The organism is Gluconobacter albidus, assembly GCF_002005485.1.
In the GTDB taxonomy this organism is placed as follows: domain Bacteria; phylum Pseudomonadota; class Alphaproteobacteria; order Acetobacterales; family Acetobacteraceae; genus Gluconobacter; species Gluconobacter albidus.
The window spans coordinates 630,372-744,566 of record NZ_CP014689.1; the positions used below are offsets into that span (position 1 = coordinate 630,372).

The 114,195-nt window shown below is 61.3% G+C and carries 108 protein-coding genes (2 of these 108 running past the window's edge); 70 read left to right on the plus strand and 38 right to left on the minus strand.

Annotation, left to right across the window (positions count from 1 at the left end):
* Nucleotides 1–819, minus strand: the 5' portion of a protein-coding gene (gene purD / locus A0U94_RS02745) for a phosphoribosylamine--glycine ligase (protein ID WP_077802370.1). 411 nt of this gene lie to the left of the window's left edge; the window shows 819 of its 1,230 coding nt (coding positions 1–819); it begins with the start codon at nt 817–819; its stop codon lies off the left edge, out of view.
* A 66-nt stretch (nt 820–885) separates the two neighbouring features.
* Here purD and xseA point away from each other — a divergent pair, with 66 nt between their 5' ends.
* Nucleotides 886–2,439 carry an exodeoxyribonuclease VII large subunit gene (gene xseA, locus A0U94_RS02750; RefSeq protein WP_077802371.1) on the plus strand — a complete coding sequence of 518 codons (1,554 nt, stop codon included), beginning with the start codon at nt 886–888 and terminating at the stop codon, nt 2,437–2,439.
* Nucleotides 2,440–2,474: 35 nt separating this feature from the next.
* Nucleotides 2,475–2,834 carry a hypothetical protein gene (locus tag A0U94_RS02755; RefSeq protein WP_077802372.1) on the plus strand — a complete coding sequence of 120 codons (360 nt, stop codon included), beginning with the start codon at nt 2,475–2,477 and terminating at the stop codon, nt 2,832–2,834.
* Nucleotides 2,835–2,924: 90 nt separating this feature from the next.
* Here A0U94_RS02755 and A0U94_RS02760 read toward each other — a convergent pair whose 3' ends face one another.
* Nucleotides 2,925–5,765, minus strand: coding sequence for an Rne/Rng family ribonuclease (locus A0U94_RS02760; protein WP_077802373.1), 2,841 nt, complete (start codon nt 5,763–5,765; stop codon nt 2,925–2,927).
* Between the two features lie 577 nt (nt 5,766–6,342).
* Between A0U94_RS02760 and A0U94_RS02765 the strand changes: the two genes are divergently transcribed.
* From A0U94_RS02765 to A0U94_RS02775, 3 genes are all read left to right on the plus strand, one after another.
* On the plus strand, nt 6,343–7,191 hold the full coding sequence (locus A0U94_RS02765) for an N-acetylmuramoyl-L-alanine amidase family protein (RefSeq protein ID WP_244178053.1): 849 nt from the start codon (nt 6,343–6,345) through the stop codon (nt 7,189–7,191).
* Nucleotides 7,192–7,400: 209 nt separating this feature from the next.
* On the plus strand, nt 7,401–8,972 hold the full coding sequence (locus A0U94_RS02770; protein ID WP_062110709.1) for a 2-isopropylmalate synthase: 1,572 nt from the start codon (nt 7,401–7,403) through the stop codon (nt 8,970–8,972).
* A 166-nt stretch (nt 8,973–9,138) separates the two neighbouring features.
* On the plus strand, nt 9,139–9,906 hold the full coding sequence (locus tag A0U94_RS02775) for a sulfite exporter TauE/SafE family protein (protein WP_077802375.1): 768 nt from the start codon (nt 9,139–9,141) through the stop codon (nt 9,904–9,906).
* A 28-nt stretch (nt 9,907–9,934) separates the two neighbouring features.
* Here the strand turns inward: A0U94_RS02775 and A0U94_RS02780 are convergent, their stop codons facing one another.
* Nucleotides 9,935–10,435 (minus strand): hypothetical protein, encoded by a 501-nt coding sequence (locus tag A0U94_RS02780; RefSeq protein WP_062110707.1) that lies wholly within the window; start codon nt 10,433–10,435, stop codon nt 9,935–9,937.
* 47 nt (nt 10,436–10,482) lie between these two features.
* A complete protein-coding gene (locus A0U94_RS02785; RefSeq protein WP_062110705.1) occupies nt 10,483–10,737 on the minus strand; it encodes a YMGG-like glycine zipper-containing protein in 255 nt (84 codons plus the stop codon).
* Nucleotides 10,738–11,046: 309 nt separating this feature from the next.
* Between A0U94_RS02785 and A0U94_RS02790 the strand changes: the two genes are divergently transcribed.
* The 6 genes from A0U94_RS02790 to A0U94_RS02815 all read left to right on the plus strand — a co-directional run bounded on the left by A0U94_RS02790 (nt 11,047) and on the right by A0U94_RS02815 (nt 18,166).
* On the plus strand, nt 11,047–12,096 hold the full coding sequence (locus A0U94_RS02790) for a rod shape-determining protein (RefSeq protein WP_062033912.1): 1,050 nt from the start codon (nt 11,047–11,049) through the stop codon (nt 12,094–12,096).
* Nucleotides 12,097–12,113: 17 nt separating this feature from the next.
* On the plus strand, nt 12,114–13,043 hold the full coding sequence (gene mreC, locus A0U94_RS02795; RefSeq protein WP_062110702.1) for a rod shape-determining protein MreC: 930 nt from the start codon (nt 12,114–12,116) through the stop codon (nt 13,041–13,043).
* 5 nt (nt 13,044–13,048) lie between these two features.
* Nucleotides 13,049–13,615, plus strand: a complete 567-nt coding sequence (locus A0U94_RS02800) for a hypothetical protein (RefSeq protein WP_077802376.1) — start codon at nt 13,049–13,051, stop codon at nt 13,613–13,615.
* Between the two features lie 63 nt (nt 13,616–13,678).
* Entirely contained in the window at nt 13,679–15,715 is a 2,037-nt protein-coding gene (gene mrdA, locus A0U94_RS02805; RefSeq protein ID WP_244178054.1) for a penicillin-binding protein 2, read from the plus strand.
* Nucleotides 15,712–16,899, plus strand: coding sequence for a rod shape-determining protein RodA (gene rodA, locus A0U94_RS02810; protein ID WP_077802377.1), 1,188 nt, complete (start codon nt 15,712–15,714; stop codon nt 16,897–16,899). Before mrdA ends, rodA begins: the two co-directional genes overlap by 4 nt.
* Before the next feature lie 34 nt (nt 16,900–16,933).
* On the plus strand, nt 16,934–18,166 hold the full coding sequence (locus A0U94_RS02815; protein ID WP_149026645.1) for a hypothetical protein: 1,233 nt from the start codon (nt 16,934–16,936) through the stop codon (nt 18,164–18,166).
* Between the two features lie 70 nt (nt 18,167–18,236).
* On the opposite strand, the gene A0U94_RS02820 is transcribed toward A0U94_RS02815, so the two are convergent.
* Genes A0U94_RS02820 through A0U94_RS02830 form a run of 3 tightly spaced genes read right to left on the minus strand, consistent with a single transcriptional unit; the run spans nt 18,237 to nt 23,203 of the window.
* The gene (locus A0U94_RS02820; RefSeq protein ID WP_077802379.1) at nt 18,237–20,273 is read right to left on the minus strand and encodes a DNA/RNA helicase domain-containing protein; all 2,037 of its coding nucleotides are present in this window, start codon (nt 20,271–20,273) and stop codon (nt 18,237–18,239) included.
* Nucleotides 20,274–20,277: 4 nt separating this feature from the next.
* The gene (glyS, locus tag A0U94_RS02825) at nt 20,278–22,332 is read right to left on the minus strand and encodes a glycine--tRNA ligase subunit beta (protein WP_077802380.1); all 2,055 of its coding nucleotides are present in this window, start codon (nt 22,330–22,332) and stop codon (nt 20,278–20,280) included.
* Complete coding sequence (locus A0U94_RS02830) at nt 22,325–23,203, minus strand: glycine--tRNA ligase subunit alpha (protein WP_062033727.1); 879 nt, start codon at nt 23,201–23,203, stop codon at nt 22,325–22,327. The genes glyS and A0U94_RS02830 overlap by 8 nt, the downstream gene beginning before the upstream one ends.
* A 154-nt stretch (nt 23,204–23,357) precedes the next feature.
* On the opposite strand from A0U94_RS02830, the gene A0U94_RS02835 reads away from it, so the two are divergent.
* The 4 genes from A0U94_RS02835 to A0U94_RS02850 all read left to right on the plus strand — a co-directional run bounded on the left by A0U94_RS02835 (nt 23,358) and on the right by A0U94_RS02850 (nt 28,431).
* Entirely contained in the window at nt 23,358–24,125 is a 768-nt protein-coding gene (locus tag A0U94_RS02835) for a DUF2076 domain-containing protein (protein WP_062033911.1), read from the plus strand.
* Nucleotides 24,126–24,268: 143 nt separating this feature from the next.
* Nucleotides 24,269–25,840 (plus strand): FAD-dependent oxidoreductase, encoded by a 1,572-nt coding sequence (locus tag A0U94_RS02840; protein WP_077802381.1) that lies wholly within the window; start codon nt 24,269–24,271, stop codon nt 25,838–25,840.
* A gap of 93 nt (nt 25,841–25,933) precedes the next feature.
* Entirely contained in the window at nt 25,934–27,730 is a 1,797-nt protein-coding gene (gene aspS, locus A0U94_RS02845) for an aspartate--tRNA ligase (RefSeq protein ID WP_077802382.1), read from the plus strand.
* A gap of 137 nt (nt 27,731–27,867) precedes the next feature.
* Nucleotides 27,868–28,431, plus strand: a complete 564-nt coding sequence (locus A0U94_RS02850) for a ferritin-like domain-containing protein (RefSeq protein WP_077802383.1) — start codon at nt 27,868–27,870, stop codon at nt 28,429–28,431.
* A gap of 18 nt (nt 28,432–28,449) precedes the next feature.
* Here A0U94_RS02850 and A0U94_RS02855 read toward each other — a convergent pair whose 3' ends face one another.
* Nucleotides 28,450–29,433 (minus strand): hypothetical protein, encoded by a 984-nt coding sequence (locus A0U94_RS02855; RefSeq protein WP_077802384.1) that lies wholly within the window; start codon nt 29,431–29,433, stop codon nt 28,450–28,452.
* 275 nt (nt 29,434–29,708) lie between these two features.
* Here A0U94_RS02855 and A0U94_RS02860 point away from each other — a divergent pair, with 275 nt between their 5' ends.
* Nucleotides 29,709–29,981 carry a YXWGXW repeat-containing protein gene (locus A0U94_RS02860; protein WP_062033715.1) on the plus strand — a complete coding sequence of 91 codons (273 nt, stop codon included), beginning with the start codon at nt 29,709–29,711 and terminating at the stop codon, nt 29,979–29,981.
* Nucleotides 29,982–30,023: 42 nt separating this feature from the next.
* Here A0U94_RS02860 and xth read toward each other — a convergent pair whose 3' ends face one another.
* Entirely contained in the window at nt 30,024–30,800 is a 777-nt protein-coding gene (gene xth, locus A0U94_RS02865; RefSeq protein ID WP_077802385.1) for an exodeoxyribonuclease III, read from the minus strand.
* 4 nt (nt 30,801–30,804) lie between these two features.
* The gene (locus A0U94_RS02870) at nt 30,805–31,149 is read right to left on the minus strand and encodes a HesB/IscA family protein (RefSeq protein WP_077802386.1); all 345 of its coding nucleotides are present in this window, start codon (nt 31,147–31,149) and stop codon (nt 30,805–30,807) included.
* Nucleotides 31,150–31,349: 200 nt separating this feature from the next.
* Between A0U94_RS02870 and A0U94_RS02875 the strand changes: the two genes are divergently transcribed.
* From A0U94_RS02875 to A0U94_RS02920, 10 genes are all read left to right on the plus strand, one after another.
* Nucleotides 31,350–32,525, plus strand: coding sequence for a deoxyguanosinetriphosphate triphosphohydrolase (locus tag A0U94_RS02875; RefSeq protein ID WP_077802387.1), 1,176 nt, complete (start codon nt 31,350–31,352; stop codon nt 32,523–32,525).
* A gap of 43 nt (nt 32,526–32,568) precedes the next feature.
* A complete protein-coding gene (gene argS / locus A0U94_RS02880; protein WP_077802388.1) occupies nt 32,569–34,377 on the plus strand; it encodes an arginine--tRNA ligase in 1,809 nt (602 codons plus the stop codon).
* Nucleotides 34,374–35,510: an SPOR domain-containing protein gene (locus tag A0U94_RS02885; protein ID WP_077802389.1), complete on the plus strand. Its 1,137-nt coding sequence runs from the start codon at nt 34,374–34,376 to the stop codon at nt 35,508–35,510. Before argS ends, A0U94_RS02885 begins: the two co-directional genes overlap by 4 nt.
* A gap of 10 nt (nt 35,511–35,520) precedes the next feature.
* Nucleotides 35,521–36,279, plus strand: a complete 759-nt coding sequence (locus tag A0U94_RS02890) for a segregation and condensation protein A (RefSeq protein WP_077802390.1) — start codon at nt 35,521–35,523, stop codon at nt 36,277–36,279.
* Nucleotides 36,276–36,875, plus strand: a complete 600-nt coding sequence (gene scpB / locus A0U94_RS02895) for an SMC-Scp complex subunit ScpB (RefSeq protein WP_149026647.1) — start codon at nt 36,276–36,278, stop codon at nt 36,873–36,875. The genes A0U94_RS02890 and scpB overlap by 4 nt, the downstream gene beginning before the upstream one ends.
* Nucleotides 36,876–36,884: 9 nt before the next feature.
* Nucleotides 36,885–37,496 (plus strand): Sec-independent protein translocase protein TatB, encoded by a 612-nt coding sequence (gene tatB / locus A0U94_RS02900; RefSeq protein ID WP_077802392.1) that lies wholly within the window; start codon nt 36,885–36,887, stop codon nt 37,494–37,496.
* A complete protein-coding gene (gene tatC / locus A0U94_RS02905) occupies nt 37,493–38,278 on the plus strand; it encodes a twin-arginine translocase subunit TatC (protein ID WP_062033683.1) in 786 nt (261 codons plus the stop codon). The genes tatB and tatC overlap by 4 nt, the downstream gene beginning before the upstream one ends.
* A 24-nt stretch (nt 38,279–38,302) precedes the next feature.
* Nucleotides 38,303–39,565: a serine--tRNA ligase gene (gene serS, locus A0U94_RS02910; RefSeq protein ID WP_062033681.1), complete on the plus strand. Its 1,263-nt coding sequence runs from the start codon at nt 38,303–38,305 to the stop codon at nt 39,563–39,565.
* Between the two features lie 12 nt (nt 39,566–39,577).
* Nucleotides 39,578–40,345: an META domain-containing protein gene (locus A0U94_RS02915; RefSeq protein WP_077802393.1), complete on the plus strand. Its 768-nt coding sequence runs from the start codon at nt 39,578–39,580 to the stop codon at nt 40,343–40,345.
* 255 nt (nt 40,346–40,600) lie between these two features.
* Nucleotides 40,601–41,212 (plus strand): helix-turn-helix domain-containing protein, encoded by a 612-nt coding sequence (locus A0U94_RS02920; RefSeq protein ID WP_197460462.1) that lies wholly within the window; start codon nt 40,601–40,603, stop codon nt 41,210–41,212.
* 38 nt (nt 41,213–41,250) lie between these two features.
* Here A0U94_RS02920 and A0U94_RS02925 read toward each other — a convergent pair whose 3' ends face one another.
* Nucleotides 41,251–43,770 (minus strand): helicase-related protein, encoded by a 2,520-nt coding sequence (locus tag A0U94_RS02925; RefSeq protein WP_149026650.1) that lies wholly within the window; start codon nt 43,768–43,770, stop codon nt 41,251–41,253.
* A 135-nt stretch (nt 43,771–43,905) separates the two neighbouring features.
* On the opposite strand from A0U94_RS02925, the gene A0U94_RS02930 reads away from it, so the two are divergent.
* The 3 genes from A0U94_RS02930 (at nt 43,906) to A0U94_RS02940 (ending at nt 48,337) form a co-directional block, all read left to right on the plus strand.
* Complete coding sequence (locus A0U94_RS02930; RefSeq protein WP_077802394.1) at nt 43,906–44,793, plus strand: ferredoxin--NADP reductase; 888 nt, start codon at nt 43,906–43,908, stop codon at nt 44,791–44,793.
* A 29-nt stretch (nt 44,794–44,822) separates the two neighbouring features.
* On the plus strand, nt 44,823–46,217 hold the full coding sequence (gene gorA, locus A0U94_RS02935) for a glutathione-disulfide reductase (protein ID WP_208611668.1): 1,395 nt from the start codon (nt 44,823–44,825) through the stop codon (nt 46,215–46,217).
* An 80-nt stretch (nt 46,218–46,297) separates the two neighbouring features.
* Nucleotides 46,298–48,337: an FUSC family protein gene (locus tag A0U94_RS02940; RefSeq protein ID WP_077802396.1), complete on the plus strand. Its 2,040-nt coding sequence runs from the start codon at nt 46,298–46,300 to the stop codon at nt 48,335–48,337.
* A gap of 6 nt (nt 48,338–48,343) precedes the next feature.
* Here the strand turns inward: A0U94_RS02940 and A0U94_RS02945 are convergent, their stop codons facing one another.
* Both A0U94_RS02945 and A0U94_RS02950 read right to left on the minus strand, forming a co-directional pair.
* The gene (locus tag A0U94_RS02945; RefSeq protein WP_062033674.1) at nt 48,344–49,168 is read right to left on the minus strand and encodes an alpha/beta fold hydrolase; all 825 of its coding nucleotides are present in this window, start codon (nt 49,166–49,168) and stop codon (nt 48,344–48,346) included.
* A gap of 66 nt (nt 49,169–49,234) precedes the next feature.
* Nucleotides 49,235–49,648 (minus strand): hypothetical protein, encoded by a 414-nt coding sequence (locus tag A0U94_RS02950; RefSeq protein WP_174694416.1) that lies wholly within the window; start codon nt 49,646–49,648, stop codon nt 49,235–49,237.
* Nucleotides 49,649–49,878: 230 nt separating this feature from the next.
* Here A0U94_RS02950 and alkB point away from each other — a divergent pair, with 230 nt between their 5' ends.
* The 5 genes from alkB (at nt 49,879) to gltX (ending at nt 55,075) form a co-directional block, all read left to right on the plus strand.
* Nucleotides 49,879–50,532, plus strand: a complete 654-nt coding sequence (gene alkB / locus A0U94_RS02955; protein WP_077802397.1) for a DNA oxidative demethylase AlkB — start codon at nt 49,879–49,881, stop codon at nt 50,530–50,532.
* A 47-nt stretch (nt 50,533–50,579) separates the two neighbouring features.
* Nucleotides 50,580–51,968, plus strand: coding sequence for a class II 3-deoxy-7-phosphoheptulonate synthase (locus A0U94_RS02960; RefSeq protein WP_062033665.1), 1,389 nt, complete (start codon nt 50,580–50,582; stop codon nt 51,966–51,968).
* A complete protein-coding gene (locus tag A0U94_RS02965; RefSeq protein ID WP_062033662.1) occupies nt 51,968–53,182 on the plus strand; it encodes a beta/alpha barrel domain-containing protein in 1,215 nt (404 codons plus the stop codon). The genes A0U94_RS02960 and A0U94_RS02965 overlap by 1 nt, the downstream gene beginning before the upstream one ends.
* Entirely contained in the window at nt 53,179–53,643 is a 465-nt protein-coding gene (locus A0U94_RS02970) for a hypothetical protein (RefSeq protein ID WP_062033659.1), read from the plus strand. Before A0U94_RS02965 ends, A0U94_RS02970 begins: the two co-directional genes overlap by 4 nt.
* 97 nt (nt 53,644–53,740) lie before the next feature.
* Nucleotides 53,741–55,075 carry a glutamate--tRNA ligase gene (gene gltX, locus A0U94_RS02975; protein ID WP_077802398.1) on the plus strand — a complete coding sequence of 445 codons (1,335 nt, stop codon included), beginning with the start codon at nt 53,741–53,743 and terminating at the stop codon, nt 55,073–55,075.
* Nucleotides 55,076–55,121: 46 nt separating this feature from the next.
* Here gltX and A0U94_RS02980 read toward each other — a convergent pair whose 3' ends face one another.
* From A0U94_RS02980 to cysS, 4 genes are read right to left on the minus strand one after another with little or no spacing between them, the layout of a single operon-like run.
* On the minus strand, nt 55,122–56,006 hold the full coding sequence (locus A0U94_RS02980; RefSeq protein ID WP_077802399.1) for an aldose 1-epimerase family protein: 885 nt from the start codon (nt 56,004–56,006) through the stop codon (nt 55,122–55,124).
* A gap of 13 nt (nt 56,007–56,019) precedes the next feature.
* Nucleotides 56,020–57,012 carry an ion channel gene (locus A0U94_RS02985; protein WP_244178055.1) on the minus strand — a complete coding sequence of 331 codons (993 nt, stop codon included), beginning with the start codon at nt 57,010–57,012 and terminating at the stop codon, nt 56,020–56,022.
* Nucleotides 57,013–57,016: 4 nt separating this feature from the next.
* Nucleotides 57,017–57,793, minus strand: a complete 777-nt coding sequence (locus A0U94_RS02990; protein WP_062033653.1) for an RNA methyltransferase — start codon at nt 57,791–57,793, stop codon at nt 57,017–57,019.
* A gap of 2 nt (nt 57,794–57,795) precedes the next feature.
* The gene (cysS, locus tag A0U94_RS02995; RefSeq protein ID WP_077802400.1) at nt 57,796–59,154 is read right to left on the minus strand and encodes a cysteine--tRNA ligase; all 1,359 of its coding nucleotides are present in this window, start codon (nt 59,152–59,154) and stop codon (nt 57,796–57,798) included.
* Between the two features lie 85 nt (nt 59,155–59,239).
* Between cysS and A0U94_RS03000 the strand changes: the two genes are divergently transcribed.
* Nucleotides 59,240–60,637 carry an MATE family efflux transporter gene (locus tag A0U94_RS03000; protein ID WP_077802401.1) on the plus strand — a complete coding sequence of 466 codons (1,398 nt, stop codon included), beginning with the start codon at nt 59,240–59,242 and terminating at the stop codon, nt 60,635–60,637.
* On the opposite strand, the gene A0U94_RS03005 is transcribed toward A0U94_RS03000, so the two are convergent.
* Together A0U94_RS03005 and A0U94_RS03010 are read right to left on the minus strand one after the other, a co-directional pair.
* The gene (locus tag A0U94_RS03005; RefSeq protein ID WP_077802402.1) at nt 60,591–61,805 is read right to left on the minus strand and encodes an MFS transporter; all 1,215 of its coding nucleotides are present in this window, start codon (nt 61,803–61,805) and stop codon (nt 60,591–60,593) included. The two genes, A0U94_RS03000 and A0U94_RS03005, sit on opposite strands and share 47 nt — an antisense overlap.
* A 99-nt stretch (nt 61,806–61,904) precedes the next feature.
* Nucleotides 61,905–62,375, minus strand: coding sequence for a BON domain-containing protein (locus A0U94_RS03010; protein WP_062033644.1), 471 nt, complete (start codon nt 62,373–62,375; stop codon nt 61,905–61,907).
* 365 nt (nt 62,376–62,740) lie between these two features.
* Between A0U94_RS03010 and rpsD the strand changes: the two genes are divergently transcribed.
* From rpsD to A0U94_RS03025, 3 genes are all read left to right on the plus strand, one after another.
* A complete protein-coding gene (gene rpsD, locus A0U94_RS03015) occupies nt 62,741–63,358 on the plus strand; it encodes a 30S ribosomal protein S4 (RefSeq protein WP_062033641.1) in 618 nt (205 codons plus the stop codon).
* A 164-nt stretch (nt 63,359–63,522) separates the two neighbouring features.
* Nucleotides 63,523–63,927, plus strand: coding sequence for a hypothetical protein (locus A0U94_RS03020; RefSeq protein WP_077803808.1), 405 nt, complete (start codon nt 63,523–63,525; stop codon nt 63,925–63,927).
* 214 nt (nt 63,928–64,141) lie between these two features.
* Nucleotides 64,142–65,689, plus strand: coding sequence for a peptide chain release factor 3 (locus tag A0U94_RS03025; protein WP_077802403.1), 1,548 nt, complete (start codon nt 64,142–64,144; stop codon nt 65,687–65,689).
* Between the two features lie 38 nt (nt 65,690–65,727).
* Here the strand turns inward: A0U94_RS03025 and mtnK are convergent, their stop codons facing one another.
* The 8 genes from mtnK to aroB form a co-directional block, all read right to left on the minus strand.
* A complete protein-coding gene (gene mtnK / locus A0U94_RS03030; RefSeq protein WP_077802404.1) occupies nt 65,728–66,915 on the minus strand; it encodes an S-methyl-5-thioribose kinase in 1,188 nt (395 codons plus the stop codon).
* Complete coding sequence (locus A0U94_RS03035) at nt 66,912–67,610, minus strand: NUDIX hydrolase (RefSeq protein WP_077802405.1); 699 nt, start codon at nt 67,608–67,610, stop codon at nt 66,912–66,914. The genes mtnK and A0U94_RS03035 overlap by 4 nt, the downstream gene beginning before the upstream one ends.
* A 69-nt stretch (nt 67,611–67,679) precedes the next feature.
* Entirely contained in the window at nt 67,680–68,522 is an 843-nt protein-coding gene (locus A0U94_RS03040; protein ID WP_062033625.1) for an exonuclease/endonuclease/phosphatase family protein, read from the minus strand.
* A gap of 17 nt (nt 68,523–68,539) precedes the next feature.
* Nucleotides 68,540–69,223, minus strand: coding sequence for a carbonic anhydrase (locus A0U94_RS03045; protein WP_062033621.1), 684 nt, complete (start codon nt 69,221–69,223; stop codon nt 68,540–68,542).
* Between the two features lie 117 nt (nt 69,224–69,340).
* Nucleotides 69,341–71,980 (minus strand): alanine--tRNA ligase, encoded by a 2,640-nt coding sequence (alaS, locus tag A0U94_RS03050; protein ID WP_077802406.1) that lies wholly within the window; start codon nt 71,978–71,980, stop codon nt 69,341–69,343.
* An 82-nt stretch (nt 71,981–72,062) separates the two neighbouring features.
* Entirely contained in the window at nt 72,063–72,626 is a 564-nt protein-coding gene (locus A0U94_RS03055) for a GtrA family protein (RefSeq protein ID WP_062033617.1), read from the minus strand.
* Between the two features lie 168 nt (nt 72,627–72,794).
* Nucleotides 72,795–73,934 carry an OmpA family protein gene (locus A0U94_RS03060; RefSeq protein WP_077802407.1) on the minus strand — a complete coding sequence of 380 codons (1,140 nt, stop codon included), beginning with the start codon at nt 73,932–73,934 and terminating at the stop codon, nt 72,795–72,797.
* 316 nt (nt 73,935–74,250) lie between these two features.
* Nucleotides 74,251–75,942, minus strand: coding sequence for a 3-dehydroquinate synthase (gene aroB, locus A0U94_RS03065; RefSeq protein WP_077802408.1), 1,692 nt, complete (start codon nt 75,940–75,942; stop codon nt 74,251–74,253).
* A gap of 59 nt (nt 75,943–76,001) precedes the next feature.
* Between aroB and A0U94_RS03070 the strand changes: the two genes are divergently transcribed.
* From A0U94_RS03070 to A0U94_RS03080, 3 genes are all read left to right on the plus strand, one after another.
* Nucleotides 76,002–76,424 (plus strand): hypothetical protein, encoded by a 423-nt coding sequence (locus A0U94_RS03070; RefSeq protein WP_077802409.1) that lies wholly within the window; start codon nt 76,002–76,004, stop codon nt 76,422–76,424.
* 10 nt (nt 76,425–76,434) lie between these two features.
* Nucleotides 76,435–77,358, plus strand: coding sequence for a tyrosine recombinase (locus A0U94_RS03075; protein WP_077802410.1), 924 nt, complete (start codon nt 76,435–76,437; stop codon nt 77,356–77,358).
* 62 nt (nt 77,359–77,420) lie between these two features.
* Entirely contained in the window at nt 77,421–78,395 is a 975-nt protein-coding gene (locus A0U94_RS03080; RefSeq protein ID WP_062033608.1) for an acetyl-CoA carboxylase carboxyltransferase subunit alpha, read from the plus strand.
* Nucleotides 78,396–78,439: 44 nt separating this feature from the next.
* Here the strand turns inward: A0U94_RS03080 and A0U94_RS03085 are convergent, their stop codons facing one another.
* A complete protein-coding gene (locus A0U94_RS03085; RefSeq protein ID WP_077802411.1) occupies nt 78,440–79,210 on the minus strand; it encodes a competence/damage-inducible protein A in 771 nt (256 codons plus the stop codon).
* Nucleotides 79,211–79,309: 99 nt separating this feature from the next.
* On the opposite strand from A0U94_RS03085, the gene A0U94_RS03090 reads away from it, so the two are divergent.
* On the plus strand, nt 79,310–80,203 hold the full coding sequence (locus tag A0U94_RS03090) for an SMP-30/gluconolactonase/LRE family protein (RefSeq protein WP_077802412.1): 894 nt from the start codon (nt 79,310–79,312) through the stop codon (nt 80,201–80,203).
* Between the two features lies 1 nt (nt 80,204).
* On the opposite strand, the gene A0U94_RS03095 is transcribed toward A0U94_RS03090, so the two are convergent.
* Together A0U94_RS03095 and A0U94_RS03100 are read right to left on the minus strand one after the other, a co-directional pair.
* A complete protein-coding gene (locus A0U94_RS03095) occupies nt 80,205–81,209 on the minus strand; it encodes a bifunctional GNAT family N-acetyltransferase/(deoxy)nucleoside triphosphate pyrophosphohydrolase (protein ID WP_077802413.1) in 1,005 nt (334 codons plus the stop codon).
* A 1-nt stretch (nt 81,210) separates the two neighbouring features.
* Nucleotides 81,211–82,380, minus strand: a complete 1,170-nt coding sequence (locus tag A0U94_RS03100) for an aromatic ring-hydroxylating oxygenase subunit alpha (protein ID WP_244178056.1) — start codon at nt 82,378–82,380, stop codon at nt 81,211–81,213.
* Between the two features lie 253 nt (nt 82,381–82,633).
* Here A0U94_RS03100 and A0U94_RS03105 point away from each other — a divergent pair, with 253 nt between their 5' ends.
* Nucleotides 82,634–85,084 carry a TonB-dependent receptor gene (locus A0U94_RS03105; protein ID WP_077802414.1) on the plus strand — a complete coding sequence of 817 codons (2,451 nt, stop codon included), beginning with the start codon at nt 82,634–82,636 and terminating at the stop codon, nt 85,082–85,084.
* Nucleotides 85,085–85,129: 45 nt separating this feature from the next.
* Here A0U94_RS03105 and A0U94_RS03110 read toward each other — a convergent pair whose 3' ends face one another.
* The 3 genes from A0U94_RS03110 to A0U94_RS03120 are packed head-to-tail and all read right to left on the minus strand — an operon-like array spanning nt 85,130 to nt 87,061.
* Nucleotides 85,130–85,594, minus strand: a complete 465-nt coding sequence (locus tag A0U94_RS03110) for a hypothetical protein (protein WP_149026652.1) — start codon at nt 85,592–85,594, stop codon at nt 85,130–85,132.
* A gap of 10 nt (nt 85,595–85,604) precedes the next feature.
* A complete protein-coding gene (locus tag A0U94_RS03115; RefSeq protein ID WP_062110621.1) occupies nt 85,605–86,177 on the minus strand; it encodes a hypothetical protein in 573 nt (190 codons plus the stop codon).
* A 14-nt stretch (nt 86,178–86,191) separates the two neighbouring features.
* Complete coding sequence (locus A0U94_RS03120; protein WP_077802415.1) at nt 86,192–87,061, minus strand: ATP-binding protein; 870 nt, start codon at nt 87,059–87,061, stop codon at nt 86,192–86,194.
* 119 nt (nt 87,062–87,180) lie between these two features.
* On the opposite strand from A0U94_RS03120, the gene yajC reads away from it, so the two are divergent.
* Nucleotides 87,181–87,525, plus strand: a complete 345-nt coding sequence (yajC, locus tag A0U94_RS03125; RefSeq protein WP_062110617.1) for a preprotein translocase subunit YajC — start codon at nt 87,181–87,183, stop codon at nt 87,523–87,525.
* A gap of 87 nt (nt 87,526–87,612) precedes the next feature.
* Here the strand turns inward: yajC and A0U94_RS03130 are convergent, their stop codons facing one another.
* Entirely contained in the window at nt 87,613–88,221 is a 609-nt protein-coding gene (locus A0U94_RS03130) for a superoxide dismutase (RefSeq protein ID WP_077802416.1), read from the minus strand.
* A gap of 68 nt (nt 88,222–88,289) precedes the next feature.
* Entirely contained in the window at nt 88,290–89,162 is an 873-nt protein-coding gene (locus A0U94_RS03135) for an NAD(P)-dependent oxidoreductase (RefSeq protein WP_062110613.1), read from the minus strand.
* An 80-nt stretch (nt 89,163–89,242) separates the two neighbouring features.
* Here A0U94_RS03135 and msrP point away from each other — a divergent pair, with 80 nt between their 5' ends.
* Nucleotides 89,243–90,181, plus strand: a complete 939-nt coding sequence (gene msrP / locus A0U94_RS03140) for a protein-methionine-sulfoxide reductase catalytic subunit MsrP (protein ID WP_077802417.1) — start codon at nt 89,243–89,245, stop codon at nt 90,179–90,181.
* Nucleotides 90,182–90,195: 14 nt separating this feature from the next.
* Entirely contained in the window at nt 90,196–90,795 is a 600-nt protein-coding gene (msrQ, locus tag A0U94_RS03145) for a protein-methionine-sulfoxide reductase heme-binding subunit MsrQ (protein ID WP_077803810.1), read from the plus strand.
* Between the two features lie 31 nt (nt 90,796–90,826).
* Here msrQ and A0U94_RS03150 read toward each other — a convergent pair whose 3' ends face one another.
* Both A0U94_RS03150 and A0U94_RS03155 read right to left on the minus strand, forming a co-directional pair.
* Nucleotides 90,827–91,390, minus strand: coding sequence for a uracil-DNA glycosylase family protein (locus A0U94_RS03150; RefSeq protein ID WP_208611669.1), 564 nt, complete (start codon nt 91,388–91,390; stop codon nt 90,827–90,829).
* A complete protein-coding gene (locus tag A0U94_RS03155; RefSeq protein ID WP_062033563.1) occupies nt 91,387–91,995 on the minus strand; it encodes a LabA-like NYN domain-containing protein in 609 nt (202 codons plus the stop codon). Before A0U94_RS03155 ends, A0U94_RS03150 begins: the two co-directional genes overlap by 4 nt.
* Before the next feature lie 194 nt (nt 91,996–92,189).
* Between A0U94_RS03155 and rpoZ the strand changes: the two genes are divergently transcribed.
* From rpoZ to gloA, 19 genes are all read left to right on the plus strand, one after another.
* A complete protein-coding gene (rpoZ, locus tag A0U94_RS03160; RefSeq protein ID WP_062033888.1) occupies nt 92,190–92,585 on the plus strand; it encodes a DNA-directed RNA polymerase subunit omega in 396 nt (131 codons plus the stop codon).
* A gap of 35 nt (nt 92,586–92,620) precedes the next feature.
* Complete coding sequence (locus tag A0U94_RS03165) at nt 92,621–94,915, plus strand: RelA/SpoT family protein (protein ID WP_077802419.1); 2,295 nt, start codon at nt 92,621–92,623, stop codon at nt 94,913–94,915.
* Nucleotides 94,916–94,919: 4 nt separating this feature from the next.
* Nucleotides 94,920–95,381: a holo-ACP synthase gene (acpS, locus tag A0U94_RS03170; protein ID WP_077802420.1), complete on the plus strand. Its 462-nt coding sequence runs from the start codon at nt 94,920–94,922 to the stop codon at nt 95,379–95,381.
* A 9-nt stretch (nt 95,382–95,390) separates the two neighbouring features.
* Complete coding sequence (gene lepB, locus A0U94_RS03175; RefSeq protein WP_408735614.1) at nt 95,391–96,206, plus strand: signal peptidase I; 816 nt, start codon at nt 95,391–95,393, stop codon at nt 96,204–96,206.
* Nucleotides 96,203–96,937 (plus strand): ribonuclease III, encoded by a 735-nt coding sequence (gene rnc, locus A0U94_RS03180; protein WP_062033551.1) that lies wholly within the window; start codon nt 96,203–96,205, stop codon nt 96,935–96,937. The genes lepB and rnc overlap by 4 nt, the downstream gene beginning before the upstream one ends.
* Before the next feature lie 25 nt (nt 96,938–96,962).
* On the plus strand, nt 96,963–97,850 hold the full coding sequence (gene era, locus A0U94_RS03185; protein ID WP_077802421.1) for a GTPase Era: 888 nt from the start codon (nt 96,963–96,965) through the stop codon (nt 97,848–97,850).
* A gap of 114 nt (nt 97,851–97,964) precedes the next feature.
* Entirely contained in the window at nt 97,965–98,705 is a 741-nt protein-coding gene (gene pyrH, locus A0U94_RS03190) for a UMP kinase (protein WP_062033882.1), read from the plus strand.
* A gap of 68 nt (nt 98,706–98,773) precedes the next feature.
* Nucleotides 98,774–99,340 (plus strand): ribosome recycling factor, encoded by a 567-nt coding sequence (gene frr / locus A0U94_RS03195; protein WP_062033538.1) that lies wholly within the window; start codon nt 98,774–98,776, stop codon nt 99,338–99,340.
* Between the two features lie 8 nt (nt 99,341–99,348).
* On the plus strand, nt 99,349–100,116 hold the full coding sequence (gene uppS, locus A0U94_RS03200; protein ID WP_062110601.1) for a polyprenyl diphosphate synthase: 768 nt from the start codon (nt 99,349–99,351) through the stop codon (nt 100,114–100,116).
* Nucleotides 100,113–100,943 (plus strand): phosphatidate cytidylyltransferase, encoded by an 831-nt coding sequence (locus tag A0U94_RS03205; protein ID WP_077802422.1) that lies wholly within the window; start codon nt 100,113–100,115, stop codon nt 100,941–100,943. Before uppS ends, A0U94_RS03205 begins: the two co-directional genes overlap by 4 nt.
* Nucleotides 100,936–102,162, plus strand: coding sequence for a 1-deoxy-D-xylulose-5-phosphate reductoisomerase (gene dxr / locus A0U94_RS03210; protein WP_077802423.1), 1,227 nt, complete (start codon nt 100,936–100,938; stop codon nt 102,160–102,162). Before A0U94_RS03205 ends, dxr begins: the two co-directional genes overlap by 8 nt.
* A complete protein-coding gene (gene rseP, locus A0U94_RS03215; protein WP_062110595.1) occupies nt 102,155–103,255 on the plus strand; it encodes an RIP metalloprotease RseP in 1,101 nt (366 codons plus the stop codon). The genes dxr and rseP overlap by 8 nt, the downstream gene beginning before the upstream one ends.
* A 132-nt stretch (nt 103,256–103,387) precedes the next feature.
* Nucleotides 103,388–105,856: an outer membrane protein assembly factor BamA gene (gene bamA / locus A0U94_RS03220; protein WP_062033524.1), complete on the plus strand. Its 2,469-nt coding sequence runs from the start codon at nt 103,388–103,390 to the stop codon at nt 105,854–105,856.
* A 52-nt stretch (nt 105,857–105,908) separates the two neighbouring features.
* The gene (locus A0U94_RS03225) at nt 105,909–106,823 is read left to right on the plus strand and encodes an OmpH family outer membrane protein (RefSeq protein ID WP_174694413.1); all 915 of its coding nucleotides are present in this window, start codon (nt 105,909–105,911) and stop codon (nt 106,821–106,823) included.
* A gap of 20 nt (nt 106,824–106,843) precedes the next feature.
* Nucleotides 106,844–107,893: a UDP-3-O-(3-hydroxymyristoyl)glucosamine N-acyltransferase gene (gene lpxD / locus A0U94_RS03230; RefSeq protein ID WP_077803812.1), complete on the plus strand. Its 1,050-nt coding sequence runs from the start codon at nt 106,844–106,846 to the stop codon at nt 107,891–107,893.
* A gap of 142 nt (nt 107,894–108,035) precedes the next feature.
* Complete coding sequence (gene fabZ / locus A0U94_RS03235) at nt 108,036–108,515, plus strand: 3-hydroxyacyl-ACP dehydratase FabZ (protein WP_086649100.1); 480 nt, start codon at nt 108,036–108,038, stop codon at nt 108,513–108,515.
* Between the two features lie 5 nt (nt 108,516–108,520).
* Nucleotides 108,521–109,378, plus strand: coding sequence for an acyl-ACP--UDP-N-acetylglucosamine O-acyltransferase (gene lpxA, locus A0U94_RS03240; RefSeq protein WP_077803813.1), 858 nt, complete (start codon nt 108,521–108,523; stop codon nt 109,376–109,378).
* Nucleotides 109,379–109,380: 2 nt separating this feature from the next.
* Nucleotides 109,381–110,223 carry an LpxI family protein gene (locus A0U94_RS03245; protein ID WP_086648878.1) on the plus strand — a complete coding sequence of 281 codons (843 nt, stop codon included), beginning with the start codon at nt 109,381–109,383 and terminating at the stop codon, nt 110,221–110,223.
* The gene (gloA, locus tag A0U94_RS03250) at nt 110,223–110,612 is read left to right on the plus strand and encodes a lactoylglutathione lyase (RefSeq protein ID WP_062033514.1); all 390 of its coding nucleotides are present in this window, start codon (nt 110,223–110,225) and stop codon (nt 110,610–110,612) included. The genes A0U94_RS03245 and gloA overlap by 1 nt, the downstream gene beginning before the upstream one ends.
* Here gloA and A0U94_RS03255 read toward each other — a convergent pair.
* Complete coding sequence (locus A0U94_RS03255; RefSeq protein ID WP_231878160.1) at nt 110,596–110,811, minus strand: hypothetical protein; 216 nt, start codon at nt 110,809–110,811, stop codon at nt 110,596–110,598. The two genes, gloA and A0U94_RS03255, sit on opposite strands and share 17 nt — an antisense overlap.
* 146 nt (nt 110,812–110,957) lie before the next feature.
* Here A0U94_RS03255 and rpmH point away from each other — a divergent pair, with 146 nt between their 5' ends.
* The 5 genes from rpmH to yihA all read left to right on the plus strand — a co-directional run.
* Complete coding sequence (rpmH, locus tag A0U94_RS03260) at nt 110,958–111,092, plus strand: 50S ribosomal protein L34 (protein WP_062033507.1); 135 nt, start codon at nt 110,958–110,960, stop codon at nt 111,090–111,092.
* A gap of 38 nt (nt 111,093–111,130) precedes the next feature.
* Nucleotides 111,131–111,505: a ribonuclease P protein component gene (gene rnpA / locus A0U94_RS03265; protein WP_077802424.1), complete on the plus strand. Its 375-nt coding sequence runs from the start codon at nt 111,131–111,133 to the stop codon at nt 111,503–111,505.
* Complete coding sequence (yidD, locus tag A0U94_RS03270; RefSeq protein WP_062033500.1) at nt 111,502–111,753, plus strand: membrane protein insertion efficiency factor YidD; 252 nt, start codon at nt 111,502–111,504, stop codon at nt 111,751–111,753. The genes rnpA and yidD overlap by 4 nt, the downstream gene beginning before the upstream one ends.
* Nucleotides 111,754–111,843: 90 nt before the next feature.
* A complete protein-coding gene (gene yidC / locus A0U94_RS03275; protein WP_077802425.1) occupies nt 111,844–113,559 on the plus strand; it encodes a membrane protein insertase YidC in 1,716 nt (571 codons plus the stop codon).
* 17 nt (nt 113,560–113,576) lie between these two features.
* Nucleotides 113,577–114,195, plus strand: the 5' portion of a protein-coding gene (yihA, locus tag A0U94_RS03280) for a ribosome biogenesis GTP-binding protein YihA/YsxC (protein ID WP_062033495.1). Its footprint extends 62 nt past the window's final position; 619 of the gene's 681 nt are visible here — the first part of the coding sequence; the start codon lies at nt 113,577–113,579; its stop codon lies beyond the right edge, outside the window.

Consider the following 114,195-nt stretch of genomic DNA (forward strand, 5'->3'; position numbering starts at 1 on the left):
GATCAGCTTGGGCCCTTCGTTCGTCAGCATCAGCCCTGCAAAGATCACACCCCGGAACGGCGTGCCACGACGGACCATCTCGGCCAGCATCGGTCTCACCATGATGTCGAGCGCTTTTTCCTGCATCTCGCGTCCGAACGCGGGGGGAGGCGAAATCGCCCCCATGCCGCCCGTGTTCGGACCGGTATCGCCATCGCCGAGACGCTTGTGATCGCGCGCGGCGCCGATGAGTACGGCCTTGTCGTCTGAGCAGAATGCGAAGAGCGAGACTTCCTCGCCCACCAGACATTCCTCGATTACGAGCGGCATGCCGAGCCTGCGAATGGCGTCTTCGGCCTCGTCCACGCTCTGTGCCACGACGACGCCCTTGCCCCCGGCCAGACCGTCCGCCTTGATGACGATAGGCGCCCCCCGACGACGCACGAATTCGATAGCCGGAGCCTCGTCTTCAAATCGTTCCCAGCGCGCGGTCGGAATGCCGGCTGCGTCTGCCACATCCTTCGTGAACGCCTTGCTGCCCTCCAGCAGGGCCGCCGCCTTCGTCGGACCGGCGCACGGAATGCCCGCTTCGGCACAGGCGTCTGCCAGCCCTGCCACCAGCGGCGCTTCCGGGCCGGGGACGATCAGGTCGATCTTCTGTTCCTGTGCGAACCGGACCAGGCCCGGAACGTCATCGGCTTTCAGTGGAACGAGCGTGGCAACGGACGCCATGCCCGGATTGCCCGGAGCCGCATAAAGAGCGGTCAGGCTCGGCGAGCGCGCAAGACATGTAGCCAGGGCATGTTCACGCCCTCCGGACCCGACCAGCAAAACGCGCATTCCGCTTATCCTTTATTATGCAATCATGGGCTTCGTTTGAGGGCGTGCGTAGCATAGACTGACGCCATGATGGAGAGTGATGGCGCGTCGATCCGCGGGAATGTGCCGCAATATTCGGTTTCCGAGATTTCCGGGGCGATCAAACGCACGCTGGAGAGTGGATTCGGGCGCGTGCGCGTGCGGGGCGAGATCACGGAACTCAAGCGCTATCCGTCCGGGCATATTTATCTTTCGCTCAAGGATGAAGGTGGCAAGATCGCGGGTGTGATCTGGCGCGGGAGTGTCTCGCGCCTCGGCATGGCTCCCGAAAACGGCAACGAGGTCATCGCAACCGGCCGCGTCTCGGCCTACGGCGAACGCTCCAGCTATCAGCTGGTCATCGACCGCATGGAGTTTGCGGGCGAGGGGGCTTTGCTCGCAAATATCGAGCGCCTGCGCCGCAAACTGCTTGAAGAAGGTCTGTTCGACCCCGAGCGCAAGAAAGCCATCCCGTTCCTGCCGTCTCTCGTCGGTGTCATCACGTCGCGGTCCGGCGCGGTGCTGCACGATATCATCACAACCGTCAGCCGCCGTTTCCCGCGGGACGTCCTCCTGTGGCCGGTTCCTGTGCAGGGCGAAGGGGCGGCAGCCCAGATTGCTGCCGCCATCGAAGGCATGTCCGTGCGTCGTCCGCGCACGCCGGATGTGCTGATCGTTGCGCGTGGGGGCGGGTCTCTCGAAGACCTCATGGCGTTCAACGACGAGCGCGTCCTGCGCTCCGTTGCGGCCTGTCCCATTCCTGTCATTTCGGCAGTCGGGCATGAGACCGACACGACGCTGATTGACCTTGTCTCGGACCGTCGGGCGCCCACCCCGACCGCCGCCGCCGAAATGGCCGTGCCGCTGCGCTCGGAAATGGTCACGGACATGGCGCATCGCAATGCGCGTCTGACGGGTGCGCTCACCCGTATCATCCAGACGGCGCGTGCACGGCTGGATCAGGCCGCTGCCCGTCTGCCGGACCTGCCGGGACTGCTGGATTCCGCCCGGATGCGTCTGGATGATCGTGGTCAGCGGCTCGATCTGGCGTTGCCGTCTTTCGTCATGCGCATCCGCAACCGGCTTGATGCGCCGGGCATGCATCTGCCATCGCCGGAGCTTCTGATCGGGCGCAGTCAGGCACGTCTGCAGGCCCTGCGTCTGCCTGCGCCAGAACTTCTCGTCAGCCGTGCACGAGCCCGCCTGAACGGGCCAGTCACACATCTGCCGAACCCCGAACTGCTGATCGAACGCCGCCGTGCCGCCCTGCGGATGGTTTCCAGCGGTCTGGACGCCTCATGGCAGCGTTCGCTCCAGACTTTCCATCTGCGCACCGAACGCCAGCGCCTGTCGCCGGATGTTCTCAGAAGCGCCATCCGCCTTCAGAAAATGAGGCTTCACGGGCTGGGCAGCCATCTTGAAGCCGTGTCGCCCCGGGCTATTCTCAGCCGCGGTTATGTGCTTGTGCAGGATGTAAATGGTCAACCCGTTACGAGTGCGGAAGCCCGGCCTGTTGCCGATCGCGTCGTTCTGTCTTTCGCGGATGGAGACCGTGGCGCAAAACTGGACAGCCTGTCGCCGCAGGGCGATCTTGGGCTTTAATCTTTCACCCATCTGATCTGCGATCCGGAGTCTGCATGCGTTCGTTCTGGTTGAGTCTCGTTACCCTGCCACTGCTTGCAGCCTGCGCTGAACAGCCCACGGCCCCCGCGCGCCCTGCTGCCCCGGCGTCGCAGGCCAAGATCCCGCCGCAGGATTTCGCGCCGGGTCTGGCGGAAGAGGCCCCCGAGGACGGCAAGAAGAAGCTGTTCAACGATCCGTCCGCGCCGCTGAACACACCGCTCTGCGGCACAGCGCTACAGGAACAGGCGCGGGCTGGTGCGGCGCTGTATCCGCAAAGTCTGGCCAGCACGAGTTCCTGTCCGCGCAATGCCTGTTTCCAGCCGCTGACTGGCACCTATATCGCGGCAACCGGGGCGCAGAGCGTCTGCCGCTAACTGGAGCGCCGCGTTTCAGCAGGACAAAGAAAAAGGCCGGTCAGGATTTCCTGACCGGCCTTTTTTATGGCTGTGGAAAGTGCTGACGGATCAGCGCTTCCACCATCCTGCACGACGCTTCGCCGGAGCGACTTCATCAATGTTTACCGGCTGAAGGATGTTTCCATCCTCGGCCGGAGCCTCGGCAGCGGCGGTCTTTGGCGCGCGACGGGTCCGGCTGCGCTTCGGCTTGGCAGTCTCTTCCGCTGCGACTTCAGCCGGAGCCGGCGCAGCTTCGGGGGCGGCTTCAGCCGGGGCTTCAGTAGCCACGGCCTCCGCCTTCGGAGTGCGCCGGGTCCGGGTCCGACGGGGCTTGGGAGCCTCTTCGGCCACAGGCTCTTCGACAGCCGGAGCAGGAGCGACTTCCACTACAGGCGCGGCTTCCGTCACCGTTTCGGCAGGAGCAGCATCTGCAGCCTTGGCACGGGCCGGGCGACGTCCGCGACCACGGCGGGGCTTGGGAGCCTCTTCCGTTGCCGGAACTTCCGCTGCTCGCTCTTCCACGGCAACAGCCGTTTCGACAGCCGGGACATGTTCGATCACGACGTCCGTGGGCAGGCTGATCCCGGTCTGAAGGGCCTGTGTCGTCCCTTCAAATTCCGCCTGCTCAATCACGTCGAAGATGTCGAAGCTGCCGCCGAACGGATCAGCAGGCGTAGGGCCCGTGTAGCGATGCTGGGCGGGACGCTCCTCGCGTTCCTCCCGGCGACGCGGATTGCGCGCTGCGGGAGCTGGTGCGGCAGGGCGTGGTGTCGGTGCGGGGCGCCGTGGCGCTACGTCACGGGTTTCGGCCATGGGTTCTGCACGCGGCGCTTCAGAGCCCTCGGCTTCCTTGACGATGCGCTTGAAGCGGGTGCGACGGCGGCCCGGAATGATGCCGTTTTCGTCGGCAGTGTCCGAGGCGGGGGTCTCACGTTCCTCGGGCGCATGGACGTTATGGTCCTGCGGTGCGTCCGCTGCGACGTCTCCGTTCTGCTCGCGACGGCCACCACGGCGGCGGCGGCGGCGGCGGCGACGACCATCGTTGCTGTCTTCCTGGCCTTCCGACGGCACAACATCTTCAATGACTTCCGCATCGACGACCGGCGTTTCCACCCGCAGGGCGACGGGGGCCTGTTCTTCGATGATCTCGATCGTGCGGACGCTTTCCGGCGCACGCTCCACGGCGCGTTCCGTCCGTTCCGGAGCGCGGGCCTGTGCCGGAGCCGCTGTCTGGGTTTTCAGGCGCTCGATCCGCATATCTGCGGCAGCGAGGTTTTCTTCCGTACGGAAGATGACCTGCATCCGATGATGGCGCTCGATGTCAGCCAGCCAGGAGCGCTTGTGGTTGAGGATATAGAGGGCAATCTCGGAGCCCACATAGACTTCGATTTCGGCTGAACGCTGGCGTGCGCCTTCCTCGTCGATTGCACGCAGGACGTGCAGGGCCGAGCTTTCCGTCCCACGGATGAAGCCGGTACCCTGACAGTGCGGGCAGGGCGTGAGGACGGATTCCGCAATGGACGGGCGCAGGCGCTGGCGGGACATTTCCAGTAGACCGAAATGGGAAATATGCCCGACCTGGATGCGCGCACGGTCGGAACGCAGGGCCTCCTTGAGGCGCTTTTCCACCTGAGCATTGTGGCGGCGGCTTTCCATGTCGATGAAGTCGATCACGACCAGACCGGCCAGATCACGCAGACGGAGCTGGCGACCCACTTCCTCGGCGGCTTCGAGGTTCGTGCGCAGGGCCGTTTCCTCAATGTTGCGCTGCGAGGTGGACTTGCCGGAATTCACGTCGATGGCGACGAGGGCTTCCGTCTGGTTGATGACCAGATAGCCACCGGACGGCAGACGGGCCGTCGGCGAGAACATGGCGTCCAGATGGCCTTCGACATTGTAGCGCGCAAACAGGCTCTGCCCGCGGTTCTGCCACAGCTTGACCTTGTTGGCGTTGCTGGGCATCAGCAGGCGCATGAACTCGCGCGCGTTCTTCCAGGCCGCTTCACCATCCACGAGGATGTCTTCGATATCCTTGGAAAACAGGTCGCGGATGACGCGCTTGATGAGGCTTGCTTCCTCATAGACCAGCGTCGGCGCGACCGAGGACAGGGCGTGGGAGCGGATATCGTCCCAGAGCTGGAGCAGGTATTCGCAGTCCCGCGTCACTTCCTGTGCCGGGCGACCGGCACCGGCGGTCCGGACGATCATTGCCATGGACTTCGGCAGGTCGAGTTCCGCGATCACATCGCGCAGGCGGCGGCGATCGGCATCGGAAGTGATCTTGCGCGAAACGCCACCGCCACGCAGGGCGTTCGGCATCAGGACACAATAGCGCCCGGCAAGGGAGATGTAGGTGGTCAGGGCTGCACCCTTGTTGCCACGCTCTTCCTTGACGACCTGCACCAGCAGCACCTGACGGCGGCGGATGACTTCCTGGATCTTGTAGTTGCGCAGGAAACGGGCCGTGCGGCGCGACGACGCGCTTTCCTCGCCCGTATCATGCTCGCCACCAACGGTTTCGGGCGCGCGACGGTCGTGGTTGTCGCCGTCTTCGTTATCGGCACCGTCTTCGGAAACCGTTTCGGTCTCGGCATCATCCGCCGCATCACCACGCTCGGCAATTTCTTCTTCCTGGAGCGCGATGAGCTTCTCGCGGTCTGCGACAGGAATCTGGAAATAGTCCGGGTGGATTTCGCTGAAGGCGAGGAAGCCGTGGCGGTTGCCGCCATATTCGACGAAAGCGGCCTGAAGGCTCGGCTCTACGCGAATGACCTTGGCAAGATAGATGTTGCCCTTGAGCTGCTTCTTGGTCGATGTCTCGACGTCGTAATCTTCGACGCGGTCACCATCCATGACCACAACACGCGTTTCTTCCGCGTGTGTGGTGTCGATGAGCATACGCTTGGTCATGGAACACTGAACTCCACGACGCTCCGCAATGGCTGCCTGGGCCGGGGGGAACGTCAGATTGTGTGGGGTGGAGGGAACGGCGCAGTCCGAACGCACAGCGACGGGACATGTTGGGTCCCGTTTCGCTGAGGTTGCTGGCTGCGAGCACGTTGAGTGACATTCGTCCCCTGAACAGACGGCCGGTCCGGAAATCCGGAGCCGGATGAAAAACCTGATCCGGACGGGCGTCTGGCCTGTACCGGAGTGACATATCACCAGTTCGATCCGGTCAGGACAGGGTACGGAAGGCTAGTCGCGCATCTGTCAAACGACGGGACGTCGTGGCGGGGACAGGAAAAGGCGGGAGCGGTACGGGAAAGGTTAAAGTCCGTAGCCGGTCGGACCGCACTTTACAGGTCCCTGTCGCACAGGATGACTGAAACTGCTGTCTGTGGCAAGTCCGGGTGCCCGGCGGGGAAAAGCGGCGTTTTTCATTTTTCCGTGGAAGAGGCCTGCGGAAGTCTTCTGCCATGTTCCTGACAGGGTTTCGTGCTGTATGGTTCTTTCGTCATTCACCGCTGCAACCGGGAAACAAGGGATGCTGACGCGACGCACACTGGCCAGTGGTCTTTTCGGTGGCCTTTCGGGAGTATCGCTGCTGGCGCCCCTGACGGCCTTCGGGCGTCACCCGGTTCATGGTCCGTTTCACGGAAAGCTGCACGCTCCTGCCGTTCATCGCGGAGCCGCACCGCCGAAACCTCTTGTGATGCTGGACCCCGGACATGGCGGCAAGGATCCCGGTGCTATCGGGATTTCAGGTACCTATGAAAAGCATATCGCCGAAGCCGCAGCCTCCGAACTGAGCCGCCAGCTTTTGGCTTCGGGACAGTACCGCGTCGCCATGACCCGCTCCGAAGACCGTTTCATTCCGCTTGAAGGGCGTGTCGAACTGGCACAGCGGCATCAGGCGCATCTCTTCATTTCCATGCACGCCGATGCCCTGCATGACAGGGATGTGCGGGGCGCGAGCGTCTATACGCTCTCGGGCGGTGCCTCGGACGCACAGACGGCGTCTCTCGCACGGACGGAGAACAGCGCCGATCGTTTCGCCGGACCGGCTTTTCATGGGATGTCGCCCGATGTGCAGCAGATCCTCGCCAGCCTCGTTTCGGAAGAAACGCGCCGGGGGTCGGCCCATATGGCGGCCAGTGTGGTGAATTCGTTCCGGAACAGGATCGGGCTCCTGACCCATCCCTCACGTCATGCGGCTTTCGTGGTTCTGAAATCTTCCGAAATTCCATCGGTCCTGGTTGAGATGGGGTTCATGTCGAACCGGCTGGATGAGGCCGCGCTGCGTCAGGGCGTCCATCGCACACAGGTCGCCAGCGCCATGAAAACCGCCATAGACCGTTATTTTGCAACGCATGCCGGCGTGATGACGGGCTGATCCGCTTTTTGCGCAGGGGAGGCTTTATGCTCATGCGGGTTGCGTATGACGCAAGAATCGGTCATTTAACGCGCCTATGATGTTTCTTTCGGTCCTCTCGCTTCGACTTATTGGCCCCTGAACGCCTTATCCTAGGCGGACAGCGCTCCGTTGCGTTCAGGGGATAACAGACAGAAAGCCACCCTGAACCAGACGAGACGATCTCCATCATGACTTTCCAGCACCCGTCCTTCGGCAATATCGCCGACGACCGCGTCATCATTTTCGACACCACGCTGCGCGACGGCGAACAGTCCCCCGGATTTTCGATGAATATCGAAGAGAAGCTCCGCATGGCCCATGCGCTGAGCGCTCTCGGCGTGGACGTGATTGAAGCCGGGTTCCCCGTGGCGTCCGAAGGCGATTTCGAGAGTGTGCGCCGGATTGCCGAGGATGTCCGTGGATCGGTAATCTGCGGTCTGGCCCGCAGTGGTGGCAAGCGGGATATCGAATCCTGTGGCGAGGCCCTGAAGAAGGCCGAGCGTTCGCGGATCCACAACTTCATTTCCACGTCCCCGCTGCACATGAAGTACAAGCTGCGGATGGAGCCGGAAACGGTGCTGGAAATCATCGCGTCCGGCAACCAGAAGGCCCGTCAGTACACGGATGACGTTGAATGGTCGGCCGAGGACGGCTCCCGGACCGATCCGGACTTCCTGTGCCGCTGCGTGGAAATGGCGATCCGCAATGGTGCAAACACGATCAACATCCCCGATACGGTCGGCTTCGCCACGCCGGAAGAAATGCGTGCGATCTTCACCATGCTGCGTGAGCGCGTTCCGGGTGCGGATCAGGTGATTTTCTCCGCACATAACCACAATGATCTGGGGCTCGGCGTCGCCAACACGCTCGCTTCCGTCGAGGGTGGGGCGCGTCAGATCGAGTGCACGATCAACGGTATCGGCGAACGTGCAGGCAATGCCGCGCTCGAAGAAATCGTCATGGCGCTGCGGACCCGTCACGATCAGTATGGCAAGACGACCGGTATTGAGACGACGAAGCTGCTGGGCATGTCCCGTATGCTGGCGACGATCACGGGCTTTGACGTGCAGCCGAACAAGGCCATCGTCGGACGTAATGCGTTCGCGCATGAAAGCGGCATCCATCAGGACGGGATCCTGAAGAACGCCGCGACCTATGAAATCATGACGCCGGAAAGCGTAGGCTGGAACAAGACCTCGCTGGTCATGGGCAAGCATTCCGGCCGTGCGGCATTCCGCGACAAGCTGGCGCAGCTCGGTTATCCGCCGCTGGAAGACGATGCCCTGAACGCCGCTTTTGCGCGCTTCAAGGATCTGGCCGACAGCAAGAAAGTCGTGTTCGACGACGATATCCGCGCACTTGTGGATGACGAGAGCCGCGATCACGAGCGGGTTCACCTGATCTCGCTGGAACTGGCTTCTGGCACGAAGCAGAAGTCCCAGGCCAAGCTCGAAATCAGCGTGGACGGCGCCATCCAGTATGCTGCGGTCAGTGGCAACGGTCCGGTCGATGCAGCCTTCCGCGCCATTGGCGAAGCGTTTCCGCATACGGCTGAACTCGCGCTGTTCTCGGTGGCCAACGTCACGGAAGGCACAGATGCACAGGCGCGTACGACCGTGCGGTTACAGGAAAACGGCAAGCTCGTGGACGGGCAGGGCGCTGATGCCGATACGGTGGTCTCTGCGGTCCGTGCGTATATTCATGCACTGAACAAGCTCCTGACCAAGCGCGAGCGTCGGGAGCCGGAAGCACTGTCCTGATCCGTCCGGGGCGACATTGTTTCAGTCAGCGGGCATGCGGAGGATTTCTGCATGCCCGTTTTTTTATGAATAGCGATTATAAACGATATAAAATAGTTTATATAAGAAGTAGACAAATATAACACGAACGGTATGGTTTTCTTATCTGGCCGGACAAGGAACCCTCATGCCGCATTCATGGCTTTACACGCTTTCAGGACTGCTGGTGGGCTTTCTGGTCGGAATGACCGGCGTAGGCGGTGGCTCCCTGATGACCCCACTGCTGATCCTGTTATTCGGCGTCAAGCCGCAGTCGGCGGTCGGCACGGACCTGCTCTATGCCGCCATTACCAAGATCTTCGGTACGGCGCTCAATCGCCATCACGGCGTTGTACGCTGGAGAATCGTTCTTCTTCAGATGGCAGGAAGTCTTCCAGCCGGTCTGCTGTGTCTCATCTTCCTGCGTCATTTCGGTCCGAGCCCGTTCGTTTCGAAACTGATTACCGAAGTGCTGGGTGTGGCACTCCTGCTGACGGTGCCTGCCATCTTGTTCAAGCCGAAGCTTCAGAAATGGTCAGCCAATGCAGGAACCCTTCGTCCACAGACGGTCGATGCGCTAACGGTTGTGCTTGGTATCGTTCTGGGAACGCTGGTCACGTTGTCTTCCGTGGGGGCCGGGGCGATCGGCATGGCCGCTCTGACAGTGCTCTATCCGCGTGTCAGTACGCGGGAGCTCGTGGCGACGGATATTGCGCATGCCGTGCCGCTGGCACTTCTGGCCGGTGGCGGACACTGGCTTCAGGGCGCGGTCGATTCCGTTGTGCTCGTGGAACTGCTGATGGGGTCCATTCCCGGAATTCTGCTTGGAACGCTTCTGGCGGGACGGCTGCCAGAGGATGCGCAGAGATGGTTTCTGGGCATCCTTCTGGCAATTATCGGCCTGAGAATGATCTGAGGCCGATGGGTCGGGGTGGTGTTACGGCTTAGTAGCCGTAACCGCCCTGATAGTTCTGGGGCTGCTGCTGGTAGCCGCTCTGCTGTGAATATCCGCTGTTGGGCGGGTAGCTGTTGTTCGGATATCCGTTGGGATACTGGGGTTGCTGGCAGTTTGTGTTCGGCGGGCACTGGTACTGCGGCTGCATGTACTGGCCCTGCTGCTGCGGGTAAGTGCCCTGCTGGTTGTTATAATAGCCCTGCTGCTGGCCATTGGAGTAGCCGCTCTGGTAGCCGGGGCGATTGGGCGTCGTCACCGCACCCGCGCCGGCACCCAGAACGCCGCCTGCCAGAGCGCCGATTGCCGCACCGCGGCCGCCACCTGCCAGCGCACCGATCGCAGCGCCCGTTCCGCCGCCCAGAAGGCCGCCGCCCAGTGCGCGTGAGCCAGGGTCGTAATTCCCTTCACATCCACCCAGAGCCATGATCGTGGCAAATGCTCCGACCAGCGCCGTGCAGCGCAGGCCAGTATGGGAAAAAGCGGTCCTCATAGTCCGAATCCTTGATCGTCTCTAACGGAGTGAGCGCTGCTTATAGCTCAATATCCGTTGCGTGGGCGGTTGGGGGTCGTTGCGGCGCCGACTGCCGCACCCGTGCCGCCGCCTGCCAGAGCGCCGATGAGCGCACCACGGCCACCCCCTGCCAGAGCGCCGATTGCTGCGCCACCGCCTGCGCCAATCAGTGCGCCGGACCCGGCGCGGGAGCCGCTGTCATACGGGCTGCCACAGCCGGTGAGGGCAACGCCACAGAGAGCCAGAGCTGCCAGAAAGCGGGGTGTTGTAAGGGTCTTCATGACAAAACATCCTGTTAGACGTTCCGGTCCGCGTTCCGGTAATCGGTTCGGAAGGAACGGTTTCGCACTTCTAGACACATACAACGTGACAGAAGGGTGGCAGGATCAGGGCGCACGATTATTTTTTTGCACGTCCCCGGACGGGATCCGGAAAATGGGATCTGGACGCCCCGATCCCGTCGCGCGCATTATATTGACTCTCCGGGCCTTGCTGAACCTGCCGCGTCTGGTTAAGTCCACCCGCGGGGAACCGCCCCGCAATCACGATACGCCATCTGTCACCCCACAGAGCCGCGCCAGGAGTTTTGGATGTTTTCTCGTCTGCTGGGTCTCATGTCTGCCGACATGGCCATCGACCTCGGCACTGCCAACACGCTCGTTTATGTCAAGGGTCGCGGCATTGTCCTTGATGAGCCCTCCGTTGTGGCGATCGCCGAAGTGCGTGGCAAGAAACAGGTTCTTGCGGTTGGCAATGAAGCCAAGCAGATGGTCGGCCGCACGCCGGGAAACATCACGGCCATCCGCCCGCTGCGCGACGGCGTGATCGCGGACTTTGAAGTCGCGGAAGAAATGATCAAGCATTTCATCCGCAAGGTTCATAACCGCCGTGCCTTCGCCAGCCCGCAGATTATCATCTGCGTGCCTTCCGGCGCTACAGCGGTGGAGCGTCGGGCCATTCAGGAAAGTGCGGAAAGCGCGGGCGCACGCAAGGTCATGCTGATCGAGGAGCCCATGGCGGCAGCCATCGGCGCTGGTCTTCCGGTGACGGAGCCATCGGGCAGCATGATCGTGGATATCGGCGGTGGCACGACGGAAGTTGCGGTCATTTCCCTTGGCGGCATTGTCTATGCCCGGTCCGCGCGCGTGGGCGGAGACAAGATGGACGAAGCCATCATCTCCTATATCCGCAAGACCTATAACCTTCTGGTCGGCGAAAGCTCGGCCGAGCGGATCAAGATCGAACTCGGCTCTGCCATGATGCCGGACGATCCCGCCAATCCCGACGGCCCCCTGACGGAGATCAAGGGCCGCGACCTTATCAACGGTGTGCCGCGTGAAGTGGTCGTCAGTCAGGCCCAGATCGCCGAGAGCCTGGCGGAACCCGTCATGCAGATCGTCGATGCCGTGACGACCGCGCTTGAAAACACGCCGCCCGAACTGGCCGCCGACATCGTGGACAAGGGCATCGTTCTCTCGGGTGGTGGTGCACTTCTGTATCGTCTGGACGAAGTGCTGCGTCTTTATACCGGTCTGCCCGTGACGGTTGCGGAGAACGCCCTGTCCTGCGTGGCACTCGGAACGGGGCGGGCGCTTGAGGAAATGCGTCGTCTGCGCAGTGTTCTAAGCAGCATGTACTGAGGACTGGCTGACGCCGGATGCTGTCCATCCATGCCCGGCAGGTGCTTGCAAAGGCCATCCTGCCTCTCCTGATCCTGTTGGCGGTCGGGCTTGTCCTTCTGGGACTGGTCCGGCGTCCGGCCGTTGATGGCGTGCGACTGATGGCGACGGACTTCATGGCCCCGGCCTATCATGGGCTGGTCTGGCCGCAGGAGCGTGTGGCCGTCTGGCTGACGGATCTGCGCGGTGCGACCGATCTGGCCAAAGAGAATTCTCGTCTGCGGGAAGAAAACCGCGCTCTGCGACACTGGTATGACGTCGCGGTCGCGCTGGCGGCGGAAAACGGGCGCCTGAAGAACAGCCTGCACTGGATTCCGCAGACCGTTCCCCAATACGTGACCGGACGCGTCACCCGTGACGATGGTGGCCCTTATTCGCGCGCGGTTCTTCTGGACGTCGGCAGCGGCCACCAGGTCCGGATCGGGGACGTTGCGCTTGATGCCGCCGGATTACTGGGCCGCGTGACGGAAGTCGGGCCGCATACGGTGCGCGTTCTGATGATCAATGATGATGCCAGCCGCATTCCCGTCACGCTGGCGTCCTCGCACGGGGATGCAATCATGGCCGGTGACGATACCGCCGCGCCGCGCCTGATCTTCTATCCGCAGGACCATCACCCCATTGAAGGCGAGCGCGTCGAGACGCGGGGCCAGAGCACGATGCCCGCCGGGCTGCCGGTCGGGACGGTACATTACAGCGCGCCGAACCGCCCGGTTGTGGTGCCGGATGCGGATCTGGACCGTCTCGATATCGTGCGCGTGTTCGATTATGGCGACGACGATTCGCAGGCGCCGGATGCGCCGGGCCGCGTGCGTGTGAAAAAACTGCCGCAAAATCCGCTCACTGGGCCGCTGCCGTTCTCATGGCTGCCCAACCTGCCGGACATGCCGGGACGGGGAGGGCAGTAAGCGTTATGGTTGCCGAAAACTCCACGCCCCATCTGCATTCCGCAGTTGAACCCAAACAGACCTTCCGTCGCGCCCTCGACATGTCCAGTCGGGCGGCCATGCCGTCGCTGTTCATCATGTTCAGCGCCCTCCTGCTGTCCGCGCCGTTTGGAATTCCCGGACAGGCGCAGCTTCAGTTTGGGATTGCGATGTGTACGGTCTGGTTCTGGGCCCATAGCCGTCCCCGCTCCATGCCGGCGCTTGCGGTCTTCCTGTGCGGGCTGGTTGTGGAAATTTTCAGTTTCGGACCACCGGGAACGGTGCTGCTGTCACTTCTGGTGATTTACGGTGTGGCGCATCACTGGCGCTATGGCCTGTCGCGTCTGGGATTTCTCATGGGGTGGCTGATTTTCAGCATTTTTGCTGTTCTGGCCTCCTTTTTCCAGTGGTCCCTCGTGTGCCTGCATGCGGTTGCACTTCTCTCTCCCGCACCTGGCCTCTTTCAGGCGGCGCTGACAATCGGTATCTATCCCAGCCTGACAGCACTGTTCGTCTGGGGACGCCGCACATTTGCCAATCCCGATCAGGCCTGACAGCGTCCTTCTGCGTGCCGCGCTGAAGGCTGTTTTCTTTTCCGGATCTGAATTCCTGCCCTGATGTTTTCCCGAAAGACCCCTTTCCGCTCGCGGATACGCCAAAAACGTCAGGCTGAGCCTGTGCGGTCAGGACGTGGCGTCTTCACGCGCCGCGCTCTGCTGGTCATGGCCGTGCAGGCCGGGGTTCTGGGTGTGCTGGGGCGGCGGCTGTATAATCTTCAGGTCGTGGATGGCGGCCATCTGCGACAGCTCGCCGAGCGCAATCGCACCAGCAAACGCCTTCTCGCCCCGGCCCGGGGCACGGTTCATGACCGTTTTGGCGTGGCTCTTGCAGACAACAAGGTCAGCTGGCGCGCGCTGCTGATGCCGGAAGAGACGACGGACATTCCGGCCGTCATCGAACGTTTCTCCCAGATCGTGCCTCTGGACGAGCATGACCGCGCGCGTATCGAGCGTGATCTGCGCCATGTCCATAAATATGTCCCCGTCACGCTGCATGAGTTCCTGTCCTGGGACGACATGGCGCGGATCGAACTGAACGCGCCCTCTTTGCCGGGTGTGCTGGTCGATGTCGGTTCGACGCGGCTGTATCCGTTCAAGGGACTGACCGCCCATATCGTGGGTTATGTTGCGCCTCCGAACGAAGAGGACGTGGCGAAGGACACGACGCTCTCCCTACCGGGAATGCGCGTCGGTCGCGCCGGGATCGAGCAGACGCAGGAAGCCTCGCTGCGTGGCGAACCGGGTTCCGTGGAGATGGAAGTCAACGCGGTCGGGCGCGTCATTGGCGAGATCGACCGCGTGGAAGGGCAGCAGGGCGAGGACGTGCGCCTGACGCTGGATTCCGTCCTGCAGCAGCAGGTGCTGGATCGTCTTGAAGACCGTGTGGCGAGTGCGGTCGTCATGGATTGTCGTAATGGCGAAGTGATGGCGATGGTCAGCACGCCGTCTTTTGATCCGTCCCTGTTCGATTCAGGCGTGAGTCATGCCCAGTGGAACGAATGGGCCAGTGATCCGCGCACGCCGCTCGTAGACAAGGCCGTATCCGGTCTTTATCCGCCCGGCTCGACCTTTAAGCCCGCCGTGGCGCTCGCAGCCCTCAAATCCGGTTCCGTTACGGCGCAGGACCGTTTCAACTGCCCCGGATATTACGATCTGGGTGGGGTGCGCTTCCATTGCTGGAACCGCTGGGGCCACGGCATGATCAACATGCGTGAGGGTCTGAAATTCTCCTGCGACGTCTATTTCTATGAAGTCGCGCGCCGTTGCGGCATGGACCCGATCAAGGCGGTTGGCAACACGATGGGGCTGGGCGTCAAACCGGAAATTGAATTGCCACATGTTCGTTCCGGTGTGATCCCGACGCCTGAATGGCGTCAGAAGCACGGCTTTCACTGGAATGGCGGCGATACGGTCAATGCGGGCATCGGGCAGGGGTTCGTCCAGGTCACCCCGCTGGAGCTTGCCACCTATACCTCCCGCATCGCTTCGGGCCGCAATGTTCAGCCGCATCTGCTGCGGGCGACCAATGACCAGATTTCCACAATGGCGTCCGCGGACGATGTGCCAAAGGTCGATCTGCCGCCGGAATTTCTGGATGTCGTGCGTGGCGGCATGTTTGCGGTCGTCAACGATCAGCACGGCACGGCCCCCAAGGCGCGGCTGGACCTGCCGGGGATCCAGATGGCCGGAAAAACAGGCTCGGCGCAGGTCCGGCGCGTCTCGCGTGCGCTGCGTGAGTCCGGGCATTTCAATTCCATGAACCTGCCGTGGGAATACCGTCCCCATGCGCTGTTCATCTGTTTTGCGCCTTACGACAACCCGAAATATGCCGTCGCGGTGGTCGTGGAACACGGCAATGCGGGCGCGGACGAAGCAGCCCCGCTCGCCAAACTCATCATGACCGATACCCTGCTGCGCGACCCGGCCAGTGACGTCCGCCCTGCTGCCCCTGGTATGGCCTCCAGCGTTGTCCCAAATGCTGCACCACCGCCCGCCGGAGCGGAAATGCCGTCCGCACCCGCGGAAACCGGCACTTCTGTTCCCACGGACCCTCCTGTTGCACAAACCCAGCGGGAACCGGGGGCAGCGCAATGAAGCGTAATGGTCTGAACACGTTCGGTTTTCTGAAATCCGACCGGCGCCTTCTGCGCGCGGAGCCTGATTTCAGGCCCATGGCGCGCCTGCTTCAGGTCAACTGGCTGTATGTCCTGTTGGTCTGTGTGCTGGCGGGCGTAGGCTATATCGCCCTCTATTCCGCAGGCGGCGGCTCGGCCAAGCCGTTTGCCGGGCCGCAGATGGTGCGGTTCGGCTTCGGCCTTGTCATGATGATTGCGGTCTCGCTCGTCAGTCCGCGCGTTCTGCGGATGGCGGCGGTTCCGGTCTATCTGCTCTCGGTCACGCTCCTCGCCCTTGTGTTGCGAATGGGCCATGTGGGGAAGGGGGCGGAGCGCTGGATCAATCTGGCGGGGATGCAGTTCCAGCCCTCCGAATTCGCCAAAATCGGCCTCGTCATAATGCTGGCGACCTGGTTTCACCGCATTGGCAACGAGCGGATGGGCAACCCGCTGCGCCTGATCCCGCCAGCGCTCCTGACATTGCTGCCGGTCCTTCTGGTGCTCAAGGAGCCCAACCTTGGAACGGCCACCATTATCGGCGTCATCGGGGCGACGATGTTCTTCGCGGCGGGAATGCGGCTGTGGCAGATCCTGCTGCTGGTGGCGCCGCTGCCTTTCATGGGAAAGCTGATCTACAGCCATCTGCATGACTACCAGAAGGCCCGGATCGACACCTTCCTGCACCCCGAACATGATCCGCTCGGCGCAGGCTACAACATCATCCAGTCCAAAATCGCCCTTGGTTCGGGCGGCATGTGGGGCGAGGGATACCTGCATGGCAGTCAGGGACAGCTGAATTTCCTGCCGGAAAAACAGACGGACTTCATCTTCACCATGATCGGAGAGGAATGGGGCTTCGTCGGCGGGGTTGCCGTCATCGCGCTGCTCGGAACGCTCGTCATGGGCGGAATGCTCATTGCGATCCGCAGCCGCAACCAGTTCGGGCGTTTGCTGGGTCTGGGCATCGCGATGGATTTCTTCCTGTATTGCGCCGTAAACCTGTCGATGGTCATGGGCGCCATTCCGGTCGGTGGTGTGCCGCTGCCGCTGATTTCCTACGGCGGCTCGGCGATGCTGACGATGATGTTCGGTTTCGGCCTGCTCATGTCCGCCTGGGTGCATCGTAACGAACGTGATCCGGGGACGGAAGACGATGAGGACTGAGCGCCTGCCTGCTTTTTTCATGCCGAAAGACGGCATGCCGACGTCCCGGCTGGTGTTCTGGGGACTGGTCTTCGCGGTGGCCCTGTTCCTGAGACATCCGGGCGCGCTGCTGATGGCGCAGTTCTGGGGCGAGGATTCATGGGTCTGGTATCCGCAGGCCTATGAGCAGGGGGCGGCAAGCCTGCTCAATCCGGAGACCGGATATCTCCAGACTTTCCCACGTCTGATCGGCCTTCTGGCGCAGGGCCTGCCGTTCCATCTGGCTCCGACCCTTTTTGCGGTCGTGGCCTTTCTGGTGCAACTCGCGCCACCTCTGTTTCTGCTGACCGGACGTCTGGATCAGGCATGGCCGGACAGGACGTCGCGCCTGCTGTTCGCGCTGTTCATGGTTGCGTTGCCCAATTCCTACGAAGTGCAGGTCAATCTCACCAACTCCCAGTGGCACCTCGCCATTCTGGCGTTTCTGGTTCTCCAGAGCACGCCGCCGCAGGGCTGGGGGCAGCGCCTGTTCGACGGAGCAGTCCTGCTGCTGTCAGGGCTGACAGGGCCGTTCTGCGTCTTCCTGTTTCCGATCGCCGTGCTCCGTTTTGCGGCGGTCCGGGACCGCTCGCATCTGATACGGCTTGCGCTCGTCAGTCTCTGTGTGGGCCTGCAGGCAATCACCTATCTGCACAAGGCACATCAGCGGGTCGGCACTGAACTCGGGGCCTCGCTTATCACCGGGATGCGCATCATCGCCCTCAATATCGAGATCGGCCTCCTGTTCGGACAGCATGCGGCTGCAGATGTGGCGGGGTCGGCATTGTGGTGGCAGCATCGCAGCCCGCCGGTCGTGCTCTGTCTTCTGGGGATCGCCGCCCTGATCTATGCCTGCATGCGTGGCCCTACGATTTTCCGTGAGGCGCTTCTTGCTTCCGGGCTGACCTTTGCGGCTGCCCTGGCGCATCCTCAGGTGTCCATTGATCAGCCCCAGTGGCATGTCATGCAGTATTCCGGCTGGAGCGATCGGTATTACATCTTCGCGATGCTGACCCTGCTCGGGTCATTCTTCGTTCTTGCCCGGGCCCCGCGCCCTGCGCGGAAGGCAGCCGGGGTCTCGGCGCTCCTGCTCGTCACAGCAGCCTGTATCCGGGACTGGCACTTTCCGTTCTTTCCGATGTCCGATTTCTATACGAAAGCCGCAGAGTTCGAACGCGCCCCTGCCGGAACGGTCATCACCTACGGAATTCAGCCCTCGCCAATGACCGCACAGATCCACAAGCGCTGAGAACCGACGAGCCTCTCGCGTCAATCATAAGCGGAATGCTCTGCGCCCCGAGTCTGGAATACGATGAAGGTTAACCGCTCAGCAGATCCGCCAGATCGTTCTGCACGGTAAAGGGCGGAGCGGTATCAGCGACAGTTCCCAGAAGGGGTACACCGCATGCCATCAGAAAATCTGCGATCCGGTCCAGTGTTTCGGGATCGCGTGTCGGATCATCTGCACTACCCTGCGGCACCCAGATCAGGGTCTCGTATCGGGCCCGTGTCAGCAGGACGCGATAGGTGTTCAGTCGCCATAGCGCCGTTTCCTCAGATTTTACATTGGCCCATTTCGTGCCCGAGAAACGACGTGGCTGCCAGCGATCGCCTGAAGGCGCGCGGATCAGGTCTCCATCCCAGCAAAGCCCCACGAAATCCAGTTCCAGCCCCTGGATTGCAAACTCCGTCGCGTAGGTTTCCAGCGCATCGGAAGCCCGGATGTCCCTGTCCGGAACCCAGCGGTTCAGAAACCACTGGGAGACAGCCTTGTCGTCCATATGCGGAACTTCACAGCCAAGCCCCTCGGCGCGAAGACGTTTCGCTTTGGAGCTTGCGACCAGCCCGCACCGGTAGGTCAGGCGGGAGCGATGACGGAGCCCGGCCCGCAGATCATCCAGACTGCGTGTGAGCCGAAACGGCAGATCCGTCTGCCCGGCCAGACTTCTCGCTGTCTCGACGTCTCCATTCAATACGGTATTGACCCAGCGGGGTGCTTTTTCTTCGCGCAGGGAGCGGATTGCCACCCCGAGATGCAAAAAGCACTGCCGGCCCGCCGCAAGTGCTGATGGCAGGTGGGTCAGGTCCCCGGTCCCGATCACGTCCGGAGCGGCCTCCACCAACCATGCCGGGCGGCTTAAAAGTGCCTCGCCCCAACAGGCCAGACCGCCTTCGCCATCATTGATTTCCTGTCCATGCCCGATCAGGCACAGAATGGCTGCAAACCCCTCATGCCGTCCCATGATGTCCAGCAGATGAGCAGGCTCGGAGTCCGTCAGCTTCACGTGACGTGATGTACTTTTGCGCACGGCCTGAGCCTGCGTCCAGCACCGTTGGGCCTCGTCAATGACCATGATCTGTTCAGGCGGACATTCTTCAGGCCGCCCGACATAATGATCGCGGAATTTCGTCAGGGACTGAATGGTGGATTCCATCCGCTGCTCCACGAGCAGGCGCTTTTGTCCACGACTGACGGTATCGCGCGTGAGGGCCTCCCGCAGAACCGAAACGAGGGTCGGGTTTCCCGTCAGGAACGTGGCGCCAGTTGCGTCGCTTCCATCTGCGAAGGCCGCTTTCAGACCACATAACGTCTTGCCCGCGCCCGGAATGCCCGACACGAACACAATCACCTTGCGCCCAGCTGTCCGGGCCGTGTCCAGAATGCTGGCGATGCAGGCCGAGGTCTGTGTCAGGTTCGTCGCATCGGCACGGGCGGTGTGGATGTCGGCAACGCTATGTGTCGCGTAAATCTGCCGGGCCGCCTCCACAATGCTTGGGACCGGATCGTAGGGAGCATGTTCCCATTGTGCGGGGACCAGCGGATGATCGGTATGAGCCGTCTGTGCCGCCAGCGTGGTCAGGAGCGTTTTCAGTCTCGCTGCATTGACGCACTGAACCTCTGTGACGCCCAAGGGAAGCAGAAGCGGCGTTGTTTGGGCTCGGGACGGCGCATCCGTGGCGACCAGAACGGGAACGAGCGGGTGTTTCCGACTTGCGGCATGAAAATCCAGCAGGTCGAGCGCATAGCCCTCCGTCTGGGAGAGAGCGGCCGCGTCGAAGCTGGACGAGCCAATTTTGAATTCCAGTACATAAATCGCGCCGGGCGAGACCAGAACCGTGTCGATCCGGCCGCCAAGCCGCGGGATCGGAAACTCGAACAGAACCTGCCAGTCCTGTGCGTTGGGAAGTGTGGAGAGAATTTCATGCAGAAGATCGATCTGCGCTTCCCAGGCACGAGCCTGCTGCGGCTCGCCCTGAAAACGGTTCTGCACCACCTTATGGGCCAAAGCGGCGCAGAGCTGGTCCGGAGGCGTGTGAAGGAACGTGGTGACGGATCCGGACCACCACGCTCCCATCGTCTCAGCCCTCGATCTGGCCGAAATCGGCGATCAGGGCGGTTGTCTCGCGGAAGCGGGACAGCAGCCTGAGGCGGTTGGCCCGTACCTCCGGCTCCGGCGCATTGACCGTCACGGCTTCGAAGAACCGGTCCAGCGTTGGGCGCAGGGCCGCAATGGCCTGCATCGCATCGGTGAAGCGCTCTTCTTTGAGAGCTGTTTCAATCGCGGGGACGGCCTGATCCAGACCGGCAGCCAGAGCGCGTTCTTCGTCCTGCGTGTAGAGAGTTGGATCGGGCGCGCCGGTATGCGGGCCGTCCTTCTTGTCCTCGATGCGCAGGATGTTGGCGGCCCGCTTGGCAGCAGCGAGCAGATTGCGGCCGTCTTCCGTCTGGATCATCTCCGACAGCGCCGAGGTCCGGGCCAGAAGCCGGACCAGATCGCCGTCCAGCCCGCGCGTCAGAATGGCCGCAAGAACGTCATGCCGCTCGCCTTCGCTGCGAAGCTGCACGCGCAGACGCTCGGCAATGAAGTCCGGCAGTTTGGCCAGTTCGCTGCCCGTCCGGCCATTTGCGGCCTGCGCGAACAGCGCCGGCAAATCCAGACGCAGCCCGTTGTCACGGATCGTGCGGATGATGCCGAGTGCCGCACGACGCAACGCATACGGATCGCCCGAACCGCTCGGCAGTTCGCCGATGGCAAAGAACCCGGCCAGCAGGTCCAGACGGTCCGCGAGTGCCACAGCGACCGAAACCGGCGCCTTTGCAGTCTCATCGGACTGACCGCGCGGCAGGTAATGCTCGGCCACGGCGCGGGAGACGGCCTCGTCTTCGCCATCATGCGCCGCATAATAGCCGCCCATGACGCCCTGAAGTTCCGGGAACTCGCCGACCATGCCGGTCGTCAGATCCGCCTTGGCCAGCAGACCCGCGCGCTCGGCCTGTGCGATCTGCGCGCCATCAAGCCCCATGGCCTGCGCCACGGTGCCTGCAAGCTTCGAGATCCGCTCGGCGCGCTCGGCCTGCGTGCCCAGCTTGGCATGGAACGTCACTGCCGCCAGCGCCGGAACGCGGTCAGCCAGTTTGGTCTTGCGGTCCAGATCCCAGAAATGTCGGGCATCGGCAAAACGGGCGCGGAGCACGCGCTCATTGCCCGCCGTGGTCAGCTTGCCACCATCCTTGAACGGCAGATTGCCGATGAAGGCGAAATAGGGTGCAGCCGAGCCGTCCGGATTGCGGAGCGCGAAATAACGCTGGTTGATCCGCATGGAGACCTGCATCACTTCCGCAGGCAGATCCATGAACGCAGCGTCGATCTGGCCCAGAAGCGGCACCGGATACTCGACCAGCCCGCAGACCTCATCGACCAGCCCGTCATCCTGCACGACCGTAATGCCGTGCTGGTCCGCCAGACGCGCCACACCGGTCCGCACCATGTCGCGGCGGCTGTCCATGTCCACGATGACCGAGCGGGTTTCAAGTTCGTCCTGCCACTGCTGGCCGGACAGGATCTCGAATGCGCCCGGAGCGAGGAAGCGATGGCCTTCGGAGAGGTTGGACGCCTTCAGACCATGCGCGTCATCTCCGTCACGGGCGAGGGCAAACGGGACGACATGCCCGTCCAGCAGGCAGGCGATCCGGCGCAGCGGGCGCACCCATGTGAAGTTCGAGCCTGCGCCCCAGCGCATGGATTTCGGCCAGGGGAACTTCCACAGCAGCTCCGGCACGGCTTCAGCCAGGCGGCTTTCCGCGCTCACCGGATCGAGCGACTTGTTCAGAACCCAGAAGCCGTTTTCCAGCGTCAGATCCGCTGGTGTGACGCCATGCTTGCGGGTGAAACCTTCCAGCGCCTTTTCTGGAGCTCCCCCGCGCGGCCCGCGTTCGGACACGCTGCGCGCCGGGATTTCGGCATCAACGCTCAGGACTGCCGCAATGCGCCGGGCGCCGAAGAAAATGCGCAGGTCGCGCGGGTTCAGGCCGTCGAGCGCTTTGGTCAGCAGCGAACCCAGATCGTTCGCCGCGCGGGCCTGCATGCCGGAGGGGATTTCCTCGCTGAACAGTTCGATAAAGAGTTCAGCCATGGGACGTCTCCTCCTCACCGGCGAGCCAGGCATCGCAGGCGGCTTTGGCAAGCGCTCGGACGCGCCCGATATAGGATGCGCGCTCGGACACGGAAATCACGCCCCGCGCATCCAGAAGATTGAACAGATGCGAGGCCTTGAGGCACTGGTCATAGGCAGGCTGGGCCACGCCGGCCTCGGACAGCCGGATGGACTCCCGCTCGGCATCGTTGAAATGGGTCAGCAGCATCTGCGTGTCAGCGAGCTCGAAATTATGGCGCGAATAGTCCTGCTCGGCACGCAGGAACACATCGCCATAGGTCAGGCCACGGCCGTTGAAATCGAGGTCATAGACGTTCTCAACGCCCTGCACATACATCGCCAGGCGCTCGAGCCCGTAGGTCAGCTCCGTAGACGGCATGACGGTCGGAATACCGCCAACCTGCTGGAAATAGGTGAACTGCGAGACTTCCATCCCGTCACACCAGACTTCCCAGCCCAGTCCCCAGGCGCCGATGGTCGGGTTTTCCCAGTCATCCTCGACGAATCGGATATCGTGCAGTTCCGGGTCGATCCCGATGGCGCGATAGCTGTCGAGCAGAAGCTGCTGGCTGTCTTCCGGCGTCGGCTTGAGCAGCACTTGATACTGGTAATAGTGCTGAAGACGGTTCGGGTTCTCGCCATAACGTCCATCCGACGGACGGCGGCAGGGCTGCACATAGGCCGCGGCCCACGGCTTGGGACCGAGCGCGCGAAGCGTAGTGTGAGGGGAGAGCGTGCCTGCTCCGAGTTCGGTATCGTAAGGCTGCAAAATGGCGCAGCCCTTCTCGGACCAGAATTGATGAAGGCGCAGGATCAGGTCCTGAAAACAGAGCGGCCGGGTCGCAGACAATTCGATAGGCTCCGGTTGGCAGAAATCGGGCGTCACCTTACAGGCACAGGCCCTGAACCGGAAGGGAGCCTCCTGCGGTTGATCTTGTAGAGTGCTCGTGGCTGCATCATATGATGGAGGCTCAGCAATTTCTTCATCTGGAAGGATGATGACGATGAATAACGAAGAACGCGATCTGATCGCCCGTTTCGTCGCCCGTGTCGGGGGAGGGCCGCAGGTCACGGGACCCGGCCAGCCACCGGCCGCCCCTCTGCCGCCTGTAGACCCCGAAGCGGACCGCTTCATCGCCGAAAACTTCCAGCAGTATCCGGAAGCGCGCTACCGCGTCACCCAGATGGCCGTGGTGCAGGAAGCCGCTCTGGCGCAGGCGCAGAACCGTATCCGCCAGCTTGAATTCCAGCTCCAGCAGGCCCAGCAGCAGCTCGCACAGGCGCAGCAGTCTGGCGGTGGCAAGTCGGGCGGGCTTTTCGGTGGTTTCTTCGGCGGTGGCAACCGCCCGCAGCAGTCCGCTCCCCCGCCGGGCTGGGGCGCACAGGCTGCGCCTCCGCCGAACTTCATGCCGCAGCAGCAGTATGGTTATCCGCCAGGTTACCAGCCGGGCATGTTTCAGCGCGGCGGTTCGGGCTTTCTCGGCTCGGCCCTGACGACGGCTGCGGGTGTGGCCGGCGGCATGATGGCCGCCAACGCGCTTGAAGGCCTGTTCTCCGACCATCACGGTGGCGGCGGCGACGCAGCCGGCGGCTGGGGCGCGGGTGGTGACACGATCATCAACAATTACGGCAGTGATGCGTCGACGGCCGATCCCTTTGGCGGTTCGGGTACCGATGCCGGTAACTTCTCCAACTCCGATTTCGGCGGTGGCGATTCCGGTGGAGGAGACTTCGGCGGCGGTGACGGCGGCGGATTCGACGACATGTTCTGAGTCTGTCTCCACCGGACAGATGTTTTTCAAAAGCCCGTCCGGACGTGATGTCCGGGCGGGTTTTTTGATGTTTGCCAACCCGTCGCCTTATGCTGCGTTCGCTCTCATGACTGACCTCTTTCCCAACCGGGAGGCCCCATCCGATGTCCCATTCCGTCCAGAACGCCGATTTCCGTGATCTTTCAGCCTTCGACGCGCTTGAGGACGGCAGGATCACCCCTTTTTCTCTGGACGGAGTACCAGTGGTCCTTATCCGCGATGGCGAAGAAATCCACGCCTTCGCAGGAAAATGCCCGCATAAGGAAGCGCCGCTGGAACAGGGGGCGTTCTGCCGGACCGAAAAAGGCAGTGTGCTGGTCTGCCCCTGGCACAAGGCGGTTTTTGATGCGACGGATGGAAGCCTTGTCGAACCGCTGGCCCTTGATCCCCTGCCGCGTTACCCGGCCCGGATCGTTGATGGGCGCGTTCTGGTCGGGCTGAAGCCGATGCAGCGTGTCGCGCCGCAGAAACGACAGGAAGGGGACAGCGTCCTGCTTCTTGGTGCCGGAGCCGCAGCTGTCAGTGCGGCAGTCACGCTTCGGGCGGAAGGCTTCGCGGGCACCATTACGATGGTGAGCGAGGAAAAGGATCTCCCCTATGACCGCACGGCCCTGAGCAAGACCGTCCTCGTCAGCGAATCCGAAAAAGCGCATGCGCCTCCGGTCCGGGAAGAAGAATTCTATACCGAGCGCGACATCACGCGCATCCGGGGGCATGTGGCGCAGTTCGATCCGCAGACCCGGACCGCAACCCTGGAGGATGGGACGCAACTGACAGCCGATCATGTCCTGATCGCCACGGGTGCGGTCACTAAAAAACCGGGTATTCCGGGGGTAGAGATGAAAGGCGTCTATACGCTGCATCGCGAAGCGGACGCCGAGCGGATCGCCGCCATTCTGGACCCCGACCTGGCGGTGACGATCGTGGGCGCGGGATTCATCGGGCTTGAGGCAGCCTCCTCCCTGCGACAGCGGGGCGTTGGTGTGACAATCATTTCCGATAGCGAAATCCCGATGGAAAAGCAGTTCGGCCGCGAAATTGGCATTCGTCTCCGTCAGTTGCATGAAGAAAACGGCGTGGCGTTCGTCTCGGACGCACGGGTGACGAAGATCTATGCCGATGAGGGCAAAGAGGGGACGGCGTCTGGCGTTGAACTGGACGACGGCACGCGTCTGCCCGCCGCTTTTGTGCTTCTGGGCGTCGGGGTGATGCCGGTTACGGATTATGTTTCGGGTCTCGAACGCGACAAAAGCGGCGCGATTGTCGTGAACGGCCAGATGCGCGTGACGCGGGGCGACGACGTTGGGGCCTATCCCAGTGTCTATGCCGCGGGAGACGCCTCGGCTGTCTTCCATGACGGTGCGCCACGGCGAATCGAGCATTGGCGTCACGCCGAAGTGCAGGGGCGGATCGCAGCTCTGGCGATGATGGGACATGATACTCCGAACGTGCCCATGCCGTGGTTCTGGACGCAGCAGTTTGGCAAGAAAATCGAGCTTCTGGGATGGGGCGAGAGCTTCGACAACGTTGCGCTGGAAGGCGATATCCGCGGTTTCAAGTTCCTTGCGACCTATCTCAAGGATGGCAAACCCATCGCGCTGGCCGGAGCCGGGCATGCGGCCGACATGGCGCGGGCTGCGGTCGATTTCGACGGTTTCATGAAGGAAAAGGTCTGAACGCGCGCCTGAAGTCGCAGAAAACTTGACATCAGAGGGCCGTCCCGGCTTCCTGCGCCCACTTATCCGCACAGGACGTTGAAGAGGCCCGACATGCATCCATACCGCACCCATGACTGTAGCGCCCTGCGTGAAGAGAACGCCGGGCAGACCGTCCGTCTTTCCGGCTGGGTGCACAGCAAGCGCGATCACGGCGGCCTGCTGTTCATCGACCTGCGCGACCATTATGGCGTGACGCAGATCGTCATCCCCTCGGGCACGGATCTGCTGGAAAAGGTCGAGCGCCTGCGTGTCGAGAGCGTCATTACCGTGACCGGCAAGGTTGTGGTGCGGCATGGATCGCAGCGCAACGCGAACCTGCCGACCGGTGACGTCGAAGTTCTGGCCGAGGCTCTGGACGTTCGTTCCAGCGCCGAAGTCCTGCCGTTCCAAGTTGCGGGCAACGAGCACTACCCTGAAGAACTGCGTCTGAAGTATCGCTATATCGACCTGCGCCGCGACAAGATGCACCAGAACATCCTGCTCCGCAGCAAGATCATCACGAGCCTGCGCCAGCGCATGATCGCGCAGGGCTTCACCGAGTTCCAGACGCCGATCCTGACGGCCTCGTCCCCTGAAGGTGCACGGGACTTCCTCGTCCCGGCCCGTCTGCATCCGGGTAAGTTCTACGCCCTGCCGCAGGCTCCGCAGCAGTTCAAGCAGCTTGCGATGGTTGCCGGTTTCGACCGCTACTTCCAGATCGCACCCTGCTTCCGTGACGAAGCCTCCCGCGCGGACCGCAGCCCGGGCGAGTTCTATCAGCTCGATTTCGAGATGTCGTTCGTCACGCAGGAGGATGTCTTCACAGTGCTCGAACCCGTCCTCGCCGGCGTGTTCAACGAGTTCACGCCTGAAGGCTGGAAGATCACGGATGGCGCATTCCCGCGCATTCCGTATGCCGATGCCATGCGCGACTACGGCTCCGACAAGCCGGATCTGCGCAACCCGCTGATCATCAAGGATGTGACGGACGCGTTCCGCGATTCCGGTTTCGGTCTGTTCGCCAAGATCGCGGCCTCGGGCGGCCAGATCCGCGCGATCCCGGCTCCGGGTGCGGGCGACCGTCCGCGCGGCTTCTTCGATAAGCTCAACACCTGGGCGCGTGAGAGCGGTGCCGGTGGTCTGGGCTACATCATTTTCGAGGCCGAAGGCGGCAAGGGCCCGATTGCCAAGAACCTTGAAGCCGAGCGCGTCGAGAGCATCCGTGAAGCCTGTGGCCTGAAGGCTGGTGACGCCGTGTTCTTCGCAGCAGGCAAGGGGGACGAAGTTGCCAAGTTCTCTGGCGTCGTCCGCACCAAGGTCGCAACCGAGCTGGACCTGATCGAGAAGAACGCGTTCCGCTTCTGCTGGGTCGTGGACTTCCCGATGTTCGAGCTGAACGAGGAAACCGGACAGGTCGACTTCTCGCACAACCCGTTCTCCATGCCGCAGGGTGGCCTCGACGCCCTGAATACGCAGGATCCGCTGACGATCAACGCCTATCAGTACGATATCGTCTGCAACGGTGTGGAACTGTCCTCTGGCGCGATCCGGAACCATCTGCCGGAAGTCATGCTGCGTGCCTTCGAAATCGCAGGCTACGGCCCCGAGGTCGTGGAAGAGCGTTTCGGCGGCATGCTGAACGCCTTCCGTTACGGTGCCCCGCCGCATGGTGGTGCCGCACCGGGCGTGGACCGTATCGTGATGCTGCTGGCCGATGAGCCGAACATCCGCGAAGTCATTCTCTTCCCGCTTAACCAGAGCGGCGAAGACCTCATGATGGAAGCCCCGGCCCCGGTCGAACCGGCCCGTCTGAAAGAGCTTCATCTGGCGCTCGACCTGCCGAAGCCCAAGCCGACCGCCAGCAAGTAAGCCTTAAGCAGCTTCGTCTGCTGTTTCAGAACCGGTATCTTCCATTCGGGAGATGCCGGTTTTTTTATGCCGTCTGCAACACTTCGTCATTCCTGTCGTTGGAGAAACAGATCCCAACATTCAAGGCAGAATCTCCAATGGCTGACGACAAGAAAAATGCCTTCCTGACAGACGTGCAGACGCTGCGGGCAAACGCGAAGAAATCCCTCGACGACGGCGCGGTAACCGCCACCTACAAGGGCGACGTCAAGACCGCGATCGACATCCTTCAGGCCGTTGTGGCGACGGAACTGGTCTGCGTCCTGCGCTACACGATGCACGCCATTTCCGTCGAAGGTCTGACCAGCGAGAGCGTCGGCGCAGAGTTTAGCGAACATGCCGCCTCCGAGCGCAAGCACATGCTGGCGGCTGCCAACCGTATCGACCAACTCGGCGGCGTGCCGAACTTCAACCCCGAAGGTCTGGCCACGCGTTCCGCTACCGAATACGGCAATGGCGGCAATCTCGTCGAAATGGTGAAGCAGGACCTGATCGCCGAGCGCGTCGTGATCGAGCATTATCAGGAACTCATCCGCTATTTCGGTGACAACGATCCCACGACCCGCATCATGCTCGAGGGCTTCTTGGCCGACGAGGAAGATCACGCCACGGATCTGCATGACCTGCTTGTGGCCCATGAAGGCAAGCCGTTCCTGTCATGATGTAGCTTTTCGGGCAGGTCAGTTGATCTGCCCGGTCCTGTTGCTGATGCCCACATGGGTTGAGACGCTCAAATGGGCGTAGATATGCTGGCGTGCAGGCAGGGTCTGCGTCTCGTCATCCCGAAACGCCACCTGTTCATCCGGGATATCGATCATAACCACCCGGTGAGCAAAAAAGGGTGCCCCCAGAAGCGCATTGGACAATCCGGGTTCCACTATGACGTTTTCCGTGTGACCCGGACCATCCCCAAAAGCATAGCCGGGAAGCGGAACCCGTTTCCCGGTCAGGGAATTCCAGAGAAAATCTGTCCGGACCAGGGGTGCGGTTCGCATGACTTCAGCGGGAATGGCTCCTGATGCGATCCATCTCGCGGGAACTGCGTTTTCGGCGTAATCGGGAACCAGCCCTGCCATCCGTTTCTGATGATCGATCGTGACGGGAATCCCGACGGGGGTAATCCAGGCGCGTAAAAGGGGGAATGTCCGGATGTTGTTTCCGAGAAGAATATGCCCGATGTCAGCACAGGGCTTGCGGTAACGAACTCGCAGAAAAATCAGCTTTCCATGCGGTTCGTCCAGAATGACCGGTCCTTTTGAAATGACATCCACTCCCAGCATGCCGATGAGGGGGCGGCCATTGACGCTCTCTTCCGTCATTGGAGGCATGAGCTCCGCAGGAAGTGTGACGGGGGCGGCATTTCCCACGCGCAGGTCTTCAAGCGCGGTGTTGTAAACAAAGGTGCTTGTTCCGTCGTCCTCGGTCAGCACCCGTGGCCTTCCCGTCGGGGAAAAATTCAGCGCTGTTGTGTTCCAGACCGTTGTTTCCGGCGCGTCGAACGATACGAACATTGCTGCATCGAGTGTTCCGACAGTCACGGGAATGACCGGAGCATCCCCGCGACCTTCCAGCAGCGGGACCACCGTGGCGGCTGTGACGCAGTCATGGATATCCGCAGCCTGAGCATGGACGCTGTTGCAGCTTCCCAGAACGGCCCCAGCCAATACGAAACCTCGTAGAAGGCTTTTTATGGATGGCTGTTGGCGCATTCTTTCCCTGACCGGCTGATCTGTGCCGGGGATGATAGGAAGAGCTGTTACGAAAGCGCAAATGATACGCTGTGATTGCGGTCGCTTTTTCGTAGGTATGATGGGCTCTGACTGTCCTGCAACATAACATCATGTGTTGCCAGCAAGGCGCCACAATGCCGCCTCATCAATGCCGTGCAGATCCGCGAATCATCTTTCCGTGACAAGGCGTCATGATAAGGAGAGCATTGATGCTGAAACATCTGTCAGGGATCTTGGCTGTTTCCGCCCTGTTTGCAGGTACGATGGCGATTGCGCCGATGTCGGGAACAGCCCATGCCCAGTTCGTGCCCTATAGTGGCCCATACCGGCAGCCGCCGCCGCCGCCGCATACGCTTCCGGAGACCATTCCTCCCCATCGCGGAGACCTGCACTGGGTGCCGGGCTACTGGCGCTGGAGCGGCAACGGGTATCAGTGGCAGCCGGGCCATTTGAGCCGAAAACCCAGTCTGCGACACGCATGAGGGGATCTAAGGGAGACAGGGTGGCCTGTTCCCCTTACGCCTTCAAACCGTAACGAGAACCGGGACGTGATCGGAGGCCTTTTCCTTCGTCCGCTCGTCACGGTCGATCACGAAGGCTGTCAGACGTTCGGTCAGGCGGGATGACAGGAGCGCATGGTCGATCCGCAGGCCCGAATTTCGCTGGAACGCCGCCGCCTGATAATCCCAGAACGTGTAATGCCGGCCCGCAGGGTGCAGGGCGCGCAGGGCATCCGTTAGCCCCATCCATTTTAACCTGCGGAACGCCGCGCGCGTCTCGGGTCGCACCAGTGCATCATCAGGTGACAGCGCGCCGGGCGCCAGATCCTCGTCCGTCGGGCAGACATTGAAATCGCCGATGAACGCAAACGGCTTTTCTGCATCGAGCAGAACACGCGCGCGTTCCGCTAAAGCGTCAAAAAACGCCAGCTTGGTCGCGTAACCGTCTTCGCCGCCGGAATTGCCGTTGGGCAGATACAGATTGCCGATCGTGATGCCGTCGAGTTCCGCCTCGATATAACGGGCAGACGGATGATCGAAGCCCGGAAGCGTATGGTGCGTCACCGTGAAAGGCCGGCGTCCGATCAGGGCGACGCCGTTATAGGCTTTCTGTCCCGAGGTTGCGACATGTAGCCCGGCTTCTGCGAACACGGCCGGAAACTGGCTGTCTTCGCATTTGATTTCCTGAAGGCACAGCAGGTCACAGTCCGGATGGCGTTCCAGCCAGTCCTGAACGTGATGGGCGCGGGCGCGTATGGAGTTGATGTTCCAGCTCGCGAAGGTGAACGGCGTCGTGCTCATTGGATCAGGCCAGCGAGAAGCTGGTGCCGCAGCCACAGGACGAGGCCGCATTGGGGTTCGTCACCGTAAAATGCGCCCCCATCAGCTTGTCCACGAATTCCAGCTCCGCGTTTTCCAGCAGGTCGAGGCTTGTCGTATCCACGAACACGCGCGCGCCGTCACGCTCGATGATGATATCATCCGCTCCCTGATCGCGTTCCAGTTTGAACTGGTACTGAAATCCGTTGCATCCTCCGGCCAGAACCGCAACGCGCAGCGCAAGCCCCTCGGGTTCGGGCTGGGCTGCGATGATCTCCTTGATGCGGGCGGCCGCACTGGCGGAAACGCTGAAAGGCACGGTGTCGGACATGGGTTCTGTTTCCCGGACTCTGGTAAAGACACTCTGAAAAGACAACTGCGGTCCTGATTATATGGCCAGAGCGTCCCCCAGAGCAAAGGGGTGGGTAGAGGAGGCATGCTTGCGCGGGCACAATGCTGGCGTAGAATGGTCCCGTGGGCCGCCCGAAACGGCGCTCTCTCGGCCCGACGGCTCACGCAGGACATGTCTTGATGGTAGCGATCTACGCGGTACAGGATTCCGGCTCCCCTACGGATTTCAGAGGCCGACTCTACCCCGAAGTGGAAAGCCCGGTCCGCTCGCCCTGGCAGCGGGACCGTGACCGCGTGCTGCATTCTGCGGGGTTCCGGACCCTGCAATACAAGACACAGGTCTTCATCAACCACGAAGGCGATTTTTTCCGTACGCGCCTGACGCATTCGCTCGAAGTCGCGCAGATCGCCCGCTCCATCGCCCGCAATCTGGACCTTAATGAGGATCTGACCGAAACCGTGGCGCTTGCTCACGATCTCGGTCACACGCCGTTCGGCCATGCCGGGGAAGACGCCCTCGCACTTGCGATGAAGGACTGGGGTGGCTTCGATCACAACACCCAATCCCTGCGGCTCGTGACTGCGCTCGAAGCCCGCTACCACGCCTTTGATGGCCTGAACCTGACATGGGAAGCGCTGGAGGGCCTCGCCAAACATAACGGCCCGGTCAAACGCCCGACGCCCTATTTCGCGGAATACGACGCAAAACATCATCTGGACCTGCAAAGCCATGCTTCGGCGGAAGCGCAGGTAGCCGCCATGTCGGACGATATCGCCTATCACGGCCACGATCTCGATGACGGTCTGCGCGCCGGGCTGCTGTCTTTTGAGGATATTGAAGACCTGCCGCTGGTCGGAGACGCCCTGCGCCGGTCCCGCGAGATGGAGCGTCAGATCGGGCGTGAGGCGTCTGATCAGGCCCAGCGCGTGCGTCATGAAACCATCCGCGTCGTCATCAACCAGCTCGCCACCGACCTGACGGACCAGACGCGCCGGAACCTCGAAGCGCTCAATCCGCAATCGGCCGACGACATCCGTAATGCCGGCTATCCCGTGGTGGCGTTCAGCCCGGAAATGCGTGAGGCCAACAAGACCATCCGCAAGTTTCTCTATGCCAACATGTACCGCCACTGGCGCGTCAACCGCATGGCGCGGAAGGCCAAGATCGCCGTGCGCGAAATTTTCGACATCCTGTCCGAAGATCCCGGCCTTCTGCCTGATCCGCTGCGCGGGCATGCGAAAGCCGCCGATGACGTACAGCGCAGGCGTCTGGTGGCCGATTATATTGCCGGAATGACCGATCGTTTCGCGATGGAAGAACATCGACGGTTGACGGACCTCTCCGTGCTGGGCTGATAGAGCCTCTGATTTGAAGACGCGTTACAGGAATCGAGCTGAAATGGCCGCTGACACCACGACCCTTACGACTGACTGTCTCTTTGCCCGCACCCGGGTTCAGGTGTGCGACGCTCTGCGATCGGTCGTCCCCGGCCTGCCGGAAGAGGTGGTGCAGCGCGTCGATCTGACCCCCACCCGGGACCCGTCCCACGGCGATATGGCGACGAATGCTGCGATGCTGGCCGCCAAGCCCGCACGCCGCAAACCCGCCGATATTGCCGCCGAACTGGTCGCGAAGCTCTCCGAACTTCCGGAGATCGCGAAGGCCGAAGCGGCAGGGCCGGGCTTCGTGAACCTGACGCTCAGGCCCGAAGTCCTGCAGGGCGTGGCCGTCTCGGTTCTCAAAGCTGGCGAGCGTTATGGCCGCTCCACAATGGGGCAGGGGACGCGCGTGAACGTGGAATACGTCTCCGCCAACCCGACCGGCCCGATGCATGTCGGTCACTGTCGCGGCGCGGTGGTCGGTGACGCGCTGGCAAACCTGCTCGAAGCCGCAGGCAGCCCGGTGACGCGCGAATATTACATCAACGACGCCGGAACGCAGGTCGTCGCTCTGACCTGGGCCACATACTGGCGCTATCTTCAGGCCATCGGCACGGAGATTCCCGCAGACGATTTCAGCCCGCTGACGCCGAATGGCCTGCAATATCAGGGCGAGTACCTGATCCCTGTTGCCGAGAGCATTGTTAAGACGCATGGTCGCGCGCTCGCCAATGCCGAAGGTGGTCCCGCCGATCCGTCCGTCTGGTTCGAGACGGTGCGCCGTGAAGCCCTGACGCAGATGATGGCGGCCATCCGCGAGGATCTGGAAGCGCTGGGCATTTCGCACGAAGTCTTCGCCAGCGAGGCCGAAACGCTGGCCAGTGGTCGTGTGGATGCCGCGATCGCAAAGCTCGACAGCAAGGGCCTGCTTTATGAAGGCGTGCTCGAGCCGCCCAAGGGCAAAATGCCGGAAGACTGGGAAGCCCGTCCGCAGACGCTCTTCCGCTCCACCGAATTCGGCGATGATCAGGACCGTGCACTCCGCAAGTCCGATGGCACCAACACCTATTTCGCCAACGACATCGGCTACCATGCCCAGAAGGCCGAAAATGCCGACGTCCTGATCGACGTCCTCGGCGCCGATCACGGCGGGTACGTGTCCCGCATGCGCGCCGCCATTTCCGCCCTGACGGATGGCAAGACCGGCTTTGAAGTCGTGATGTGCCAGATCGTGCGCGTCGTGAAGAACGGCGAGCCGGTGAAGATGTCCAAGCGCGCTGGCACGTTCGTGACCCTGCGCGATCTGCTCGACGAAGTGGGCCGTGACGCCGTGCGCTTCACGATGCTGACCCGTAAGGCCGACGCGCAGATGGAATTCGACCTGGACGCCGTTGTCGCCCAGACGCGCGACAACCCGGTGTTCTACGTCCAGTACGCCCATGCCCGCTGCCGTTCGGTCCTGCGTTCGGCCGAGACGATGTTCGGCGCGGACGCCGTGATGCCGGAAGCCCTGTGCAGCGCTGACCTGGCCAACCTGTCTTCGGACGTCGAACTGGCCGTCCTGCGTCGTCTGGCGGCTTTCCCACGCAGTGTCGAAGCCGCGGCTACGGCCCGTGAGCCGCACCGCATCGCGACCTATTGCATTGATCTGGCCTCCGACTTCCATGCCCTGTGGAACCGGGGCCGTGAAGATACCACCCTGCGCTTCCTGCACGAGAACGACCGCGCAACCAGCCTCGCCAAGCTGGCGCTGGTTTCGGCCATTGCGGGAACGCTGCGCTGTGCCCTCACCATTCTCGGCGTCGTGCCGGTAGAGGAAATGCGATGAGCCCGGAAAACGATCAGGATCGCAACCGCCCCGATCCCGGCGATTACGCCCGCGCCCCGAAACAGCCTGCGGGTCCGGCTTCCGGACCACGCCCGCAGGCGCGTTTCGACCGCGAGCGGCTGAGCAACGATTATGACGACGAGCCCCCGCCGCGTCGCCGTCCGGCTGCTGCCGGAGGAGCCTCCGGAGCGGGGCGTCTGACATCGGTTCTGGGTAGTGATCCTGCCACGCGCAAGCTGGTCGGCGGTGCGGTTGGCATCGGCGTGGTGCTGATGCTGGCGGTCGGCGGCTGGTCGCTCATGGGCGGCCACCATGGTGGCATCCCCATCATCGGTCCGCCGCCGGGCCCCGTGAAGGACCGTCCCGCCGATCCGGGCGGAATGCAGATCATGAGTGGTGATGACGGGGAAACCGACATGACCGGCAACGGCGAGGCGCATCTCGCGCCCGGCCCCGAGCAACCCGATACGAAGGCGCTGGCCCGTCAGTACGGCGTCCCTCCCGGCACACCGGCACCGGGAACATCTGCAACAGACGCACCGAAAGCGGATGCCCCGGCACAGGGAGCCGCCACTCCGGACAAGGCTTCGACAGCCCAGACGCCTGCGATCCCGCCCGAAGCGGCTGCGCCTGCGGATACGGGGCAGATGTCTCCCGGGACCGCGCTGCCTGCCACAGTTCCGGAAAAGCCGCAGGATCAGGCTTCTGCCCCGGCCGAGCCTCCAAAGGCTGCGCCTGTCAAGGAAGCCTCCAAGAAGGAAGAGGCGCCCGTCCATCATGCGGCGCGACCGGTGGAGAAGCCGCTGCCCGCGCCTGTGCCCAATCCCGATGCTGTCGCAGCGCCCAAAACCGCCGCTCCGGCTGCGGAGAAAACCGAGGCAGCCGGTGGTTCGCATGAAGTGCAGCTAGGCGCGCTCGACAGTGAAGCCGCGGCCCGTAAGGAATGGGACAGTCTGCGCCATCAGGCGCCGGCCCTGCTCGCCGGGCATACACCGCTGTTCGAAAAGACCACGCGTGGGGATCATACATTCGTGCGTCTGCGGATCGGCGGATTTGCGGATCTGAAGGCTGCGCGGGCTTACTGTGTGAAGCTGCATGCACAGTCCGTCGCCTGTACGCCAGCCCAGTTCTGAGCGCTGGCGTTTGAGCGAGACACTGCATCTGACGCTTGACGGGTTTGAGGGGCCGCTCGATCTGCTCCTCGATCTGGCCCGCAAGCAGAAGGTGGATCTGGCGAAAATCTCCATCCTGCAACTGGTGGAGCAGTATCTGGCCGTCGTGGACAAGGCCCGTGCGGAGGCGCGGAGCCTGCGGCTGGAACTGGCGGCGGACTGGCTCGTCATGGCGGCCTGGCTTGCCTGGCTGAAATCCAAACTGCTGCTCCCCGCCGAAAACGAAGACCCGGACGCCGAAGATGCCATTGAGCTTCTTCAGGAACGCCTGATCGAACTTGAACGAATGCGTGCCGCCGCCCAATGGCTGGCCGAACAGCCCCGGCTTGCTCTGGATGTGTTCCGACGCGGGGAGGGCGAGGACCATACTGAAATCGACCGCTCCGGCCTGCGCGTGGACATGCCTGCGCTCATCACCGCCTATCTGTCCGCACGGCGCAGAACAGGGCGCCGGACAGTCTATGCCCCGCGTGCCCGCCGCTACTGGAGCGTGCAGGACGCGCTGTCCCGTCTCAAACGTCTCCTTGGAACGGACAGCGTGGTCGGCTGGCACACCCTAACCTCCCTCCTGCCGGACCCGGACGAACTGGATGGCGAAGAAGGGCCTTACGGACGCAACGCAGCACTGGCAGGGACGCTCCTCGCGGGGCTGGAGATGGCGAAAGGCGGGGCGCTGGAACTGCGGCAGCCCGAGGCTTTCGGTATCATCGAATGGCGCCCCGTATCATGAGCGACTCCAGAATGCTCGACCGGGCCTGCCGTCTGGTGGAGGCACTGGTTTTCGCCAGTCCCGAACCCGTCAAACCGTCTGCAATTACAGAGCTTCTGAAGGCCCAGTCCGTTGTCGTAGCAACCGACGAGGCCGTGGAGGCCGTCCGTGCACTCTATGCCGATCACGCCATCGAAATGGTGCTGGTCGCGGGGGGGTGGCAGTTCCGCACCCGCCCCGAATATGCCCCGGCTCTGACGAAAGTCGTGGAAAAGCCGCGTCGCCTGAGCCGGGGGGCGATGGAAACGCTGGCGATCGTGGCCTATCACCAACCCTGCACTCGCGCGGAAATCGAAGCCATTCGGGGTGTTTCGCTCGGGCAGGCCATTCTTGACGCCCTGCTGGAAGACAGTCTGATCGCTCCGAAAGGCCGCAAGGAGGTGCCCGGTCGCCCTGTCCTGTGGGGCACCACGGCCCATTTTCTGGAAAGTTTCGCCCTCCCGGATCTTGCCGCTCTGCCGCGCAGGGAAGATTTCCTGCTGGATCGGGCCTCCACAGAAGCGGAAGACGATGCGCCGAACGGTTCTGCCGTAGGCGGAACGGAGCAGACAGGCTAGGAATGTCGCATGTTTGACTTCAGTTTCTCGGAAATCGCGCTGTTCGTGATGGTGGCGATGGTCTTCATCCGCCCGAAGGACCTGCCGGTTGCCATCCGCACCCTGTCCAACGGGCTGAAGGCGATGCGGCGCATGGCCTCGGAGTTCCAGTCCCATGTGGACGAGATGGTCCGTGAGGCCGATCTGTCCGAGGCTCGGGACCAGTTCCGTGATCTGAAGAGCTTCAACCTACGCGACCGCGTCACGAAAGCCATCGACGGTGACAATTCCATCCGGCGCAGTCTGGATCTGGATGCCTCCACGAAGGCTTCGGCCGCTGCACTGCCCAGGGTTCCAGCCGCACCGCCGCTTCCGCCACCGCCTGCGTCGTCCCTGACCGATCTGGAAACGGTGCCTTACAACGCCCGTCCGCAGTTCGAGCCGGCCGTGGACCTGCCCGCGCAGGAGGAGCCGGACGTCAACGAAGATGTCGCGGGCGCTCCGCCCATTCTGCCGCCCAGCACGGCACGGCGGCTTCAGCATGAACGTTCCCGCTGGCGTGCCCCCGACATCCTGCCGCCCGTCCGGGCCATCCATGCTGGCCGGCGCATCCCCATCGCGAGCGGAAAGGACGGCGAATGACCGACACCGACAGCATCAACGACACGCCGATGCCGCTCCTCGAGCATCTCGTGGAACTGCGCAAACGCCTGATCTGGTCGATCGTGACCTTCGTGATCGCGTTTGCCATCTGCTACCATTTTTCGGGCGAGATTTACCGCTTTCTGGCGGCCCCGCTCGGCAACATCATGCGCAAGAACGGCGAACAGCCACACCTGATCTACACCGCGCTGTATGAGGCTTTCTTCACCTATATCCGCGTCGCCGTTTTCGGCGCGACCTGCCTGTCTTTTCCCATGATTGCCATCCAAGCCTGGATTTTCATCGCGCCTGGCCTGTATCGCAGCGAGAAACGCGCGTTTGCCCCGTTTCTGATCGCAACCCCGATCATGTTCCTGATCGGCGCGGCACTCGCCTATTATGTTGTGTTTCCCTATGCGTGGCAGTTCTTCCTCTCTTTCCAGACGCCGCAGAACACTGATGGCGGCATGCAGATCGAACTTCAGGCGAAAGTCTCGGAATATCTGACGCTGGTGACGAAAATGATCCTAGCGTTCGGGGTCTGTTTCGAACTGCCCGTCATCCTGACGCTGCTGGTCCGTGTCGGCCTGCTGAGCGTGGCGCAACTCAAGCGTTTCCGTCGCTATGCCGTCGTCGCGTCCTTTGCGGTTGCGGCCGTCATTGCCCCGCCCGATGCGATTACGATGCTGAGCCTCGCCATTCCCCTCGTCGCACTGTACGAGGTATCCATCCTGACGGCCCGGTTCGTGGAACCGAAACCGATGGCCGCCGACGAAGACTGATGACACCTGCCGGAGCCCTGAACCATGCATGACCTGAAAGCCCTGCGCGCCGACCCGGCCGCTTTTGACGCTGCTCTCGCACGTCGGGGCCTGTCACCCGTGGGACAGCAGCTCGTCAGCGAAGACGAAGAGCGCCGCGCTGCTCTGGTCGCGCTTCAGGACGCACAGGCCGCCCGCAAGACGATCGCCAAGGAAATTGGCCTGCTCAAGCGGCAGAAGCTCGACACTGCTGAGATTGAAGCAAAGGCCGTAGCCCTGCGGGATCAGATCGCCGGGCTTGAAGAGCGTGCCAACACGATCCAGACCCGGATCGACGATGTGCTGAAAGCCCTGCCAAACCGTCTTGACGCCTCCGTCCCGGACGGCAGGAGCGAAGACGACAACGTCGTCGTCCATGTCCGAGGCGAAAAGCGCGAGCTGGCTTTCGAGCCGAAACAGCATTTTGAGCTTGGCGAAGCGCTGGGCCAGATGGACTTCCCGACCGCGGCCAAACTGTCGGGCACGCGTTTTGTGGTTCTGCGCGGTGCGCTGGCGCGTCTGGAACGCGCCCTTGGCCAGTTCATGCTTGACACCCATACGACCGAGTTCGGCTACAGCGAAACCAGCGTGCCGCTTCTGGTCAATGACGACGCGATGTATGGCACGGACAAGCTGCCCAAATTCGCCGAGGACTCGTTCCGCACCGAAGACGGCCGCTGGCTGATCCCGACCGCCGAAGTGCCGCTGACGGCCTCTGTCATGGGCGATATCCTGCCCGCCGATGCCCTGCCGATCCGCATGACCGCACTCTCGCAGTGCTTCCGCTCCGAAGCTGGCTCCGCCGGGCGTGACGTGCGTGGCATGCTGCGCCAGCACCAGTTCACGAAATGCGAACTGGTCTCGGTCGTGCGGCCGGAAGACAGCGAGGCCGAGCATGAGCGCATGACGCAGGCTGCTGAGACGGTTCTGGAGCGTCTCGGCATCACGTTTCGTCGGATGCTGCTCTGCGCGGGCGATACGGGGTTTGGCGCGGCCAAGACGTTCGATCTGGAGGCCTGGCTGCCGGGCCAGAAGGCATGGCGCGAGATTTCCTCATGCTCCAACACGCGCGATTTTCAGGCGCGCCGGATGAATGCGCGCTATCGTGCGGAAAATGGACCGGCCTTCGTCAACACGCTCAACGGGTCCGGTCTTGCTGTCGGCCGGACGATGATCGCGGTCATGGAGACCTATCAGAACGAAGACGGCAGCATTGATATTCCCGAGGTTCTGCGTCCCTATATGGGTGGGCTGAACCGCATCGGTTGAGGAACCCTGCGCATGATGATCACGCTCCGCCGCTTCGTCCTGACCTTGTTAGCCGCAGGCTCTGTCCTGTCCAGTTTGCCTGTTTATGCCGCCAGTCCGACGGTGGATCGGGCGAATGCCATACACACGCTGCACGGTCAGGCGCTGTATCGTGAGCGCATGGCCCTGCCGCCGGGCGCGGTTCTGAGTGTCTGGATCGAGGATACGGGCGCCACGCATGGCGCCCCCCTCGTCATGGCCGAGCAGCGCGACGAGATCCATCATGGCGTTCCCATTCCCTATACGCTGACCTATCCCGCGCTGCCACCGGGTGGTCATTATGTGCTGAATGCGGAAATCACGGTCGAGGGACGGCGGCTTTTCGCCACGCCGGATGGGGGCGCCCCCCTCGATCACCCGCAGCTTCTGCTGCGGCGTGTCGCGGAAACGACCGTCCGGGCGCCTTACGGAACGTGGCGAATCCAGAGTGTCGGGGCCCTGAATTTCCCCAATACGCCTGAAGCACCGGGCCTGACCCTTCAGCAGGACGGGACGGTTTACGGAACGGATGGCTGCAACCGCCTAATGGGCCACTTCAGACTTGAGGCCCGGACACTCCGCTTTCAGCCACTGGCCATGACGCGCAAGGCGTGTCTGTCGCCGCTGATGGAACAGGAACGACAGATCGGCGCATTTCTGCCGACCGTGACGTCTTGGTCGCGGGAAGGAGAGAATCACCTTGTCCTGTACGGGAGCAAGACGTCTGACACGATGGTGCTCGTTCCGCAGGATGCACCGTAAGCAGACTCAAAAAGACGGGGTTTTTCAGGAAACTTTTTATCCTGTGAATTTTTAAAAGGGCAGGGGGGTATGATCCCTCTTTTCCTGAAAAGCGAAAGAGGACTAATCTGATCCAGCTACCGCTATCTTCCAAAATGGATCGAGCAGACAGAGGCTTTTGCGCGACGGCGCGGGAACCCTGACGGGCGGGAAATTTCTGTTGCACGACAGGCGCAGAACAGAACGCGCCGTGGCCGTCAGTTCGGAGGCTTAGACATGAAAACGACACTTCAGCTCGGGCTTGGGCAGAAATGGACGTCTTATTCCGCATCTGATCGGTCAGTGCGCGAGGTCCGGGAAATCGTAACGCTTGCGGCAGGACGTGTCTGTTTCAGAACTGAAGGGAAATCGCTTGTTCCAACACAGACTTCCGAAGCGGCATACAAGGCATGGATCAGAGAAACGGAGGCCGTATTGACCAAAAATGCCATTCCACAGGCGCAGCTTTCCCCCGGACTTGAGCTTGGGCGTCGTATTCGGCTTCTGCGGGAAATGGCCGGCCTGAGCCAGAATCAGCTGGCCGAAAAGGTCGGAATTTCGCGTTCGGCCGTGGCTTTCTGGGAAACGGGGCGCTCAGGCCATGTGGGAAAACATCTGGGCGGTCTAGCCGAGGTTCTGGGAGTGGAGCCCGAAGTCCTTCTGACGGGCATGGCTTACAAGGCGATTCAGGCCACCCTGACGCCTGATGAAGACACGATGCTTGCCCTCTACCGGCAGCTCGATCCGCTCATCAAGTTGCAGGCCCAGAAATGGATCGAACGACGCGTGCGTCATAGTGAAAGCGAAATCCAGAACGCAAAAACGGGTCGTTCGCCTAAGTCCGCCTGATTAAAACCGGCCTGACATCCGTCAGGCCGGTGCGCGAATTACGAAGGTCGTTTGCGCGTGCTCCCCGAACGCTTGCCACCTTTTGCAGGAAAACTCCGCCCGCCCGAGTGCCCTCCCGGCTTTTTCGATCCTGGAAAGGAACTTCTGTCTCCCGGTCTGCCGCCGGATCTCTCGCCGCCGCGCCCAGGACGCCCTCCAATACGCTGCTGTTTCTGGCTTTCGCGCATCCGGCTCTGGGTCCGCAGAACCTGTTCGATCCAGTCATTGAGAATGGATGTGTTGATTTCCGCGTCCTGACGCGCCGGATAGGCGTCCGGGAAGCGCAGTGCGAGCCAGCGCCAGGCCACCAGCCGCTTGTGACGTTTCTCGGCCCGCTCCAGTTCTTCGCGTCCCGCCTGCTCCGGATGCGGCAGACGCCCCGTGCCCGGCGGCGGTACCGGTCGCCCGGCCGCATGATCCGCCGCCCACTGGACAAGGCGCTGGATCCCGTTGTCCCGCTCGTCGATCGGGCACATGGCATAGGTCCAACGTGTCGAAAGATCGAGGTTTTCCACGCCTTCCAGAGCGGCTGCGATTTCCAGCGCCTGTTCCATGTCGGCGAGGCGGTAGTTCGGGTCATCCGCACGCAGAACGGCGTGTTTGATGCGTGTCAGAACGCCGTAGAGACTGTCGCTGGCAATTTCTTCGGCAACGGCCCGGACGATATCCGAATCCGGCTGAACCAGCGGGCGGAGTTCCGTGACGACTTCAGGTGGCGCACTCAGCATCTTCTTGACGAAGGTCGGGCTGCCCGCTCCGGCCAGCACGCAGACAAGTCCGTTTTCATGCTTGCCATAGCGTCCGGCGCGACCGCCGATCTGTTTGACTTCCTGCGAGACCAGATCACGCGTCTGGCGTCCGTCGAACTTGCGCAGCGCACTGAACACGACCCGCCGGATCGAGAGGTTCAGGCCCATGCCGATGGCATCCGTTGCGATCAGGATATCTGCCTCGCCATTGTTGAACCGGGCGGCTTCGGCACGACGGACTTCCGGGCTCAGGGCGCCATACACCACGGCCACGCGACGTCCGCGCGCCATGAGCTCGGCGCGCAGATCCAGAACTTCGCGGCGCGAAAAGGCGATGACGGCATCGCTGGGCTTCAGTTCATCGAGATGCAAGGTCTCACCCGCTTTGAGCGGGCTTTTGCGTTCGAGATGGATCTCATCCACCGGATCATCGCAAAGCTCGGCGATGCGCTTGACCAGCGGGATACAGTCCGGCGCGCCAAGGATGAAAACATGCCGCGCCGGAACACCCATGATGGCAGCCGTCCAGGCGGCACCACGGTCCGGATCGGCGAGCATCTGTGCTTCGTCAATGATCGCGACATCCACCGGATTGTGGAACGGACACATCTCGACCGTTGCCGCCAGATGGCGCGCGCCGGGCATTTCGATCCGCTCCTCGCCCGTGGACAGGGATGCCGGAACGCCGCGTGAGAGCAGGGACTCGCGGAATTCATGGGCGAGCAGGCGCAGGGGCGCGAGCGCCAGGCCGCTCTCGGCATTCGCCAGAGCATTGAGCGCTGTGTAGGATTTTCCGGAGTTCGTCGGACCCGTTACCAGGGTGATGCGCCGTTTCAGCGCACGCGCGGTGCGGAAATGGGCCGCGAACCGGTCCAGTGCCGCGACACGGGCAATGGCCGCATTGCCCGCCTTGTTGCCCAGATCCAGAACTTCCGGCCGGTCTTTCGTTCCGCTGCGCCACTGTGGCAGGAATGTCCGAAGCCGTTTGAGTTCTATGGGATCGAAAAAGAACAGCTCGATTCCGTCCGGTCGCGTTTCGCGGCGCGCAACGGGAATCCGGTTTTCCGCAACCCAGCGCAGCGCCTCGCGGCGGGAGCAGTGCAGAACGCCGGGCAGATCATCGAAGCTGACGAGTCCCTCTTCCCACTGCCGCAGGCGTTCAAGCTCGCGCGCCCTGCGTTCTTCGGCACGGGCCTGAATATCGGCCTGTTCGCGGGCGCGGCGTTCTTCCGCAATCCGCAGATCGTCCTCAAAGCCCAGATCGACGCTGCCGAAGGCGCTAGCAATGCTCTGTGAGAGCTTTTCAAGCTGGCCGCTCGACAGGATCAGTCCGGTGTCGGCGAGATCGGCACGGACATCCTCCAGAACGGTGCGCGGAGAATCGCCCATCTCCTGCCAGCGTGTCATCAGGACATCGTCCAGTGTCCGGCGCAGGGCAGACATGTCGGCGCGCGGGTCATGGGTGCGGGCCGCCGCGTCCTGCGTGTCGGCTTTACTCACCCAGACTTCACCGGCCCTGCGGCACAGATTCATGAGCTGGGATGCCCAGGTCTTGCGGCGCACAACGCATAGCGCCTCGATCAGCCCGTCATGGGACAGGCTTGCCTCCGGGCCTTCAAGCCGGCGCGCAACCTGGCGCAGCAGGGCAGGGCGTTCGCGCGACGTGATGTCGAGCGAAGTTCCGAATTCGGCCTCGGCCCGCTGAAGCGCGCGTTCGGCCGGAGAGAGTGTGTCGGAAAGAGGGGCGTCCGGCATGGAGTCGTCTGTCATAAGAGTCTTGTGCGTCATTCCGGCATGCGCTTCAACGCGGATGGGTTTCCCGAGCGGTGACGATTGGGCTAAAAGACCCGACCCTTATCAGGTCCGAGACCTGTTATCCGTTCCGCACCGGAGACAGAACCAGACATGTCTACCCCGACTTTTGCCGCCCCCACCCCCGAGATCGACGAGCCCCTGACCGGCCTGGTGCCGTTCGAAGGCCATCCGAAGCAGTATCGCCTTGCCGAGCCGGGCAAGGAATACGCGCATCTGTATCCGGCCAAGGTGCTGACGGTCCATCACTGGACGGACCGCCTGTTCAGCTTCACCACGACGCGTGATCCCGGTCTGCGCTTCGAGAACGGCCAGTTCGCGATGATTGGCATCGAAGTCGAAGGCAAGCCGCTTCTGCGCGCCTATTCGATCGCGTCCGCCAATTACGAAGACAACATGGAGTTTCTCTCCATCGCTGTCCCTGATGGTCCGCTGACCTCGCGTCTGCGCCATGTGAAGGTTGGTGATACGGTTCTGATCGGCCGCAAACCGGTTGGTACGCTGCTGCTCGACAACCTCAAGCCGGGCCGCAACCTGTATTTCCTGTCCACGGGAACGGGTCTGGCGCCGTTCATGAGCCTCATCAAGGACCCCGAGGCCTATGAGCGCTATGAAAACGTGATTCTCAGCCATACCGTCCGCATTTCGGGCGAGCTGGCCTATGAGAACCACATTCGCCACGAATTGCCGGAACACGAGTTCCTCGGTGAGTTCGTCGCCGGCAAGCTGCGTTACTACCCGGCCGTGACCCGCGAAGACTATGCCGTGACCGATCGCATCACCAAACTGATCGAGACGGGCAAGATCTTCGAGGATCTGGGCATCGACAAGCTCGACCCCGAGCATGACCGCGTCATGATCTGCGGTTCGCCGGAAATGCTGGCCGATACCGAAGCCCTGCTGGAGCGTATGGGTTTCGAGGAAGGCAATATGAGCCATCAGGGTTCGTATGTCGTTGAGAAGGCCTTCGCCGAGCGCTGAGGTTTGATAACAGGGTACGAGAGGCCGGAATGATGCAGGATTTTGATCTGTTCGTTATTGGTGCCGGTTCGGGCGGGGTGCGCTGCGCGCGCATTGCCGCCCAGAACGGAGCGCGCGTCGCGATTGCGGAGCGCCGTCACTGGGGCGGAACCTGCGTCAATCTGGGCTGCGTGCCCAAGAAACTGATGGTCTATGCGGCCGATTATGGCCGAGAGATCGCCGATGCCCCGTCCTATGGATGGGACGTCGCGCCGGTCCCGCATGACTGGTCCACGCTGATCAGCGCCAAGGACCGCGAGATCGAGCGCCTGAACCGCATCTATGTCTCGATGCTGGAAAAGGCCGGGGTCACGTTGTTCACGGGCGATGCGCGTTTCGTGGACGCCCATACGGTCGAAATCGGGCCGTCCGAACTCGCACCGGATGCGTCCGTCCAGCGCGTCCGGGCAAAGAACATCGTCATCGCCACGGGCTCCACGCCGACGCGTCTGAACATTCCCGGCGCCGAACATGCGATCGTTTCGGACGATGCCTTCCATCTGACTGACCGCCCCGAGCGCGTCGCCGTGATCGGCAGCGGCTATATTGGCGTTGAATTTGCCGGGATTTTTGCAGGGCTCGGCTCGAAGGTGGATCTGGTCTTCCGCCAGCAACATCCTTTGCGCGGCTTTGACAACGAACTGCGCGCCCATCTCTCCGAACTGCTGCCGCTGAACGGCATCAAGGCGCATCCCGGTCGCTCCCCGGAGCGGATCGAGAAGGTCGGCGAGGCTTTCCGTCTGCATCTTGATGGTGGGGACGTCATTGAGACGGACTGCGTGTTCATGGCGACGGGCCGTCATCCCAATCTGGCTCCGCTGAAGCTTGACAATGCGGGCGTGGCCACATGGGATGGTCGTATTCCGGCCAAGCCTGACGATGCGACGACGAACGTGCCCGGCATCTATGCCATCGGGGACGTGACGGATACCTACAACCTTACGCCCACCGCCATTGCCGAAGGTCACATTCTGGCCGAGCGTCTGTTTGGTGAGCCGGGCCGTGAATGGTCCTTTGCCACGACGCCCAAGGCCGTGTTTTTCTCCCAGCCGCTCGCCACGGTTGGTCTGACCGAAGAAGACGCCGTGCAGACGCATGACGTGGACATCTACACGTCCAGCTTCACCCCGATGCGCCAGACGCTGTCGGGCCGCAAGGGCAAGACCCTGATGAAGCTGGTCGTGGACGCAAAGAGCCAGATCGTGCTTGGCGCCCATATGGTCGGCCCGGATTCACCGGAAATCATTCAGGGCCTTGCCATTGCGATCACGGCAAAGCTGACGAAGCGGGATTTCGATCGCACGATCGGCCTGCATCCGACCAGTGCGGAGGAGTTCGTGACCATGCGGAGCCTCACGCGCCACGTTCCCCGAAAAGCAGGCTGACACATCATGACGGCGCGTACTGGTCTCACGGAGGCCCGGCAGTCGGGCCGTCACAGAATTTCTGAAGGGCAAGACCGGGCATGAAGTTTGGCTGGCTGTTTGCCCCGTCCATCACGTCCGTCATGTTCGCCCTCCGCACCACGGTCGCCTCGCTTCTGGCTCTGGCGATTGCGCTGTGGATGGAACTCGGTGAGCCGCAATGGGCCGCCATGACCGTCTGGATCGTCGCCCAGAATTCGCGCGGCGAGAGCATTTCCAAAGGACGCTGGCGTCTGGTCGGCACCGTCATCGGGATGGTGATGGCCATCGTGCTCATGGCGGCGTTCCCGCAGTCTCCATGGCTGTTCCTGCCGGCTCTTGCCATCTGGGTCGGGCTGTGCGCCGGCCTTGCCACGCTGACACACAACTTCCGCGGTTATGCGCTCGTGCTTGCGGGCTATACCTGCACCATTATCGCGCTGGGCGCGGTGAAAGAGCCGGATCACGTCTTCAACATCGCGATGGCGCGGGGAACCTATATTTTCCTCGGCGTAATCTGCGAGACGGCGATGGGCATGATCGCGCTGCCCAATGTCGCCGGTCGTGCGCGTGAAGAGCTGCGTAACCGTCTTCAGGCCATTCTCACCCGCGCCATCCCAGCGCTGACGGCCGTTCTGCGCCAGAAAACGGGCGCGACGGATGATCTGTCCGCGCTGCTGGGATCGTTGCAGGCCTCCAGCGATCAGATCGAATTCAGCCGCATTGAGATCCGCAGCGAAGGCAACGAGGTCGAGCACGCCTATGTCACGCTCGGGCTGGTTGCGCGCGTCCTGTCACGTGGACTGGGTCTGCGCACCCGCATGACGTCCGTGACGCATCAGCCCGAAGCCTTGCGCCCCTTCATGGAAAGCATGGCCAATGCTCTGGACGGCTTGCCAGAGCGTCTGGTGACGGATCGTCGCGGCATCGGCGCCCTGATGCAGGCCGAAGCCCTTCTGGCAGAGTGCCGGGGGCGCATGCAGACGGTTCTGCCCCGCGACGACGAGGACTCCCTGAACGAAGGAATCATTCTCACGGGCGTGGAAGTCATGCTGTCCGACCTGTGCGAGACCCTGCGGTCCTATCGGGCCAGCGTGGATGGAGCCCCGGTCTCGGAGCGGCATCGCCTGACCCGGAATCCGGACTGGCGCGCATCCATGCGTAACGGCATCCGCACAACGGTCGCACTGCTGTTCGGGGCCTATGTCTGGGAAGTCACGGCCTGGCCGCAGGGCAGTGTGTTCCTGACCTTTATCGCCGTGGTCTGCGCGCGTTTCGCAACCTTTGAAAACACCGTTCTGCTGAGTTCCGCATTTTTCTACGGTGCGGTTTTCGCGGCTCTGGGAAGCATCATCCCGGTCTTTATCGTTATGCCGGTTACGGCGAATTATCCGTTCTTCTGCCTCGTGGTCGGGTTCTTCATGATGATCGGCGGGCTGGCCGCCCGCAATCCGTCCACGGCGGTCATGGCGGCGTCCTATGGGACATTCTTTCCGTTCCTGCTGGGGATGGACAATCAGGGACGTATCAACGAACTCGGCTGGTTCAACACCACCATTGCCCTGCTGCTGGGCCTCGGGGCGGGTGTGGTGATCTTCCGTGCCATCCTGCCGTTTACGCCCGCCCGTGCGGGCGAGGTTCTGCGCTATCAGCTCAAGCGTAGCCTGCGACGGCTGGCTTTGCCGGGTGTCGTGATGGACGAATATGTCTGGATCAACGAAGGCACGCAGAGCATGGAGCGCGCCGTGCGCTTTGCGGGCTCCCTGTCCAGTGACCGGGCGGAGGCCATGCTGCGCGGAACGCTCTCGGTGCTGACGGTCGGGCGAAACGTGCTGATGCTGCGCAAGCTGGCACAGCATGGAAGCCTGCCGGACACGGCAGTGGCGGCGGTGGACGGGCTGGTCCGCAACCTGTCCCGCCGCAAGCTGCCTCTAACGCATACAACAGCGACCATCGACCCGACGCTGGATGAACTTTATGCACTGGAACGCCAGTCGCAGGACCCGTCGATCCGCCACGATCTGGTTCTGGCCATTGGTTCCCTGCTGATCGTGCGCACTGAAATGCCGGTCAGCAGGGCGTTTCTCAAAGGGGCGTTCTGACGCGTCTCAGGGCGTGGCGAGGAAGCGGAGCAGATCTTCGTTCACGCGCTCGGCATGGGTCATGAAAAGTCCGTGCGGGGCGCCTTCATAGGAAATCCAGGTCGAGCCCGGAATGGCGGCTGCGGCTTTCTCGCCGGAGATGCCAGCCGGAACGGCAGAATCGGCCGTGCCGTGGATCACCAGTGTCGGGACGGTGAAGGCCTGGAGGTCCGAACGGAAATCGGTCGTGCCCCACGCATCCACACAGTCCAGCGTGGCCATCGGACTGGCCATGCTAGCCAGCAGGAAGGACCAGTCCAGCACGCCCTGACTGACAGGGTGATGGAGCATGCTGACGCCGTAGAATTCGGGAATGAAGTCTTTCAGGAAGCCGAAACGGTCCTGACGGATTTTCTGCTTGATGCCGTCGAACACGGAGATGTCCACGCCCTTGGGATTGTCGGACGTCTTGAGCAGGAACGGCACGACGGACGACAGCAGAACGGTCTTGGAAATGCGCGAGCGGCCGTGGCGGCTCAGATAGCGGGCGACTTCACCGCCCCCCATAGAGAAGCCGACAAGCGTCGCATCCCACAGATCGAGCTGTTCGAGAATGACAGCCAGATCGTCGGCGAAGGTATCGTAGTCGTAGCAGTCGATCGGATGGCCGGACTGGCCAAAGCCGCGACGGTCATAGGTGATGACCCGATAACCCGCTTCCACCAGTGCCAGCGTCTGCTTTTCCCACATGTCCCCGGTTAAGGGCCATCCATGGATCAGGACAACGGGCTTGCCTGCGCCCATATCCTTGACGTGAAGGCTGGTTCCATCAGTGGCGGTGATATACGGCATGGTTCTGATCCTCGAAGGAGTTCATACGGGGATCAGAACTTGCTGCCGGGGTTTTGGTTGCGTGTCTTACCAGCCGTTTCCGCGCGGTGCGACGTAGCCGTTGCCGGTGGCGTCGCCGAGCTGGCCGGACTGCGTGTTGTTGCTGCCCTGATAGGATGATCCGAACTTGGACAGGTTTGCGCCCGTTACGGAATCACGTTCCACCCCGGCCTCGTGATCCGGATCCGGACCATGCTCGAAATCGTTGGACGGCGTATCGGAATAGCCCGGAGGCGGCTTGCGATGGCCGCGCGCACGGAAATGCTCGCCGCCGGTTGTGGCCTGCTGCTTGGCATCCGTCTGGCCCTGATCCGGCTGCACGGGAAGGGTCGTGCCGGAGGCATAAGGCTGACCGAATGTCGCGGTCTGGGCTTGTGCCGCCCCGGCCACCAGGGCAGTTGCCAGCAGGGCATGGCAGAAGAAACGGGAAGAGGACAACATGTGATCCAGTCCTTGGCCGATCATAACAATAAGACTGCCTTCCGGACGAGAGAGAACGTCATGTTCCGACATTCCCGGCAAGACGGCATATGACACTATAATCGGCCTGCTTTGAGCCGGGTTCAAGAGTTCTTTTCCCCTGACAGAGGCCGCAGAAGGCTCCCATATGAAAGTCATGCCGATATTCGAGAGGTTTTATCGCCGTTTGAAAGCGTCTGAGGAATAACCGGATGGAGGATCTTTTCGCCTCTCTGCGTCCCCGGACCGTTCTGGCGGAAGGTGCGGTATGGCTGCCCGGTTTTGCCTTGCCGGATGCCCCTGCGCTCCATCAGGCCATTGCGGATGTGAGCGCCGTCGCGCCCTTCCGGCATTTCCACACGCGCATGGGGTCGATGTCCGCCGCCATGACCTCCTGCGGAGCCTGCGGCTGGACGGCCGATCCATCCGGATACCGCTATACCCGGACCGATCCAGAAACCGGCGAGCCCTGGCCAGCAATGCCGGACGCACTTCGTCATCTTGCAATCCGGGCCGCATCGGAAGCGGGGTATGATGGCTTCGAACCGGAGTCCTGTCTCATTAACCGCTATATGCCGGGAGCGGGTATGGGGCTCCATCAGGATCGCGATGAGGGGCGGCCGGAAGCGCCGGTTGTGTCGGTTTCCCTTGGGATCCCGGCACGCTTTTCGTTTGGCGGCACGAGCCGGGGCGATCCGAAGCGTGTCATCGACCTTCTGGATGGGGATGTTGTGGTCTGGGGTGGAGCATCGCGCTTTGCATGGCACGGGGTCTCCCGCATTCGCGAAACATTCCATCCGCAGACAGGTGCCATGCGATACAATCTGACGTTTCGCGCTATCAACGTCGCGCTTTTTCGGCCATAACCAGCCCCCCGCAACTCCTGCATTCACATCCTTCCGGAGGGCATTTGATGCACCCCTCGAGCCAGACCCCGACGTCCACCAACACGATGTCCTGGTCTCCTGCAAGCTGGCGTTCCCGCCCCATCGTCCAGGCTCCATCCTATGCGGATGAAGCGGCGCTTGCTGCTGTCGAAGCTCGTCTGCATCGATATCCACCGCTGGTCTTTGCGGGGGAAGCCCGCCGTCTCAAGACGCGTCTGGCCGCGGCGTCGCGCGGGGAGGCCTTCGTCCTGCAGGGCGGCGCCTGTGCCGAGAGCTTCGACGAGTTCACTGCCGACATCGTGCGCGACACGTTCCGCGTCCTGCTCCAGATGGCGGTCGTGCTAACCTTCGCCGCCAAGGTTCCGGTCGTGAAGATCGGGCGCATGGCCGGACAGTACGCCAAGCCCCGCTCGTCCAATACCGAGACGATCAATGGCGTGACGCTGCCGTGCTATCGCGGTGACATCATTAACGGCCCGGAATTCACGCCCGAAGCCCGTATTCCCGATCCTCGCCGTATGGAAACCGGATATTTCCAGTCTGCCGGCGTGATGAACCTGCTCCGTGCTTTCGCGCATGGCGGTTACGCGAACCTGCATCAGGTCCATAGCTGGAATCTGGGCTTCGTGGAGCGCTCGCCGCTCGCCGCGCGCTATCAGGATCTGGCCCATCGCATTGACGAGACGCTGTCCTTCCTGCGTGCCTGCGGGTTCGACGGCTCGGCTTCGCAGATCGACGAGACGGAGTTCTACACGTCTCACGAAGCCCTGTTGCTGCCGTATGAACAGGCCCTGACCCGCGTGGACAGCACGAGCGGCGATTACTATGACTGCTCGGCGCATTTCCTGTGGATCGGTGACCGCACGCGCCAGCCGGATGGTGCGCATGTCGAGTTCCTGCGCGGTGTGCAGAACCCGATCGGTATCAAGGTGGGCCCGACGACAACGGTTGCAGATCTCGAGAAGCTGCTCGAAATCCTGAACCCGAATGACGAGGCCGGTCGCATCACGCTGATCTCGCGCATGGGCAAGGACAAGGTGCGCGAGCATCTGCCGCCGCTGCTCGATGCCGTGAACCGCACGGGCCGCACCGTGACCTGGCTGTGCGATCCGATGCATGGCAACACCACGACCACGTCCAGCAAGATCAAGACGCGCTCCTTCGACAACATCCTTGGCGAAGTTCTCGGCTTCTTCGACGTTTTCGAGGCTGCGGGTCGTCGTCCGGGCGGGATCCATCTTGAAATGACGGGTCAGGACGTCACGGAATGCATCGGCGGCGCACAGTGCCTTACCGAAGACGATCTGGCTGGTCGCTATGAAACATTCTGTGATCCGCGCCTTAATGCGGAGCAGTCCCTTGAAATGGCCTTCCTTCTTGCTCAGGAATTGACGGGACGAGCAGGAAAGAAATAATGACCGCTTCCGATCCCCAGAAGACTCCACAGGCCGCGCTCCGGCGCGCGCTTGGCACTCTCGGCCCGCTGGACGAGAAAACCATCGAAGCGCGGACGGACGCCTATTTCGGGCGAACGCGGCACATCGTGGAGCATTTCGGGGATTCCCGCGTCACCTATGCGGTGTTCATCCGCCGTCCGGTGATTGCGGCCTGCGGTCTGGTCACGCAGTGGCTGAAGAACGTGGCGGAAGCGCAGGGCTTCGACCTTGAATGCCGGGAAATGTACGCCGAAGGCGAGTGGGTCGGCGCGGGTGAACCGTTACTCTACCTGAGCGGCAGTTTCAGCCGTCTGGCGCCGTTGGAAACGCTGGTGCTCCAGCGGATCGGCTCGACCTGCGTGGCCGCACATAATGCCTATCAGATGGCCATGGCACTGCCCTCCATCCCGTTCCTTGCCATGGACGCCCGGCACTGCGCGGGCTTTGAGATGCAGGAACAGATGGCCTATGCGGCGGGTGTCGGCTCCCGCGCGGCCCGAAAGGAAGGCGCACGCGGCTTCATCGGCAACGCCAATGACGCCACGGCCGGTTTTTTCGGTCTCGAGGCAGGGCTGGGCACGATGCCCCATGCCCTGATCGGCTATGCAGGCTCCACGCTGCGTGCGGCGGAGATGTATGACGAGGTGTATCCGAATGATCCGCTGACGGTTCTGGTGGATTACTTCGGACAGGAAATCACGGATGCGCTCGCCGTCTGCCGCCGCTTTCCCGAACGTGCTGCGAAGGGTCATCTGAGTGTCCGTCTGGACACTCATGGCGGTCGCTTCCTTGAAGGACTGGACCCCCAGACCTCATATGGTGTGCTTGAGCGTCACACGCCGGGCACCATCCGCCGCTACCGTTCCGATCAGGAGCTGCGCGATCTGGTGGGCACGGGCGTGTCGGCGGCAGCAATCTGGCGCATGAGGGAGGCTCTGGACCATGCAGGGTTTCATCATGTCAGGATCGTTGCGTCTTCCGGATTCAACGTCGCCAAATGTTCGACGATGCGGGACGCTCATGCCCCGATCGACGTGATCGGCAGCGGGTCCTTCATTCCCGACCGCTGGTCCGAAACCTATGCAACGGCTGATATCGTGGCCTATGACGGGCAGCCCCGCGTCAAGCTCGGACGCGAGTTCCTGCTCCAGAAGGTCCGTGACAGCCACGAGACATCCAAGGACATTTCATGACCGACGATACGATTGACCCTGTCGAAGGCGCCCCCGAAAACGGCACTGAGGCGGGGACGTGGAACGTGCGCATCATCGACCTGTCAGGCGCGACGGAAGGCGAGGATGATACGGTCGAGGTGGTCAAGGACTTCATCGACCTGATGCACGCCAACGCCTATGCCCGCGCCTATGTTCGCGACAGCATCGAGCGCTGCCGGACGCCGGGTGCGAGCAGCAAGGAAGTCATCGAGAACTGGCTGGCGTTCGGTGAAAACGCCGAAGTCGTGGATGCCGGCGAAGATGGCTGGAAGTCCTCCACCGAGCTCGAAGACTTCGCGGCCAGCCGCGCCACGCCGATGGAGCGTGACTGGCGCGCCATTGATCCGCGTCGCCTGGTCGACGACGAGGAAATCAATGGTCCGCCGGATGAGGATGATGACGAAGATGACGAAAACCGTCACGAAGTGATCCGTCACTGAATATCCGCGCAAAGGATGGGGAGGCTCCCCATCCTTTGCGCGGCCTTCCTGAAAACCCGCTCTGGCAACGCGGCGCATCATGCGGCATTAAGGCGTCATGAAACTGCGCTTCGCTCCGTCCCCGACCGGTTACCTGCATGTTGGCAATGCGCGCCTTGCCGTCGCCAACTTCCTTTTCGCACGCCATAACGGCGCAAAATTCCTGCTGCGGATCGACGATACCGATACCAGCCGGGGCAAGCCCGAATATGAAGAGGCAATCGGCAAGGACCTGTCTTGGCTGGGGCTTAAATGGGACGAGTACGTCCGCCAGTCCGAGCGGCTGGACCGGTATGCCGAAGTCATTGAAAAGCTGAAGGCAACAGGCCGTCTTTATCCCTGCTTTGAAACGGAATACGAGCTGAACGCCAAGCGCGAAGCCCGCATCCGCTGCGGCAAGGCGCCCATCTACGACCGCGCCATGCTCAAGCTCACGGCCGATCAGCGTGCCCGCGCTGAAGCCAACGGCAAGACGCCGCACTGGCGCTTCCGCCTCAGCGATGGTAGCCGCAAGTGGAACGATCTCGTCATGGACGAGTGCTCGGTCAAGCTGACGGCCATTTCCGATCCGGTTCTGGTGCGTGGGGACGGCACGATCCTCTACACGCTGGCCTCCGTGATCGACGATCTGGACATGGGCATCACCCATATTGTCCGCGGCGAAGATCATGTGACCAATACCGGCGTGCAGATCGACATTGCCGAAGCCTTGGGTGCCAAGCCCAACCGCTTCACCTTCGCGCATCTGCCGCTGTTGCTGGATTCCGATGGCGGGAAGCTGTCGAAGCGGTTCGACTCGCTCGCGCTGAAATCCCTGCGTCAGGACGGGCTGGAGCCGATGTCGATCGTCTCTTATCTCGCCCGTGTGGGATCGTCGGATGATCCGCAGGTCATGACGATGGACGAGGCCGTGGCGGCTTATGACATCTCGCATGTTTCCAAGTCGGCCGCGCGGTTCGACATGACGCAGCTTCTCGCCCTGAACCGCCGTGCGCTGCACAGCCTGCCGTTCGAGGCTGCGAAGGCGCATCTTCCGCCAGAAGCCGACGAGACGTTCTGGAATGCCGTGCGCGGAAATGTGGACCTCTCCGCCGAGATCCCGCACTGGTGGGACGTGGTGCATGGCACGATCGTCCCGCCGTCCCAGCCCGAAGATCGTGAGTTTCTTCAGCAGGCCCTCGACACTCTGCCGGCCGAGCCGTGGGGCGAGGACACCTGGAAGGACTGGACCAATACGCTCAAGGAGGCCGCGGGCCGTAAGGGGCGTACCCTCTTCATGCCGCTGCGTCTGGCCCTGACGGGTGAAGATGCCGGTCCGGAACTGTACGTTCTGCTCGGCCTGATGGGGCGCGAACGCACGGTGGCCCGTCTGCGGGACGCCATTCAGGCCTGATCCTGTTGCCCGTCGCGCTTGCTGAAAAGCGCGACGGGCCTGTTTTTCAGATTGCCTTGACGGACCAGAAGGCGGTCCAGCTTTCGCCGGGCTTCAGGTGCAGAAGGCCGGGTTTCTGTGAAAAATCCCCCTTGAAACCGGCTGGCGTCGCATAGCCATACCAGGGCTCGATGCACAGGAAGTCCGCGCCCGGTTTCGTCCACAGACCAAGCTCTTTAAATCCGCCCCAGACGAAACGGAGACCTGCGCCGTCCGACCCGACCATGTCCATGGACCGGCTTTCGGGCTTCTCCATGATGAGAGCGTCTTTTTCAAAAAGCTTATCCGTCAGCGCAAGGACATTGTCCCGGACCGGCGTATGCTGTTTTTCCGGCAGAAGCAGGCCGTCAGCGCCAATACGACGGACGGGCAGCGGTTCGTCGTATTCAAAAATCAGCCGGTAGCTGTCTTTGGCGACACCCTCCTTCAGGGGCCAGCGAAACGCCGGGTGCGCGCCAAGCGAGGCATGGAGCGTGCTGGTGCTGTCCGGATTGTGCAGATGATACGAGACGCGCAGCGTGTTGTTCTCGATCAGATAGATCATCCGCAGCCGGAAGGCGGACGGGAAGAGCGCGCGGCTTTCGGCATCGTCCACCAGCTCCAGCGTACAGCCCTCGGGCGTCCGCGCGATCCAGCGGAAGGCCCGGTCCCGCGCCAGGCCGTGCTGTTTCAGCCGGACAGGCGTGCCATCGAGCGTGATCTCATGTTCGGGGAGCCTGCCGATGATCGGGAACAGGACCGGCGACTGTCTGGGCCATGCCGGTCCTGCGTTCCAGAGCAGATCGTCCGTCCCGTTGCTCAAGGCGACCAGTTCGGCGCCATGGCTTCTGACCGAGGCCTTCAGCAGGCCGGTCCCGAAATCATGTCTGTCGTCCGTCACGATATCCGTCATGGGATGTCTCCTGTCAGGGGGTAGGATCAGGCGTTTGCGGCGTATCGCCCGGCTCGGTCGTGTGGAAGCGACGGAAATCAACCTCCACGCGTCCATCCGGACGGTTGGCGATCATATCCGAAAAACGGTAGCCGTGTTTCACATGTCCGATTTCGTAGGCATGACGGGCGAAAACGGTCTGGGACGAGATTTCGTCCGTGCCGTCCATCGTGATGATGATTTCCGCGTTCTGATCAATCAGCGTCTCGGCTGACAGACCAAAAAGCGGGCTCTGTGCGTCGATCAGATGGGTCGCGTTCAGACTGATGCGAAAGATCGGCATGTGGGACTGCACCAGCGTAAGCCGGTCGAACCGCCGGACCAGACGTCCGCGCTCGTCCGGCATAAGGCGCGTGAGCGTCATCTCGATATTGGCGGACAGGATCAGGGTGCGGCGCTGGTTGGCGATGCGGATCGTGAGGGTGGGGATCACGTCGTCATAGGAGACGACCGCCACATGACTGAAGAGCACGCGGGCGCGGGGGCGGGAGAAGCGGGCGAAGACCAGCCCTGTGGCGAGCGCGTTCAGCATCATGCCTGCCAGAACTTCGAACGAGACGATGGTATTCGTCAGGCGTCCGACGGGCGACATGGTGCCGTAACCGACGGTCGAAATCGTTTGAACGCTAAAGAAAATGTCGTCGAGGAAATCCCCGTTTGGAACGCCGCTGACGCTGTGGGGGATGACGTAATACATCAGCGCAAAGGCGATATTGATGACCAGATAAAGCCCGATCGAGGCCCAGAAGAACATGAACCAGCTCATGGTCATCAGGGTATGATAGAGGTCTCCAAGAGCGCCGGAATCCAGACCTGTGCGGATGATGTCGCTGCGGCCGTTCTCTTCGAGGACATGCGCCCGGATCCTGTTGACCGTCTCGACGACGGTGGGATGTCCGTGCTGTGATTCTGGCGCCCCTGGATCAGGTCGGGCTTGCATCCGTTTCCGGTGGCGCCAGTGAATCATGGGGTCAGCTCCTGTTCCTGCGAGCGCTGCTCAGTTCGCTGACAACGCCGTGAAGGGTGCGAAGCTCCTGTTCCGTCACTTCGCCTCGGGTGAAGAAATGACGCAGGTTCCGCAACATTCCGGGGCGTTTCTGCTCATTTCTGAGGAAATTGGTCTCATCCAGATCACGGACGAGATGGGACATGAAATTCTCCATCTCCCCCTTCGTCGCCACATGCGTCTCGTTGGTCATGAGTTCGCGCGGTGGCGTCATGTCTTCGGTCAGGAACCACTCATAGGCCATGATCAGCACGGCCTGTGCGAGGTTCAGCGACATGAATTTCGGGTTGAGCGGATAGCGGACCAGCGTATCGGCGCGGGCCATATCCTCGTTATCCAGTCCGGCGCGCTCGGGTCCGAACAGGATACCGGTGCGCAGGCCACGGGTGGAGGCGACACGCAGTTCGGCGGCGGCACCTCGCGCAGTCATGACCGGCTTGACCACATGGCGCGGGCGCGGGCACGTCGCGAAAATGCGGTGCAGGTCGGCCACGGCATCGTCCACCGTCTCGAACACCTGAGCCGCGTCCAGGATCCGGTCCGCGCCCGACGATGCATACCAGGCGCGTTCCTGTGGCCAGCCGTCGCGCGGGGCGACAATGCGCAGATGAAACAGGCCGCCATTCGCCATGGCGCGCGCCGTCGTACCGATATTCTCGGCAAGCTGCGGGCGTACCAGGATCACAACCGGATCAAAATCTCCAAGGGGGCCGATATCCGCCCCGCCGTCACGTCCGGTCATGGTTACGTCTTCCGCCAGGTTGTGCCACCGGGGCCGTCTTCAAGGGTAATGCCATCTGCCGCAAGCTGTGCACGGATGGCATCGGCGCGGGCGAAATCGCGGGATTTGCGGGCTGAAAGACGCTCTTCGATCAGCTTTTCGATGGCGCCAGCATCCACACCGGACTGGAACCACTCTGCAGGCGTCACATTGAACAGACCCAGCATTTTTCCAGCGGCCAGCAGGCTTGAGGCAGAATCCTGATCGCCCTGCATGGCGGCATCCGCCAGCGGGTGAAGGGCGGCGATGGCCAGCGGCGTATTCAGATCATCGCATAGCGCGTCCATGACCGCTGCCGGAACAGCGGCACCCGGCTGGGCATCGCCGCGTTCAAGGGCACGGTACAGCCGGTCCAGAACCCGACGGGCTTCCTCCAGCTTGTCCCAGCTGAAATCCAGCGTGGAGCGGTACTGCGCGCCCAGATAGAGCAGGCGCAGCGGTTCTGCGGGGGAGCGATCCAGCACTTCGCGGATCGTGAAGAAATTGCCGAGCGATTTCGACATTTTCTCGCCGTTCGACAGCAGCATCCCGTTATGGACCCAGTGCGTGGCGAACCTGCCATGCGGATGGCAGCACATCGACTGCGCGCGTTCGTTCTCATGATGCGGGAACAGCAGATCGTCTCCGCCGCCATGAATGTCGAAGCTCTCGCCCAGATAACGGTGTGACATGGCCGAGCATTCGATATGCCAGCCTGGACGTCCGCGCCCATAGGGGCTGTCCCAGCCCGGCAGATCCGGCTCGGAGGGCTTCCACAGCACGAAATCGCCCGGATCGCGTTTGTAGGGTGCGACCTCAACACGCGCACCCGCGATCATGTCATCGAGCGAGCGTCCGGACAGCGCGCCATAGGACGGGAAACTGCGCACCGCAAACAGCACATGCCCTTCAGCTTCATAGGCATGTCCGGTTTCGATCAGCTGCGCGATCATCTCCAGCATATCGTCGATATGATGGGTGGCGCGGGGCTCGATATCGGGCGGCAGAATGAAGAGTGACGCGAGATCTTCATGAAAGGCTTGCGTCGTGCGTTCGGTCAGGGCGGAAATGTCCTCCCCGTTTTCTTTCGCGCGCGCGTTGATCTTGTCGTCCACGTCGGTGACGTTGCGGACGTAAGTGACGCGCGGATACAGTGTCCGCAGCAGACGGATGAGGATATCCGCGCACATCATGGCGCGCAGGTTGCCCAGATGCGCGCGGTCATAGACGGTCGGTCCGCAGAAATAGACGCGCACATTCCCGGGGTCGAGGGGCGTGAACGGTCGCTTTTCGCGAAGATGGGTGTCGTGCAGGCGGAGCACGTGTGCAGCAGGATCGGCCATATGCCGATCAATGCGCCAGCCTTGGTTCAGGTGCAACAGGCTTTGTTACTCTTGTCGGCAGGTTTGACGCCTGTATTAGGAGGGCATGAGCAGCACCTTTTCCAGTCATCCGCCGTCCGATCCGACAACTCCGCGCAGCCATGCCCTGACGCTCGTGCGGATTGCGCTGCCGCTGGCCCTGTCACAGCTCTCCGAAATGGCGATGGGCGTGACGGATACGGTCCTGCTCGGCGGTCTCGGGGTGACGGAACTTGCCATTGGCGGTCTGTCCAGCACGTTCTTCTTTACGACGATGGTGACGTTCCAGGCCGTTCTCGGCGGGGCAGGGGTGCTTCTGTCACATGGGCGCGGCGCTCAGGATCATGGCCGCACGTCCCATGACGGGCGCAGCGTCATGAGCGCGACGCTCGCGCTCGCCATCGCGGTCTTCATTCCGTGTGCCCTGCTGCTGGCATTTTCAAAAACCATCTTCACTTCCATCGGCGAACCGGCGGAAGTGATCACGCATGGCAGCCGCTTCATTGATATTCTGCTGCTGTCACTTCTGCCTGATCTGGCCGTTATCGGGGTGCTGCGTGTCGCGCTGCCGGCGCTGGGCGCCGAGACGCTGCTGCTCTGGATCATGCCGGCCATGGCGATCTGCAACGGGCTGACCAATGCGGCGCTGATCCACGGCTGGGCGGGGCTTCCCGCGATGGGGCTTTACGGTTCCGCAACGGCGACAACCCTGACTGGCTGGGTCGTCAGTTTTGCCCTGTTCGGCCTCTGTCTGACCCATGAGCGCGTGCGGGCGGTGCTGAAGCCCGCGCCCGTGCAGTGGGCCGTCATGAAGGATCTGCTGAAGCTGGGCGGTCCCATGATGATGGGAGCGGCGGCCGAAATCCTGATGTTCCAGATCACCAGTCTGCGCGCCGGTGAGCTCGGAACACACAGCCTCGCGGCCCATCAGGTGGCGGTCAATGTCAGTTCGCTGCTGTTTATGGTGTGTCTGGCGATCGGTCAGGCGACGAATGTGCGCGTGGCGTACTGGCGGGGAGCGGGCCGCATGGAGCAGGGCCGTCGTGCGGCTCTGACCGGAATCGGCATCGTCCTGATGTGGAGCTTGGCCACTTCCTCGCTGCTGCTGCTCTGGCCGGAAAAGATCCTGCCGCTCTATTTCTCGAATCGTGCGCCGGACCCCGAAACCACGGCGCTGGTCGTGACGCTTCTCAAAATTGCGGGGCTCTACCAGATCGCGGATGGCCTGCAATGCGTCTTCAGCGGCGCACTCCGGGGCTGCGGAGACGCCGTGACGCCGATGCTGATTGCCGTGGCAAGCTATGGTCTGGTCGGTCTGGTGTTCGGAGGATGGCTGGCCTTCCACCAGCATGTTGGTGTGGAAGGCCTCTGGATCGGCATGGCGCTGGCGCTGGCCACGACCTGTGTGGCCTTCGGGATCAGGCTGCTTCGCGTGATGCGCAAGCCCGTGCCTGCCACATCGTGAGCCCGTAGATCACCAGTCCCAGCGCAGAGAACAGCGCCCCGCCCCAGCCAACGGATCCCAGCCCGAGCCCTGAGCTGACCAGCACCGCCCCCAGCCATGCTCCGAAGGCATTGGCGAGATTGAACGCAGAGTGGTTGAGCGAGGCGGCGAGTGTCTGTGCATCCCCGGCGACTTCCATCAGGCGGGTCTGGAGGGCAGGGGAGAGCATGATGATCCCGGCCGGAACCAGAAAAGTGACCGGCAGCATGGCGTAGGGCGAGGGCAGCAGCAGCCAGAACCCCAGCATGAAGACAATGCTTGCCGCCAGGGAGACGATCACCGTCCGGTCGATGCTGCGGTCAACCATGGCTCCGCCAAACGCATTGCCCGACACCATGCCCAGTCCCCACACGACCTGATAGACGGCCACCAGCCAGCCCGGAAGCTGTGTGACCTCCGTCAGGCCGGTCGTCAGGAACGTGTAGATCCCGAAAAGCCCGCCAAACCCGACCGCGCTGGTCAGCAGCGTCAGCAGAACCTGCGGGCGTTTGAACGCACCGAGTTCGGTCAGTGCGGTTGCGCCCGGATGCGGCCTGTCACGCGGTGCGAAGAACCAGATCCCCACAAAGCATACGGCGCCCAGAGCCGCGATCGTGCCGTAGGCCACACGCCATCCCACGTGATTGGCGGCATAGGTCGAGAGGGGCGACCCGATAACAGTCGAAATCATGATGCCCGACAGCACCCGTCCGACCGCCCGTCCGCGTCGGGCACGCTCGACCATCGACGCGCCGATCAGAGCCGAAACGCCAAAGAAAGCCCCGTGAGGCAGGCCCGTGATGAAGCGCATGAGTTCGATGCCCGCGAAGCTGGGCATCAGGATGCTGCCTATATTGCCCGCGACGAACAGGCATAACAGGCAGAGCAGGAGCGTGCGGCGTGGCAAACGCGCCCCCAGGATCGCAATCAGCGGGGCTCCGATGACGACGCCCATGGCATAGGCCGAAATAGCCCAGCTTGCCTGCGAAATGGTGATGTTCAGGGAGTGCGAGAATTCCGGCAGCAGACCCATCATGGCGAATTCGCCGGTGCCGATGGTGAATGTTGCCAGCATGAGGGACAGCATGGCCGGTCCGACACCGTGGGGTGGGCGCACCCGTTCGACGTCGAGAGGTTCGATGGAGTCCATAAGGGGAATTCCGGGAATGGAGGTCAGGACCGTCCTGCCAGTACCGGATCGTGAAACGCAGTCGCGGCTCCCCATCTCGGAGGAGCCGCGACGAACAGATCAGTTCTCGGTCGGCAGTCGGATGGTCTGACCCGGATAAATGTCATCCTTGGCCGTGACAAGCGGTTGATTTGCGTCAAGCAGCTCATCGCCGGTGATGTCCTGCGGCAGCTTGTCAGCCACTTCGTCCAGCGTTTTGCTCGTCTTGATTTCCAGAAACTCCGGCTCCGGCGTTCCGGCCGGAACGGCGATTTCGGCTTCAACCGCCGAGACGCCCGCGACATTGCCTGCCGCAAGGATCATCTGGTCGCGGTCCTTGGCGTTGTCCGCCTTGCCACGCAGATAGATCGTGCGGTCGTCGATCACCAGGTGGGACATGTGCATCTGGGCGAGGCCGAATCTTTTGAAGGCACGCTTGATGACGCTCTCCCCGGGCTTGGGGGGCAGAGGCGCATCAAGGGACTGCACCAGTCCTTCGAGGGAACCTTCGCCGATACGGCCGGCTTTGGGATTGAAGCGGTAGGTTTTCATGCGGAAACTCGAAAAAACGTGTTGCTCCCCTTCAGGAGTGCTCGGGAAAAAGCGAAGGGGAGTTCCGGACAGTTAGCGCAGCCGGAGTTGATGTGGTTGCGTACTTTCCGCGCCCCCACTGCAAGAAAATGACATAGCTTGCAAGCAGGTTTTGATTGACCCCGTCCGGGGACTCCTGTAGGCGCGACGGCACAGCCGGAAACGTGGACGTACCGGCCGGTCCAACAGCGCGGGAGTCTGCAATCCCGCCGGTCCGGCATCTGGGTGCGCGCCCGCCCTTTCCAATCCGGGAGAGGGCCTACCGGCACAACAAAACGGACCGCCATGCAGCATGGGGCGGTTCTGATGAGTACAGGGGTCAACCCATGTCAAAGCGTCTTGAGAGCAAGTACAAGATCAACCGTCGCCTCGGCGTCAACCTGTGGGGCCGTGCCAAGTCCCCGGTCAACCGTCGCGAATACGGCCCCGGCCAGCACGGTCAGCGCCGCAAGCAGAAGCCGTCCGACTTCTCCATCCAGCTGATGGCCAAGCAGAAGCTCAAGGGCTACTACGGCAACATCAGCGAGAAGCAGTTCCGCAAGTATTATGACGAAGCCGTCCGTCGCAAGGGCGATACGTCCGAGAACCTGATCGGTCTGCTCGAGCGTCGTCTGGACGCCGTTGTGTACCGTCTGAAGTTCGCGATCACGCCGTTCGCATCGCGTCAGTTCATCAGCCACGGCCATGTTACGGTCAACGGCAAGAAGGTGAACATCCCGTCCTACCTCGTGAAGGAAGGCGACGTCATCGAAGTCCGCTCCACCTCCAAGCAGCTCGCCATTGTGCTCGACGCTGTCCAGACGGGTGAGCGCGACACGCCGGAATACGTTGAAGTCGATCACCGCCAGATGAAGGGCACGTTCCTGCGTGTTCCCGTTCTTTCGGACGTGCCGTACCCGGTGCAGATGGAACCGAACCTGGTCGTCGAGTTCTACTCCCGCTGATCCTGAGCCGGGCTTTATTGCCCGGATCGGAATGCGACCGGAAAAAGCCGGATGGGTTCTCCCATCCGGCTTTTTTTTGTGCCCGAGCCGCAGGCTGCCGTATCCTGTTGCACGGATAGTCTACTGGTCATTACTGTTGCATGACGTTTGCAAAGGATCCGGGGATGCGCGCTCTTACCGCTGCGGGATTAAGCCTGATGCTTCCGGCACTGCTCAGTGCGCCTGCCCTTTCCCGAGGGATCAATACTTTTGTCCCGCCAGTGCACGTCCCGGTCGACCTTCCACGGAATTACGCCGTGACGTCTGCGCAAACCTCTGAAGGTTCCGGGCATTATGTGGACGCCCCGCAGGCACGGGCCATGGCGCCGCCCCCACTCCGTCTCACGCGTGCAGGAAAAGCCTGGCAGTTCCTGCGCAGCGTTCTGCCCGGCGGGAAGGGAGATATCTCTAATTCTGGCAGTCTACATGACCCTGTTTCAGGGAGCGCCATCGGGAAATTCGGCGAGGCCTATGCAACATCCGGCCCGATGGGAAGCGGGATCGCACCCCATGGGAACACCGTGGACTAGGAAGAGGTGCCGCCAAACCGGCATTTCCCGGAAGAGTAGCCCTCCGGTCTCTTGACGGGGCAGGGGTCCTTCTGCACATTGCCGCCTCCCGATGGAATAGGCTTCGATCAGGGTTGTCCTCTGCTTCTGCTGCCCGGTGATCTGCCTGCCTGGGCACTCTGTCTGGGCACCATGAAGGTTCCAGTCCCGGGTCTTTCTTTTTACCGGAGGCATCATGTCAGAGGCATTGAGCGCAGAAATTAACCGCGAGATCGCACGTCGGCGCACCTTTGCCATCATCTCCCATCCGGATGCCGGTAAGACGACCCTGACCGAACGCATCCTGCGGGCGGGTGGTGCGATCCAGATGGCGGGCAATGTCCGCGCCAAGGGTGAGCGCCGCCGCACGAAGTCCGACTGGATGGGCATCGAGCGCGACCGTGGCATTTCCGTCGTGACCTCTGTCATGACCTTCGAATATGGCGACTGCGTCTTCAACCTGCTCGACACGCCGGGCCATGAAGACTTCTCCGAAGACACCTACCGTACCCTGACGGCCGTGGATTGTGCGGTCATGGTCATCGACGCTGCGAAGGGTATCGAAGAGCGGACACGCAAACTGTTCGAAATCTGCCGTCTGCGCGACATTCCCATCGTCACCTTCATCAACAAGATGGACCGTGAAGCGCAGGACTGTTTTGCGCTGCTCGACGAAATTGCCAACACGCTCGCGCTGGACACGTCCCCGGCGACATGGCCGATCGGACGCGCGGCCAAGTTCATCGGCACGTATGACCTGCGGACGCAGGAAGTGCACACAAAAGAACCCGTCGGCGAGGATGATCCCCGCATTGTCCAGATGCGCGAGGAAGTCGAACTGGCCGAAGCCGCATTGCCTGAGTTCGACCGGGAATCCTTCGATGCCGGCCATTTGTCCCCGGTCTTCTTCGGTTCTGCCATGAAGGAAATCGGCGTCACGGATCTTCTCGACGCGCTCGTCGCCTACGGCCCTGCACCCCGTGCGCAGCAGACCGAAACGCGCGAGGTCAAGGCCTCCGAAGATCAGGTTACGGCGCTGATCTTCAAGATTCAGGCCAACATGGACCCGAACCATCGAGACCGTATGGCCTTCGCCCGTGTGTGTTCCGGTCGTCTGACCCGCGGGATGCGCCTCAGGCATGTCCGGACCGGCAAGCAATTTGCCCTGCATACGCCGCAGTTCTTCTTCGCCCGTGACAGGCAACTGGCGGAAGAAGCCTTTGGCGGTGATGTCGTGGGTATTCCGAACCACGGCACATTGCGGATCGGCGATACGCTGAGCGAGAGCGAAGATCTGCGTTTTACGGGCGTGCCGCACTTCGCGCCCGAAATTCTGCGCCGTGTCCGTCTCGATGACGCGATGAAGGCCAAGAAGCTTCGTCAGGCTCTCGTGGAGTTGGCCGAGGAAGGCGTGGTTCAGCTCTTCCGCCCGCAGGACGGCCTTTCGCCGATCGTGGGTGTGGTCGGAACGCTTCAGCTTGACGTGCTCCAGTCCCGTCTTCTGGGCGAGTATGGTGTGACCATCGGTTTCGAGAGCACGCCCTACTCGCTGGCCCGCTGGGTGACCGGAGACCGCGCCAAGATCGAGATGTTCCAGGACATGAACCGCTCCGCCATGGCCGATGATCTGGATGGAGATCCGGTTTTCCTCGCAACATCCTCCTTCATGATGCGCCGGACTATCGAGATGAACCCCGATCTGGCGTTTCACGACATCAAGCAGATCGGCATGTCAGCCGTCTGAGAAGAAAACCCCACTTTGCAAGGAGCGGGGTTTTCTTCTTACAGTCCCATCAGGGACAGGATGTCGGCAAAATTCCGGATAGAGGCGCTCTGCACAACCAGTGTTCGTCCGATCTGGAGCGCTTTTTGGCGTGCGAGTAGGCGCGCTGCCTCCGTGTTGCACAGCCCATAATCGGCCACCTGTGCAAACCCGACCGTGCGCCGGATCATCTCGAGCCCGCAGAACCCTGCCGTATCGCGCAGGATGCCGTTCAGGAATGTCTCGATCAGGTCCTGACGAGCCGCAGGGCCGGAAAGCGCCCACAGATCGCCACCTTCCTTCGAGAGGCTGGAGCGCAGTTCTTTTGAGAAGCTCTGCCAGAAGGCCAGCATTTCGCTTCGAAGCATCGTAGCCTTGTGGGGTGCTGCGCAGAGATGCAGCGCCAGATTGCCCAGATAAAGCCCGCAATCGAATCCGATCGGCCCCATCGTCGCGAATTCGCCATCAATGACGCGCACATCCGAACCGTCCAGCATGATGGAACCGGTATGCAGGTCGCCGTGAAGGAGCGCCTGTCTTACCGTCAGAAAGCGCTCCTGAAGTCGGCCGACAGCAAGATGCAGCGTCTGGTCGTTTTGAAGCGCTTTCACATCCTCACACAGACCGGCTTCCGGCGCCGGATTGCGGCCGCAGACGCGATACGGGTCCGTCAGGATCAGATCGACCGTAATGCGGGTGAGGGCGGTATTGCCGGAGAACTGCTCCAGCAGGCGCGCGCCCGTTTCGAATGGCTGGTTCGCCCATCCCGTCGCCTGCACCGTTCTGGCGACATACGTCCCGATGACGGCAGAAAATCCCGGCACGGCCCGATCCGCGATCAATGCCGATCGCAGGACTTCATGGACCGTCAGGCATTCCATGACGATCAGAAACAGATCGGCATCATAGGCGAACAATTCCGGCATCAGCCCCGGAACTGCAGGCGCCACAGTCTGCATATAGCGCGATTCATACAGAGCCCGCTCCAGCGGCATGGGCCAGTCCGGCGCCACGCGGACATGAGGCAGCGCCTGTTTGCAGCACAGTGCCCCCGTCGGACCCGTGACCAGAAATACCGTGTTGAGGTTGCCGTCGCTGACCTCCCGGATGGTCCAGTCCGCAGCCTCACCCCCCAGCCGCTCTGGTAGATCCGGCTGCTGTGCAAGCCATTCCCGCAGCCCCGCAGCGTCCAGAATATGATAGGTCATCGGTTTTGCTCCAGCATGGCGGAGAGAGTTGGGACGAGAGGCGTGGGTAGTGTCATCTCAGGCCGGATCAGCATCAATGTTTGATATTCCGCATTGCCCAGACGGCTGCAACGCTCTTTCAGCGTTTCGAAATCCAGGGTGGTGGTGATCTCCATCCCGACATCCACGATATGCGTCTGCGGATGTTCACAGGCCAGAAGGCAGCGTCCGACCTGACATTCCCTTTCTGAAATCCCCAGTTCTTCAAGACATTCCGCCATCAACTGTGCGCCCAGATCAATCTGTGTCTCGCCATCACGGCTTTCCACATTTCCCGCCGGTGCGCCCTGCCAGTAGCCGGGTAGATAGATGGACTTCTCCGACCGCTGCCCGATCACGATCCCATCCGTCGTCTGAAGCAGGCCCACAACCGCCAGCGGACGCAGAATTTCGGAGCCATAAAGGTCAGGCTCCTGCATCTGGGCCAGAACCCGCCGGTATTCCGACCAGTGCCCGCTGATGATCTCTGCTCCGATCACATCGGCACAGAAAACGCGCCCGTTATAGAGTGTGGGATGTTTTGCCAGCGCTGTGTTCCAGTGCGATGTCACACGGCTTTCGATCTCCGGAGACAGGTCCGGCATTCCCCGCTCAACCCGGACCATGACCTGAGGGGCTAAAGGGGTTATGGGCCATGCGGATCGGAAATCAGGCATCGGTCGCTCCGGACAGGACGGCGGAAAGAGCTCTTCCATGGACCGGAATCCTCGGGCCCGCAACGCCTCTCAGGGCATATCCAGCCGGACCGAAACCGGGCAGTGATCCGAAAGTCCGGCGGGGATCGTATCGTTTCTGTAAGTCATGACCCGCAGGCTGTCCGGCACGAGCCAGTTGCGTGCTGCATTTCCCAGCAGGATATGGTCGATGAAATATTCGCCGCCCCAGCAGGGACTGGCCTTACCCGCAGTCGTCAGTGTCACGGGCGTTTCAGTCTCGATCTGCTGCATCAGGGGGTCATGCAGCGTCAGGCGCCGGTTGAAATCTCCCAGAACGGCATAGGCCTCGCCCTCGTCCTGTCGTTCGAGCATCCAGTCCTGCATAACGCGAACCTGCTGGTACAGGGTAGGGCAAGAGTGCTGACGCTGGTTCAGCGGCTGGTCCCAGCATCCCGTCTTGAGATGCACGACAAGCAGGCGCAAACTAGCATGCGCGTCGCTGATGGTGACATCCAGCCCGCCGCGGAGTTGATGGGGCGCGCTGGGTGCCGCGACATTGAGGGCAGAGAGTTCTTCATTGACTGTTACACGCAGATCGCGCCGTACGGCGACCCCCACCCTCTGCACCACCGCATCAGGCGTCATGACGATCTGGTATGTTTTGGGGCTGAAAACGCGGGAAGCGACGATCGGACCGTCCACTTCCTCAAAGGCCACAACATCTGAATCCAGATGCCTGGCATAGGCCGCGAGCTTTGAAAAATTGCGATGCTCTCCACCTGGAACATCATCGGGCAGCGCCTCATCGCCCGAAGGGCGCAGGGTCAGCCAATCCATGTTCCAGGTCGAGAGTTTCAGAATATGTGCTGAAGCCGTTCCCATGCTGCCGATCCCGATGAGACCGGCCAGCATGGAAGCAGTGGCCTGTTTCAGGCCGCCTGTCCTTCGGTGGCGCACATTTCCTCAAGCACGTTCTCGACGGAGCGTGTCTTGCGGGTGCTCTCATCAATGATGAGGATCTCGCCCTTGGGAATATCGTAGAACCAGCCCTGAAGCTTCAGTTCGCCCTGCGCCAGTGCCCGTACGACGGCAGGGTGGGTGCGAAGATGCACAAGCTGGAGCATGACGTTGTATTCGGCCAGAGAACGGATATCTTCCGGACCGGCATCTTCGGCCTTGAGATTCCCAAGGGCCGCACGGGCCGCTTCGCCATGACGCATCCAGCTCTTGACCGTCGGAAGATTGTCCAGCTTTGGGGAATTCAGATCCATCAGGGCGCCCATGGCGCCACAGTTGGAATGCCCGCAGATAATGACGTTCTTCACCTTGAGCGCACCGACCGCATATTCGATCGCGGACGATACTCCGCCTAGCATTTCGCCATAAGCCGGCACGATATTGCCGACATTGCGTACGATGAACAGCTCACCCGGCTCTGTCTGGGTGATGAGACTTGGGCTGATCCGGCTGTCTGCGCAGGTGATGAACAGGGTTGATGGAGACTGGCTGGAGGCCAGGCTCTCGAACAGTTCTGCACTCTCGGGATAAACGTCGGTTTCGAATTTCCGGACGCCGCCCAGCAGTTTCGCCAGAGTATCACGACCACAGGCCATGGTGTTCTCCTTCATCTTGAACTACCGGGCAGTTAGAAGGCTTTATCAGGACAGGTAAAGCATGATTCCGGCCAACCCATGCTTTGTCACTGCCCTGACATACCATGATGCGATTGCTTATGCTGCTCCCAATGTCGTGCGCAGCATTGCAAAGACCACATCCGCATTGGCATCCGGACCGCCAGCCTGAGCCATATCCGGCCGTCCACCGCCGCCTTTTCCGCCCATCAGGGAAGATGCCTCACGCACGAGTCTGACCGCATCCAGACGGTCCGTCAGGTCTTTTGTCACGGCAATCACAATACTGCCACGACCATCGGCATTGGACATCAGCGCCACCACGCCGGACCCGATCTGCTGGGAGATGCTTTCTGCCAGTCCTTTGAGCTCCTTGGGGCTGACATCTCCCAGATCGCGCGCCGAAAGCGTGATGCCGTTGATGCTTTCCGTGGCGCTCGCTCCTTCGCCGGTCGCAAGCTTGCGCTGAAGATCGGAAACCTGCGACGTCAGGGATTTGCGCTCTTCCAGCAGCGCTGCCACGCGGGCGGCAGCGTCGGTCACGGGAACCTTGAGCAGATCCGCGATCTGCTTCAGGCGGTTCTCGGTTTCCAGTGCCAGCGCTTCCGCTGCCAGACCACAGACCGCCTCGATCCGGCGTACGCCAGCCGAGACACCGCTTTCCGACACGATGCGGAACGGTCCGATCTCGCCCACGCGGCCCACATGCGTGCCACCGCACAGTTCGATGGAATAGGCCGTACGATCATCGTCGCCCTTGCCCATCGACACCACGCGGACCTCGTCGCCGTATTTTTCGCCAAAGAGCGCCATGGCGCCTTCCGCAACGGCTTCTTCCTGCGTCATCAGGCGCGTCTCGACCGGAGCATTCTCGCGGATGCGGGCATTGACCTCCGCCTCGACTGCCGCAAGTTCCTCATCCGTCAGCGGACGTGGCTGGCTGATATCGAAGCGCAGACGCTCCGGTGCATTCAGACTGCCCTTCTGTGTGACATGGGTTCCGACCTGGCGGCGCAGGGCTTCATGCAGCAGATGGGTCGCAGAATGGTGGCCACGAACCGCTGTGCGACGGGCATGATCAATTTCGGCATGAACCGCCATGCCCGGCTTCAGCGTACCTTCGACAACCTTGCCGTAGTGCACGATCAGATCGCCGTTACGCTTCTGCGTATCCGTAATCTCGACGCGCACACCCGGAGCCGTCAGCGTTCCATGATCGCCGACCTGACCGCCGCTTTCGCCATAGAACGGCGTCTGGTTCAGCAGGATCGCAACCGTATCGTCGCTGACAGGCGCCGAAGCCAGTTCGTCATTGCCGCGGAAAATGCCCTGCACTTCCGCATCGGCCTTTTCCGAAACATAGCCGAGGAACTCGCTGGGGCCGTGCTTGTCCCGCGCATCGAACCAGACCGTCTCGGCAGCGGTGTCGCCCGATCCGACCCAGGCCGCACGCGCGCGCTTGCGCTGCTCGGCCATGGCGGTTTCAAAGCCGCTTTCGTCAACCGTGCGTCCCTTTTCGCGCAGGGCGTCCTGCGTCAGATCGAGGGGGAAACCGAACGTGTCATACAGTTTGAACGCCACATCACCGGGAAGGGCTTCCGTCTCGCCCAGACGATCCAGTTCGTCGGACAGCAGCGTGAGACCGCGTTCCAGAAGGGCTGTGAAGCGTTCTTCTTCGCCTTTCATCGTCTGGGTAATGAGTGCCTGATGCTGAACCAGTTCGGGATAGGCCGCGCCCATCTGCTGGATCAACGCCGGGAGCAGACGATAAAAGACGGGTTCTTTCGCGCCCATCATATGCAGATGGCGCATGGCGCGGCGCATGATACGGCGCAGCACATAGCCACGCCCTTCTTTGGACGGCAGGACGCCGTCGGCGATCAGGAAAGCGGTAGAGCGCAGATGGTCGGCGACAACGCGATGGCTGGACTTGAAAGCACCATCCGCGTCCTGATGCATGACATCGGCCGAGGCTTCGATGAGCGCTCGCATTGTATCGGTATCATAATTGTCGCGCTTGCCCTGCATGATCGCGGCAAAGCGCTCCAGTCCCATACCGGTATCAATGGAAGGCCGGGGGAGAGAATCACGAGAACCGTCCGGCTGATCGAGGAACTGCATGAACACGAGGTTCCAGATCTCGACAAAGCGGTCGCCATCTTCATCCGGGCTTCCCGGAGGACCGCCGAACACGCTGTCGCCATGATCGTAGAAAATCTCTGAACACGGACCGCACGGTCCCGTATCGCCCATCCGCCAGAAATTGTCGGACGTGCCGATGCGGATGATCCTGTCATCGGGCAGACCAGCAATTTTCTTCCACAGTTCTGCTGCGTCTTCGTCTTCCGCATAAACGGTGGCGAGCAGCTTGTCCTTGGGAAGGCCAAAATCGCGGGTCAGCAGCGTCCAGGCGAATTCAATGGCTTCGGGCTTGAAGTAATCCCCGAAGCTGAAATTTCCCATCATCTCAAAGAACGTATGATGGCGCGCCGTGTATCCGACATTGTCGAGATCGTTGTGCTTGCCGCCTGCACGCACGACTTTCTGCGCCGTGGTTGCGCGGGAATAGGGGCGGGTTTCCTGACCGGTGAAGACGTTCTTGAACGGCACCATGCCAGCGTTGGTGAATAGCAGGGTCGGGTCGTTCTGCGGCACGAGGGACGCCGAAGGAACGATGCGGTGGCCCTGCGCACCGAAGTATTCGAGAAAGGCCGATCTGATATCGTTGGTGCTGGTCATGATAAGGGAGCGTCAGTTCCGGGAAGACAGGGAAATATGCTGTCTGTCCTAGACTATTGTGGCCGCCTTGGAAATGCAGCCGTCAGTCAATGCGGTCATGCGATCTGAGGCTGTGATCCTGAAGGCCCGACAGATCCGGTTCGGGTTCCGGTGCTGTCAGTCCGGCGGCGGGGATTTCTACAGCCATCTGGACGAGTTCCAGCGGAGTTTCCGGGGTCTGAGCACGAAAGACGAGGCGTCTCGAAAGATTGAAATTGGCAACCATGCCGCACAGCGCGCCCGCCGCCAGCGCCAAGGCAGGAAAATGCACGGTCAGCGGAACCGTAGCATATAGAAGGAAAACCATTCCGCGGTTGAGGAGAAAGCCGAACGAATTGGCCAGCAGGAATCGGAGCCATTGCAGGATCATGTGCTGGTTGTCGGCGGCTGAGAGCCGGAAAGTCCAGAAGCGGTTGAGGCACCAGTTTCCGGTGGCCGCGACGAAATAGGCAATCAGGGTCGCTGCGATCAGTCCTGTCGGCTGGCGCAGCAGGGAGACGGTTCCCCAGTCCACAAGAAATCCGATTGCACCCACGGTTCCAAAGCGCAGGAACTGGTCAATGACTTCCGGGCGGCTGCGCGGATAAAAGATACGGCTGCGTCGCAAGGAGCATGTCTCCGGTGGGGCGGGTTGGGATGGCTCTAGCGTGCTGGGAAAGAGGCATGCAAGGCCGTTCTGTTTTCAGTCCACATGAGCGCATAAAAAAAGGCGCCCCGAGGGACGCCTTTTTTCCGAAACCGAAGTCGAAGACCCCGGCGTCAGATCATGTCTGAATTACTTCAGGATGATCTCGACGCGACGGTTCTGCGGCTCGCGGGTGTTCGGGCCGGTCGGAACCAGCGGGTTGGACTCGCCGTAGCCGTGGATGTCGATGGCAGCAGCCGGAACACCGTCACGGATCAGTTCAGCCTTCACGCTGGAAGCGCGACGGTTGGACAGGGCGAGGTTGTACTTCTCGCCGCGCGGGCCCGGATGGGCAGCGGAGTTATCCGTGTAGCCGTTGACTTCGATGCGCGTCGTCTGGACGTGCGTGGAAGCCTGAGCTGCCTGGGCAACGATCTCACGGGCGCGGCCCGTCAGGTCAGACTTGTCCCAGTCGAAGAACACGAGATACGTGCGGGCCGGGGTCGGAGCCGGCGGAACGATGACCGGAGCCGGCGGCGGCGGCGGGGGAGCCGTGTCGAAGGCATAACGCAGGCCCAGGATGAACTGGTGCGAGAAGCGCGGGTCGAAGTTCACGTTACCCTTGTGGATACCGGAGCTGTTGTACGACGTGGAGCGATACGGACCATCGGCGAACTGCTGGCCGATGAAACGGTACTCGGTTGTGACAGCCAGACCCGGAACGTTCGGGATGTCGTAGGCTGCACCGACGATACCCTGGTACGCGAAGCTGCCCTGCGTTCCGCCCATGCGGTTCACATTGCCGTTGTCGTACTGGGTCGTGGTGGGGTTGTAGTGCTGCCACAGATAGCCAGCGCCAACACCAACGAACGGTGTGACGGGAACATTCAGGCCAAAGTTTGCCAGATCGATGTCGTACAGGACATTGACGAGGCCGCCATATGCCTGATCGGAACCGTGGGTCGAGCCATTAACGGCCGTGGGACGACGATGGTTGATCTGGGAGTAGTTGTACAGACCCTCAACTTCGACGCGCAGGCCGTTACCGAAGCCCCAGCCGAACGAACCGAAGCCCGTGAAGCCGTCGTGATGGCGGTAGCGGGAGCTGGAAGCAGCATTGCTGCTTGTACCATCAGCCTGCGTTGTCGGCGAGAAGGAGCCGTGCTGCTGCTGAACCAGATTGTAACCACCGCCGATGTTGACATAGGGGCCGGTGATCGTGCTGGCCATGGCAAGCGACGGTGCGGCGACCATCGACGTCATGGCAAGGAGTGCCGTGCGGAGACGCATGTTTTCGTCCTCTTAGTGACTAACGTTCGAGCCGTTGGAAAATGCTTTCACCAACGGACCCAGCGCGATGCATAAGCGCATATAGAACTCAGAGTTCCCGGCGACAAAGCCACTCGGGGTGTTCCGGCTCTACTCGGGGAAGGGGAGTGACATAAAAGCCACAATCCATTTCGCCCGCTTCACGATCTACGCCTCGCGTCTACGCTGCCTTAGCTCATGGTTCCAGCAGAAGCCAGAGCCTCTCGGAGAAAGCAGCTATGCAAAAGCGGTGGCAAAACAGCTATTTAGCCGAGGTATGACGAAATTTTAACATTCATCACGGACGGCAACCCTCGCTTACGAGCAGATTACGCACTGTTTCTGCGGGAATTTCGCGTGTGGAGAAGGCTTTTCCGATCCCGCGCAGCAGGACGAATGCAACCTTCCCATCCTGCATTTTCTTGTCGCGAGTCATGTGGTGCAGAAGTATTTCCGCCGAGAACGAGTCCCTGAACCAGTCAAAGCTCACCGGCATACCCAGACTGCGCAGGTGCCGGTCCAGCCGATGCAGGTCTTCGGCGGGGGCGTAACCCAGTTCCACGGAAAGCGCCATGGCCAGATGGATGCCGATTGAAACCCCTTCGCCATGCAGAAGGCGCCCGTCATATTCCAGTTCCGCCTCCAGGGCGTGGCCGAAAGTATGCCCCAGATTGAGCAGGGCGCGCCCTCCGACAGTGGCCTGTTCCTTTTCATCGGCAGCCACGACAGCGGCCTTGAAGGCGCAGGCGCGGCGAACGGCTTCCGCAAGTGCAGCAGGATCACCTTCCAGAACATTCTGCCCGTAGTTTTCGCACCACGCGAACAGGTCCGGGTCTGCGATCAGGCCGGATTTGACGATCTCGGCATATCCGGCAATGCGCTGACGCCTTGGGAGGGTGGCCAGGGCGGACGTGTCTGCCAGAACCGCGACAGGCTGATGGAACGCCCCGATCAGGTTCTTGCCTGCCGCTGCGTTGATCCCGGTTTTGCCCCCGACGCTGCTGTCCACCTGTGAGAGCAGCGTTGTGGGGATCTGCACGAAGGGCAGTCCGCGCAGGGCCGTAGCTGCAACGAAACCGGCAAGATCTCCGACCACGCCGCCTCCCAGCGCCACAATGGTCGTCTTGCGTTCGATGCCCGTGGACAGAAGTCGGTTCATCACATCGGCGTAGCAGGCGAGGGATTTGCTCTCTTCGCCCCCGGAAACCGAAATCACGTCCGCACGGATGCCCGTTTCTTCGAAAGACGCCAGCAACCGCGGCAGATGCAGTCCGGCCACGATGTCGTCAGTAATGACGACCACGCGTTTCTGGGGGAGGTGCGGGGCGAGCAGCGCGCCGGCACGGGAAATGAGATCAGGCCCGATCAGCACGTCATAGCTGTAATGGCTGAGCGCAACATGCACCGTCTCCGGCCTGCGATATTCCTCCAGAACTTCCCGTACCCGATGCACGCCCTGTTCCACGGTTTCGTCTCCACAATCGATAATGATGTCTGCTTCGGCGTAAACCGGATAGCGCAGCCCGACGAGCCGCTCCAGAACTTCGTCGGGACGTCCCTGGGCCAGGAGCGGTCGCCCCGGGCGGCCTGCAACCCGCTTGACCAGCACATGCACGGGCGCGCGCAGCCAGATCGAGACCGCATGACGGCGCACCAGCCGACGGGTCTGGGCGTCCATCCAGGCACCGCCTCCCGTTGCCAGGATGCACGGTGGCCCATCAAGAAGGCGCTGGATGACGCGCCGTTCCCCGTCCCGGAACGCGGCTTCGCCATGTCGGGCAAAGATTTCGGGAATCGAGCTTCCGGCAGCGCGTTCGATCTCGACGTCGGCATCGACGAAGGGCAGGCCGCAGATCTGGGCGAGACGCCGTCCGATAGTGGTTTTGCCAGCCCCCATCATCCCGACGAGGACAACCGTGCGCGACGGTATGCCATCGGATGAGAAAAAGGGTTCCGACTTGGCTGAAAGGGAGAAAGGCAGGCGTGACATGCCCTGCTACCTATCATAGGAGAAGGGGCACGTCCTGCCCTCACTTCGAGACCTTTTCCATGGCCAATATTGATCGTTCCATTTTCCGCCTGCCGTTCATTGGCGGAGCTATTGCCGTCCTTCTCGTTCTGGGCGCTGGCGGAGCGTTTCTGCGTCTGGGTATGACTGCCACTCCGCCGGAGCAGACCATGGTGCACAAGGATCTGTCGGGTGCGGCTTTCGCAAGCTCCACCGCGCCGCAGGCAGAACTTCCGGCCATGCCGCCCGTGCCTGCGACCCAGACCGCGGTTCAGACGACGGCCCAGAGCCCGGCTGCCTCTGTTGTTGCATCTGGAACGACTCCGGCAGCCCCGGCTGCTGCTACTGCCGCCGCGCCCCTGACCCCTTCGACTCCACTGCCAACAATGCCTGCTCCCAAGGCTGCTCCAGTGCAGTCCATGCCTGCCGCTCCGGTCGCACCGGCTTCCGCTCCCCGACACTGAGCATCCTGTCGTGTCGCGCTCCGGTGACAGCAGGCATGTCGAGGCCTTCCTTGAGATGCTGGCTGCCGAGCGCGGCGCGGCGCTGAAAACCCGGCAGGCTTACGCCTCCGATCTCGCTGATTTTGCGGCGCACTGCGCGCCCATGTCCCTCTGCGACGTGCAGGGGAGGGAGGTTCAGTCCTATCTGGCCGAACTGTCCCGCGCCGGTCTGGCGGCACGAACCGCAGCGCGACGGCTGTCCTGTCTGCGTCAGTTCTATCGTTTCCTGATGCTCGAGTCGGTGCGGGAAGACGATCCGACCGAACGGCAGCAGGCTCCTAAAATTGGGTCTTCCTTGCCCAGACCGCTCGACGAGGCTGAAATCCGCCTCCTGCTCGAAACCGGCACGCAAGGACATGAAAACGAACGCCGGGACGTCGTCTCCCGGGCTGCGCTGGAACTGCTTTATACGACGGGGCTGCGCATTTCCGAGCTTCTCGCTTTGCCAGCGACCTGCGTCCATGTGCGCGGCCCCATGCTGCTGGTGCGGGGCAAGGGCGGACGGGAGCGTCTGGTGCCTCTGTCCCGGAGCGCGCGGGAGGCGGCCGACCAGCTTGTGCATTTTGACAGGGATCTGGGAAGTCCGTGGCTTTTCCCGGGACGCAATCCGCAAAAACCTCTGACGCGGCAGGGATTCGATAAGATCCTGCTCGCCTGCTCCCTCAAGGCCGGTGTCGACCCCGACCGCGTCAGCCCGCATGTTCTGAGGCATTCTTTTGCCAGTCATCTTCTGGCGCATGGGGCGGACCTGAGGGCGCTTCAGATGCTGCTCGGGCACGCGGATATCGCGACGACCCAGATTTATACGCAGGTCATGTCCGAACGTCTGCGACAGGCTGTGAGCGCGCATCATCCGCTCGCCCGCAAAGGGGCATCTGCGCTCGCGGAAGACTGACAGAAGCATTCCGCCTGTCTCAGGGACTGTTTCCCGGCGCGTAGGCGTGCTATCGGGCGGCCATGCGCCAATTCCTAGATTTCGAGAAGTCGGTCGCCGAACTCGAGACCAAAATCGACGAACTCCGCCAGATGGGCAGCCAGGGCAAGGCCTCAGGCACCAGCGGCATCAATATCGATGACGAGATTGCCCGTCTGTCCGAAAAGGCCGACAAGCAGCTCCGCTCAACGTACTCCAAGCTGACGCCGTTGCAGAAAGTGCAGGTGGCCCGTCACGCCCAGCGCCCCAAGGCACTGGACTACGTGCGTCTGTTGACGACAGACTACACCCCCCTGTCCGGCGACCGCGCCTTCGGTGACGATGACGCCATGATCGGTGGTCTGGCCCGTTTCCGCGGAGAGCCGGTCGTCGTTGTCGGTACCGAGCGTGGTCACGACACCGAGACGCGCCTGAAGCACAATTTCGGCATGGCCCGTCCCGAAGGTTACCGCAAAGCACAGCGTCTGATCGAAATGGCCGGACGCTTCGGCCTGCCGGTTCTGAGCTTCATCGACACTGCGGGTGCCTGGCCGGGAATCGACGCCGAAGCGCGCGGACAGGCCCAGGCCATCGCGAAGTCGATCGACGTGTGTCTCAAGGCGCCCGTACCGCTGATCGCGACCGTGATCGGCGAGGGTGGTTCGGGCGGCGCCATCGCCATCGGTGCGGGTGACCGCATCCTGATGCTCGAACATTCGATTTATTCCGTGATCTCGCCGGAAGCCGCAGCTTCCATTCTGTGGCGGGATCCGAAGCTGGCCCCTGCCGCCGCAGAAGCTCTCAAGCTCACCGCGCAGGATCTTCAGTCCCTCGGCCTGATCGACCGGATTGTCCCCGAGCCCATCGGTGGCGCCCAGCGCGCGCCGGAAGAAGCTGTAACGGCTATCGGGAATGCGATTTCCGAAGAACTCGAGTCCCTCAAGGGACTGACAGGACCGGCGCTGATCCAGAAGCGTCGGGACAAGTTCCTGTCCATGACCCGCACACCTCTTCACTGAGGTCTTCATGAAAGCCGCTGCTTCGTGCAGCGGCTTTTGTTTTTTCAGGCCGTCCGTTTGTGTGGAGGCTCACCCGACAGGGGTTCACGTCCATGCGCCATGATGAGATCATGGATCGCTTGTGCGGCCTGACCGACGATCGCGTTGTCATAACCCTTCGCCACGAGGGCTACGCCACTCGCCCCATCCGGCAGGTGATAGGGATAGGAGCCGAGATCAATCGTCGGAAAGTTCTCCTGCAACGTTGCCAGATCGAACGCGAAATCGCCTTCCTTCAGTCCCGCGGCATGCCAGCTTGCGGAAACGAGGGGCGCGCCCTTCTCCATCTGTGGAACCAGCCATGCGACCATGGAGGCAAAAATCGACGGCACTCCGGCCATCACATGCACATTGCCGATGCTGAAACCGGGCGCTACGGAAACCGTGTTGAGGATTGGCGTTGACCCTTCCGGTAGATAGGCCATGCGCTGACGGGCGACATTGAAGCGATCCGCCCCAAGCGCTGCCTCCAGCAACCGGAAGCTTTCCTCATGTCGGACCAGTGGTGCCCCCATGGCCGTGGCGACGCATTCGGCCGTGATGTCGTCATGCGTCGGCCCGATCCCGCCTGACGTGAAGACGACATCGAATGCCGCGCTACACTCCCGGACGGTCCGGACGATCCAGTCTTTGATATCGGGAATGACACGGACTTCCATGAGCCGGATCCCTTGCGCGTTGAGCGCCTGAGCCAGAACGCGCGTATTGGCGTCCTGTGTGCGTCCCGAGAGAATCTCGTTGCCAATAACGAGAAAACAGGCCGTTTTTTGAAGCATCTGTCCGCTCCTGATAGTCTTCGCCACAGAACGTAACGGGTCGTCCCGCGTTGTCGAGAACAAACCCGTCCCGCATTTTGGTTTTCATCAGGAGGAACCATGACCACCAGCCCGCTCCATCAGCCCGAATGCCTCCTGGATCTGCGTGTAACACTCGGGGAAGGCCCTGTCTGGATTCCAGGCGAAAAATCCCTTTATTTCGTCGATATCCCCGAAGCGAGGATTCACCGTTTCACGCCCGAGACAGGGGCTCATGAAAGCTGGAGTGCGCCAGACCGTGTGGCCTTTCTCCTGCCGGTCGAAGATGGGACGTTTCTGGCGGGCATGCCTGACGGTCTGCGCCGTTTCGACCCGCGAACAGGTGCTTTCTCCGATCATAAATTTGTTGAGCCTGAAAAACCCGGCAACCGCCTGAATGACGGCTGTGTCGATCCACAGGGGCGTCTGTGGTTCGGGACCATGGATGACGGCGAGGAGCAGCCTTCCGGCTCGATTTATCGCGTTGTGCATGAAGGGAGCGGCCTGAACATAACCCATCATGATGAAGGTTATACCGTTTCCAACGGGCCTGCCGTGTCCCCATGCGGGAAGACGCTTTACGTCTGTGACAGCCCGGAACAGACGATTTACGCCTTTGATATCCAGTCTGATGGCGAACTCGCGAACGAGCGGGTTTTTGCGCGGCTGGAACAGGGATATCCCGACGGAATCGTGACCGATAGCGAGGGCACGGTCTGGTCCGGCGTATGGGGTGGCTCGCGCATTATGCGTTTCAAGCCGGATGGCACGGAGCTTTCGTCTATTCCCATGCCGGTTACAAACGTGACCAAGGTCGCGTTCGGTGGCGACGACCTAAAGACCGTTTTCGTGACAACGGCACGCAAAGGACTGGATGCGGAAACGCTTGCGAAGGAGCCGCAGGCCGGTTCGCTGTTCGTGTTTCGCACGGATGTCGCAGGTGTGGATCAGCAGGTTTTCCGTCTTAACGGCTGACCTAGCCCAGAAGCTCCTGCAAAAGCGGGATCAGCGGAAGGTCCGGGTCCGGCATGGGATAACGGCCCAGATCGGTGGCGGTCACCCATTCCAGAGTCTGACCTTCACGTGGGGTGGGAACACCCCGCCAGCGCCGCACCACATAAAGCGGCATCAGCAGATGAAACGGTCCGGCATTTTCGCTGACGAACGTGAACGGCGCCAGACAGGAACCGGTCAGATCCAGTCCGAGTTCCTCGCGCATTTCCCGGATCAGCGCCTGCTCTGGCGTCTCATCACGCTCGACCTTGCCGCCGGGGAATTCCCAAAGTCCTGCCAGACGTTTGCCTTCCGGTCTCTTGGCGAGAAGAATCCGTCCCTGCGCGTCCAGAAGTGCTGCGGCCACGACCAGCAGCGTACGCGGCTTAGGTGGTTCCATAGCGACAGGAACCGCTTCGGCCGGCGGTACAGGAGCTTCAGTTGGTGGCTGCGCTTCCAAAACAAATGTCGTCCGGGGCAGTTCGAGCAGATCAATCGGACAATCCTGCCCGCGTGACACGAAGCGTCGGCTGGATGTGCCTGTTTTTGCAAAACCAAGCTTGGTCAGAACCGCCAGAGAGGCTGTATTGTCCTGCGCTGCATCTGCTGTGATTTTCTCCAGCCGAAGGACCGTCAGCCCCCATTCGATCACGCGCCGGGCCGCCTGGGTGGTGAGGCCCTGTCCCCATGCGCTCGGAGCCAGCCAGTAGCCCAGCGATCCGGAACGCCGGTCGTCAGACAGCACGAGACCGATTGCGCCCAGAAGCGATCCGTCACGGGTGATGGCGAAATGATGTGCGCTGCCCTTCGCGCTGTCATGACGGGTGGAGTCGATCCACTGTTCCGCCAGATCGCGCGGATACGGAAAGGGCAGGCGACTGAGCATCCGCACGACGCTCCAGTCATTGATGAGACGGTGGACGGCCGGGGCGTCTTCCGGCTGCAGGGCGCGCAGAACGAGGCCCCCTGCCTTGAGTTCAGGTGTCATGTCAGGATTGTGAAACCTGCTGGTCTGTAGGCTTGTCGGCTGGAACGCCGCATCGGCCCAGAAGCCGGCGCAGCATGTTGATGACCGGGAAGACTTCCTGATTGCGGTCGCCGCCCTGTTCGTTCCACGCAGCCTGTTCCAGCTCCACGATATCCCGGTCTTCCTTGAAGATCCGCTCCGTGAACGCAACCAGGAAGGGCCAGGCGATGTCCAGAACCAGCTTGGCCTTCGGGCGACGGATCGAGAGCAGTCCGAAGACACGGCAGGTCTTCTGTTCCACATCCTGCGGGACATAGACGATCCACAGATCCATGACCGGCGGTTCGTCGCCCGTGGCGATGCGGAGTGTCTGGTACGGATATTCCGTCCGGATCGTCATGACGTCTTTATGAGCGTATTTCTCGCTCGCGTCGCGGCGCTCGCCGAAAATGAACGTCTCGCCCCAGGGCTGCTTGCCGCCGGTACGCGCGAAGCTGTAGCGCGCCTCGACCAGTGTGGGTTCGTCCCGCCCGCCCAGAAAGCGGGGTTTCATTTGGCCCATCTGCTTCATGTGCATGAACTGATGGTTCATATCCATCAGGTTTTCATGCATGAAACTGTAATGGCACGCGACCGTCTCGCCGAAACGGCGCGTCTTGTATTCGGGATTGCCAACCGATCCCATCTGTGGAAACGGCGTGCTTTCGGCTTTCGCGGGATCGCCCGGGAAGATAAAGATCAGGCCGCCCTCTTCGCGGCACGGATAGGTCCGCACGCCGTTCGGCAGTTTGCCCTTGCCCAGATACGGCACGTCGATGCAGCGCCCCGAACGGCCATACGCCCAGCCATGATAGCAGCACTGAACCGCTTCACCGCTGACCTTGCCGAGGCTGAGCGGCACCTGACGATGCGCGCACCGGTCTTCCAGCGCGAACACGCTGCCGTCCATCGGGCGCACGAGCGCGATCGGCTGCCCCGCATACCGCGTGCCGATAGTCTTGCCGCGCCTGAGTTCGCGGGACCAGGCGACCGGATACCAGTAATCGGGGTTGGCCAGAACGCGCCGAAGATCTCCTGTCTTGCGGACCACATCCTCGACTGGAGAATATTCGCCGATATTCGGGTCGATCACCCGATCTGTGCCCGAAGGAGAGTTTTCGGCAGCAGAAGAGACAGAAAGCGTCTGCGACATGAGTATCCTGATCCGTAATGAAACCGCGACATCGTCTTGCTGAGAGTGAGCCTAACAGGCAAAGCCCCCCTACAGGAAGCGATCATTCATGTCCGCAGAGCGCGTCTTTCCCGCAACATGCGGCACAAAAACCACCGTTTTCGTGTCATTGAAACATCATCTAGCAATGCTGGCGCTTTCCGCAGTGTGCAGGCACGTTTAGGACACCGCTTCCCAAAGTTTACAAAACCCAGATTCCGGAGTTTCGTCCACGGTGCGAACCAGATCCCTGCTGCTTTCCTCCATCGCACTGTTTGCAGTCCGCCAGTCAGCTCTGGCGGCAGGGCATCAGCCCCTTCCTGCAGCGGATGATGCTTCGCCGGTTTCGGTGTCCGCGCATCCGGCAAAGCATCATGCCCCGAAAGCGGCTCCGAAAGCTGTTTCTGGCGCATCTGCACGGAATGGCGCGGAGCGCGCCGCACCGGCCCGTCGCAAGGCCGGAGCTCTGGAATCCCGCGCGACCGAAAGTGTCGCCGTCACGGGGCGGCAACTGACGGGCCGTGATGCCGAGCAGGCAGTCTCGAAAGCCATCATGCGCCAGTACGTCCCCGGAACCAGTGCCTACAAGATGCTGGACCGCACGCCGGGCGTGAGCTTCACTTCCACCGACCCGTTTGGTATCGACAGCTTCGGCGCCAATCTCTACGTGCGCGGGTTCTTCATGAATCAGATGGGCGTGACGGTGGATGGCGTTCCCCTGAACGACCAGACCTACCAGTCCGTCAGCGGCATGAGCCTGGCCTCTGCCATCATTCCCGATGACATCCAGTCCATGCGCATGTCGCAGGGCGCAGGCTCCGTTGAGTTGCCCTCCATGAACACGCTGGGCGGGACGATCCAGATCGGATCTTCGGATCCCGACGATAAACGCGGTGGCAAGGTGAGCCAGTCCTTTGGCAGCTATGGCTCCTACCGTACCTATGTCCGCCTGGATTCCGGCAAGCTGAACCAGACCGGCACGAAGCTCTACACCTCCTATGCCCGGACCGACGAGGGCATGTGGATGGGCAGTGGCGACCAGTTCATGCAGCAGGTCGATGCTAAGCTCGTACAGCCGATCAATGAACGCAGTCGCATGTCGGCCTTCTTCAACTGGTCCAGCCTTGCGCAGTGGAACTATCCCGATACGTCCATCGGCATCCTGAAGAACCTCGGCTGGCGTACACCCCATCTTTATCCGAACTATGGTCTGGCTTACGGCATCGCCAATGGGACGCGCCCCTATCCGGCGGGTTACAACAGTGTTCCGGGTATCGATGGCTCCAATATCGCCATGTATGACGGCGGTCAGGCCGAAACCAATTACATGGGCGGGCTGCATTTCGATCTTGCCCTTACCGACCATCTGACCTGGAACAGCACGCTCTACGGCCACAGCCAGACCGGCTATTACAGCTATACCGACAGCGACCCCGACGATCAGGTCGAGGACGGCGCACCCCTGTCCGAGGAAGTCTGGCAGAACCGTCAGGAACGCTATGGTTTTGATACCAGCCTGCGCTACAAATGGGGCCGTCATACGATCGAAGGCGGTGTCTGGTACGAGAACAACAACCAGCAGGCAGGTCTTTTCAATTACCGCCAGCCGCTTCTGGGGCAGGGTGCACCGCTCAAGGCCGTCGGGCCTTATGACGTTTATGGCCCGGCCTACCTGGAAGGTTACAACTTCCAGTGGAACACCAATGTCATGCAGTTCCATCTTCAGGACAGCATCCAGCTTGCTGAAGGCCTGACCCTGCATGCCGGTTTCAAGTCCATGACCGCTACCACATCCGGCGGTGCGCAGTATAACAATGCTGACTGGACGGGTGCTGACGCCCTGCCGAACGGATCGCTGACGGCGTCTCAGGCCTTCCTGCCACATGTCAATCTGGACTGGCACATCAACCGCCACCACGAGATCTATGTTGACGTGGCCGAGAACATGCGCGCCTACGAGGTCTCGGCCTATGGTGTCGCAAACTCGGTCTATTCCGTGCAGGATCAGGCGACGTTCCAGGCGCAGAAGAAGTCTCTAGAGCCGTCAAAGGCCTGGGTCTATCTCGGTGGTTATCGCTATTCGTCGAAGCTCCTTCAGGTGAACGCGACGGTCTACCATGCCAGCCTGATCCACCCGATCCTGGCCGCGGCCGTTGGCTCTCTGACCAACCCGGTCTCGCAGGTCATTGATTTCGGCCATATCTCCATGACGGGTGCGAATGGCGACATCACCATTACCCCCATCGACGGCCTGAGCATCAGCAATAACCTGAGCTACAACAAAGGTACCTACGACCGGAACGTCGATACGGTCGGCGGCTATTACGCGCTCGCGGGCAAGAATATCGTCAACTATCCCGCCTGGATGTACAAAACATCGGTTGCCTATAGCTGGAAGGGTATGACAGCGCATTTTGATGCGAACTACTACAGCCGCCGCTATTACAGCTTCATGAACGACACGTCGATCGGCGGCTACTGGCTGGCTAATGCCGGTGCGCAGTATCGTTTCGGCAAGCTCAGCGTTCTCAAGGATGTCACGGCGAGCTTCAATGTCTACAACCTGTTCAACACCAAATACATCTCCATGATGGGTGAGAACGATAACCCCGCTGTGGGCGATTACCAGTCCATGGAGCGCGGTGCTGTCCGCGAATTCTTTGGCACCGTCAGCGCGTCGTTCTGAACGACGGACAAGGCAGGCGGCGCTTCGGTCCGCCTGCTTTCAGTATCAGGAAAAAGCTGAGAGAGCTGCCGGGTCAGGGTCATCTGCATTTTGTCCCGTCAGACGTGAGCGGGCTGCACTCGCAACACGCCTGCTCCGTCTTGCCGTGCGTCGGAACAGCTCCCGCAGAATGAGGATATTTTTTCCGACTCCCGTCGTCAGCATCACAAACGCAAGGCTGGATGCCGCTTCGATAAAAGACGTGACTTCAAAGCTGGTGGCAAAGGTCAGAAAATCCGGAGCCATCTGTAGGCTTGTGGCAAAACCATCATGGCCCAGTAACCACGTGGCGCAACCCACAAGCAGAATAGTCCCCAGCGCAAGAATTCCCACAACATGGGGAAATTCTTTTATCCATCTGCAGGGACGCGTCACAAGCCGATCACGACAGATCCTGCCGACCGGCGTATCGGGTGCGGCGTAGGCCAGAAAAACCGCAGCAAACAGGCATAGAAGTATCAGGGGTGCCATGAACGTAACCTCAGTTCTCGCCATTCGAAGAATTATAGTCCTTTTTGGATAGGCGGTTCGCAAGTGTTTTCAGATCGGCGACGCCAAGTGTGGCACGAAGGCTGTCAGGTATCAGTGCAGCGTTAAATGGTGCGCGTGTGGGAGTTTCTTCCTTTCCGGTTCCGGCCACGCTCCGGATGACAGTCTGCGTGCCGAAAATCTGTGGGTGCCTGTTCTGCTGAAGATAGCGATCAAGTGTCGCTGCTGCGATCCAGCGGGCCTGTGTGTACCCCTTTGCCAGTGCGGCCATGGCCAGGACGTGCGCAAGCAGGTAATCGTCCGGTTTCTGGCCATGCTGCTGAATGAAGGCTGCTTCGTAGTAGTCCAGCCCCGTCGTGACGACATTCTGCTCCAGCATCCTGTGTAGTTCGGCCCGCCGCTTCATGTCATTGGGGATCAGGGTGTCCCAGTTGATCGGCTCCTGTTCACGCTCTGCCTGATCGGCGTCGAACATGGCCTTGAGGCGTGGATTGTCTCCGGCCTGAGCCGTATTCATGGCAGAGGCCAGAAGGGCAAGGAGTCCGAGGGCGTGGAATATCTTCATGGTTTTTTCCGTCCTCACGACTGCGGAATACCCAGTTCCGCAGCCAGATCGCTGATGAACTGCGAGGCCACGCGGCCGGACCGACTGCCCCGCGCCATGGCCCACTGAAGCGCCTTGCGTCGCAGGTTCTCACGCGGAACCGGCAGGTTGTAATAAGCCGCATAGGCTTCAACGATCGCCAGATAATCGTCCTGCGTCGCGCCATACAGTCCGATCCACAGACCGAACCGGTCCGAAAGAGAGACCTTTTCCTCAATCGCTTCGGATGGATTGATTGCGCTTCCCGTCTCGTTCTCGATCATATCCCGCGGCATCAGGTGCCGGCGGTTGGACGTGGCGTAGATCAGGACGTTCTCGGGCCGACCTCCGATCCCGCCATCGAGCACGGATTTGAGTGACTTGTAATCTGCGTCCTGGCTTTCGAACGAAAGGTCATCACAGAACAGGATGCAGCGGCGTTTCGTGGTCCGCAGGACAGCCAGCAGTTTCGGTAGCGATGAAAGTTCGTCCCGCTGGATCTCGATCAGCGCAAGTGTCCCGCCGCCCTTCGTCCGCTGCTCCGCGTTCACAGCCGCAACGGAGGCTTTAACGAGCGAGGACTTCCCCATGCCACGGGCGCCCCAGAGCATGACATTGTTGGCGCTGAAGCCCTCCGCGAAATGCCGCGTGTTGGCCATGACCTGATCCATCTGACGCTTCACGCCCTGAAGCAGGGACAGGGGCACGCCCGAAACCTTCTCAACCGGAGTCAGTACGCCCAGCGCGGCCTGCCACAGAAAGGCGTCATGTTTGTGCAGGATATCCGCGTTCGGCGGAGGCGGACTCATGCGCTCCAGACTGTCGGCAATACGTTCGAGAGCGTTGAGCAGGGCGTGGTCGGTCATGGAAAACGGTTCCGGGCTGAAAGGAGTTGAGATCAAAAGACATCGGCGCCACGCTTGACGGGCAGCCCCCGGACGATATGGTCCCCGCCAGCTTCACTCAAGACTGGACCCCGACATCCATGAGCAGTCTGTTTATTTCTTCCGCCCAGGCCGCCGATGGTGGTGGTCTGCTTTCCAATCCGCAGGTGCTTCAGTTCGCCCCGATGATTTTCATCTTCGTGGTGTTCTATTTCCTGCTGATCCGCCCCCAGCAGCAGCGCGCACGCAAACTGCGTGACGAGCAGGGCTCGCTGCGTCGTGGTGATCGTATCGTCACGGCCGGTGGCATCGTGGGCGTCGTGCAGGCGACGCGTGATGACAGCGATGAAGTCGATGTCGAGATCGCACAGGGTGTACGCGTGAAAATCGTCCGCAGCACGATCACGACCATCACGTCGCGCGAGAAAACGCCCAGCGCTTCCTGAACCGGGCTTTTGCGACCCGTTCATGAAAAACGCCCCGCCCGGAAAACCGGACGGGGCGTTTTTTTTGTCTGATGAACCTCGAAGGGATCAGGCAGACTTCAGTTCGGCTTCCGCGAACTCGTAGTTGGCGAGCTTGTCCAGATAGTTCGTGACATAGTCCGGGCGACGGTTGCGGAAATCGAGGTAGTAAGCGTGCTCCCACACATCGAGGCCCAGAAGCGTCTTGCCCTGACCTTCAGCAAGCGGGTTGGAGCCGTTTGCCGTTTTCGTCACGGCAAGCTTGCCGGACTTGTCCAGTACCAGCCAGGCCCAGCCCGAACCGAACTGCGTCGTGGCAGCCTGCTTGAAGAGCTTCTTGAACTCTTCAACAGACCCGAAGTCTTCAGCAATCTTCTTTTCCAGAGCGGTCGGGATCTTGCCGCCCTTCGGAGACAGATTCTTCCAGAACAGGATGTGGTTCCAGTGCTGGCCCGCATTGTTGAAGACCGGGGCAATCTCAGGCTTGCCGTGGGAGAACGCGATGATCTCCTCAAGCGTCTTGCCAGCCAGTTCCGGCTTGCTCTCCACGAAACCGTTCAGGGCCGTGACATAGGCCTGATGGTGTTTGCCGTGGTGCAGTTCCAGCGTTTCCTGGCACATGCCCGCATCAGCGAGAGCATTTTCGGCGTAGGGCAGGGTGGGAAGTTCAAAGGCCATGATGTCACTCCTTGGCAGAATAAGGCGAGGTGACCGTCCTCAGGGACGGGGGCTCCCGCGTATCGTTCTCATTTATGAGGAAGATTGGCAACGCTGTGTTCCATCGCACCGATGAGGGCCGAGTAATCCTCATCCGCATGCAGCCGGTTGGAAAGGGCCAGAGCCTGATCGGCCACGGCCATGCCTGGCATGAACGCGCCAACCTTGCGTCCGGCATCGAGCAGCAGCCCCATGTCCTTGGACATCAGGCGTGTGGGGAACTGCGACGGGAACTCACGGTTCTGGCCCATCTTCAGTTTACGCTTGTGATGCGGGCTGACAACGGCCACCTGCTGAAGCGTCTCGAACACGACATCGCGGTCCAGCCCCGCAGCCAGCCCGTACGATACGCCTTCGGCCACGATGTTGAGCGTCGCCCCCATCACGCCGTTCACGACCAGTTTCAGGCGTGCGGCCGCACCGGCAGGTCCGGCATGGATCGTCAGCTTGCCGATCACGTCCAGAACCGGCTGCGCCCGCTTGACCACGGCCTCATCGCCTCCCACCAGCATGACCAGATCGCCAGTCTCGGCTTCCGGCGTGCTGCCGGACATGGGGGCATCAAGCAGGGAGAACCCATGTTCCACAGCAAGTTTTGCAAAGGCGTCCGCCTGATCCGGCGAGACTGTGGATGTATCGAGGACAAGCTTGTCAGCCGTCAGGGCAGCGAGCGCGCCATTTTCGCCATGCAGGGACTGATTTTCCGCGGCATCATTCGGTACGCAGAAAATGATGATCTCGGCCGCTTCGGCAATCGCACGGGGCGAGGGCAGCATTTCCGTTTCATCCTTGCCCCCTGACGGCGCGAACGCGACAACCGGGTAGCCGGCCTTTCGCAGATTGGTGCCCATACGCTGGGCCATCGCACCGTAGCCGATAAAACCGATTTTAGGACGGGGCATGGATACTGGCTCCTTATGATGCGTTACGACAGACTCACGCATCATAGGTGCCAGAGTTTCTCAGAGTCCGGAAATTGATCATGGCACTTTTTCAGTACCCCAGGCCGCTGCCATCCGAGATTACTCCAAAAGAGATGTATCTCTCCCGACGTGCCCTGATCGGCGGTGCGGCAGCCCTGAGCACGCTTGCCACCGCGGCAAACGCCGCATCCCTCCAGACGCATCCGGGGCCGTATTCCGGCAATCTCACGCCGACGCCACACGAAGACGTGACGCACTATAATAATTTTTACGAATTTGGCATGGGCAAAGCCGATCCTGCGGCCCGCTCGCAGGACTTTCATCCGCTCCCCTGGACGCTGGAGATCACGGGTCTTGTCCGCAAGCCCGTCCGTCTGGACGTGGAGCAGCTTCTGCGTTCTGCGGCAATGGAAGAGCGTATTTACCGCATGCGCTGTGTCGAGGCGTGGTCCATGGTCATCCCGTGGGACGGTCTCCCGCTGGCGAGCCTGCTGAAGGACGCTGATCCCGATCCCCGCGCCACCCATGTCGCTTTCGAGAGCGTTCTGCGTCCGTCGGAAATGCCCGGACAGAGTGACGGCCTGTCGGGCATCCAGTGGCCTTACGTGGAGGGTCTGCGTCTGGACGAAGCTATGAATCCGCTGACGCTACTCGCGCTGGGTGTTTATGGCGAGACGCTTCCAAACCAGAACGGCGCGCCCATTCGTCTGGTTGTTCCGTGGAAATATGGTTTCAAAGGCATCAAGTCGATCCAGCGCATTCGCCTGCTGGACCACGAGCCGCCCACGACATGGAACCGCCTCGCCTCCGACGAATACGGCTTTTATGCCAACGTCAATCCACAGGTCGATCATCCCCGCTGGAGTCAGGCGACAGAGCGCGTCATAGGCGCGCACTCCCTCTTCGGTGCCACACGGCAGCCGACGCTGATGTTCAACGGATATGGCGAGCAGGTGGCGGATCTGTATCGCGGCATGGATCTTAGGAAAAACTTCTGATGCCGTCGGAGAGGATGTCTGCCTCAAGAGCCAGAAGCAGTATGCTGCAACGGCACTGGCGCGTGATCCTGTATCCGCTCGGCATGATCCCGGCCGGTTGGCTCGTCTGGCAGGGGCAGCATGGCGCGCTCGGCGCCGACCCGGTCAATGTGTTCGAGCGGTCACTAGGTCTCTGGGCCTTCCGTTTTCTGCTGGCCTGTCTGGCGCTGGCTCCGCTGAGACGTTTTGCGGGCGTTAATCTGCTTCGATACCGACGTCTGACCGGATTGCTGGCGTTTTTTTATGCCAGTCTGCATGTGCTGGCCTATGTCGGTCTGGATCACGGGTTCGACTGGACCGTTCTGTGGACCGACATCACGCACCGCTTCTTCATCATTCTCGGGATGAGTGCTCTGGTTCTGCTCATTCCACTCGCGCTGACCTCAAACGCGTTGTCCATGCGCCTGATGAAGCGCCGATGGAAATTTCTGCACAGGCTGATCTACCCGGCCGCAGTTCTGGCAGGCATCCACTTCTTCTTGTCATTCAAGACATTGAATTCGGTCTCTGCGCCCTATCTTGCGGCATTGGCGTTGCTTCTGGCGTGCCGCATCCTGCCGAAGAGACGCGTATAAACGGGCTCTGATCCAGAGCCCGTCGGGTTTTTTACAGGGTCGGACGCAATGCTGCGCGAATTTTGGGCGACAGCTCAGTCAGGGCGGAGCGACGCTGCGCCATCATGTCAGCCGGGAAAGGTTTGCTCGGGAAGTGGCAGCCGTCGGCCAGAAGCAGGCCATCCGGAAGATGGGTGATTTCGCCAGGCCGGAAATCAAGCCGCGATAACGGAATGCCACATGCGCCCAGAACCGCGATATGGGCGCTGATTCCGAGTGTGAGGACCAGCTTCAGTCTGGGCATGCTCTGAAGCTCGGTACAGAGCGCGGCGCTACAGGCTTCGAGCTCTGACGGGAGAGCCAGAGGTTGTGGCGACAGGGGCTGCATGACGCTGGTGATGCGTCCCAGAATGGCCTCCGGCCCGGCAAGGGCCGGGTCGAAGACGATGCTGTTGGCGTCCAGAAAGGACGCCAGGGTCTCCGTGGCATCTTCCGGATCGAGGCAGACAATCAGCATTTCGGCTGAGAGCGGCCCGGTTCCTGAGCGCGCGCCGTCTGCAAAGGCGGAGAGCGGAGGAGGGGCGGGGATCGTTCCGGTAGAAGCCCGAGGGGTCATGAGTCGCTGGTCTCGTCGCTGTTGATGTCGGCAGGATGACGAACCGGGCCCTGTCGGGGCGGATTGCGCGGTTCAGCCTGACGCCGTGTGAACGACGGCGCGATGTCCGCCAGTTCCACGAACATATCTGCCTGACGCCGCAGATCGTCTCCGATCATGGGCGGCGTCGAGCGCATCGAGGAAATGACCGTAACCCGGACCCCGCGTGCCTGCGCAGCCTCAACCGCACGACGCAGATCAGAATCGCCGCTGACGATCACGGCGTGATCGAGGCGGCCCGCCTGTTCCAGAAGATCCACTGTCAGTTCGACATCCATGTTCCCCTTGATACGCCGTCTTCCTGAAGGATCCGTAAACTCCCGCGCAGTTTTCAGCACAAGATGATACCCATTATAGGACAGCCAGTCCGTCAGGGGGCGGATCGGGGAATAGTCATCCGTCTCAGGCATGGCGGCATAATAGAAGGCGCGCTGAAAAAGAGACGCATTTTCAAAGAGTTTGCGAAGGTTACGGAAATCGACTTCAAAACCCAGATTGCGGGCTGCGTGATGGAGGCTGGCGCCGTCGATGAAAAGGGCAGTGCGTTCGTTCTGGCGCAAAAGCATGAAGGTAATCCTGATATGTAAAATATGTCGCCCCGCGCAGGAGAGGCTGCCGTCCAGCTGCGACCAGGCGTGGAGGCACTCGGGTTCAATTCCGGAGGCGGGGCAGGCGCCGATTGCATTCGCATGAACTGCATGTTATTGCCAGCGTTCTCTCTTATTTTATTCTTTTGTCTTACCCGAAGGGGGCCTGTCGCATGGCGCGCGTAACCGTCGAAGATTGCATCGAGAAGGTTTCTAACCGTTTCGAACTGGTCCTGCTGGCTGCCCAGCGTGCCCGTGGCCTGTCGCGCGGCGAGGAAATCCGGCTTGATCGTGAAAACGACAAGAATACGGTCGTCGCCCTGCGTGAAATCGCCGAAGACAAGGTAAGCCTCCCCGTTCTGCGCGAAGGCATCATCCGCTCTCTGGCGCGCGCTCCAGAGCCGGAGCCCGTGGACGAAGAGGTGCTGGATCTGATCCCGACGGACCAGAACATTTTTGGTCTGCAGGATGTCTCCGCCGAGGAAGAACATGCCCACATGGCCGAGAACATGTCTGCAGATGAAGCCGCTGCCATTGAAGCCGAATTGGGTGGTCGGGGTCGTCGCTGATCTCTGACCGGTTTTACTAAGGGGAGGAATGCTGCATGCCTGATGCATCTCCTCCGACTGCACCCCCGCCTGTCGCAAGCGGGGACTTCAAGCCGTCCATTGCCGGACTGCTGCGACGAATCGAAAGCTATGATCCGTCGGCCGATCTCGCGCAGATCGAAGCCGCCTATGATGTTGCGGCCAACGCCCATAACGAGCAGCGCCGTGATAATGGCGACGCCTACATCACGCACCCGATTGCCGTCGCCAATATCCTTGCGGGTTTCCGCATGGACGCAACCTCTATTATGGTGGGGCTACTCCACGATACCGTGGAAGACACCGGCGTTTCCTGTGACTCCCTGAAAGCCCGCTTCGGCGAGGATGTTGCAGCGCTCGTTGACGGTGTGACGAAGCTGACGCGGCTCGAACTCCAGTCCGACCGCACCAAACAGGCCGAAAATTTCCGCAAGCTGGTTCTGGCCATGTCGCGGGATATCCGCGTCCTGATCGTCAAGCTAGCTGACCGCCTGCACAACATGCGCACACTTCATTATGTGCAGCGTACGGACCGTCGGCAGCGTATCGCCCGCGAGACGATGGATATCTATGCGCCGCTCGCCGAGCGCATCGGTATGGACCGCGTCAAGACGGAGCTTCAGAATCTTTCCTTCGCCCAGCTTGAACCCGAAGCCGATGCGACAATCCGCGCGCGCCTGAACTTCCTGCGGGGGCAGGGCGCTGACGTCATTGAACAGGTCCGTCAGGAGTTGATGGCTCTGTGTGCGGAAACCGGGATCGACAGAGTCGAGGTCACGGGACGCGAAAAATCTCCCTATTCGATCTGGGAGAAAATGCAGCGTCGGAATGTGGCGTTTGAGCAGCTTTCGGACATCATGGCCTTTCGCCTGCTCGTCCCCACGCGTGATGCCTGTTACATGGCGCTGGGGGCTATCCACGGCGCCTATCCGATGATTGCCGGGCGCTTCAAGGACTACATCTCGACCCCCAAAGCCAACGGTTATCAAAGTCTCCATACCGGGGTGACCCTGCGTCATCCGCGCAACCAGAAAATCGAAGTCCAGATCCGGACTGCCGAAATGCACGATCTGGCTGAAAACGGTGTGGCGTCTCACTGGGCTTACAAGGAACACGCAACCCCGAGCGAACGCGAAGCCGCGGCCCTGTCGTCCGCCTTTGGCGCGCCGACCCGCAAGCTGCGCTGGGTGCAGGATCTTCTGGAAATCCTCGAGGACAGTCAGGCTCCGGACGAGTTCCTCGAAAATACCAAGTTGGAACTCTATCAGGATCAGGTTTTCTGCTTCACCCCCAAGGGGCAGTTGATTTCCCTGCCGCGCGGCGCCACTCCCGTTGATTTCGCTTATGCCGTGCACAGTCAGGTCGGCGATACCTGCGTCGGCGCGAAGGTCAACGGACGCCTGATGCCCTTGCGGCACGAGCTGCAGAATGGCGATCAGGTCGAGATCATGACGGCCCGTGGCGGCACGCCGTCGCCATCGTGGGAGCGTTTCGTCGCAACGGGCAAGGCCCGTGCCCGTATCCGGCGTTTCGTAACGCAGCAGCAGCGGCAGGTGCATCTCGATAATGGCCGTGCCGCCATTGCCAAGGCGTTCCGTCAGGAAGGGGTGGATGGTTCCGAAAAGGTGCTCGACGGCATCCTCAAGGAACTCCGTCAGGCTTCAGTCGAAGATCTGTATGTCTCGGTCGGGAACGGTCAGCTCGGTCCCAAGGACGTCGTCAATACCGCGTATCCTGAACTGCGTCAGAGCGTTCGTGCGCCCCGCATGGTGCCGGGACTGTCGCCCCGTTTCGGGCAGTCCCTCATGCTGGGCTCGGGGCACGGCGCCCCGAAGACGACGGCGCATTCCGGAAGTACGATCAAGGGGATCGGTTCGGGGATCGCCATCAGTTTCGCGGGCTGCTGCCGGCCACTGCCGGGAGACCCGATCGTCGGCATCATCGCACAGGGCAAGGGCGTCACCATTCATCGACGCGGCTGTCAGAACCTGTCCAGCTTCGCGGACACGCCCGAGCGTTTTCTGGAAGTGGACTGGGATTACGAAGCTCTTGGGCGCCGTCAGGGTACCGAACCCTATACGGCCCGCCTGTCGGTGGTGGCTGCCAACGAACCCGAGGTTCTCGCGACCCTGACGAATGTGGCTGCAAAGCACAATGGCAGCGTCCTCAACCTCAAGATCGTAAACCGCCAGCTCGATTTCATGGAAATTCTGGTAGATCTGGAAGTGAAGGACCTGCGCCATCTCTCGTCCATGATCGCGGCCTTCAGGACGGCTGTAGGTGTCATGCAGGTCGAGCGCGCCAAGGGATGACCCCATGATCCTCGGGATGGGGACGGATCTGTGCATGATCTCGCGTATCGAGAAAAGCGTCGAGCGCTTTGGCGACCGCTTCCTCAACCGCGTTTTCACGCAGGCCGAACGCAGCCATGCTGACCGGCTCTCGGGAGTGGCGCGCATGGGCAGCTACGCCAAGCGCTGGGCCGCCAAGGAAGCCTGCGTGAAAGCGCTGGGCACAGGCTTTGCTCACGGAGTCCAACTTCAGGATATCGGGGTCTGTAACGGACCAAGCGGTGCTCCCGAGTTGCGGCTTTCAGGAAGAGCGCGGGAAGTCCTGTCCCAGTTGACGCCTCCGGGACAGAACGCCCAGCTTTTCGTCAGCCTGACGGATGACCCGCCGTTCGCCCTGGCGCAGGTCATCATCCAATCGCTACCGCCGGAGGCGTCCGGACGGCCAGGACCGATTGAAGCGCTCGCCAACGTCGCCAAGCTGCGTTAAGAGCGTCTGATGATCAAGGAGAACAGACCCGTGCAGGGTTCAGAAAGTACGGGTGACAAGCCCGCACGCCGCGAAGAGACGCTTGGCGAAAGCATCCGTTATTTCTGCGTGCTGCTGCTGGCGGTGTTTGCCGTGCGCTCTTTTGTGGTGGAGCCTTTCAATATCCCTTCCGGTTCGATGATCCCGACACTGCAGATCGGTGATTTCGTTCTGGTCTCGAAGTTCAGCTACGGATATTCCCGTTTTTCCTTTCCGTTTTCTCCAAACGTCTTCAGTGGCCGGATTTTTGGGGCCGAGCCTCATCGTGGCGATGTTGCGGTCTTCCGTTTCACGCGGGATACGTCCGTTGATTACATCAAGCGTATCATCGGGCTGCCCGGCGACCATATCCAGGTCACGGGAGGGCATCTTATTCTCAACGGAATCGAAGTTCCCCGGACGGCACTTGGTCATTACGAGGTGCTGGACGAGAACAACCGCCTCCTCAGTGGCGAACTCTATCGTGAGAGCCTTCCTGGCAGCGGCGGACGTCCGCCGGTCGATCATGACATTCTCAAGCTGACGGATGAAGGTTTCGCAAACGATACGCCGGAATATGTGGTTCCGGAGGGATCGTTCTTCGCCATGGGCGATGACCGCGACGACAGCGCCGACAGCCGGTTTCAGGGTGATGGTCCGGACGATCTCGGTTTCGTGCCCATGCAGAACCTTGTCGGTCGCGCGCCGGTCGTCCTGTTCTCAATGGATATGCGCCATCCGGCATGGCAGTTCTGGTACTGGCCGACCGAAATCCGCTGGAACCGTTTCCTGCATCTCGTCACATGAAACTCTCCTCAACAGACGCCCTTGCGTCGATGCAGGCAGCGCTCAGGCATGATTTTGCAAAGCCTGAGCTGCTGAGCGAAGCGCTGACCCATCGTTCCGCCGTTTCCGGCCGCGATCCGCGCCGCGCGCGCCGGAGCCAGCGTCCCAAGGGCACGGGTTCGAACGAACGTCTCGAGTTCATCGGGGATCGTGTTCTGGGTCTGCTGATGGCCGAATGGCTGCTGGAACGTTACCCGGACGAACAGGAGGGCGCGCTTGGCCCGCGTCACGCCCATCTGGTGTCGCGTACGGTTCTGGCTGAAATCGCCGATCAGGTCGGGCTTTCCGGCTCCCTCCAGATTTCTCCGCATGAGGAAGATGCCGGGATCCGGCGTCTGTCGAGTATCCGTGCGGACGCGATGGAGGCCCTGCTGGGCGCACTGTATCTGGATGGTGGGCTGGAGCCTGCGCGTCGGGTGGTCCGCCAGTACTGGCAGTCCCGGCTGGACAGTGCTGACCGGCCGCACAAGGAGCCCAAGACCCTGCTTCAGGAATATATGCTGTCGCAGGGACTGCCGCTTCCAAATTATGAACTCCTGTCTTCGGACGGTCCTTCCCATGCACCCGTCTTCCGCGTCAGCGTCACGACGCTCGGGCAGACGGGAACGGGAGAGGCCGGCAGCAAGAGGCTGGCAGAAACGGCAGCGGCAACCGCTCTGCTGAAACGTCTCGGTCAGAATGTGGCGTCCTGAGATGTCATCAATAAAGGATCAGAACATGACCACGCGCTGCGGTTTCGTGGCTCTCGTCGGGGCTCCTAACGCGGGGAAATCCACCCTGCTCAACCGGATTGCCGGAGCCAAGCTGTCCATCGTCAGCCCCAAGGCGCAGACGACCCGTTTCAGGACACTGGGCATCGTCATGCAGGACAACGCCCAGATTATCCTCGTGGATCTGCCGGGTATCTTCAAACCCCGTCGCCGCCTTGACCGGGCCATGGTCAATGCTGCCTGGTCCGGGTCGCAGGACGCGGATCTGACGCTGCTTCTGGTGGATGCGAAGTCGGGGCTGCGCGAGGACGTCCGCGAAATCATTGCAAAGCTTGCGGGGAGCAAGGGGCGCATCTGGCTTGTCCTGAACAAGACGGATCTGGTGGAGCGCGGAGAGCTGCTTCCCCTGACTCAGGAGATCGATGGTCTAATCAGCGTGGAGCATGTCTTCATGCTGAGCGCGCGTTCGGGCGAGGGCGTGAACGACCTGATGGCTCGTCTGGCGACCGAACTGCCGGAAGGTCCGTTCCTGTATCCTGAAGATGACCTGACCGATCTGCCAGATCGCCTTCTGGCCGCCGAACTGGTGCGGGAGCAGATTTTCATGCAGACGCATGAGGAAATTCCCTATCAGGCAACGGTCGAGACGGAGAGCTTCAAGGAACGTCCGGACGGTTCGGTGCGGATCGAGGTGACGATCTACGTCTCCCGTCCCGGACACAAGGCCATCCTGATCGGCGAAGGCGGCCACAAGATCAAATCCCTCGGTGCGCGGGCACGGATGGAGCTTCAGGAACTGCTGGATCGCAAGTGCCATCTTTTCCTGAACGTCAAGGAACGCGCAGGATGGGACGAGGAAAAGGCCCGGCTGCGTGCCATCGGTCTGGACGATTGAAAAAGACAGGTGCCGGAGCGTTTGAAATCCGGCATCCTGACATCGCTTGTTCCAATGCCGCCACGTCTGTATGACGGGCGCAAATCAAGACACCACATCCAGCCGGAGACGGGCATGATGACCGAGAACCCAGAACAGAGCTCCTCCTACAAACGCGTCCTGCTCAAGGTGTCCGGCGAGGCCCTGATGGGCGATGGGCCGTCGGGAGTAGACCCCGTGATGGTGGACATGGTTGCCGCCGATATCGCTGAAGTGCGGGCTTCGGGGGTAGAAGTCTGCCTCGTCGTCGGGGGTGGCAACATTTTCCGCGGCCTGGCGGCGGCCGCCAAGGGCATGGACCGTGCTCAGGGCGATTATGCCGGTATGCTGGCCACTGTCATCAATGCGCTGATGCTGCAGAATGCGCTGGAGCGCCGCGGCATGGAAACGCGTGTCATGACCGCGATCCAGATGGCCTCCATCGCCGAGCCCTATATCCGCCGTCGCGCCGTGCGCCATATGGAAAAGGGCCGCGTTGTCATTTTTGCGGCCGGTACGGGTAATCCGTTCTTCACGACGGATACAGCCGCCGCCCTGCGTGCCAACGAAATGGAATGTGATGCGCTCTTCAAGGGGACGCAGGTGGATGGCGTCTATTCCGCCGATCCGCGCCGCAACCCGGACGCCCAGCGTTACGACCGCCTGACCTATCTCGAAGTTCTCGCCCGCGATCTGAACGTCATGGACGCTGCGGCCATCAGTCTGGCTCGCGAAAACAGATTGCCCATCGTGGTTTTCAACATGCATGCTCCCGGCTCTTTCAGCGCCGTCATGCGTGGGGAAGGGCTTTTCACCAAGATCATCGAAGCGGACTGATCTTCGCATTTTCAACGAAATCTTCAGGTTCCGTCCTGAGACCAACGTCGAACTGAAAGGAACAGCTCATGCCTGCTGACTTGAATGACCTCATCGCCGATCTGACGCGCCGCATGGACGGTGCGATCGAAAGCCTGCGCCGGGACCTCTCGGGCCTGCGTTCGGGCCGCGCCAGCCCGAACCTCCTTGAGCCGGTCCGCGTCGAAGCCTACGGGTCCGAGGTGCCGCTGTCGCAGGTCGGCTCCATCGCCGTACCTGAAGCCCGGATGCTGACAGTTTCCGTCTGGGACCGCACGGTCGTTGGTGCCGTCGAGCGCGCCATCCGCGACAGTGGTCTCGGCCTCAACCCGTCCACGGACGGCCAGACGGTCCGCGTTCCCATTCCGGCCCTGACCGAAGAGCGTCGTAACGAACTGGCCCGTGCCGCCGCCCGCTATACCGAGAACGGCAAGATTTCCGTGCGTGGCGTGCGTCGCGACGGTATGGAGCAGACCAAGGCGCTGGAAAAGAAAAGCGAGATCAGCCAGGACGATATGAAAACCTGGACTGATGCCATCCAGAAGCTGACGGACCAGTACATCAAGAAAGTGGACGATATTTTCGCGGACAAAGAACGCGAGATCAAACAGGTCTGATTGCGCATTTGCCCTTAGGATCTTTTCCCCGCTCTGAAGGCACGGTCTCCTCTCCCATCGGGGGAGGAGCGAGCGCCGTTCCCGTCCATGTCGCCGTGATCATGGATGGAAACGGCCGCTGGGCGCGTGCGCGCAGGCTCCCGGTAATCGCAGGACACCGCCAAGGTGCGGAATCCGTGCAGAAATGCGTCCGCACGGCCATCCAGCAGGGCGTGCGATATCTCACGCTTTATGCATTTTCGTCCGAGAACTGGCGTCGCTCGACGAAAGAAGTCGGAGATTTGACTTCTCTGTTGCGCTTTTATCTGCGCCACAAGATCAACGAACTCCACGGGCAAGGTGTGCGGCTGCGGGTCATCGGCGAGCCAGAGCGATTCGAGGGGCCTTTGCGCGAAGAACTTCACCGTGCTGAAACCCTCACGCTTCACAACACTACCCTGACCCTGACGCTTGCACTGTCCTATGGCGGCCGTGCTGAAATCGTGCAGGCCGCCCGCCGTCTCGCCGAAGATGCGGTTGCTGGCCGGATCACGGCTGACAGCATCACGGAAAACACGCTTCACGATGCCCTGCAGACAGCCGACATGCCCGATCCCGATCTGGTGATCCGGACCAGTGGCGAATGTCGGTTGTCCAATTTCCTGCTCTGGCAGAGTGCGTATGCCGAACTGATCTTCATGGATGTGCTCTGGCCCGATTTTGGCGAGCCCGAATTTCTGGACGCCCTGTCGCGTTTTGCCGGTCGTCAGCGCAGATTTGGTGGACGCCCCGCATGAGCAGTGCTTCTGCACGATGGTCCGATCTGCGGTTGCGTCTTCTGTCGGCCGCAGTTCTTGTTCCTGTCGCCGCTTTCTGCATCTGGCGCGGTGGTCTGGTCTATGATGCGCTGATCCTTCTGGCGATGTTCGGTCTGGTCTGGGAGGGCGAGACGCTTATCCGCCAGCCCCTGAAAACATGGCGCGGCGGTCTGCTACTGGCCTGGCCCGTAATTGCCGGTCTTGCTGCCCTGAAAGGGGAGTGGAGCGCCGCCTTCTGGATGATCTGGCCGACCCTGATTTTTGGGTTTCCCGCCAGCGTTCCCGTCATCGTCTCCATTGTTGGGGGCCTCTCGCTTCTGTGGCTGCGTCATCTGCCTTTTGGTATGGCCTCGGTTCTTTTCGTGCTGTCCGTCGTGATTGCCAGCGACAGCTTCGCGTATCTGACAGGTCGTATTTTTGGTGGTCCGAAGCTGGCTCCGTCCATCTCGCCCGGTAAAACCCGCTCGGGTGCTATCGGAGGGCTTCTTGGAGCGTCTCTGGCGGGTGGCCTTGTTGCGTGGCTGGCTGTCCCGGGAACGCAGATCGGCGGTCTGATCTGTGGTGCGGTTCTGGGAGTTTTTTCCCAAAGCGGGGACCTTCTGGAAAGCGCGGCCAAACGCCGGCTGGGCGTGAAAGATTCAGGACGCCTCATCCCCGGACATGGCGGCCTTCTGGATCGCTTTGACGGTCTTCTCGCAGCGGCTCCTGCGGCGGCCCTGTTGTCGCTTGCGGTGGTAACGCAGCCTTTCTGGTCCATCCTTCCTGCACACTTACCCACTTCTTACGGGAGTTCTTCGCATGACTGACGGTTCTGCACGGTCCACACGCCGTCGCATCACAGTGCTGGGCAGCACCGGCAGTATCGGAACCTCCACGGTCGATCTCCTTGCCCGGATTCCGGATGAGATCGAGGTCCGGGCGCTGGTTGGAGGCCGCAACGCAGCGCTTCTGGCCGAACAGGCCCGTCGCCTGAATGCTGAAGTGGCTGTCCTGCATGACGAAAGCCGTCACGACGAACTGAAATCCCTGCTTGCAGGCACCGGCATCCGGACGGCCGCTGGCCGCCAGGCCGTGATTGAAGCCGGTGCCATGGAAGCTGACTGGACCATGGCTGCGATTACGGGCGCTGCGGGTCTGGAACCCACACTGGCCTCCGTTCGCAACGGACATGCCGTGGCACTCGCAAACAAGGAAGCGCTCGTCTGCGCGGGCGATGTCATGCTGCGTGCCGTTTCCGAAGCCGGTGCCACCCTTCTGCCCGTCGATTCGGAACACAACGCCATCGCCCAGTCTCTGGGGGGCTGTGACATGGAGAGCGTTGAGAAGATTATTCTGACGGCGTCAGGAGGTCCGTTCCGCAAGTCGACGCTTGAAGAAATGCGCGCAGCTACCCCGGAAAAGGCCCTGAAGCATCCGACATGGTCGATGGGCGCCAAAATCACGATCGATTCGGCATCCATGGCCAACAAGGGGCTGGAAGTCATCGAAGCCGCCCGTCTGTTCGGTCTGACCGAAGACCGGATCGACGTTCTGGTTCATCCGCAGTCTGTCGTGCACGGTCTTGTGCAGTTTCGGGATGGCAGCCTCGTCTCCCAGATGGGGTCTGCCGACATGCGCATTCCCATCGCCCACACGCTCGCCTGGCCAAAGCGTATGGCCACGCCCTGTGGACGCCTTGATCTGGCTGCTTATGGCCGCCTCGAGTTTGAGGCGCCGGACGAGGTCCGGTTCGCCCCCCTCCGCCTCGCCCGACAGGTCCTGCGGGCCGGCGGGGCGGCACCGGCCGTGTTCTCCGCTGCCAACGAAATCGCCGTCGAGGCATTTCTGAACCGTCGTATCGGATTTCTCGGCATTGGCGAGACAATCGACGCTGCCCTGCAGGCCATGACTGAAAATCCCGAGCTCAAAAGTCTGGATGACGTCCTGCACTGGGACGCGCGGGGGCGCGACCTTGCCGAGGCCCATATCCTGCGGGCCAGTGGACATCTGCGAAACCACGTCAGTGAGACCGCCCTGAATGCATGATCTTCTGCGGACCATTCTGGCCTATGTCCTGATTCTGGGCATTCTCGTTTTCATTCACGAGCTTGGGCATTATCTGGCGGCGCGTTGGCGCGGCGTGAAGGTCGATACGTTTTCCATCGGTTTTGGCCCTGCACTCTATCGTTGGCATGACCGCTCCGGCACTGAATGGCGCATCAGCGCCATCCCTCTGGGCGGTTTCGTCAAACCGCACGGGTTTGAAGGTCCGGAAGACGCGACCGAAGAACAGAAAGCTGCGTGGATTCCGGGTCGGACGTTTCACGACAAGCCCGTGGGTTCACGGGCCATCGTCATTCTCATGGGGCCGATCTTCAACTTCATCTTCGCCATTCTGGCGTTTACGGTGCTGTTCGCAGTCATCGGCAAGCCGGAACTTCACGGGGATATTTCACAGGTCGTTGTGGGAAGCCCTGCGGATCATGCCGGCGTCAAGCCTGGCGACGTAATCACCCGGATCGGAGAAACCCACATCCTCGGCGCCGAGGATGTGATGAATACCGTTTCGTCCCATCCGGGGCAGCAGACGGTCCTTGGTATCCATCGCGGCACCGAGGATCTCAGCCTGCCCGTCACGTTCGATGCCGTGAAAAGCGGCGGCCACGAGACGGGCAGCCTCGGGGTTGCTTTTGCCATTTCCCGTGGAAATCCTGTTTCGCTTCCTTCGGCATTCATTATGGGCATCCAGGAAACCTGGGATAAATCGGTCATGACGCTGCAGGGTGTGTGGCAGATCATCAGCGGCCAGCGGAGCGCCAGGGAACTCGGGGGTACGATTCGCATCGCACAACTCTCGGGACAGGTCGCCAGCTATGGTCTGGCCAGCATCATTTCCTTCATGGCGCTGCTTTCGATCAATCTGGGCCTGATCAATCTCTTTCCAATTCCGGTGCTCGATGGTGGCCGTCTGGTCTTTTATGCGTGTGAACTCGTCCGTGGGCGGCCGGTCTCGCGCAGGGTTCAGGAGATCAGCATGCAGGTCGGAATGGCGCTGATCGGCGCCCTTTTCCTCTTCTCGACATTCAACGATCTGACCAATATCGGGCTGTTCCACTGGATCTTTCACGCAGTAAGCTAAATATTCTGAAAAGACTTGTGATACAGTTGAACACGTCAGGGCATCTTGCGCGGGGCAGGGGTTATCGGATACCTCGGCCAGTGGCGTAACGTGTCAGTCGCCTGCAAAAAATATGTTACAAGGAAAGCCGGTTTGTCAGGATCACGGTCAAGAGGTTCCCGGTCTTCGAACACGCGTCTGCTGCTTCTCGCATCAGCCTGCCTGCTGCCGGTCGTCCTCGGAACAGCTCAGGCGCGTTCCGTTCGTCATCAGGCCCCGGCATCAACGCCCGGCGGAAACATCATCAGAGCCATTTCGGTCAAGGGAAATACCCGGATCGAGACGAGCACGGTGCTGTCCTACATGGTCGCCCAGCCAGGTGACACGTTCAATCAGGACGACCTCGACCGCTCGCTGAAGACGCTTTACGCCACCGGCCTGTTCAAGGATGTCACCCTGCACCGCGATGGCGATACGCTGCTCGTGGATCTGGTCGAGAACCCGATCGTCAACCGCATCGTCTTCGAAGGCAATCATGCGCTGAAGGATGAGGATCTCCGCAAGGAAATCAGCCTGCGCCCGCGCGCGGTGTTCTCGGCGGAGACCACCGCTGCCGACCGCCAGAAGATCCTGAACCAGTATGCCGGCAAGGCCCGCTTCGGTGCGACCGTTACGCCGCAGATCGTCAAGCTGTCCCATAATCGCGTTGATGTGGTGTTCAACATCAACGAAGCGCAGCAGACACTGATCAAGAAGATCGTTTTCGTCGGCAATCATGCCTTCAGTGAGGCGCGTCTGGCGCAGGTCATCTCCTCCAAGGAGTCGATCTGGTACCGCTTCTTCTCGTCGGCTGACGAATATAACCCCGAGCGAATCAAATACGATGCGGAGCTGCTGCGCCGCTTCTACCTGCATAACGGCTTCGTGGATTTCCACATGGTCGATGCAACGGGTGAGCTCGCCCCCGATCACAAGTCTTTCTACATTACCTTCACTGTTCACGAAGGTGACCGGTATCGTCTGGGCAAGATGGACGTCCGCTCAAGCGTGCGCCATGTCACGCCGGAAATGCTCCGTCCGCATGTCGAGCTGTTCCCGCACCAGATCTATGATGGTACGGCGATCCAGAACAACACCAAGAACATGCAGGAATGGTTGCAGGCCACCGGTCATCCGTTCGCCATGGTCCGTTCGGAAATCGCCCGAAATCCGGAAAAGCACGTTGTTGACCTGCTGTTCGATGTCACAGAAGGTCCGCATGTCTATGTCGAGCGTATTGACATCAACGGCAACACCATTACGCATGACGACGTGATCCGCCGGAACCTGCCGATGGCTGAAGGGGATCCGTACACCCCGTTCGATCGCAAATATTCCAAACTGGGCCTTCAGGATCTCGGCTATTTCAGTTCGGTCTCCGTTGACCAGACACAGGGTTCCGCGCCCGATCGCGTCAACGTTTCTGCAAACGTGGTGGAGAAGCCGACCGGTGAGTTCTCGCTGGGTGGTGGTTATTCGACGGACGTCGGTATTCTCGGTAACGCCTCGATCAAGCAGCATAACCTGCTCGGAACGGGCGTGGATGCCGGTATTTCGGGAACGGTCGCCTATTATGAAAAACAGGCCGACATCTCGATCACGGATCCCTACTTTCTGAACCGGAACCTTGTTGCTGGTGCTGATTTCTATTTCATCCAGAACAACTACCAGACGTATCAGAGCTATAAGGAATCCCAGTACGGCATGAGCCTGCGTCTGGGTTATGCCTATAACCGCTATCTGTCGCAGTCCTGGAACTATACTCTCGTTGATCGTCAGGTCGGCAATTTCTACGATGCTTCTGCCGTGGCATCTGATCCAAGTCTGATCCAGTGGGTGCCTTCGATTTACGTTCAGCAGTCTGCCGGTTGGTCACTGCTCTCGCAGATCAGTACGTCCATAACCTATGACCGTCGTGACCAGCGGGCAAAGCCGCACTCCGGTTATATGTTCAAGGTTGGTGGCGACTTCGCAGGTCTGGGTGGCAATTCCAAATACGCCCGCGTGAAGGCTGATGGCGCTTATTACCTGCCGCTTGATGACCTGACCGGCAATCATGACTGGACCTTCCAGTTCAAGGGCGGCGTGGGTTACATGGGCGACTGGAGCTCCAGCGGAAACCGCAACATCATTGATAACTTCTATCTTGGTGGTGAAAACCTGCGAGGATTCCTTCAGGGCGGTGTCGGTCCACGTTCGGGACATCTCAAAATCAACGGCGTCTATATCCCTGCACAGGGCCAGGAAGATCTTCTGGGTGGCCGTTTCATGTATACGGCCTCCGCACAGCTCAATTTCCCGCTGCCTATGGGTGATGATCTCGGAATTTCCGGTCGTGGATTCATTGATGCGGGTAGCCTTGCGGGTCTTCGCGTCAAGCATCTTTATACGAATCGTACGAATGATGGGGACAACTATACTCCTATCACCGGTGACAATCTGATTCCGCGCGTTTCCGGTGGCCTTGGTGTGTCGTGGAAGAGCCCGTTCGGTCTTGTCAATATTGATGGTGCCGTGCCGATCCGCAAAGAACACGGCGACCGTCTATACCCGCTGCGTTTTGGTTTCGGTCAGCAGTTCTAAGCTGTCCGAAACTTTGCCATTCTGTTTTCCAACCCCTTGCCAAGAGGTGGTCATGACCCTCAATTCCCTGATGCGCACGGTTTCGGCCGGCGCGCTTCTGGCTGCGTCGATTCTTGTCTCCGCTCCGGGTGCTCACGCGCAGGCCGCTGGCGGCAACGGTGGCTGGTTCGTTCCCAAGGCCGCGCACCCCGACGCCCCGCCGCCGCGTCCTGTTCAGCGTCGCGTTCCGGAAGCAGCTCCTGAAGAGGAAGAAGAGTCCGCTCCGTCTGATCAGCAGCAGGCGCCTCCGGTCCTGCCTCTTCCGCCTATCCCGGCGCCTCCGAGCATTGCGAAGGGGGCTCCCCCGCCGGCTGCCATCATTGGCGTCATCAATGTTCAAGCCGTCATGCAGATTTCCAGCGCCTGGCAGGAAATCCAGCAGGTTCTGGGTGCCCGTCGCGATCGTCTGGCGCAGGCTGTCCAGCGTGAAGAGGCCGCATGGCGTGGTGAGCAGCAGAAACTGCAGGCCCAGGCCCGGACCCTGACGTCCGACCAGATCCAGCTGCGTGAGCGTCACCTTCAGGAACGCCGTGCCAAGGACCAGCACGATTTCGGCAGCCAGGCCCGTATCATCCAGGAAGCGGCGCAGGTCGCCATGCACCAGATCGAGCGTGAGCTGGAAGAACCCAACGGCATCATCGCTGCTGTTGCGGCAGCGCATAACATGAATCTGATCCTGCATGCTGAGCAGGTCGTACTGCATGTCGGCGGTCAGGATATCACCGAAGAAGTCGGCGCGCAGCTGAACAAGACTCTGCCGCATGTCTTCATTCCCGATGACGGTGTTGACCCTGAGCAGCTTGCCCGCTCAGGGAAGATGCCGACGACAGCCGATGAACAGCGACAGGCCCAGGGGCCGCAGGGTCAGGCGCCCCAGCAGGCTCCGGCTTCCGCACCGAGCGAGTCCGTTCTTCGTCAGCATCACTGAGGCGAATGTCCGTGTCTGATATGACAGCAAGCGAGACCCGCCCCGGCGACAGCCGTTTTTTTCAACGCTCCGGACCATTTGGTCTGGAGCAGTTGGCTAAAGCATCCGACAGCGACGTGGTTGCCGCAGCATCAGGTAAAAGCGTGGCGGCGTTTCGCGGTGTGGCCCCCCTGCATGTGGCCGGACCTGACGAGGTCAGTTTTCTCGATAACCGTCGCTATCTGCCGCTTCTGGCTGAAACGAAGGCCGGCGCCGTTATCCTGTCGCCAGCGTTTTCCGACAAGCTACCGCCCGATACGGCGGGACTGGTCTGCAAGGTGCCCTATCTCGCCTGGGCCCGTGTCGCCACGCTGTTTCATCCCGATCCAAAGTCTACCGGAGTCCGTCATCCAACGGCCTGGATTGCAGATGACGCAGACATTGGCGAAAACGTCGAAATTGGCCCCTTTGCTGTAATCGGCAGTGGGGCCCGTATCGGCCGTGATACCATCGTGGCCAGTCACGCAAGCATTGGTCAGAGCGTTGAAATCGGTTCCCGATGCCGCATCGGTGCTCATGCTGCCATTTCTCATGCGCGTATTGGTAATCGTGTCACGCTCTATCCTGGCGTTCGTATTGGACAGGACGGCTTTGGTTTCGCCATAGGGCCGGAAGGGTTTGAAACCGTACCGCAACTGGGTCTGGTCGTTCTGGAAGATGGTGTGGAAGTCGGCGCCAACTCCACCATTGATCGTGGCTCCATGCGGGATACGCTGATCGGCGCAGGCACGCGTATCGATAACCTCGTGCAGATCGGTCACAATGCCCGTCTGGGACGATGCTGTATCGTCGTGTCGCAGGCTGGTATTTCTGGCTCTACAGAATTGGGCGATTTCGTCACCATTGCTGCGCAGGCCGGTCTGATCGGACACATCAAGATCGGTTCCAAGGCCCGCATCGGTGCCCAGTGCGGCGTCATGTCGGACGTGGATGCAGGGGCCGATGTTATCGGGAGCCCTGCCATGCCGTTCCGCGAGTTTTTCCGCAATGTCGCAACATTGCGGAAGCTTTCCCGCAAAAGCAGCGACTAGCTGCCCTGTAGCGCGGATGGTAACTCCCCCTCAGGTTTGCTAAGGGAAGCCATTCGCGCTGCCAGAGGGCAGCAATTGACAGACAACACCGCTTGAAGGGCATGGTAAAACGATGGACCGAGTTGACGCTCCAGCCGAACAGATGACTCCCGCGACAGACGCCGCCGCTGCAGGGCATCAGCTTCCGCAGAGCATCGACATCCTCAAGATCATGCAGTCGATCCCGCATCGCTATCCGTTTCTGCTGATCGACAAGATGGTCGAGATCCATGCCGGACAGTCCGCCATCGGCATCAAGAACGTGACGGTCAACGAGCCGTTTTTTCAGGGTCATTTCCCGTCCCACCCCGTCATGCCTGGCGTCCTGATCGTGGAAGCCATGGCCCAGACAGCGGCGACGCTGGTTGTCATGACCCTGGGTGAAGCGTTTGAAGGCAAGCTGGTCTATTTCATGACAATTGAAAACGCGAAGTTTCGCCGTCCGGTCGGCCCTGGAGACCAGCTCCGGATCCATGTGGACAAGGAGCGCTCCCGCGCCAATGTCTGGAAGTTCAAGGGTGTGGCCCGTGTCGATGGCGTTGCCGTGGCCGAAGCGACCTTCAGTGCGATGATCATGGGTTGACGCTGATGCAGATGGCAGGGAAGCGTCCCGAAACCGCCGAAATCCACGCGACCGCTCTCGTTGATCCGCGTGCGCGCATCGGTGAAAACGTGCGCATCGGTCCCTGGTGTCTGGTTGGCCCCAACGTCACCATTGGTGACGGGGTCTGCCTGCACGCATCGGTCATTGTGGACGGATACACGACCCTGCGCGAAGGCGTGGAAGTCTATCCGTTCGTGACGATCGGCCTTGCCCCGCAGGATCTGAAATATGCTGGCGAACCCACGCTCTGCGAAGTGGGCGCCAATACGGTCATCCGCGAAAACGTAACGATCCATCGTGGTACGGCGCAAGGCCATGCGCTTACGCGCATCGGCGCGAACTGTCTGATCATGGCCAATTCCCATGTGGCCCATGACTGCGTCCTCGGTGACCGTGTCATCATCGTCAATAATGTCGTCATGGGTGGTCATGTCGAAATTGACGACGACGCCAAGGTTATGGGCTCGGCAGCGCTGCATCAGTTCGTCCGCATCGGACGCGGGGCTGTGGTCGGCGGTGTCTGTGGCGTCGAAATGGACGTCATTCCTTACGGAAGCGTGCTCGGAAACCGTGCCCGTCTAGTCGGTTTGAACTGGATCGGCCTGAAGCGTTCGGGGGTTGGGCCGGAAGAAATGCAGGCCATGCGCCGTGCGTTCCGCACGCTTTATCCACGGCATGGGGCGACGGAAGCCGTTCTGGAAAGCCGCATTGCCGAAGTCAGGGCGGAATACGGACATCTTCCACGCATTGCCGAGATGCTGGACTTCATGGAGGCTCCAAGCCGTCGCGGCCTGACACGTGTTGCGCGTCAGGAAGGGCAGTCTGAAACCGAAGGCGCCTGATCGTGGGCGACCGGGGCTGCATCGGCATTCTGGCTGGCTCGGGACCGCTTCCCGCACAGGTCGCCGCTGCCGCCATCGCCAAAGGCCGCAAGGTTTTCGTCATTGGCTTCCGTGACTTCGCCGATCGCGCGCTTCTTGATCCTTACCCGCACGAAATCATTCGTCTTGCCGCCGCAGGCGATATTCTTGGCGCTCTGAAGAAAAATAACTGCCGCGAACTGGTCCTGATCGGGCCGGTCCGTCGGCCCGCATGGCGGGACCTGCGTCCAGATGCGGAAGGGGCCCGCATTCTCGCGCGCCTCGGGCGGGCGATCTTTTCCGGAGACGACGGGCTTCTCGGCGCAATCGTCCGTGTCCTCGGCGAAGAAGGTTTTCATGTCCGGGGTGCGCACGAGTTTCTCGAACATGCCACCGGCCGTTCAGGAACCCTGGGGCGTGTGCTCCCTGACACTCAGGCCAGACAGGACATCGCCCGTGGTGTCGATGTTCTCAAGGCGATGGCTGTCCTGGATATCGGTCAGGGATGCGTGGTCCAGAACGGGCTTGTACTGGCGGTCGAGGCTCTGGAGGGGACGGATGCCATGCTGGGCCGCTGCGGGCGCCTCATGCAGGCGGGAAGTGGTGGCGTTCTGGTAAAGATGCCCAAAACCGGACAGGACCTTCGGGCGGACATGCCGACGATCGGGCCGGAGACGCTGGAAAATGCGGCCCGGAACGGATTGCGGGGCGTTGCGTTCCAGCCCGGAGTGACGCTCATGACGGATCCTGCGGGCTGCGTAAAGCTGGCGGATCGTTACGGGCTCTTCCTGTATGGGCTGACGCCGGAAGATCTGAAGGACAAGTGATGAATACGTTTCTGCATACGATGGTGAGAATCCGGGACATTGACCGGAGTCTGGCATTCTACAAGCTGCTCGGGATGAAGGAGCTTCGCCGCAAGGAAGTCCGGGAAGGGCGCTACACGCTTGTTTTCATCGGATTCGCCGATAACGAGCATGGGCAGGCCGAAATCGAACTGACCTACAACTGGGATCAGGAGTCCGATTACGATGTTGGGACCGGTTTCGGCCATTTTGCGATTGGCGCCCCTGACGTGGCGGCTCTGGTCGAAACGGTCCGTTCGGGTGGCGGCAAGGTGACACGCGAAGCCGGTCCGCTGAAATTCGGAACGATCATCATTGCCTTTGTCGAAGATCCCGACGGCTACAAAATCGAGCTTATCGAGAAATCGTAACGTTTTTCAGCAGTTTCAGGGCGTTTTCCAGCGCGTCGATGATCGTCTGTGCGTTCTGTTGGACTGCCTTGTCCCTGTGGGTGCCGAGAATGTCAGCGCAGAGAAGCGCAGGAGCCAAGGCATTGCGCAGGTCGTGACGAAAGGTGGCAGCATCCTGAGATGGTGTGCTGGAAGCAGAATGGTTGCTGGACTCGGGCATGGGGTCAAGTTCCTGTAGGTCTGGCATTGACATGAAGGGCCTGCGTGCTTACAAGCCCGGGTCTCAATCACCGGGCGTTTCGTGCGCCCGATCGACGCGGATGTCCAGCAGTTGAGGCGTCCGCCTGGTTTTTAAGGATCAACGTCATGAAGCGCACGTATCAACCCTCCAAGCTGGTTCGCAAGCGTCGTCACGGTTTCCGTACGCGTAGCGAAACCGTCGGCGGCCGCCGCGTGCTGGCCAACCGTCGCACCAAGGGTCGCAAGAAGCTCTCCGCCTGAGTTCGACCCAGATCGGCACGACCCATACACCGAGCCGTTTGAAAAAACGGCCGCAGTTTCTGCGTGTAGCCGGGAAAGGGCGCAAGGTCGCCACTCCCGGTATGGTTGTACAGATCCTTCCGGATGACACAGCGACCGAAACCCGCGTGGGTTTCACAGTCACGAAAAAAGTCGGCAATTCTGTCATCCGTAACCGCACCCGCCGTCGTCTTCGTGAGGCTCTCCGCCTCGTTGCACGGGAAGACGGTCTGCCTTCCGGCGATTTCGTCCTTATCGGGCGTGACAAGACCCGGGGGCGTGAGTTTTCTCTCCTCAAAGACGATCTGAGGCAGGCTCTTCGCAAGGGGCTGGATGCCAATTTCCGTGAAAAACCTTCCGGGAATTCCAGTCATAGCCGGAATCGGGCGAAATGATTGCGCGCGTCATCAGGAAAGCCGTCACTGCCCTGATGCTGTCGCTCATTGATGCCTACAAACTCTTCATCAGTCCGTTCATCGGTACGAACTGCCGGTTCGATCCGACATGCAGCACCTATGCATTGATGGTGATCCGCGAGCATGGTCCCGTGCGTGGGGGATGGCTTGCGATACGCCGGATCGGGCGCTGTCATCCCTGGTCGGAAGGGGGCATCGACCTGCCTCCGAAGCCACACCGGCATTAAAAACACCCGCCACCTATTGTTTTGGATGCGGTTTTCGGCCACTTGAAGCGCAAGCCCCATTCAGTGAGACGAAAGACCGGCATCCGCCCGATGGACATCAAGCGCATTATTGCGGCCACACTTCTCTCGGCCCTTATCCTGATCGGTTTCGACTATTTCATGCCGAAGCCCCATCAGGACGATCCCCATTCCGTCCCTCATGCGCCTGCTGCGCAGGTTCAGACCAGCGCCCCTGCCGCGTCTGAAGCCCCGGCAGAGACGCAGGTTGCCGCGCGGCGTATTCCTCTGACGGGGCCGGATGTCCAAGGGTCCCTCAACCTGAAGGGCGCGGTGCTGGATGATCTGATCCTCACGAAATATCGCGAGACCCTTGCCAAAGACAGCCCGCTTGTGCGGCTGCTGGACACCGCCGGAAGTACCCATCCCAATTTTGTCGTGATCGGCTGGACCAATGCTCCGGGTTCAAACGCCCGCGTGCCGGACCTGAACACGGTCTGGGACAGTCCGGACGAGACGCTGACTCCGGACCATCCGGTGACGCTACACTGGGATAACGGACAGGGGTTGGTGTTCTCCATCCAGATCGCGCTGGACGACCATTACATGTTCGCGGTGAACCAGACGGTCGAGAACCATTCCGCACAGCCAGTGGCGCTTGTGCCGTTCCAGCGCGTGCAGCGGGATTATGAAGCCCCGGAAGGGGCTTTCACCGCGCATGAAGGTCCGATCGCCGTCGTTGGTGGCCGAATGCAGGACGAGAGCTACAAGAATCTGCGCAAGGGGGCTGATCATCCGGATCACGTCTCCTGGTCGTCCACGGGAACGAATGGCTGGGATGGCATCAGCGACAAGTTCTGGCTGACGGCCGTGGCGCCTGCGGACGGGACGCCCGTTATGGCAAGCTTTGCCTACGTTCCGGGAGCGCCGGCATCCTATCAGGTGGGGATGTCCACACAGGCGCCCCAGCAGATCATGCCGAATGGCTCCATCACCGAGAAGAGCCATGTCTTTGCCGGGGCCAAGGTGCTCAGCCTCTTGCAGTCCTACAGCAAACAGCTTGGAATTCCTGATCTGGACAAGGCGATCGACTTCGGCTGGTTCAGCTTCCTGACCCGCCCGCTGCTGACGCTTCTGCACTGGCTGTATCTGCATATCGGCAATTTCGGTCTTGCGCTGATGGCGCTGACGCTGATCGTCAAGATCGTACTCTTTCCGCTGGCTTCAAAGGCTGCCCAGTCTTCTGCGCGGATGCGTCTGCTGGCGCCGAAGGTCAAGGAAATCCGCGAGAAGAACAAGGACGACCCGATGGCCATGAACCAGAAGGTCATGGCGCTGTATCGTGAAGAAAAGGTGAGTCCGGCCAGTGGCTGTCTGCCGATGCTGATCCAGGCACCGATCTTTTTCTGCCTGTATAAGATCCTGAACATCAGCATCGACGCCCGTCATGCGCCATTCTTCGGCTGGATCCGCGATCTGTCGATGCCGGACCCGACAAACGTCTTCAACCTGTTCGGACTGCTGCCTTTCGACCCGACGCACTATTCCTCGTTCCTGCATGTCAGCATCTGGGGCACGGCGCTGGGTCTGACGTTCTGGCTGCTGCAGCGCCAGACCAGCTCGACGGCGAGCCTTGATCCGGCACAGGCGCGCGTGATGCAGTTTATGCCGCTGGCTTATGTGTTCTTCATGTCCAGCTTCCCGGCCAGCCTTCTGGTCTATTACACATGGAACAACCTGCTGACGGTGGCGCAGCAGATGTTCATCCAGCGCCGGACCGGTCTGCCCGTTCCGGTCTCCCGGACCTGAGGCCGACCAGAGGCATGATGAAAGAAATACCAGGGCCTCCGACCGAGGCCCAGATCGAAGACGGGCGGCTTCTGTTTGCGGGGGAATGCGAATTCTTCTTCGGTTCTCAGAAGATCGACCAGCTTCCTCCGGTCGGTCGACCCGAAGTGGCCTTTGCCGGACGCTCCAATGTCGGCAAATCAAGCCTCATCAATGCGCTGACGGGGCGTCGTGCGCTGGCACGGGCGTCGTCCGAGCCGGGACGGACCAAGCAGCTCAATTTCTTCAATCTCGCTGACCGCCTGTCTCTTGTGGACATGCCGGGTTACGGATTTGCGAAGGCCGCCAAGTCGGTCAAGGAAGACTGGCAGGACATGATGTTCGCCTATCTTCGGGGTCGCACCACGCTGGAGCGGGTCATCCTGCTTCTGGACGCGCGGATCGAGCTCAAGGAGTCCGACAGGGACGTCATGGAGCTGCTGGATCGTGCGGCCGTGGTGTTCCAGATCGTGCTGACCAAATGCGATCAGGTGCGCCCGAAGGCGCTTGCAGCAAAGACGTCGGAAGTCGAGGCGCTGGCGCTCAAACACGCCGCCGCCTATCCGCGTATCATTTCCACCAGCAGCGAGACCGGGTTCGGGATCGAGGACCTGCGGG

Bases quoted from the DNA above. Each gene is read 5' to 3' on its own strand.
- xseA (WP_077802371.1), top strand. From the start codon at position 886: ATGATGGAGAGTGATGGCGCGTCGATCCGCGGGAATGTGCCGCAATAT.
- A0U94_RS02755 (WP_077802372.1), top strand. From the start codon at position 2,475: ATGCGTTCGTTCTGGTTGAGTCTCGTTACCCTGCCACTGCTTGCAGCC.
- A0U94_RS02760 (WP_077802373.1), bottom strand. From the start codon at position 5,765: ATGACCAAGCGTATGCTCATCGACACCACACACGCGGAAGAAACGCGT.
- A0U94_RS02765 (WP_244178053.1), top strand. From the start codon at position 6,343: ATGCTGACGCGACGCACACTGGCCAGTGGTCTTTTCGGTGGCCTTTCG.
- A0U94_RS02770 (WP_062110709.1), top strand. From the start codon at position 7,401: ATGACTTTCCAGCACCCGTCCTTCGGCAATATCGCCGACGACCGCGTC.
- A0U94_RS02775 (WP_077802375.1), top strand. From the start codon at position 9,139: ATGCCGCATTCATGGCTTTACACGCTTTCAGGACTGCTGGTGGGCTTT.
- A0U94_RS02780 (WP_062110707.1), bottom strand. From the start codon at position 10,435: ATGAGGACCGCTTTTTCCCATACTGGCCTGCGCTGCACGGCGCTGGTC.
- A0U94_RS02785 (WP_062110705.1), bottom strand. From the start codon at position 10,737: ATGAAGACCCTTACAACACCCCGCTTTCTGGCAGCTCTGGCTCTCTGT.
- A0U94_RS02790 (WP_062033912.1), top strand. From the start codon at position 11,047: ATGTTTTCTCGTCTGCTGGGTCTCATGTCTGCCGACATGGCCATCGAC.
- mreC (WP_062110702.1), top strand. From the start codon at position 12,114: ATGCTGTCCATCCATGCCCGGCAGGTGCTTGCAAAGGCCATCCTGCCT.
- A0U94_RS02800 (WP_077802376.1), top strand. From the start codon at position 13,049: ATGGTTGCCGAAAACTCCACGCCCCATCTGCATTCCGCAGTTGAACCC.
- mrdA (WP_244178054.1), top strand. From the start codon at position 13,679: ATGTTTTCCCGAAAGACCCCTTTCCGCTCGCGGATACGCCAAAAACGT.
- rodA (WP_077802377.1), top strand. From the start codon at position 15,712: ATGAAGCGTAATGGTCTGAACACGTTCGGTTTTCTGAAATCCGACCGG.
- A0U94_RS02815 (WP_149026645.1), top strand. From the start codon at position 16,934: ATGCCGACGTCCCGGCTGGTGTTCTGGGGACTGGTCTTCGCGGTGGCC.
- A0U94_RS02820 (WP_077802379.1), bottom strand. From the start codon at position 20,273: ATGGGAGCGTGGTGGTCCGGATCCGTCACCACGTTCCTTCACACGCCT.
- glyS (WP_077802380.1), bottom strand. From the start codon at position 22,332: ATGGCTGAACTCTTTATCGAACTGTTCAGCGAGGAAATCCCCTCCGGC.
- A0U94_RS02835 (WP_062033911.1), top strand. From the start codon at position 23,358: ATGAATAACGAAGAACGCGATCTGATCGCCCGTTTCGTCGCCCGTGTC.
- A0U94_RS02840 (WP_077802381.1), top strand. From the start codon at position 24,269: ATGTCCCATTCCGTCCAGAACGCCGATTTCCGTGATCTTTCAGCCTTC.
- aspS (WP_077802382.1), top strand. From the start codon at position 25,934: ATGCATCCATACCGCACCCATGACTGTAGCGCCCTGCGTGAAGAGAAC.
- A0U94_RS02850 (WP_077802383.1), top strand. From the start codon at position 27,868: ATGGCTGACGACAAGAAAAATGCCTTCCTGACAGACGTGCAGACGCTG.
- A0U94_RS02860 (WP_062033715.1), top strand. From the start codon at position 29,709: ATGCTGAAACATCTGTCAGGGATCTTGGCTGTTTCCGCCCTGTTTGCA.
- xth (WP_077802385.1), bottom strand. From the start codon at position 30,800: ATGAGCACGACGCCGTTCACCTTCGCGAGCTGGAACATCAACTCCATA.
- A0U94_RS02870 (WP_077802386.1), bottom strand. From the start codon at position 31,149: ATGTCCGACACCGTGCCTTTCAGCGTTTCCGCCAGTGCGGCCGCCCGC.
- A0U94_RS02875 (WP_077802387.1), top strand. From the start codon at position 31,350: ATGGTAGCGATCTACGCGGTACAGGATTCCGGCTCCCCTACGGATTTC.
- argS (WP_077802388.1), top strand. From the start codon at position 32,569: ATGGCCGCTGACACCACGACCCTTACGACTGACTGTCTCTTTGCCCGC.
- A0U94_RS02885 (WP_077802389.1), top strand. From the start codon at position 34,374: ATGAGCCCGGAAAACGATCAGGATCGCAACCGCCCCGATCCCGGCGAT.
- scpB (WP_149026647.1), top strand. From the start codon at position 36,276: ATGAGCGACTCCAGAATGCTCGACCGGGCCTGCCGTCTGGTGGAGGCA.
- tatB (WP_077802392.1), top strand. From the start codon at position 36,885: ATGTTTGACTTCAGTTTCTCGGAAATCGCGCTGTTCGTGATGGTGGCG.
- tatC (WP_062033683.1), top strand. From the start codon at position 37,493: ATGACCGACACCGACAGCATCAACGACACGCCGATGCCGCTCCTCGAG.
- serS (WP_062033681.1), top strand. From the start codon at position 38,303: ATGCATGACCTGAAAGCCCTGCGCGCCGACCCGGCCGCTTTTGACGCT.
- A0U94_RS02915 (WP_077802393.1), top strand. From the start codon at position 39,578: ATGATGATCACGCTCCGCCGCTTCGTCCTGACCTTGTTAGCCGCAGGC.
- A0U94_RS02920 (WP_197460462.1), top strand. From the start codon at position 40,601: ATGAAAACGACACTTCAGCTCGGGCTTGGGCAGAAATGGACGTCTTAT.
- A0U94_RS02925 (WP_149026650.1), bottom strand. From the start codon at position 43,770: ATGACAGACGACTCCATGCCGGACGCCCCTCTTTCCGACACACTCTCT.
- A0U94_RS02930 (WP_077802394.1), top strand. From the start codon at position 43,906: ATGTCTACCCCGACTTTTGCCGCCCCCACCCCCGAGATCGACGAGCCC.
- gorA (WP_208611668.1), top strand. From the start codon at position 44,823: ATGATGCAGGATTTTGATCTGTTCGTTATTGGTGCCGGTTCGGGCGGG.
- A0U94_RS02940 (WP_077802396.1), top strand. From the start codon at position 46,298: ATGAAGTTTGGCTGGCTGTTTGCCCCGTCCATCACGTCCGTCATGTTC.
- A0U94_RS02945 (WP_062033674.1), bottom strand. From the start codon at position 49,168: ATGCCGTATATCACCGCCACTGATGGAACCAGCCTTCACGTCAAGGAT.
- A0U94_RS02950 (WP_174694416.1), bottom strand. From the start codon at position 49,648: ATGTTGTCCTCTTCCCGTTTCTTCTGCCATGCCCTGCTGGCAACTGCC.
- alkB (WP_077802397.1), top strand. From the start codon at position 49,879: ATGGAGGATCTTTTCGCCTCTCTGCGTCCCCGGACCGTTCTGGCGGAA.
- A0U94_RS02960 (WP_062033665.1), top strand. From the start codon at position 50,580: ATGCACCCCTCGAGCCAGACCCCGACGTCCACCAACACGATGTCCTGG.
- A0U94_RS02965 (WP_062033662.1), top strand. From the start codon at position 51,968: ATGACCGCTTCCGATCCCCAGAAGACTCCACAGGCCGCGCTCCGGCGC.
- A0U94_RS02970 (WP_062033659.1), top strand. From the start codon at position 53,179: ATGACCGACGATACGATTGACCCTGTCGAAGGCGCCCCCGAAAACGGC.
- gltX (WP_077802398.1), top strand. From the start codon at position 53,741: ATGAAACTGCGCTTCGCTCCGTCCCCGACCGGTTACCTGCATGTTGGC.
- A0U94_RS02980 (WP_077802399.1), bottom strand. From the start codon at position 56,006: ATGACGGATATCGTGACGGACGACAGACATGATTTCGGGACCGGCCTG.
- A0U94_RS02985 (WP_244178055.1), bottom strand. From the start codon at position 57,012: ATGATTCACTGGCGCCACCGGAAACGGATGCAAGCCCGACCTGATCCA.
- A0U94_RS02990 (WP_062033653.1), bottom strand. From the start codon at position 57,793: ATGACCGGACGTGACGGCGGGGCGGATATCGGCCCCCTTGGAGATTTT.
- cysS (WP_077802400.1), bottom strand. From the start codon at position 59,154: ATGGCCGATCCTGCTGCACACGTGCTCCGCCTGCACGACACCCATCTT.
- A0U94_RS03000 (WP_077802401.1), top strand. From the start codon at position 59,240: ATGAGCAGCACCTTTTCCAGTCATCCGCCGTCCGATCCGACAACTCCG.
- A0U94_RS03005 (WP_077802402.1), bottom strand. From the start codon at position 61,805: ATGGACTCCATCGAACCTCTCGACGTCGAACGGGTGCGCCCACCCCAC.
- A0U94_RS03010 (WP_062033644.1), bottom strand. From the start codon at position 62,375: ATGAAAACCTACCGCTTCAATCCCAAAGCCGGCCGTATCGGCGAAGGT.
- rpsD (WP_062033641.1), top strand. From the start codon at position 62,741: ATGTCAAAGCGTCTTGAGAGCAAGTACAAGATCAACCGTCGCCTCGGC.
- A0U94_RS03020 (WP_077803808.1), top strand. From the start codon at position 63,523: ATGCGCGCTCTTACCGCTGCGGGATTAAGCCTGATGCTTCCGGCACTG.
- A0U94_RS03025 (WP_077802403.1), top strand. From the start codon at position 64,142: ATGTCAGAGGCATTGAGCGCAGAAATTAACCGCGAGATCGCACGTCGG.
- mtnK (WP_077802404.1), bottom strand. From the start codon at position 66,915: ATGACCTATCATATTCTGGACGCTGCGGGGCTGCGGGAATGGCTTGCA.
- A0U94_RS03035 (WP_077802405.1), bottom strand. From the start codon at position 67,610: ATGCCTGATTTCCGATCCGCATGGCCCATAACCCCTTTAGCCCCTCAG.
- A0U94_RS03040 (WP_062033625.1), bottom strand. From the start codon at position 68,522: ATGCTGGCCGGTCTCATCGGGATCGGCAGCATGGGAACGGCTTCAGCA.
- A0U94_RS03045 (WP_062033621.1), bottom strand. From the start codon at position 69,223: ATGGCCTGTGGTCGTGATACTCTGGCGAAACTGCTGGGCGGCGTCCGG.
- alaS (WP_077802406.1), bottom strand. From the start codon at position 71,980: ATGACCAGCACCAACGATATCAGATCGGCCTTTCTCGAATACTTCGGT.
- A0U94_RS03060 (WP_077802407.1), bottom strand. From the start codon at position 73,934: ATGCGTCTCCGCACGGCACTCCTTGCCATGACGTCGATGGTCGCCGCA.
- aroB (WP_077802408.1), bottom strand. From the start codon at position 75,942: ATGTCACGCCTGCCTTTCTCCCTTTCAGCCAAGTCGGAACCCTTTTTC.
- A0U94_RS03070 (WP_077802409.1), top strand. From the start codon at position 76,002: ATGGCCAATATTGATCGTTCCATTTTCCGCCTGCCGTTCATTGGCGGA.
- A0U94_RS03080 (WP_062033608.1), top strand. From the start codon at position 77,421: ATGCGCCAATTCCTAGATTTCGAGAAGTCGGTCGCCGAACTCGAGACC.
- A0U94_RS03085 (WP_077802411.1), bottom strand. From the start codon at position 79,210: ATGCTTCAAAAAACGGCCTGTTTTCTCGTTATTGGCAACGAGATTCTC.
- A0U94_RS03090 (WP_077802412.1), top strand. From the start codon at position 79,310: ATGACCACCAGCCCGCTCCATCAGCCCGAATGCCTCCTGGATCTGCGT.
- A0U94_RS03095 (WP_077802413.1), bottom strand. From the start codon at position 81,209: ATGACACCTGAACTCAAGGCAGGGGGCCTCGTTCTGCGCGCCCTGCAG.
- A0U94_RS03100 (WP_244178056.1), bottom strand. From the start codon at position 82,380: ATGTCGCAGACGCTTTCTGTCTCTTCTGCTGCCGAAAACTCTCCTTCG.
- A0U94_RS03110 (WP_149026652.1), bottom strand. From the start codon at position 85,594: ATGGCACCCCTGATACTTCTATGCCTGTTTGCTGCGGTTTTTCTGGCC.
- A0U94_RS03115 (WP_062110621.1), bottom strand. From the start codon at position 86,177: ATGAAGATATTCCACGCCCTCGGACTCCTTGCCCTTCTGGCCTCTGCC.
- A0U94_RS03120 (WP_077802415.1), bottom strand. From the start codon at position 87,061: ATGACCGACCACGCCCTGCTCAACGCTCTCGAACGTATTGCCGACAGT.
- yajC (WP_062110617.1), top strand. From the start codon at position 87,181: ATGAGCAGTCTGTTTATTTCTTCCGCCCAGGCCGCCGATGGTGGTGGT.
- A0U94_RS03130 (WP_077802416.1), bottom strand. From the start codon at position 88,221: ATGGCCTTTGAACTTCCCACCCTGCCCTACGCCGAAAATGCTCTCGCT.
- A0U94_RS03135 (WP_062110613.1), bottom strand. From the start codon at position 89,162: ATGCCCCGTCCTAAAATCGGTTTTATCGGCTACGGTGCGATGGCCCAG.
- msrP (WP_077802417.1), top strand. From the start codon at position 89,243: ATGGCACTTTTTCAGTACCCCAGGCCGCTGCCATCCGAGATTACTCCA.
- msrQ (WP_077803810.1), top strand. From the start codon at position 90,196: ATGTCTGCCTCAAGAGCCAGAAGCAGTATGCTGCAACGGCACTGGCGC.
- A0U94_RS03150 (WP_208611669.1), bottom strand. From the start codon at position 91,390: ATGACCCCTCGGGCTTCTACCGGAACGATCCCCGCCCCTCCTCCGCTC.
- A0U94_RS03155 (WP_062033563.1), bottom strand. From the start codon at position 91,995: ATGCTTTTGCGCCAGAACGAACGCACTGCCCTTTTCATCGACGGCGCC.
- rpoZ (WP_062033888.1), top strand. From the start codon at position 92,190: ATGGCGCGCGTAACCGTCGAAGATTGCATCGAGAAGGTTTCTAACCGT.
- A0U94_RS03165 (WP_077802419.1), top strand. From the start codon at position 92,621: ATGCCTGATGCATCTCCTCCGACTGCACCCCCGCCTGTCGCAAGCGGG.
- acpS (WP_077802420.1), top strand. From the start codon at position 94,920: ATGATCCTCGGGATGGGGACGGATCTGTGCATGATCTCGCGTATCGAG.
- lepB (WP_408735614.1), top strand. From the start codon at position 95,391: ATGATCAAGGAGAACAGACCCGTGCAGGGTTCAGAAAGTACGGGTGAC.
- rnc (WP_062033551.1), top strand. From the start codon at position 96,203: ATGAAACTCTCCTCAACAGACGCCCTTGCGTCGATGCAGGCAGCGCTC.
- era (WP_077802421.1), top strand. From the start codon at position 96,963: ATGACCACGCGCTGCGGTTTCGTGGCTCTCGTCGGGGCTCCTAACGCG.
- pyrH (WP_062033882.1), top strand. From the start codon at position 97,965: ATGATGACCGAGAACCCAGAACAGAGCTCCTCCTACAAACGCGTCCTG.
- frr (WP_062033538.1), top strand. From the start codon at position 98,774: ATGCCTGCTGACTTGAATGACCTCATCGCCGATCTGACGCGCCGCATG.
- A0U94_RS03205 (WP_077802422.1), top strand. From the start codon at position 100,113: ATGAGCAGTGCTTCTGCACGATGGTCCGATCTGCGGTTGCGTCTTCTG.
- dxr (WP_077802423.1), top strand. From the start codon at position 100,936: ATGACTGACGGTTCTGCACGGTCCACACGCCGTCGCATCACAGTGCTG.
- rseP (WP_062110595.1), top strand. From the start codon at position 102,155: ATGCATGATCTTCTGCGGACCATTCTGGCCTATGTCCTGATTCTGGGC.
- A0U94_RS03225 (WP_174694413.1), top strand. From the start codon at position 105,909: ATGACCCTCAATTCCCTGATGCGCACGGTTTCGGCCGGCGCGCTTCTG.
- lpxD (WP_077803812.1), top strand. From the start codon at position 106,844: ATGACAGCAAGCGAGACCCGCCCCGGCGACAGCCGTTTTTTTCAACGC.
- fabZ (WP_086649100.1), top strand. From the start codon at position 108,036: ATGACTCCCGCGACAGACGCCGCCGCTGCAGGGCATCAGCTTCCGCAG.
- lpxA (WP_077803813.1), top strand. From the start codon at position 108,521: ATGCAGATGGCAGGGAAGCGTCCCGAAACCGCCGAAATCCACGCGACC.
- gloA (WP_062033514.1), top strand. From the start codon at position 110,223: ATGAATACGTTTCTGCATACGATGGTGAGAATCCGGGACATTGACCGG.
- A0U94_RS03255 (WP_231878160.1), bottom strand. From the start codon at position 110,811: ATGCCCGAGTCCAGCAACCATTCTGCTTCCAGCACACCATCTCAGGAT.
- rpmH (WP_062033507.1), top strand. From the start codon at position 110,958: ATGAAGCGCACGTATCAACCCTCCAAGCTGGTTCGCAAGCGTCGTCAC.
- yidD (WP_062033500.1), top strand. From the start codon at position 111,502: ATGATTGCGCGCGTCATCAGGAAAGCCGTCACTGCCCTGATGCTGTCG.
- yidC (WP_077802425.1), top strand. From the start codon at position 111,844: ATGGACATCAAGCGCATTATTGCGGCCACACTTCTCTCGGCCCTTATC.